Raw genomic sequence first — 111813 nt, 5'->3', positions numbered from 1 at the left:
TGACCAGATTGGCGAGGCGCCTACCCGCGCCAACCTCTCGCCTTCCATATATGAGGCTGCGCTGAGGGATGCAAGCCTCAGAGCGGTAGCTCGTAGCAGGTAAATCCACGCGCATCACATGCGGCCAGTTCGTTCAGACGAAGCCACGGATACTCTTTGACAACCTCGCGCCCTTGTGGCGAGGATCGAAACCAGACAGATGCACCGTCGACGGGCACAAACTGCCAGATCGGAGACGCTTCGACCGCGAGACAATCCTGATTGGCAACATAATCCGTCAACAGCTCGCGAATCTCGACCGGGACGACTGGAAGAATGTCCTCAGCCGCGGGCAGAGGATAATTCCCCCCGCCCAACACGCGATAATCCGTCGTGGCCAGTAGGAACTGGTCGTCATCCCGGACTGCACGCCCCTCGTGACACAGCGCCCTGATGCGCCCTGCGGTGGCCGACCGCAGAGCCCCCGCGGGCGAAAACCGCGACGGCTGGGTCAGATCAACCTGATAGGTCAGCCCCAAAATGCTCTCGTGAATATAGCCCGGCACGCCGTCATCTTTCAGCTGCACTGCGGTCTGTCCCGGCAGAACCTGATTGAAGATGCTACAGGACCGCTCAAGCCAATCGCGCAGGAATGCGCCCGTCACCTTTACCAGCGCAAAACTGTTGGGGAACATATAAAGGTCCGCCAAGGACCGCTGCGTCAGCGTTCCCGCACCTAGGGCCGTGTAATAGTCCGGCCCGCCAAAGCCACCCGACTTAAAGGCCGCACTGGCGGCCAGAAGCGGCAGATCGGGCAAGCCCAGCGCATCTTTGCACAAACGAGCGTGGTCCAACATGGCATGCTGTACCAACCGCGTGGCGCTGTCCGCCCCCACCAGAGTGAAGTAGTTGTTCAGCGGGCGCACCGTTTCCCCCACCCTTGCCTGCATCGCCGCGCGGGTGCTGTTGTGCAGATCCGAAAACAGCGCCTCAATGGTGTTGTTTTCAAGAGCCGCGCAACAGGGATCGTCCGACACCGCGCGCAGGCTGGCCGCGCCAGTGCACACACTCCACTGCCCATCAAGACGTGTCATCGACAGGTCAATCACCCCCAGATGAGACCCCCAGAACCCCGGCATGACCGTAGGAACGCCGTTTAGAAAGCCGTCATCCTCGGCGCCATCGGCAGGGAACACCTGATGCGTATGCCCGCCAACCAGCGCGTCGATCCCCGGAATGGCCGAGAGCGGATGCAGAACGTTCTCCATATCCGCACTATGCGCTGTGTCCCCCAACCCACTATGGGCCAGCGCGATGATTACATCTGCGCCTTCCGCCTTCATCTGAGGCACATAGCGAAGGGCGGCGTCCAGTATATCACGCGTGTCGATCTGCGCCTGATGCAAAGAGTTCGGCGGCAGGAAACCAATCACGCCAATTGTCAGCACCTGCACCCGGCCGAGATCGTCTTCCACCTGCCGCCGCAGCAAGACATAGGGCGCAACCCCCGCCCCCTCTGGCAGGTCCGCATTCGCCGTCAGCACGGGGAAATCCGCCCCGCGAATGGACCGCAACGCCGCATCGCACCCCTGATCAAAATCATGATTGCCCAGGTTCATGGCATCATAGTTCAGATGGTTCATCGCGCGGATCATGGGATGCACTGGATCGCCACCCACATGGGGCAGGCGCTCGCCCAGCGCCGAGCCATACAGGCAATCCCCGTTATCCACCAAGATCACATTGGCCGCTTCCCGACGCGCTTGGTCAATCAGCTGTGCCGTCCGCGACAGTCCCCACCCGCTGACAGACCGGTCCGCGTGATAGTCATAAGGTAGGATGTTCATGTGCAAATCGGTTGTGGCCAAGATCCGCAGGCGCACGCGAACTCCTTGATCCGCAACCGGATTCCGAACGAAATGCCTCATTCCGCTACCATTTCTTTGTCTCGGCCACTTGCCCCACTCTTCTTATAAGTGTTTGTGTCGCGCTATTTCTCGCTAATGTTGTATAATGTCAATTTAATGACCCGATAACGGCAAGATTCAAAACTGGACAGTTGGGTGGGCTCTGATAGCGTGCGCGGCAACGAACCAGCGCAGGACAGCCCATGAAAATCGCCGAACAGGTCACGTTTGCAGCAGGCAAATTGAATCGGGATGCCGAAAGCCGTGGACACCCAGAAAAGCTTGCCGCATTGGCGCAGACTGCGCATCTGCTGCCCCTGTGGCGCGGGAAGATCTTGCTGAAGCCCGAGGGGGACGGTTGGGATCTGGCCTATCTGACCCAAGCTACGCTTCCCACTGATTTCGAAGCCGCCCCGCGCGTCTATCTTGGCCTTCAGAACGATGTGCCGCTGTTTGCCTTGGATGTTTCATGGTGGGAACCCGAGGACGAACTGCCGGACGCAACGCAGTTCGTGGATCGCAGCATCCAGCGCCACCCCAATCTGCCCGCAGACTTTGGCTTTGCCGAACTGCGCGCAACGATGGCGGGCCTGACCCCGGACGAGGCCGAGGTCGCGGCCACCGCGCGCTCGATCTTGGAGTGGCACCGCATCCACGGATTTTGCGCCAATTGCGGCGCGAAGACACATGTTGCGATGGCAGGCTGGCAACGGGATTGCGGGGATTGCGGGCGCTCGCATTTTCCCCGGACCGATCCGGTGGTGATCATGCTGATCACGCATGGAAACTCGGTTTTGGTCGGGCGCGGGATCGGCTGGCCCGAGGACATGTATTCCTTGCTGGCAGGATTCGTCGAGCCCGGCGAAACCATTGAAGCCGCCACACGGCGCGAAGTTTACGAAGAATCAGGCGTGCGCGTTGGGCCGATTGGTTATCTGGCGTCTCAGCCCTGGCCTTACCCGTCATCATTGATGGTTGGCACATGGGGGCATGCGACAACCACCGAGATCAAGCTGGATCCGGCGGAACTGGCCGACGCCCTTTGGATCACGCGTGAGGACATGCTGGACATCTTTGCCGGTCGCAATCCCGCGATCAAACCCGCCCGAAAAGGTGCAATTGCGCATTTTTTGATGCAGAACTGGCTTGCGGATCGCTTGGACTAACTTCATTTTCACCCCAGACGCGAACGGCAGGAGCGATTGATGAAAATCAAGACCCACGAAGACATCGAAGCCACAATTGATCAGGTATTCGACGCTGTCACTGATTTTGAAGGCTTTGAACTTGCCGCTTTGCGCCGCGGGGCCGAGGTGCGCCGCGTCGACACGCTGACCCAGCCCGGTCAGGGCATGAGCTGGCAGGCAAAGTTTGCCCATCGTGGCCGTCAGCGGGTTGCCGACATCAATCTTGAACAGTTCGAGCGTCCGAACCAGCTGCGCGTCTGGTCGAAAGTCTCGGGGCTAACTGCTGATGTTGATGTCGAATTGGTGCCCCTGTCCCGCACGCGCACACGCATGACCCTAAGCGTCGACATGCGCCCCAAGACCATTCCGGCTCGGCTGCTGGTTCAGTCCTTGAAACTGGCGCGCACGACGATGCTGCGCCGCTTCCGCAAGCGCGTCTCGGAATACGCTGCCACGATCGAGGCCCGGTACAAAGCCTGACCGCGCCCCATAATCAACCTTAGTCGCGGGCGGGATCGCGGGGGTAGACCCCAAGAATGTCCAGCGTCGAGGTGAAATAGGCCAGCTCTTCCAAAGCCAACTGAACGCCCCGGTCATCCGGGTGGCCTTCAATATCCGCATAGAACCGCGTCGCGTTGAACGAGCCGTCGACCATGTAGCTTTCCAGCTTGGTCATGTTTACGCCATTGGTCGCGAAGCCACCCATCGCCTTATAAAGCGCAGCAGGGATGTTGCGCACTTCGAAGACGAATGTGGTCATCATGCCGTGTTCGCCACGACGTTCCAAATTGGGTTCTCGGCCCATGATCACAAAACGGGTGGTGTTGTGGCCGTGATCCTCGACATCCTCGGCCAGCAGATCGAGGCCGTAGATATCCGCCGCCAGCGCGGACGCCAGAACCCCTTCGCCCGGCGTTTTGGCCTTCGCCAGATGCGCTGCCGCCCCGGCGCTGTCCGCAGCACCAACACCGCGCATGCCGTGCATCTTCAGGAAGTTTGCTGATTGCGGAAGCAACACGGGATGGGCGCGTACCAGCTTGATGTCGTCGATTTTGGCGCCCGGCAGCCCCATCAGGCTGATCCGAACCCGCACGAAAGCCTCGTCCAGAATGTGCAGCCCGCTTTCCGGCAGCAGACGGTGAATATCCGCAACCCGGCCATAGGTCGTGTTCTCGATCGGCAACATCGCCTGATCCGCCTGCCCCGAGCGCACGGCCGCGATGACCTCGTCAAAGGATTCGCAGGGCATGGCTTCCATATACGGTCTGGCGGCCTGACATGCCTCGTGGGAATAGGCGCCTGGCTCTCCTTGAAAGGCGATTCGGCTGGTCATTTTGCGGACCCTCCCTGCGGGTTAGCGTTAAAGGACTATAAGTCGCGCGTCATATCGCTTGAAAAGACACAAGGGAAGCGGCTAGAAGGCTTCTGACTTTGGATGAGACGGAACGCGACATGTTCGACACAATGACCTTTACGAAAGCGAGCGCCGCTGTGATTGGCACGCTCTTGGTACTTCTGCTTGGCAACTGGGCCGGCAGCGCGCTGTATAACACCAGCGGCGGCGGCCACGACGCCGGACACGGCGATGAAGCACACGCAGCCGCCACCGGCTATGTCATCGCGGTTGAAAGCGGCGACGCTGGCCCCGCAGAAGAGGAAGAAGCCGTTCCCTTCGCAGATCTGGTTGCAGCCGCCGACCCCGCCAAAGGCGAAAAGGTCTGGGGCAAGTGTAAAGCCTGCCACAAGCTGGAAGACGGCGCCAACGGCACCGGCCCGCACCTGTACGGTCTGGTTGATCGCCCGATCGCTGGCGTTGCTGGCTTCGGCTACTCGGACGTTCTGGCCGGCATGAGCGCCGATACCTGGACCATCGAAGCGCTGGACGCATGGCTGGCCAACCCGAAAGCCTTTGCGCCGGGCAACAAGATGACCTTCTCGGGTCTGAAGAAAGACAAAGACCGCGCAAACCTGGTTGCGTATCTGGCCACCATCGGCGGCTAAGCCCCCCTTCGGTGAAGAATTTGAAAGGCCGTCCGGTATTCCGGGCGGCCTTTTTCGTTGCGCGGTTTCAGGCGGCGTACGGCGGATTAACACCCAGTTCACCAATTCGCGCCTTGAATGTTATCGGGCAGCGCTTTTTACTCGGATCAACGCATTCCGCTGATGAACGGAGGTACCGCCATGCGCGACGCACAGACCAAGACCATGACCCGACCTGACACCCGCGCCCTGACATTTGGGTTCGGACTGGCCGCGGGGGCCTTGCTGGCGCTGGCACCTTTGGCTGCCAAGGCCGAGACCACCGTCAGCCACGGGTATTCCAATTTCGGCGAGCTGAAATACGGCCCGGATTTCACACATCTGGATTACGTAAACCCGAACGCCCCAAAGGGTGGCGAGATTTCGATCTGGGCGCAGGGCACGTTTGACAGCTTCAACCAGTTCACCCGCAAGGGGACGACGGCCTCGATGGCGACGATTGGGTATGAAAGCATCCTGACCTCGACCGCAGACGACCCCTATGGCACCTACTGCTTCCTGTGCACCACGATGGAGTATCCGGACGATCTGTCTTGGGTCATCTTCAATCTGCGCGACGATGTGACCTTCTGGGACGGCACCAAGATGACGGCAGAGGACATCGCCTTCAGCCACAACCTGTTTGTCGAGCAAGGCATCGCTGAATACCGCGCCATCATCACGGAAATCGTAGCGGGCGTCGAAGTCACTGGCCCGCTGCAGGTCAAATACACCTTCACCGAGGATGCCCCGAAACGCGACCGGATCAGCTTTGCGGGCAGCAGCATGGCCCTGTCGAAAGCGTGGTTCGAAGAAACTGGCGCACGCGTGGACGAACGTTCGGACGCGCCGTTCATGGCCACCGGAGCCTACAAGCTCGGCAGTTTCGACTATGGCCGCCACGTGACCTATGTGCGCGACCCGAATTATTGGGGCGCGGATCATCCGCTGTCGGTCGGGCAGAATAACTTTGACGAGATCACGGCGATCTATTTCGCAGACGGCACCGCCGCGATGGAGGGCTTCAAGGCAGGCACCTACACGTTCCGCACCGAGAACTCCTCGCAAATCTGGGCCGAGGATTACGATTTCCCGAACCTGCGCAACGGATATGCAATCAAGGCCGAGTTCCCCGATGGATCAGTCGGCACCGCGCAAAGCTTCATCTTCAATCTGGACAAAGGTGTTTGGCAGGATCCCAACGTGCGTGACGCATTTGGGCTGATGTTCAATTTCGAATGGTCGAACGAGGCCCTGTTCCGCGGGCTCTACAGCCGTGTCGACAGCTTCTGGCCCGGCATTGATCTGGGTGCCAAGGGTGCTCCCAGCGCGGGCGAGGTCGAGATCCTTCAGCCGCTGGTCGATCAAGGCTTGCTGCCCGAAACCATCCTGACCGCCGACGCCGTGATGCCGCCGGTCCACGACGCCGACGAAAACCGCCCTTCGCGCAATTTCTATCGTCAGGCCAACAAGCTGCTGGAAGACGCCGGGTGGGAGATCGGATCGAGCGGCTTCCTTGAAAAAGACGGCCAGCGCATGTCCGCAACCTTCGTCACCTACAGCCCGGCGTTTGACCGCGTGATCAACCCCATCGTCGAGAACCTGAAACAGCTGGGGGTGGATGCCAAACTCGACCGCGTGGACATCCCGCAATATATCGAGCGCACCCGCTCGGGCGATTTCGACCTTGTGACCCATTCGATTGGCATGGGGTTCGAACCCGGCACGGGGCTGGAGCAATGGTTCCACTCGAAAACCGCCGATGACAGCTCGCGCAACCTGATGCGTCTGCGCGATCCTGCGGTCGACGCCTTGCTGCCCATCGTGGCGCAGTCGGAAACGCTGGATCAGCTGCGCACCTCGACCAACGCGCTGGATCGCGTGCTGCGCCATATCGGCTTCACCATTCCGCAATGGTACAAGAACAAGCACACCGTGGCCTTCTATGACATCTTCGGCTACCCGGAGAATCTGCCGCCGTTGTCTCTGGGCGAACTGTCCTTCTGGTGGTACGACGCAGACAAAGCCGCCAAGTTGGAAGCGGCGGGCGTGTTGAAATAAACTAAGCCGCACAACCGAGCACAAAACCAAGGACCGCATATGGGCGCCTATATTCTGCGAAGACTGCTTTTGATCATCCCGACCCTTTTCGGGATCATGGTGATCAATTTCACGCTGACGCAATTCGTGCCCGGAGGCCCGATCGAACAGATCATCGCCCAAATGGAAGGCGGCGGGGACGTGTTTGAAACGATCTCGGGCGGCGGGGACGCCGGGATCGAGGCCAGCAGCGGCGACGAAAGCTATCTGGGTGCACGCGGCCTGCCTGCGGAATTCATTGCCGAACTTGAGAAAGAATTCGGCTTCGACAAGCCCCCGCTTGAGCGGTTCTTCACGATGATCTGGAACTATATGCGGCTGGATTTCGGCGAAAGCTATTTCCGCTCTATCGGCGTCTTCGAACTGGTGGCCGAAAAGATGCCCGTGTCAATCACGCTGGGGCTGTGGTCCACCGTGATTGCTTACATGGTCTCGATCCCGCTGGGCATTCAGAAGGCGGTGCGCGACGGGTCGAAATTCGACACCTGGACCTCGGGCATGATCATCGTGGCCTATGCCATCCCGGGCTTTCTGTTCGCGATCCTTCTGCTGGTGCTGTTTGCAGGCGGCTCGTATTTGCAGTGGTTCCCGCTGCGCGGCCTAACCTCGGACAATTGGGAGGAGCTGTCGCTTTGGGGCAAGGTCGTGGATTACTTCTGGCACATCACATTGCCGGTGCTGGCATCCACAATTGCCAGCTTCGCGACCCTGACGCTGCTGACCAAGAACAGCTTTCTGGACGAGATCAAGAAGCAATACGTCGTGACCGCCCGCGCCAAGGGTCTGGCCGAAAACCGCGTGCTTTACGGCCATGTCTTCCGCAACGCGATGCTGATCGTGATAGCCGGTTTCCCCTCGGTCTTCTTGGGCGTGTTCTTCGGCGGCTCGGTCATTATCGAAACGCTCTTCTCGCTCGATGGTCTGGGCCGTCTGGGCTACGAGGCCGCGCTGGCCCGTGACTATCCGGTGATCTTCGGCACACTCTTCGTTTTCGGACTGTTGGGCCTTCTGGTCGGCATCCTGTCGGACCTCATGTATGTCTTCGTCGATCCCCGCATCGACTTTGAAGGGCGCGAGGTTTAACGATGGCGCTGTCCCCCCTCAACCAACGCCGCTGGCGCAACTTCCGCCGCAACGGCCGCGCCTTCTGGTCGCTAATCCTGTTCGCGATCCTGTTTGGCCTGTCGCTGTTTGCCGAGCTTCTGGCCAACGACAAACCGATCTTGGTGAAATATGACGGCGGCTTCTACATGCCCGTGGTCAAGTTCTACCCCGAAACCGCGTTCGGCGGCGACTTCAAGACCGAGGCCGTCTATGGGGATATCGAGGTGCAATGCCTGATCATCGCCCAAGGGTCCGAGGCCTGCTGGGACGACCCCGAAGGCGTGATTGCCGAGGCCAAGACCGGCACCGTCGAAGGCGAACCGATCAACAAAGGTTGGCTGATCTGGCCACCGATCCCCTATAGCTACACGACCATCAACGACATCGACGGCGCCGCCCCCAGCGCGCCCGATGCGCAGCACCTTCTGGGCACCGATGACACCGCGCGTGACGTGCTGGCCCGCGTGATCTATGGTTTCCGTCTGTCCGTGTTCTTCACCGTGGTCGTCACTATCCTGACCTCGATCATCGGGATCACGGCGGGTGCCATTCAGGGCTATTTCGGCGGCTGGATCGACCTGATCTTCCAACGGATTTTGGAGATCTGGGCTTCGACCCCGTCGCTTTACGTGATCATCATCCTCTTCGCGATCCTTGGGCGAAGTTTTTGGCTTCTGGTCTTTGTCACCGTGCTGTTTGGCTGGCCCGCGCTGGTCGGCGTGGTCCGCGCTGAATTCCTGCGCGCGCGTAACTTCGAATACGTCCGCGCCGCCCGCGCGCTGGGGGTCTCGAACCGCGTGATTATGTTCCGCCACGTGCTGCCCAACGCGATGGTTGCCACGCTGACCATGCTGCCCTTCATCATTACCGGCACGATTTCCACGCTGGCAACGCTGGACTTCCTTGGCTTCGGCCTCCCGTCCTCGGCCCCGTCACTGGGTGAACTGACCCGTCAGGCAAAGCAAAACCTGCAAGCCCCGTGGCTGGCCTTTACCGCCTTCATGACCTTCTCGATCCTTCTGTCGCTGCTTGTCTTCATCTTCGAAGGCGTGCGGGACGCGTTTGACCCAAGAAAGACCTTCCAATGAGCCTTCTGACAGTCAACAACCTAAGCGTCTCGTTCCGCCAAGACGGGCAAAGCCACCCTGCCGTGCGTGGGATCAGCTTCACCGTCGAGAAGGGCGAGACCGTCGCGCTGGTCGGCGAAAGCGGGTCGGGGAAATCCGTGTCCGCCCTGTCCACCGTATCCCTTCTGCCAGACAGCGCCGAGGTCACAGGGTCCATCACCTATGAAGGGCGCGAGATGATTGGCGCCTCGCCCTCTGACCTGCGCGACGTGCGCGGCAACGACATCAGCTTTATCTTTCAAGAGCCGATGACATCGCTGAATCCGCTGCACACGATCGAAAAGCAGATGGCGGAGTCGATCCAGCTGCATCAGGGCCTGACCGGAGACGCCGTCCGTGCCCGCATTCTGGAGCTGCTGGACAAGGTCGGAATTCGCGACGCGGAAACGCGGTTGCAGAATTATCCGCACCAGTTGTCCGGCGGGCAAAGGCAGCGTGTCATGATCGCAATGGCGCTGGCCAATGGGCCCGAGCTGTTGATCGCAGACGAACCCACCACCGCGCTGGATGTAACCATTCAGGCGCAGATCCTCGACCTGCTGGCGGATCTGAAGGAAAGCGAGGGGATGAGCCTTCTGTTCATCACCCACGACCTTGGCATCGTGCGTAAAATCGCGGACCGCGTCTGCGTCATGAAAGACGGCGAGATTGTCGAGACCGGCCCAACTGCCGAAGTCTTCGAGAACCCGCAGCACGACTACACCAAGATGCTGCTAGGCGCCGAGGCACATGGCCGCCCCGATCCCGTCCCCGCCGACGCACCCGAGATTGCGAGCGCCCAAGACCTGCGCATCTGGTTCCCCATCCAACGCGGCTTGATGCGCCGCACCGTGGGACACATCAAGGCGGTGAACGCCGCCACCTTCAACGTCCGCGCGGGCGAAACGATCGGCATCGTGGGCGAAAGCGGATCAGGCAAGACCACGTTGGCGCTGGCCGTGATGCGATTGATCAGCTCGGACGGGCCGATTGTCTTTATGGGCGACGGCATTCAGGGGCTGAAATCCCGCCAGTTGCAACCCCTGCGCCGCGACATGCAGATCGTATTCCAAGACCCCTATGGATCGCTGTCCCCCCGCATGACCGCCGAGGAAATCATCGCCGAGGGTCTATCCGTGCACGGGCTGGAACCGGGCCGCAACCGGCGCGAGATGGTGGCGGAGATCATGGAAGAAGTGGGCCTTAACCCCGGCACCATGCACCGCTATCCGCACGAGTTCTCGGGCGGTCAACGTCAGCGCATCGCCATCGCCCGCGCCATGATCCTACGCCCGAAGCTGGTGGTGCTGGACGAACCGACCTCGGCCTTGGATATGACCGTACAGGTGCAGATCGTCGAGCTTCTGCGCAACCTGCAACGGAAGCACGGGCTGGCCTATCTGTTCATCTCGCACGACCTACGCGTGGTCCGCGCGCTCAGCCACAAGGTGCTGGTGATGCGGGCGGGCGACGTGGTGGAAAGCGGTGACGCGGATCAGATTTTTGATGCGCCCGCGACGGACTATACTCGCGCGCTGATGGCCGCGGCCTTCGACATGAAAGCCAGCGACGCTGTTTCTCAGTAGATCAGATTAGGACGGCCCAATTACCTTGCACCGCGTGTTGCGGGCATTCAAGCGACGGCAGGCCAGATCGGCCTGTTCCTGCGTCAGGCTGACGAAATTCGCATGCCACCCGTCCGAGCGTTTGACGACTTTGCGCAGGGCCTCGTCCAGCGTATCAAGCTCGCGCAATGCGGTTTTCAGCAAGCGCCGCTCGGCGTGATAGCGGGTACCCAGAACGCCCACGTTGATCGCGTAGTGCCGCCCACCTGACGTGGACATACGGGTCACGATCTCGGGTGCGGCCTCGGCGGGCTGCGCGGCGGGTTCCAGCGAAGCCAGAATGATCGCGGCGGGACGCGGTGGCGGAGAGGTCATGGCTGCCGAAGCGACGGTCGCCTCGCCACCGAAGGGCTGGGCGGTGGGCGGCACTGGTGTCGTTTCGATCGCCGGAGCCAACGCAACGGCCTCAGCCTCGGGCGTGGTGGTGCCGTCTTCTGTCACCGCGACCACGGCGTCTTTGATGCTGTCGGTCAGGCTGGCCAGTTGGGTATCAACCACCGGTTCCTGCGCACCCGGACGGGGCGCGGGGCGCGGGCTACGTTTGACGGCTGTGACCAGACGGATAATTTTGCCAGCCGCGCCGGGCTCGGGCGTGTCCGTTCCCACATTGCCCGCATAGGCGGGCAGCGCAGGCTTACGCACCGCGGCATGGCTGGGCGCGCGGCGGAATCCAAGGTCCATCAACTCGGCCACTTTGGCGTTGCGCGACGCGGTCGAACGGCCACCGAAAACGGTCGTGATAATCCGCTCTTGCCCACGTTCTGCCGAGGCCACAAGGTTAAACCCGGCGGCGTTGGTATACCCAGTCTTGATCCCGTCCGCGCCCTTATAGGCGTTCAGAAAACGGCGGTTGGTGTTGTTGACCGCTTTCACACCAGCATGGGTCGAGCGGCGCGAGAACAGGTTGTAGTAGTCCGGGTGGTCATAGAAAATGTGACGGCCCAGCGTGGTCATGTCCCGCGCGGTCGACAGGTGACCGCTTTCGGTCAGCCCGTGGGCGTTCTTGAAATGCGTGCGCGTCATGCCCAGCGCTTTGGCGGTGCGGTTCATACGGCGCGCAAACGCGGCTTCCGAGCCCGAGATCGCCTCTCCAATTGCGGTGGCGGCGTCGTTGGCGGATTTCACGGCGGCGGCGCGGATCAGATAGCGCAGTTTGATCTTCTGACCCTTACGCAGGCCCAGCTTGGACGGCGGTTCAGCAGCCGCTTTGGCCGAGATCGTCACGACCGTATCGGCCGAAATCTCGCCATGCTTGATCGCTTCAAACGCCACATAAAGCGTCATCATTTTGGTCAAAGAGGCCGGGTGCAACCGGGTATCCGCGTTTCTGGAATGCAAAACTTTGCCGGTGCGCGCATCGATCACCATCGCCGCATAGGGCGCGGCCTGCGCACGCATGGGGGCAAGCGCCACCAAACAGCCAATAACTGCGAGAATGAACCCAAAACGGGCCAACTGCTTAAAACGCGTCATCACGACGGTTACCTTTTCTGCCTCAATCGCCGGATCTTTTTTCGCCCAGCTGATTTGTTTTTTTCAGGCTAGCACGCGGATTTCGTTTGGGAAACCGCTTATTTACTTCGCCCGATTGCGTGTCTAAAGGGCCACGGCACATCCCCAACCGCAAGATATGGGGCGCATGGCGCGGCGCACTTACTAGATCTGCACGCAAACTGTGGCCGCACAGGATCGTGCAGACAGCGGATTTGTCGCATCCGACCAGCCCAATGAAACCAATTGTTGAGACTTTCGCCCCCATTTTGTATGAGCGGTCCCGGATGCGCGGTCCCCTGCCCCTTTTCTATCAACGGGCAAGCCTTATATTGTGTGTCCCGGACGCTTTTGACTGCAACCCACGGAGCGATGTCGACATGACAACATCACCCTTCATCCTGTCCTCGGGTGGTCCCGATGATGACGGTGACGCCGGCCTTGCGGTTGCAACCAAGCCGAAGACCAAGCGACCGCCGATGTACAAGGTGCTGCTCTTGAACGACGATTTCACCCCGATGGAGTTCGTCGTCATGGTACTGGAGCGCTTCTTTGGCCTGAACCACTCGCAAGCGTTCGAGCTGATGTTGACCGTGCATAAAAAGGGTCTGGCCGTGGCGGGGGTCTTCTCGTACGAGATTGCCGAAACCAAGGTCACTCAGGTGATGCAGCTGGCGCGCGAACACCAGCATCCGCTGCAATGCACCATGGAAAAGGAATGACCGCCGCGCGCGGGGTTCAAGATGCTTCACACACGTTTGTCCATTGCCCTTGATGATGGGCTGATTGCGCTGCCTGAAGACGGTGCGCTTCTGGTGATTGGCCCGACGCCGGATCACGATATCTCGGCGCTGCCCAAGGATCGCGTGACGATCTACAGCCATTTCTATCCCGATGTGCAGTACTGGAGCGCGCGCGGATACAACGTTGTCAATGATCTGCCGGACGCGGGCTTCGCCGCCGCGCTGGTCTGTGCGCCCCGGTCGAAGACGCAAGCGCAGGCGTGGCTGCATGCCGCTGACCGCGCCACGGGTGGCGGGTTGGTTATTCTGGACGGTCAGAAGACCGACGGGATGGATAGCCATCTGAAGGCACTAAAGAAGCGCGCGGATCTTCTGGGCAACTTGTCGAAAGCGCATGGCAAGATCGTCTGGTTCCAAGGGCTGGACGCGCCCGAGTGGGTGGCCAATGACATCACCCTACCCGATGGTTTTGTCACCCGCCCCGGCGTATTCTCTGCCGAGAAGATCGACAAAGGGTCCGAGGTTCTGGCCGCCGTTATGCCCGACGTCATCAATGGCCGTGTGGCCGATTTGGGCGCGGGCTGGGGATATCTGTCGCACCACATCCTGTTGCGTGACGGGGTCGATGCGCTGGACTTGATCGAAGCGGACAAGGTTGCACTGGACTGTGCCCGCCGCAACATCGACGACCCGCGCGCTCGGTTCCTTTGGGACGACGCCACCGCGTTCACGCCTGAACAGCCCTATGATGTTGTGATCTCGAACCCACCATTCCACACCAGCCGTGCGGGCCGTCCCGAACTGGGGCAGGCTTTCATCCAGTCGGCCGCACGCATCCTGAAGCCCTCGGGCCGCTTCGTCATGGTCGCAAATCGCCACCTGCCCTACGAAGACGCACTGGCCAAGTATTTCCGCGTGGTCGAGGATCTGGGCGGCACGCCGGGCTTCAAGCTTCTGGCCGGGCTGAAACCTCATCGCGCGGCGCGGTAACTTCCGCTAGTCTGGCGCGGGGAATCGCCCAGAGACAGGAGAGCTTATGTCTTTCAATATCGCAGGCAAGACCGCCATCATTACTGGTGCCGCCAATGGCATCGGCCTGTCCATTGCCCGCCACTTCGCAGATCACGGCGCCAATGTGGTCTGTGCCGATATGGACGAAGCGGGGCTTCTGGATCAATGGGGCCCGAACCCGGACGAAGACAGTGACGAGGCCGGAAACACCCGCATCTTCGCTGGCGACCTGCGCGAGAAACTGACCCTTGCGAACCTGCTGTCGGCCACGATCGATGCCTTTGAACGGGTGGACATTCTGATCAACGCCTCGCGTCAGGTGACGCTGGCGGACCCTCTGGACGTGGATGACAAATCCGTCAAATCCTTGCTGGATCAGAACCTGATGACCAGCCTGCGCCTAAGCCAATTGGTCGCGAAACGCATGATCCTGCAAGGTCAGGATCTGGACGAGGACGATACCGAAACCCCGCTGGGGGCCATCGTTAATCTGTCCTCGATCGCGTCAACACGCACGCAACCGGGGCTGATGGCCTATTCGATCGCCTCGGCAGCGGTGGATCAGATGACTCGCTCTTTGGCCGTGGCGCTTGCCCCCAATCGCATCCGCGTGAACGCCGTGTCCTTTGGATCATTGATGAGCGCAAGCCTGCGCAACACAATCCGCGCCAACCCCGAGACCCGCGGGGACATCATCGAGGGCACACCTCTTGGGCGGATCGCCTCGGCCTCGGAAATCGCGGACGCTGTGCAATTCCTGGCCTCGGAAGGATCCAGCTTTATGACCGGCCATATTTTGCAGGTCGATGGCGGACGCAGCTTGCTGGACGTGGTGGGTAATCCGGCGCACTGACCGCGCGCGCCGTCGCGACATCCTGCCTTTTGCCAAACCCGCCCAGCTTTGATAGCTGGTCAGGACAGCCGTAACCTTTGACACCCGGAGCCCCAGATGACCGACCAGATGACCGATCAAAAAGCACGCGCCAGCCAGTGGTTCCACGAGCTGCGCGACCAGATCGTTGCCGCGTTCGAGGCGCTGGAAGACAGCCAGACGGACGGTCCCCTGTCGGATCAACCTGCCGGTCGGTTCGAGGTTACGAAAACCACGCGCAAGTCGGATGACGGATCGGATGCCGGTGGCGGACTGATGAGCGTCATGCGAGGAGGACGCGTGTTTGAAAAAGTGGGCGTCAACATCTCGACCGTCTACGGCACTTTGGGCAAGCCCGCCCAGCAGGCTATGGCCGCACGCGGCGTGCCGGGGATCGAAGACGATCCGCGGTTCTGGGCCTCGGGCATTTCTCTGGTCGCCCACATGCAGAACCCGCACTGCCCTGCAGTACACATGAACACCCGCATGTTCTGGACCCCCGGCGCGTGGTGGTTCGGCGGTGGGTCTGACCTGAACCCCTGCATCGAGTATGACGAGGACACCGCGCATTTCCACAACATTCAGAAAGAGCATCTGGATCCCCATGACCCCACGCTTTACGGCAAGCTAAAGGAATGGGCGGACGAGTATTTCTATGTCCCCCACCGTGGCCGCGCCCGCGGTGTCGGCGGGATCTTTATGGACGACCGCAACACAGGCGATTGGGAAACGGATTTCGCCCTGACCCAAGACATTGGCCGCGCCTTCCTGCCCGCCTTCGTGCCAGTGACCGAAAAGCGCCGCAACACACTGTGGAACGAGGCTGACAAGGACACGCAACTCGTGCATCGCGGACTCTATGCCGAATATAACCTTGTCTATGACCGCGGCACCAAGTTTGGCTTAGCCACCGGCCACGACGCAAATGCGGTGTTGATGAGCCTGCCGCCGATGGCGAAGTGGGTCTAAAGACTTCGGTGGCTCGCTGGCGCGAGCCTGAGGGGCTTTGCCCCTCGCCCTTTCGGGCTCACCCCAGGATATTTATGACAAGAAAATGCGCAGGTGGGCTTTGGCTTGCCTTGGCGCACGTGTCGGGGCAAGCTGTGTGGAAAACCCGAAAGGCCCCGGCGTGACCAGCTTTAAACTTGACGATTTCCTGCCCTATCAGCTTGCTGTTCTGTCCAGCCGTGTCAGCGCGGAGTTTGCCAAACACTATCGCGAGGCCTATGGGATTTCGGTGTCCGAATGGCGGGTCGTGGCGCATCTAAGCCAAGCCGACAGCGTCAGCGTACGCGAGATCCATAAACGCGTGGACATGGACAAACCCAAGGTCAGTCGGGCGGCGTCTCGGCTTGAGGCGGCGGGCTATGTCACCAAGACCATCAATCCCTCGGACCGCCGTCTGGTCGAACTCAGCCTGACCGACAAGGGCCGGGCGATGATCGAAGCTTTGGCGCCTATTGCCGATGACTATGAGGCGCAGCTATCGACGCTTCTGGGGGCGGAAGATTCCAGTTTTCGTGAAGCGCTGACCGGTTTGCTGCACAAACTGGACCCCGACACCACCGCGGACAGTTGATCCCGCTCCTCTGACGGAGCGTTACACAAGACAGGTCTTCTGCTTTGCGGCACAGTGTTGCCAACTCAAAACAGGAGGTTCTGACATGTCCGATATTGTCATTCTTGACGGCGTACGCACTGCAATCGGTGGCTTTGGCGGCAGCCTTGCCCAAACCCCGCCCAGCGCGCTTGGCGCAACCGTCACCCGCGAGGCAATGGCCCGTGCTGGTGTTTCCCCGGAACAGATCGGCCATGTGGTATTCGGCCATGTGATCAACACCGAACCGCGCGACATGTACCTGTCGCGTGTGGCGATGATCGAGGCCGGCATCCCCGACACCACCCCCGCGATGAACGTGAACCGCCTGTGCGGCTCGGGCCTGCAGGCCATCGTGTCCGCCACCCAGAACCTGATGCTGGGCGACGCTGATTTCGCCGTCGCAGGCGGGGCCGAAAACATGAGCCGCTCGCCCTACATCCTGCCGCAGGCACGCTGGGGTCAGAAGATGGGCGACACCGGTGCGCAGGACATGATGCTGGGCGCGCTGAACTGCCCGTTTGGCACCGGTCACATGGGCATCACCGCTGAAAACGTCGCGTCTGAAAACAACGTCACCCGCGAAGATCAGGATGCCTTTGCACTGGAAAGCCAGCGCCGCGCCGCTGCTGCGATCGAGGCCGGGTATTTCGACAGCCAGATCGTGCCGGTCGAGGTGAAGAAGCGCCGCGAGGTGGTGGCCTTCGCCCGCGACGAGCACCCCAAGCCGACGACCGCCGACGCGCTTGCCGGTCTGCGCCCTGCGTTCCAGAAAGATGGCAGCGTGACGGCGGGCAACGCCTCGGGCATCAATGATGGCGCGGCAGCGCTGGTTCTGGCCCGCGCGGACGCCGCCGAGGCCGCTGGCCTGAAACCCAAGGCGCGCATCATTGGCTATGGCCATGCAGGCGTGCGGCCCGAGGTCATGGGCATCGGCCCCGTCCCGGCGGTCGAGAACCTGTTGGCGCGCACCGGGCTGTCGGTCAGCGATTTCGACGTGATCGAATCGAACGAAGCCTTTGCCGCCCAAGCCATCGCCGTGAACAACGGGTTGGGTCTGGACACGGCCAAGGTGAACCCGAATGGCGGCGCGATTGCGCTGGGTCATCCGGTCGGCGCAACGGGCGCGATCATCACAGTGAAGGCGCTGTATGAATTGGAACGCATCGGCGGCTCGAAAGCGCTGATCACCATGTGCATTGGCGGCGGTCAAGGCATCGCACTGGCCATCGAGCGTCTGTAAGCACGCACCCGAAAGAAGAAAGGCCCGGTCGCGATGCCGGGCCTTTTTCCTATTTCCAATCGAAGAAATCGTCGTCCACTTGCGACAACAGCTTTTCAGCCAGCGTTCGCCCCAACTCTCGCCCATCTGCAATCGGCCCCGAGACCTGATCAGCCACGCTTTCCGACCCATCCGTCCGCAGGATCTCGCCCTTCAGGGTCAGGGTATCGCCGTCCAGCGTCGCAAGCCCTGCAATCGGGGTTTCACACGACCCGTCCAGCGCGCCAAGAAAGGCACGTTCGGCGGCCAGACGTTGGCCAGTTTCCAGATCGTGGATCGCATCCAGCATGTCTTTCGCGCGGGCATCGTTGGCGCGGCGTTCGATCCCGATGGCACCTTGAGCAACGGCGTTCAGCATATCTGCCGTCTCGATCGCCGTGGCGGGGACGTCGTCCATGCCCAAACGGTTCAGGCCTGCCATCGCAAGGAAGGTCGCTTCGGCCACACCCGCACCCAGCTTTTTCAGGCGGGTCTGAACATTTCCGCGGAACTCGACCACGTTCAGGTCCGGGCGGCGATTCAAAAGCTGTGACTTGCGGCGCAGGGACGAGGTGCCGACGACGGCGCCTTCCGGCAGCTCTGCAATCGAATTGTACTTGAGCGACACGAACGCATCGCGCGTGTCTTCGCGCGGCAGGTAGCAGTCCAGCACCAACCCCTCGGGCTGCTCGACCGGCATGTCCTTCATCGAATGCACCGCGATGTCGATGCGCCCATCCAGCATCGCCTCTTCGATTTCCTTGGTGAACAGGCCCTTATTGCCGATCTCTTTCAGCGGGCGGTCCGCGTCGATCATCGAGCGGTTGTCGCCTGTGGTATGGACCACCACGATCTCGAACGCCTGTTCCGGCAGATCAAACGCAGCCATCAGGCGGCGGCGCGTTTCATAGGCCTGCGCCAGCGCCAATGGGCTGCCACGTGTGCCGATGTTCAGGGGGGCGTCGGGGGTCGGAAGCGTGTAAGTCATGGCGTTTGGTTTACGCGCGAAGCCCCCCTCTGTCCATGCCTGCGACACCCCCAACGCTTGACATCTTGCCGCTGCTTTGGGACGAGGCTTGGAACCAGACAGGAAAGGCCACCTTATGACCCAGCAAAAGACCATTCTGCGCGCACTTGCAGGCGAGACCCTTCCGACCCCTCCGATCTGGATGATGCGTCAGGCGGGGCGCTATCTGCCCGAGTATCGCGCCACGCGTGCACAGGCCGGGGATTTCCTGAAGCTGTGCTATAACTCGGAGCTGGCCGCCGAGGTCACATTGCAGCCAATCCGCCGTTACGGCTTTGACGCGGCGATCCTGTTTGCCGACATCCTGCTGCTGCCGCAAGCGCTTGGTGCGGATCTGTGGTTCGTGACCGGCGAAGGCCCGCGTCTGTCCACGATCACTGAACAAGCTGACTTCGACAAACTGTCGGGCAAGGATGACATTCACGAGACGCTGAACCCGATTTATGAAACCGTCCGCATCCTGCGTCGTGAGCTGCCGGAAGAGACCACGCTGATCGGTTTCGCTGGCATGCCGTGGACGGTTGCGACCTATATGATCGCGGGGCAAGGCACCAAAGATCAGGGTCCGGCACACGCGCTGAAGGCCGAGAACCGTCCGCTGTTCGAGGCGGTGATGGACCGTCTGACCGAAGGCACCATCGAGTATCTGTCCAAGCAGATCGAAGCAGGCGCCGAAGTGGTGAAGTTGTTCGACAGCTGGGCCGGATCGCTGAAGGGCGAAGACTTCCAGAAATACGCGGTCGAACCTGCCCGTGTGATCACCCAAGAACTGAAGAAACGTCACCCCGGCATTCCGGTCATCGGCTTCCCGCGCGAAGCGGGCGAGGGCTATGTTGGCTTTGCCAAGGCGACCGGCGTGGACTGCGTCGCGCTGGACAACTCGGTCAGTCCGGAATGGGCTGCTGCCAACGTGCAAGTCGATGGCTGCGTGCAGGGCAATCTGAAATCCAGCCACATGGTTACGGGCGGTCAGGCCTTGGTCGACGAGACCCGCGCCATCGTCGAGGCGTTCAAGAACGGCCCGCATATCTTCAACCTTGGCCACGGGATCACACCGGACGCCGATCCTGAAAATGTGCAGCTGATGATCGATACGGTTCGCAACGGCTGATCAGGTAGAACTACCAGCCCGCTTGCCAAATCACCCCGGCCCGTGTCTTCTGCGCGGGTTGAGATTGGGAGGTCCGCATGCGGGTTGGTATCATCACATTGATCGTGGCTTACGTATTAAGCCAGTTTTATCGCGCCTTTCTGGCGGTGATGACGCCTGCGCTGAAAACAGATCTGGGCGCCACGCCCGAGGATCTGGCCCAAGCATCGGGTGCGTGGTTTCTTGTCTTTGCCCTGATGCAAATCCCCGTGGGCTGGGCGCTGGACAATATCGGCCCGCGCAAAGTGGCCGCCGGCCTTCTGGCGCTAGGCGGGGCCGGAGGGGCCGCGATGTTCGCCATGGCCTCAAGCCCGGATCACATCCTGTATGCGATGGTGCTGATCGGGATCGGGTGCTCTCCTGTCCTGATGGCCAGCTATTTCATCTTCGCGCGCCTGTATTCGCCCGCTGTCTTCGGCACACTGGCCGGGATGGTGATCGGCTTTGGATCGCTGGGCAACATCGCAGGTGCCCTGCCCTTGGCACTTGCGGTTGAACAGTTCGGCTGGCGTACGTGCCTGTGGGCCTTGGCGGCAGTGACGCTGGTGGTCGCGGCGCTGATCATGGTCACAGTCGACAACCCGCCGAAAGTCGAGGTCGAAGAGGGGCAGTCAAAAGGGTCCGTATTGGATTTGCTAAAGATGCCCGCGCTGTGGGCGCTGTTCCCGTTGATGTTTGTCAACTATGCAGCAGCAGCCGGGCTGCGCGGCAGCTGGGCGGGGCCGTTCTTGCGTGATGTCTATGGGTTGGACACGACAGGTATCGGCTGGGTCACAATGGCGATTGCTCTGGCCATGGTGGTGGGCAGCTTTGCCTATGGGCCGATGGACCGCATCTTTGGCACCCGAAAATGGGTGATCTTCACTGGCAACATGATCGCGGTTGGTATGGTATTCCTGTTGTGGGCCTTCCCCGAGTCGGGCGTCCTGAAAATTTCATTGACCATGGCCGCAATCGGATTGTTTGCCGCAAGCTTCCCGCTGCTCATGGCGCACGGGCGCAGCTTCTATCCACCCCACCTTGTTGGACGGGGCGTGACGTTGATGAATATGTTTGGGATCGGTGGCGTAGGCGTTTTCCAATACGCCTCGGCAAGCGTCTATCGCGCAGCGCAGGGGCCTGACGTGTCGGTCACGGCCCCCTATCAGGCCGTGTTCCTGTTCTTTGCTGTGCCGGGTCTAATCGGCTGCCTGCTGTATCTGTTCAGTCAGGACCGCACCGATTAAGCGGACTTGCGGGGCCTGCGACGGCGACGCTGTTTAGATACGCCACCGGGATTGCCCGAAGGTTTCGCCCCTTGTGCACCACGCGGCTTGCGCCCACCACCTGCGCCAGCACCACCACCCCGGCGACCGCCTCCGCCACCGCCGCCACCTTGGCCGCGCTGCGGGCGTTTTTCCTCGGCCGGGCGTTTGCCGCCCAGCACGGGGATCTCGATCTTCATGACTTTCTCGATGTCGCGCAGAAGGCCCAGCTCGACGCCCGACACGAAGGAAATCGCATCCCCATCCGCGCCTGCACGCGCGGTGCGGCCGATACGGTGGACATAGTTGTCGGCGACCTCGGGCAGGTCGAAGTTGTAGACATGGCTGACGCCGGGAATGTCGATCCCACGGGCGGCCACATCGGTGGCGACCAGAATACGTGCCTCGCCCGCGCGGAAGGCGGCAAGGGCGCGGTCACGCTGGCCCTGGCTTTTGTTGCCGTGGATGGACACCGCCGCGAAACCTTCATGCACCAGATGCTTCATCAGCTTCTCGGCCCCATGCTTGGTGCGCGAGAAGACCAGCGACAGCGCCTGTTCATCATGGCGAAGCAGATCAACCAATCGTGTGATCTTTGCGCCGCGGTCCGGGCAATAATAGAGCCCTTGCGTGACTTTGTCGGCGGCCTTACCCGGAGGCGACACCTGCACACGGGCTGGGTTCGTCAGATAGGCCTTCGACAGCTCGGCCATCAGCTTGGGCATGGTGGCCGAAAACAGCATGGTCTGGCGCGGCTCGCCCAGCTCGGGCGCGATTTTGCGCAGCGCATGGATGAAGCCCATGTCCAGCATCTGGTCGGCCTCGTCCAGCACAAGGAAGGTTGCCGTATCCAAACGGATCGAGCCGCGGTCCATCAGGTCAATCAATCGACCCGGCGTGGCGACCAGAATATCGATCCCATTCGCCAGCATGCTGATCTGTTTGTTGATCGACACGCCGCCCACAACAGTGCGGACCTTCAGGTGGGTGCCCTGCACATAAAGGCGCAGGTTGTCGGCGATCTGGTTCACCAGCTCGCGGGTGGGGGCCAACACAAGCGCCTTGACCGACTTCGGCTGACGCTTGTCATGACTGTTCAGCAGCTGGTGGATCAGCGGCAGGCCAAAGGCCGCGGTTTTACCAGTGCCGGTCTGGGCCAAACCCATCACGTCGCGGCCTTCCAGCACCAACGGAATGGCCTGAACCTGAATGGGGGTCGGGGTTTCGTAACCGGCGTCAGACACGGCGGTTACCAGCTTCGGGTTCAGCCCGAGCTCTGCAAATTTTGTCATCATCGTCTTTCTGGCACACGCAAGGGTGCACCGCTATCACGCGGGTGGGGCTGTTGCGCCCATCGCTTAGGTTTGCGGCGGATGCTCGCACAAAGGCCGAATGCCCAAGCGCCGATCTGACCGCTAGAACCCCGCGTGATTTGGGAACTTGTAGGAAGGACTGTCTGCCTCACATCTGGGGCGGGTCGCTCACGCGTCGACCGGACAGTTAGCGCGCGTATCACAGCGAAAAGCACACAAGTCAACGACAAATGATGGCACATCGCCGCGAAAAGCCTTTTCTGCAAGGCGGAATTGATCTAAGAGGCCTCCGTCTTTGGGTGGTTCAAAGACAACAACATTATAGGAGGCCGTAATGGGCTATAAAGTCGCCGTCGTAGGCGCCACGGGCAACGTGGGCCGCGAAATGCTGAACATCCTGGCAGAACGCCAGTTTCCTGTAGACGAGATCGCAGCGCTTGCATCGCGCCGTTCGCTCGGTACTGAAGTCAGCTTTGGTGACAAGACCCTGACCACCCAGGATCTGGACACCTTCGACTTCACTGGCTGGGACATGGCGCTGTTTGCCGTGGGTTCGGAAGCAACCAAGGAATACGCACCGAAAGCGGCTGCGGCTGGGTGTGTGGTGATCGATAACTCGTCGCTGTACCGCTACGACCCCGACATCCCGCTGATCGTGCCCGAGGTGAACCCGGACGCGATTCACGAGTATAAAAACAAGAACATCATCGCGAACCCCAACTGCTCGACCGCGCAGATGGTTGTGGCGCTGAAGCCCCTGCATGACCGCGCCAAGATCAAGCGCGTTGTTGTGTCGACCTATCAGTCGGTATCGGGCTCGGGCAAAGACGCGATTGATGAGCTGTGGAACCAGACCAAGGGCATGTATGTCCCGGGTCAGGAAGTCGAGCCGAAGGTTTACCCCAAACAGATCGCCTTCAACGTGATCCCGCATATCGACGTCTTCATGGACTCGGGCGACACGAAAGAAGAATGGAAAATGATCGCCGAGACGAAGAAAATCGTCGACCCGTCGATCAAAGTCACCGCCACCTGCGTGCGTGTGCCGGTCTTCGTGGGCCACTCGGAATCGATCAACATCGAAACCGAAGAGTTCCTGGACGAAGACGAAGCCCGCGATATCCTGCGCACTGCCCCCGGCATTCTGGTCGTGGATAAGCGCGAGAACGGTGGCTATGTCACCCCGGTTGAATGCGTAGGCGACTTCGCCACCTTCATCAGCCGCATCCGTCAGGACGTCACGGTCGAGAACGGCCTGAACATGTGGTGTGTCTCGGACAACCTGCGCAAAGGCGCTGCCCTGAACGCCGTCCAGATCGCCGAGCTGCTGGGCCGTGAGGTTCTGAAGAAGGGCTGATTGACCCTCGATAGATTAAGAGAAAGCCCTGCCATTTGGCGGGGCTTTTTTGTGGGGTGGTGTCTGCTTTGAGGCCGTTTTACCGGATGTTGCACATCGCACGAAAGTCGGCTTCCACGGTTCGGTCTGAAACGTACCGAAACCCATTACACCTTTGGAATGGGTTAGTGGCACGCCAAAGCCCTGAATCCACTATGGCAAGGTAGGGGGTGACAAAAACCACCGTTTCTGCAACCAATGGCGACAAGCGCATGGATTTCCAAAGAGGCTAAGTACTTTTATGAAAAAGCAGCTGAGAATGGTCGCACTATCTACGACAATTTTGACGTTTACGTTCCAATCTGTGTTAGCCCAATCCATAAGCCCCACTTTAAGCGCAGCAAACTCGGCTATTTCAGCACCCGTTAACGACGATAATCTTGCTGCGCTTCTTGAGGCCATATCAAGCCTAGAGAACGAAGACCCCGCTACGGCGCATCTTATCCTCGGGAGCCTATATGAGGATGGGGTATGGTTTCCTCAAGACTCGGAACAGGCTCTAGCCCATTTCACAGCTTCAGACGAAGAAGGATCATGGCTTGGTCAAGTTGCAAGAGCAAGATTGCTCTCCACTGGCAGCTCAGCGGATCAAGAGCGTGCTTACCAGATAGCTTTGGACGCAAGACGCCAAGCAAACGACATGAGAAACTCCAACGAAATCACCTTTCAAGAGTGGGACAACCTGAATCTAGTTCTGCATCCGGTGCTTGGATCATTAGCCTTGAACAAGGCTGTCGAATTTGCGAAAAATAGTGATTTTGAGAACGCATTCGAACACTACTTTATGGCTTCCGAAGCTGGTATACAGCACGCCAGCATGGCTGTTGGTTACATGTATCTCAATGGCGTCGGAACTCCGCAAAATCTCAAATGGGCGGAAGCGCAATTTCTTGGTGCGTCCTACTGCTCTGAGAGAAATCTAGAATTCTATAGCTATGATCAGAATATATGCGAACAGGCGACGGTTGAGTTGAATAGCACAAGGGTGCAGATTCAAGACAGAGATCGCAGGGAGCAAGAACAGACCTACGCAATACTCGCATTAATTGGGCTAGGAACCCTAACTCTAGCAGCTGGACTAGGAAATGCGGCCAGTGGCGGCGGCGCTTATCAACCCCCAAATATAGATCAAAACCCCGGCGTCCAAATGGCTGGTCAATTGATGTGGTTAGGTAAGTGGTAAAGAAAATTATGTTCAGTTCTCTAAAGTTGAATCTAATTCTTGCAATGCTTGCACTTCAAATTCAGCCAGCTCTTGCTGATCGAGCTAACGCGCTAACGAATTTTGTAATTATTGATCAAGCGGATCTAGGAGATTGTGAAGATGCCGCTAGGCAGACGTTTGCAAGAATGGGTTTCAGTGTAAGAAGATACGGCTCCGGTAACTTAGTCGGCATATTCCACAGAACGGAAGATGGTCGAATATTTGTCCAAATGCGATGTGAGGCAGTTCCTTCATGGGACTTCACAATTGGCATTGCAAGTGTCGCATTGTCTGATTCCGGCATTGAAAAAGATTGGGAACTAGCCAACTCCATCATCACCGAAATGATTGAAATTTTCCTTCCCATTATCAGAACTAATTAGCCATACTTCGTTATCCTACGGCTCCAACCCCTGATCCCGTTTTAGTCGTGGCCGCTTCTGTTCCTTCTGCCCTTGGCGCCTTGCGCGGTTGCCTCGATTTGATGGAGTGCGCGGCCGCAAACAGAAGCGTAGTAGGACGCAGAACGAAAACCAAAGGCAGTCATTGAAGCAAGAGCAGCGAAAGCTCACTTTGCCCCACACAAAAAACATGAACCAGAGAGGACATATTCATCATGACGCTCGCAAGGGTGTGTCCGTCTGGCATCTAAGCATCCCCGCCAACGGGCAATCCGAGATCAGCATCGGAACCACTCTGCGCTGGCCCGAGGGTAAGACCCTCTCGTGGACACCTTAAACGCCACGGGTGACGGCCTCAAAGAAATGGGCAGCGGCGACGGGCCGCTGTCCCCACAGTGAGGTTTGACTACGCCTCGGACTCGACAAGCCAGCTGTCCAGCTCGCGGCGCAGCGCGCTCCAATCGGTATAGTCGTGATCCGTGTCCAGATCGGCCTCGGGGTCTTTCTCGGCAATGATCCGGCGCATGACAAAGCGGCTGAGGACGCCATAGGCGGACGGCATATAGGCTCCGGCCACTTGGACCACACGGTCGGGCGTCCAGTTGGTGGCATCGGTGAACTCGCTGAGAATACGTTCCAGCCCACGCCAGTCTTCGGCGTCATGCCCGGCCGCGGCTAGCGATACGGACAGAAACAAGGTCGGCATGTTCCCAAGCTTTGACGCATGTTCACTGGCGAACTCGGCCACCTCTGGCTGGTAGTGCCCAACATGCACCGACCCCGCCATGACCATACCATCGTACCGATCAAGATCGATGTCCTTCGCATCCGCCAGCCGAAGCAGCTCTACAGAGTGGCCCTGATCATAGATGCCATCAGCAACCCACCGGGCGACCTTGCGCGTGTGGCCTTCGCTTGTGGCATAGGAAACAAGAATTTTCATAGGAACCTCCTTTGGCATCAATGACCGTGCAAACCACGTTCATTCTGACATGATTTCCAAGGCGGCTTCATTGACGCGCGTCAATTACGGGCGGACGCGGACCGGCCCGAAATCCCGCGCAATTCGAGGTAATTTCAACGCATCCATATACGATTTCTTGAGGCCCTGCGGTCATTCTGCCCCTGAGGGAAAGAGACAACCGGGGTGCTGGTATGAGTGACATTGCGACATTAACCCATTTCGAAGACATCCAACTGGATCGGGATCAGCTGCGTGCGCTGTATGTACGCTTTGGGCCGGTGCAGGCGGATCGTAACCTGAACCAATCGCTCGAGGATTTGGCGCTTTGGCTGGGACGCCTGCAACATGCGCAGAAGACCCGTCGATACGGGGATCTGCGACAAGGGGCCGAGGATCTGAAACGCATCGCGCAGCGGCTGGGCATGACCACATTGGCCCGCGTAGCGCGTGATGTAGCGGAACAATGTGTGGCACAGGATCCAGCAGCCCTGCCCGCAACGGTGGCCCGCCTGAACCGCGTGGGGGAACGCAGTCTGATCGCTGTGTGGGATCATCAGGACATGTCGCTTTAGGAAGGCCATTCGGGGATTGCCCTTGCGCCGGGGCGCGCTACTCTGCCAGTCAGAACCGGCACAGATAAGGACAAAGGCCCCGATGACCCTGACTTTCGCCCCCCAAACGGACGCTGCCATTCCGCTTTACCTGATCGAAAAGGGCGAAGCGCTGCCGCAATCAGCCCAAACTTGGGCCGAAGCCAACGGGTTTACCGGCGCGCTGGGGCAGAGCTTGGTCGTGCCGTCGGCGTCGGGCATGGTCGAGATGGCTCTGGTAGGGCTGGGCACCGCGCAGGCGCGCAAACGCAAGCGTTTCGGCGCGGTTGCGGCACGCGGAAAGCTGCCCGACGGCGTGTATCAACTGGCCAGCACGCAGCCTAAGCAGATCACGCAAGAGTTTGCCCTTGGCTGGCTGCTCGAGGGCTATCGCTTTGACCGCTACGCCAAACAATCCTTCCCGAAAGCGCAGCTTGTCGCCCCTGACGGCGTGGACGCTGCACAGCTGGAGGCGATCACTGCGGGCGAGCTGACGACGCGCGATCTGATCAACACCCCGGCCGAGGACATGGGGCCAGACGAGCTGGAACTGGCGGCCCGCAAACTGGCCGAGGCGCATGGGGCAACGATCTCGACCATCTTGGGCAAAGCACTGCTGGATCAGAACTTCCCGATGGTCCACGCCGTTGGCCGCGCCGCCACCCGCGCGCCGCGTCTGATCGATATCCGCTGGGGTGACGAAGGCCCCGCGCTGACCTTGGTTGGCAAGGGCGTGTGCTTTGACACGGGCGGGTTGAACCTAAAGCCCGGTGGCTCGATGGGGTTGATGAAGAAAGACATGGGCGGAGCGGCGACCGTGCTGGGGTTGGCGCAGATGATCATGACGCTGGGCCTAAAACTGCGCCTGCGGGTGCTGATCCCGGCGGTGGAAAATGCCGTTGCGGGCAATGCGTTCCGTCCCGGCGACATCCTGACCTCACGCAAGGGCCTGACGGTCGAGATCAACAATACCGACGCAGAAGGCCGCCTTGTGCTGGCCGACGCGCTGGCGCTGGCGGACGAGGAAAAACCGGATCTGATCGTGTCGATGGCGACACTGACCGGGGCCGCACGGGTCGCCGTCGGGCCGGACCTATCGCCCTTCTATGCGACCGCAACCGACGACGCCGACGCCCTACGCAAGGGCGCAGAGAGCAGCGCCGATCCGGTATGGGAGATGCCGTTTTGGGAACCCTACGAGGCAATGATCGAACCCGGCATTGCCGATCTGGACAACGCACCAAAGGGCGGATTCGCGGGCTCGATCACCGCCGCGTTGTTCCTGAAACGCTTCGTCACCGACACCCCACGCTATATGCATTTCGACATCTACGGCTGGAACCCGACCGCAGCTCCTGCCCGCCCGAAAGGCGGCGTCGGTATGGGCGCCCGGGCGCTGCTGGACGCACTGCCTGAGATGCTGGAGTTGTGATGGATCGCCGCCTGACCCCCGCCAACGACCACGTTGCGCATGAAAGCCTGCGCGGGAAGGTTGATGCCCCGCGCTTTACGGAAGGCACGGTGAAACAGGTCGTCGGAGACAGCTTCCTGCTGGATGCGCCCAGCGGCAACCGGGACCGGCAGGTTCTGTCCGGCGATCAGTTCAACATTCTGGACGGCGACGATCACATGGTGTTCGGGCAGTCTCTGAAAGACGGGTATGTTGGGTACCTTGAAGCGTGGAGTCTGGGCGATCCGCAGCCCCTGACCCACCGCGTAGTCCGGCGCACAACACACATGTATCGCGAGCCGGATTTCAAAACGCCCTACAGCCGCGCGTTCCACCTGAACAGCACGGTGCAGGTGGTGTCTCAGCAGGATAAATGGGCCGAGGTGAAACTTCCAAAGACCCCGATGTCCGCCCCAAAACACGGCTTTATCCCGGCGACGCATCTGCGCCCGATCAACGATTACGCCTCGGACCCGGTCGCGATTGCCGAGCAGTTTTTGGACACGCCCTATGTCTGGGCGGGCAACTCTGGCTTTGGCATCGATTGTTCCGGCCTTGTGCAGGCCGCCCTTCTGGCCTGCGGCATCCCCTGCCCCGGCGACAGCGACCTGCAAGAGGCCGCGTTGGGTCACGACATCCTCGAGGGCACGCCGCTTCAACGTGGGGACATTTTGTTCTGGAAAGGTCATGTGGCGATGGTGGTGGATGCCGACCGGATCATTCACGCCAACGCGCATCACATGTCGGTGGTGTATGAGAATACAGCGGACGCCATCGCGCGCATTGGCGCTCAGGGCGATGGCCCCGTCACCGCACGCAAGCGGCTATAGGCTTATTTGACCGCGCGGATCAGCTTGCGCTCCAGCACACGCAGCACGGTGCGCAGGTCGCTGCCGCGCTTCAAGATGCGCCCGTCCATGCCGATCACGGAATACTGCCCCTGCTTGTTCCGCAGCTTGGGGCGCTTTTCGATTCGGTAAATGGGGTGCTCTGCGGTGCGCCGGAAGATCGAAAAGATCGCAACATCACTGAGAAAGCTCATCCCGTAATCGCGCCATTCACCTGCGGCAACCATGCGGCCATACAGCCCCATGATGGCGCCAAGTTCCATGCGATTAAAGGCGACCTGCTCGGCCGGTTTGCCCGTCCCTTGGAAGGGCGTCGTTGTCTGCCAGTTCATGAATTCAGAGTGGACCGACATGGTAAACAAATCAATACCTGCCCCAGTTTTGCCCAGAAATGACCGGTAAGTTACCTTTCAGAGACCGTGTTAACGCCGCCAAAGTAGGGAAATCTTAACACGTCACGAGCGAGGGCTCTTCCGGCGCCGCGCGAACAGCCCCCATCCAGTAAGCGGCGCCGGAATCGACAACTTTCCCCACAATGCCGCCCCGCTTGCACACCTTCATTCGTGACGCAGCGTGCCTGCCTTCTGGAAAATTGAAACGCATTATTGACCGTGCGGTCGGTTTTGTGCATCCTAGACCCGAGTGATCTTGGGGGAGGCCACATGACGCCGCAGGAAATCGCAGAGAAAAGCGCCGACGTGATGTGGGCCGACGATCCCGCCAGTCAGGAACTGGGCATGACGATCGACCGCATCGCACCGGGCGAAGCCGTCCTGTCGATGGAGGTGCGCCGCGACATGGTGAATGGGCACGGCACCTGCCACGGCGGCTTCTCGTTTACGCTGGCCGACAGCGCTTTTGCCTTCGCCTGCAACAGCTACAACAACCGCGTGGTCGGGCAGCATTGCTCGATCACGTATCTGAGCCCAGGCAAACTGGGCGAACGCCTGACCGCCACCGCCACCGAAGTTAGCCGCGCAGGCCGTTCGGGCATCTATGACGTGACCGTCACAGGGGAAGACGGGCGTACAGTGGTGATTTTCCGCGGGCATTCGCGGCAGGTCAGCGGCACACATTTTGACGAACAAGACGGATGATAGCACGGGGCGCTGCCCCGTCGGAGGAGAGACATGAAAGACCTGACACCTCGCAAGGAAGACCTTGACCCGATCGAAATCGCTTCCCGCGACGAAATCGCCGCCACGCAGCTGGAGCGTATGAAATGGTCGTTGAAACACGCCTATGAGAACGTGCCGTTCTATCGCAAAAGCTTTGACGACGCGGGTGTGCATCCTGATGACCTGAAGACGCTAGCGGATCTGGCCAAGTTCCCGTTCACCGTCAAACAGGACCTGCGCGACAACTATCCGTTCGGCCTGTTCGCCGTCCCGCGCGAGCAGATTTCGCGCATCCACGCCAGCTCGGGCACCACGGGTCAGCCGACTGTTGTGGGTTACACCAAGAACGACCTGAACATGTGGGCCGGCGTTGTGGCCCGCTGCATGCGCGCCTCGGGTCTGCGCCCCGGTGACGTGCTGCACAACGCTTATGGCTATGGCCTGTTCACCGGCGGTCTGGGCGTACATGGCGGTGCGGAAGCCGCTGGCCTGACTGTGGTTCCGGTCTCGGGTGGGATGACCCAGCGCCAGGTGCGCCTGATCGAAGATTTCCGCGCCGACGGCATCACCGTGACGCCCTCGTACGCGCTGTCCATTCTGGACGAATACGCCAAGCAGGGCTTGGACCCGCGCGAAAGCCCGCTGAAGGTCGGCATTTTCGGCGCCGAGCCATGGACCAACAACATGCGTCGCGAAATCGAAGACGCGTTCGACATGCACGCGGTCGACATTTACGGCCTGTCGGAAGTGATCGGACCGGGCGTGGCCAACGAATGTGTGGAAACCAAGGACGGTCTGCACATCTGGGAAGACCATTTCTATCCCGAGATCATCAACCCCGAGACCGGCGAGGTCTGCGAAGATGGTGAACTGGGCGAGCTGGTGTTCACCTCGCTAACCAAAGAAGGCTTCCCGATCATCCGCTACCGCACCCGCGACCTGACACGTCTGCTTCCGGGCACCGCTCGTTCGATGCGCCGGATGGAGAAGATCACCGGCCGTTCGGATGACATGATCATCCTGCGCGGCGTGAACGTCTTCCCGACCCAGATCGAAGAACAGCTGATGGACGTGCCCGCCCTGTCACCACACTTCCAGATCGAGCTGGTCCGCCCGGGCCGCATGGACGAGATGCACGTGCACGTGGAAATGGCCGAGGGACAGTCACAGGAAGGTGCCGAAGCCGCCGCCCGCGCCCTGTCTGGCAAGATCAAATCCAACGTGGGCGTCAGCGCCAAAGTGCATGTTGCCGACGGTGGTAAGGTTGCACGAAGCGAGGGTAAGGCTGTAAGGGTCGTTGATAACCGCCCGAAGGAGTAATCCATGCCACGTGGGATCGCCCGTGATCACGAAGAAAAACGCGCTGCCATCCGCAAGGGGGCAGCGGCCTATTTCGCAGAGCACGGGTTTGATCGCGCGTCCATGACGGCTGCCGCCAAGCATTGCGGGGTCTCGAAGGCGCTGATCTATCATTACTACGACAGCAAAGAGGCCCTGCTTTACGACATTCTCGACCACCATCTGTCCAAATTGGTGGCCGACGTTGAAGCCGCCCCTGAAACCGATGGGCTGAGGGGTTTGGTCCGCGCCATTTTGGTCGCCTATAAAGGCGCGGATGCCGAGCACAAATTGCAGCTGGACAGCCTGACCGTTCTAGAGCCCGAACAACAGGCGCCTCTGGTGGATTTGCAGCGTCGCCTGATCGACATGATGGGCGCGGCGTTGAAGGCCGAAGCGCCTGAACGTTTTGAAAACGGCGCCAACCTGCGCGCTGTGACCATGTCAGTTTTCGGCATACTGAACTGGTACTATATGTGGAACCGCCCCGGAAAAGGGCTGAACCGCGAAGACTATGCCGATCTGGTGACAGATCTGGTTCTGGGCGGCGTCCACGCCCTGTAAATTCGGCCCTGTCTGATACGCCCCTTTCGGCAAACTTCCCCCACATCTATGCAGATCACGATCCTGTGATTTCGAAAATAGATGCATATGCATACAATTGAGGAAACGAGTCACCATCGCCTGAAAGGACTAGGTATGAATTCTGCACGCATTCTCGCTTTCGCAACCCTCGCCAGCATCACTATGGCAAGCGGACTTGCCGCACACACAGACGCCACAAACCCCGCCGTGATCAAGCGGATGGAGGTAATGAAGGCCATTGGCGGCTCGATGAAGACGCTGGCGGGCATGGCCAAAGGCGAGATGGCGTTTGACGCGGATAAGGCCAACGCAGCCGTCGCGACCATCGCTGATCAAGGCATGATGGTCCCCGCTGTGTTCGAAGCCAACGAAACCGATCCCGCAACCGAAGCCCTGCCCGCAATCTGGGAAAACTGGGATGATTTCGCCAAGAAAGCCGACGACATGGTTGTGGCGGCCAAAGGCGTTGCCGAGATCACCGAACAAGGCGCGATTGGCGCGGCTTTGGGTCAGATCGGCGGCACCTGCAAAGCCTGCCACGACGACTACCGCAAAAAATAAGCGCGGAGCGAACAGGACGGGGGCGGTGCAAGGTGCGCCGCCCCTTTTCGTTTCGGGGATTAGAAAACGCCTTAGCGCGGCTTCGTCAAACGCGACCATCCCCGAACAGCAAAGGATTTCCTTTTCAATGTCGCGCTTGTACAAATGCGTGTCGCTGGTTGCTTGAAACGTCATCGGTTTTTCGCCCACTCTTGCGACAACCAACAGAGGAGTATGAACATGCGCACCCGTGCCGCCGTCGCCGTAGAAGCAGGCAAACCGCTTGAGATTATGGAAGTGAACCTTGAAGGCCCGCGTGCCGGCGAAGTTCTGGTCGAAATCAAGGCCACCGGCCTGTGCCACACCGACGAATTCACCCGTTCTGGCGATGATCCCGAGGGCATCTTCCCGGCCATTCTGGGCCACGAAGGCGCAGGCGTTGTGATCGAAGTGGGCGAAGGCGTCACCACGCTTGAGGTTGGCGACCACGTGATCCCGCTCTACACCCCCGAATGCCGCGAGTGTGAATACTGTCTGAACCCGAAAACCAACCTGTGTCAGTCGATCCGCTCGACCCAAGGCGCAGGTCTGTTGCCTGATGGCTCGACCCGTTTCTCGATGCTGGATGGCACGCCGATCCACCACTACATGGGCTGCTCGACCTTCGCCAACCACACGGTTGTGCCCGAAATCGCACTGGCAAAAGTCCGCAAAGACGCGCCGTTTGACAAGATCTGCTACATCGGCTGCGGCGTCACCACCGGCATCGGCGCGGTGATCAACACCGCCAAGGTCGAAATCGGCTCGACCGCCGTTGTGTTCGGTCTGGGCGGCATCGGCCTGAACGTGATCCAGGGCCTGCGCATGGCCGGCGCGGATCAGATCGTCGGCGTTGACCTGAACGACAGCAAAGAAGAAATGGGCCGCCACTTTGGCATGACCGATTTCGTGAACCCCTCGAAGGTGGACGGCGACCTCGTTGCCCATCTGGTCGAACTGACCGGCGGCGGCGCGGACTATTCGTTCGATGCAACCGGCAACGTGAAAGTGATGCGCGACGCACTGGAATGCGCCCACAAAGGCTGGGGGGAATCGATCATCATCGGCGTGGCCCCCGCAGGTGCCGAGATCTCGACCCGGCCCTTCCAGCTGGTCACCGGTCGCGTCTGGCGCGGCACGGCCTTCGGCGGCGCATCGGGCCGGACGGACGTGCCCAAGATCGTCGACTGGTACATGGACGGCAAGATCGAGATCGACCCGATGATCACCCACAAGCTGACGCTGGATCAGATCAACGAAGGGTTCGACCTGATGCACAAGGGCGAAAGCATCCGCGCCGTGGTGGAATTCTGATCCACACGACCATCAAACACAAAGGGGGCCTCGGCCCCCTTTTTCATTTCAGGCGCGACAGAATGTAGACTTGCCTTCCCAATTTAAACTCATAAATTAGAACCATTCTAATTCAGGAGCTTTCCATGCTGTCCTCTACTTTGTATCGCCGTCGCTTCTCGGACCTATCCGAACAGGAAATTCTGGCGCTGGCCATTTCGAACGAAGAAGACGACGCGCGGATCTATCGGCAGTACGCAGAGCATCTGCGCGAGGAATTCCCTTCGTCCGCGAAGGTGTTCGATGGCATGGCCGAGGAAGAGGACGAGCATCGCCGCCTACTGATCGAGGCCCACAAAGCGCGCTTCGGAGACGTCATCCCCTTGATCCGCCGCGAACACGTGGCAGGCTTCTATGCCCGCCGCCCGATCTGGCTGGTCGAGAACCTTGGCCTAGAAACCATCCGGGGCGAGGCTCGCGAGATGGAACGCCAAGCCGAGCAGTTTTATCGTAAGGCTGCGGACCGCACATCGGATGCAAACACCCGCAAGCTTTTGGGCGATCTGGCCGCTGCTGAAGCCGACCACGCCCATGCCGCTGTCGATCTGGAGACCAAACATCTGGATGCCAGCGCCCGCGAAAGCGAAGACGAGGCCGCCCATCGTCAGTTCATTCTAACATGGGTGCAGCCGGGTCTGGCCGGGCTAATGGACGGCTCGGTCTCGACCCTCGCGCCAATCTTCGCCACGGCGTTCGCCACGCAGGACACGCACACCACCTTCCTTGTGGGTCTGGCGGCCAGTGTGGGTGCCGGGATCTCGATGGGGTTCACCGAAGCGGCCTCGGATGATGGCGAGCTGTCGGGGCGCGGCAGCCCTGTGAAACGCGGCTTTGCCTCAGGCATCATGACCACGCTGGGTGGCTTGGGCCACGCGCTGCCCTATCTGATCACCGATTTCTGGACCGCCACGACCATCGCGATCCTCGTCGTCTTCGTCGAGCTTTGGGCAATTGTGTGGATCCAGAACCGCTTCATGCAAACCCCCTTCATGCGCGCGACACTGCAAGTTGTCGTGGGCGGCGCACTGGTCTTCGCGGCCGGCGCGCTTATTGGCGGCGGCTAGGCTGGTCCGACGTTTCATCGCGACTGGCGATAACCGAAACAGCGCTCCGCGCGCAGGATTGCCTTACAGAAGGAGGCAATCATGTGCGACGCAAATGGAACCGCCGTGGGAACGGTGCTGCTTGAAAACGGCCGGATGCGCGTCACCGAATGGCGTTTTGCCAAAAGGGGCGACAATACCGGCTGGCATCGGCACGCCTATGACTATCTTGTCATTCCAATGTTTGACGGAATTCTAGAGATCGACCTGCCAGATGGAACGCGTGTCGAGGCGACGCTCAGGAACGGTGTTCCCTATGACCGCAAGGCTGGTGTCGAGCATGACGTGATCAATGGAAATGACTTCGAATGCGCATTTATTGAGGTCGAGTTGCTTGAAGACGCCAAGCCAACCTAAGCGCCGCATGGTCAAGTGAAATTCTCCGTGCTAGGGCTTGGCGTATGATCGACGTGCTGCTTCAAACCCTTCCGTTCTTCGCCCTGATCGGGCTGGGCTTTGGCGCCGCCGCGCGGGGTTTCTTCCCACCCGAAGCCACGGCCTATCTGACCCGCTTCGTCTTCTATTTCGCCTTGTCCGCCATGCTGTTTCGCTTTTCCGCGAACCTGTCGCTGGCCGAGGTGATCAACTGGCCCTTCATCTGGGCCTATGCGCTGGGGGGATTGGGGGTCTATATCCTTGCCACCGTAGTGGCGCTTGTCCGCAAACGCGGCGCGCAGGAAGCTGCCGTCGAAGCGCAATGCGCCGTGATCGGCAACACAGGTTTTCTGGGCGTGCCCATGCTGGCGCTTCTGCTGGGCGAGGCCGCGATCCCCGCTGTCATGCTGGTGCTGGCCGTCGACCTGTTTCTGTTCAGCAGCCTGATCGTGATCATCATCACCGGCACGCGCGACGGGCGGGTCAGCCCCGCGGTGCTGGGGACGGTCGGCAAAGGGCTGGTGTCGAATCCGATGATTGTCTCGATGGCACTTGGCTTCGCGTGGTCCGCGACAGGGTGGGATTTGGCAGACCCCGTGCAGCGTTTCCTTGACCTTCTGGCCGGGGCCTCGACTCCCGGCGCGCTGTTTGCCATTGGGGCGTCTCTGGCCTCGAAATCCGCGGAACGCCTGTCCGTCGCGGGCTGGCTGAGCTTCGCCAAGCTGATCCTGCATCCGTTGGCCGTGGGCGTTCTTGCCTTCATGGTGTTCGATGTCGAGCCCTTCATGGCAGGCGTCATGGTGGCCGCAGCGGGCCTGCCGGTGGCGGGCAACGTCTATATCCTTGCGCAGCACTACGGCGTGGCGCCGCAACGGGTGTCTTCGGCCATTTTGCTATCGACCCTCATTTCTGTACTGACCGTGTCAGCCATCATCGCTTGGGTAACCTCATGATCCTTCTGACCGGAGCCTACCGCCTCTTCTTCCCCGCCGCGGCCCTGTTCGCCGGGGTGTCGATCCCCTTGTGGCTGATCGCCCACGCCGGGGCCGAGACCCCGGTCACCGACGCCTACCTGTGGCACCAGCACGAGATGCTGTGGGGATATTTGCCTGCCGCTCTGGCCGGATTTCTGTTCACCGCGATCCCCAACTGGACGGGCCGCCCTGCTCTGTCCCCGATGGCCTTGCTGGCATTGTTCGTCCTTTGGCTGGCAGGGCGTGCAGCGATGTTCGCGGCCTCGGACGCGCTGGCCGCGCAGATTCTGACCGCCAGCTTCCTTCCCGTCGCAGCAACCTTGGCCCTGCGCGAATCATCGCCGCAGGCAACAAACGCAACATCGTCGTGGCCGCCATGATCGCTGCCTTCTGGGCCGCGCAGCTTGTGTTCCTGTGGCAAGATGCGCAGATCGGCGTGACCGCAGGTTTTGCTGTGTCGCTTGTCCTCATGACCCTGATCGGAGGCCGCGTCACCCCCGCCTTCAGCCGCAACTGGTTGAAGAAACGCGGCGCGACACGCCTGCCACCCGAGTTCGGCACGGTCGACAAATCCGCCCTGATCCTAACAGTCGCGACCGCACTTCTGTGGATCGCAACCGACACCAGCATGCTGACGGGCATCTCTGCGGCCCTCGCCGCGTTGGCGCAAGCCCTGCGCCTATCGCGGTGGCGCGGGCTCGGCGTTTTGAAAGAACCGCTGCTGTTTGCCCAACACGCGGCCTATGCGTGGCTGATGATCGGGCTGGGCCTTTTGGCAGCGACCAGCCTTGGCGGTTGGGCCAGCAGCGATCAGACCCATCATGCGCTGGGGGCTGGCGCCATTGGCACGATGACCGCCATCGTCATGCTGCGTGCGCTTCTGGGTCACTCGGGCCGCCCGATCGAGGCGACCCGCGCCGACACGCTGCTCTTCATCGTGCTTCATCTGGGGGCCGCATTGCGCGTCTGTGCAGGCTGGGTTGACGACCCCACACCGCTTTATCACGCGGGTGGGCTGTTCTGGGCAGTGGCCATGATCGCACTTGCATTGCGCGCTTTCCCCATTGCCATCGCGCCGCGCCTCTAGTTAGGTCGGGACAACATCTTTCGAAAAGGAACGCGCCATGGAAACGATTTCGGAAAACGCCTGTTTCGGCGGCACCCAAGGGGTCTATAAACACGCTTCGGAGGCAAGCGGTACGGACATGACCTTTGGCCTGTTCCAACCCGCCGAAGCGCAGGACGGCCCCGTGCCCGTGCTGTGGTATCTGTCGGGCCTGACCTGCACCCATGAAAACGCCATGACCAAGGCGGGCGCACAGGCGTGGGCCGCCGAACAAGGCATCGCGCTGATCTTCCCCGACACCAGCCCGCGTGGCGAGGGTGTGGCCAATGACGATGCCTATGATCTGGGCCAAGGTGCCGGGTTCTATGTGAACGCCACGCAGGATCCGTGGGCGCCGCATTTCCAGATGTGGGATTACATCACCGAGGATCTGCCCGACCTCGTCTTCAACAATTTCGCGCTGGACGCGGAACGCCAAGGCATCACCGGCCATTCGATGGGCGGCCACGGCGCGTTGACCATCGCGATGACCCTGCCGGAACGCTTCCGCTCGGTCTCGGCCTTCTCGCCGATCTGCAATCCGACTGCTTCGGATTGGGGTAAGAAGCAGCTGGGCGCCTATCTGGGTGACGACACGACCAAATGGGTCGCGCATGATGCCAGCCTGCTGATGAAGAATGTGGGCTTCGACGGCCCGATGCTGATCGACACCGGCACCAAGGACCAGTTCATCGACCTTCTGAGGCCCGAAACGCTGGCCAGCGCCATCGCCGCCCGTCGGCAAGAGGCCGTGTTCCGCATGCAGCCGGGCTATGACCACAGCTATTTCTTTGTCTCGACCTTCATGGAAGACCACGTGAGTTTCCATGCCGAGGCGCTGTGGGCGTAACCTGATGGCCCTTTATATCGACGCAGATGCCTGCCCGGTGAAGGCCGAGGCCGAGGCCGTCGCGACCCGCTATAAGACCCAAATGTTTCTGGTGTCGAATGGCGGGCTGCGGCCGTCGCCGAACCCTCTGGTCGAGATGATCTATGTCCCCGACGGCCCAGACGTGGCCGACATGTGGATCGCCGACCGTGCGGGGCCGGGTGACGTGGTGGTGACCGGGGACATCCCGCTTGCTGCCAAATGCGTCGAAGCCGGGGCCGAGGTGTTGCGCCATAACGGCGAGCGCTTCACCCAAGCCAATGTGCGCGAACAGCTTGCCATGCGCGACCTGATGGCCGACCTGCGTGCGGCCGATCCCTTCCGTCAGGGCGGCGGCAAAGCGTTCTCGAAAGCCGACCGCGCGCGGTTCCGGCAGGCGTTGGACACCGCCTTGCGCCGCTGCGCCTCGGCGGGTTGACCAAAACGTCAGCGTCGGTTTTTGCCAAGTTTTCCCCTTAATTGACCTTGCGTCACCGTGCTTCGCTGATCTTATTAAGGACAGCCCTTCTGCATGCTTGCGGGCCGGGTTGGCGGCAGCATGATGCGTGCTGTGGTAGGCGTTATGCACATCATGCTGGCGACATTTGTGCCAAAACCATTTTCAAACACCGGGGGAAGGCAACCGCTTTCCCCTTTTTTCTTGGGCAATTCAACGCAATTGCTTGCCTATCGGACCGTCCGGGACTAGGCAGGAATGAACACTGACCGGAGGGCAAGCCATGCCGCATAGCGACCCGAAAACGCTGGTCTCGACCGACTGGCTGGCGAAACATTTGAAAGATCCCGACCTGCGCATCCTGGATGCCAGCTGGTACTTGCCGGATATGAACCGGGACGCGAAGGCCGAATATGACGCGGCCCACATTCCCGGTGCGCGCTTCTTCGACATTGACGAGATCGCGGATCTGCGCTCGGACCTGCCGCACATGATGCCTCCTGTCGAGAAATTCATGTCCCGCGTGCGCGCGATGGGCGTGGGCGATGGGCACCAGATTGTTGTCTATGACGGCATGGGCCTGTTTTCCGCTGCCCGCGTCTGGTGGATGTTCCGCCTGATGGGCCACAAGGACATCGCGGTTCTGGATGGTGGTCTGCCGAAATGGCAGGCCGAAGGTCACCCGGTCGAAGATATGCCCCCCGTCATCCGTGACCGCCACATGACGGTTACGCGTCAGGCGCATATGGTTAAGGACGTCACGCAGGTGGCGGCGGCCTCGAAACTTGGTGATTACGAGATCATTGACGCCCGCGGCGCCGAACGTTTCCGTGGCGAGGTGCCGGAACCGCGCGAGGGTCTGCGCGCCGGGCACATCCCGAACTCGAAAAACGTACCGTTTGCCACGCTGCTGAATGCGGATGGCACGATGAAATCCCCCGAAGACACCCGCGCCGTGTTCGAGGCTGCGAATGTCAATTTGGACAAACCCGCCATCCTTAGCTGCGGCTCGGGCGTGACGGCCGCGATCCTTGCGCTTGCGCTGGAACGGCAGGGCCATGACCGCCACGCGGTCTATGATGGCAGCTGGTCCGAATGGGGCATGTATTCCGACCTGAAAGTCGAAACCGGAGAGTAGACGATGTTCACCAACCTGAAAGCCCAGCCCAAAGACAAGATCATGGCGCTGATGCAGCAGTACCGCGAAGACCCGCGCGAAGGCAAAATTGACCTTGGCGTTGGCGTGTACAAGAACGCGCAGGGCATCACCCCCGTGATGCGTGCCATCAAAGCGGCCGAGAAGGTGCTGTGGGATATCGAAGGCACCAAAGCCTATACCGGCCTTGCTGGTGATCCGGCCTATGGCAACGCGCTGACCAAGCTGGTTCTGGGCGATGCTGTGCCGTCCGGTCGTCTGTCGATGGCTGCCCAACCCGGCGGTACCGGCGCGATCCACCAAGCGGTCGAGCTGATTAAGATGGCTTCGCCCGACGCGACGATCTGGCTGTCGGCGCCGACTTGGCCGAACCACCCCTCGATCATCAAGCACCTTGGCATGAACATGGCCGAGTACCGCTATTTCGACAATGAAAGCCGCGCGGTTGATTTCGACGGGATGATGGAAGACCTGAAGAGCATCAAGGCGGGCGACGCGGTGCTGCTGCACGGCTGCTGCCACAACCCGACCGGCGCGAACCTGACCCTGCCCCAGTGGAAAGAGGTCGCTGCGCTGATCGTTGAAAAAGGCGCGACCCCGCTGATCGACATTGCCTATCAGGGCTTCGGTGACGGTTTGGAAGAAGACGCCGCTGGCGTGCGCCTGATCGCGCAGGCCGTGCCTGAAGCAATGATCGCGGCCAGCTGCTCGAAAAACTTCGGGATCTACCGCGAGCGGACCGGGCTGCTGACCTGTATCTCGGAAAACGCCGAGCAAGCGGGCGTGACCCAACAGAACCTGACCCACCTGAACCGTCAAAACTTCAGCTTCCCGCCCGATCACGGCGCCCGTCTGGTGACCATGATCCTTGAGGATGAAGGTCTGAAAGCAGACTGGATGGCCGAACTGGAAGAGGTCCGCACCGGTATGCTGGGACTGCGCGAACAACTGGCCGGCGAGCTGCGCGCCCGCACAGGATCGGACCGCTTCGGCTTCATCGCCGACCACCGCGGCATGTTCTCGCGCCTCGGCGCCACGCCCGAACAGGTCGAAGCCCTGCGCGTCGACCACGGCATCTACATGGTCGGAGACTCGCGCATGAACATCGCGGGGTTGAATGAAGAGACCGTGCCGATCTTGGCGGAAGCGATTGCGAAGGTTGGGGTGTAAATTACCCCTTCCCTTGTTGAAAACACTGAACCCACCGAAGCTGTGGGTTCAGCACACACCCCGCGCAAACTGCCGTAGCGTAAATTTGCCAATATTCACAGCGGAATCCCCATAGGGTCTTCCCCAAGGCATTCCCAACCCTATATAAACTGACGTCGACCCAGCTAAGACCGAATGTGAAAGGGAAGCGCGAAAATGATCACTGAAGACGACCTGTTGGCCGCACGCACAGCATGGGGGAACGCGCTGATTGCGATTTCTAAGGCTTACGAGGAAAACGGAATCGAAGCCGCTCGCACACTTGCCACTCAAACCCTTGATGCGGCCTATGGCTACAACATGGGACCAGTTCTGTTCAAGCCAACGCTCAGCGGCGGCGCGCAAACCTTCCGCACCACTCAGCAAGGCGCCTTGTCCTATTTCGTAGGGCATGATGACACCTACCCGCAAGATGGCGGTTTTGCACTGCGGAACTGGCGCGAGGTACGCTTTGAAACAGCGGCCAGCTTCATTAACGGCAATGTTGGCATGTGGATGGGCTGGGCTTATTTCACTGATAAGGATGGCAACACTACGAAGGCAGACAAAACCTTCGGCTATCAGAAAGACACAGAAGGGACGCTGCGCGTGGTAGTGCACCATTCGTCCCTGCCGTTTGAGGGCTAAGCCGCCCTTTTCCGTCGGCAAGTCCAGCATAGGGCAGCTTGGACTTGTCCGGGGCAACACAAAGAAAAGGGGGCTTTCCAGCCCCCTTTCGAATTCTAACATCCAGTCCACATCGCCCTGTCGCTAGGACGGCCGATAACCCGTTCCCGCGTATTACGTGGCGGGTCTCAACCCGAGTTTCGTGAGGATAATCGTCAGAGGGCAAAAGCCCGTCAGTCCGGCTTGGAACAGGTTCAGGCCAACGAATGCCGTGAACCAAAGCCAGCTCACCGAGGTGATATCGATCTGCCCATTGGCCTGAGCCAGTCCAAGGCTGATCAGAACGAACAGTCCTGCGATGGACATTGTTGCGCGTTGTGCATTCATTTTTCGCTATCCAGTATCTTTGTGACCGAGTTTCCCCTCTATCACATATTAATTTCCGAATGTGAAGACTTGCCATTGTCGCAGCGCGGTCAGTAAAACGGCAAGGGAGAACGTAAAGAACGGAGCCCCTTGGCTCTCTTTTCCACCCTGTTGGCCTTGGTCTAGTGCCGGCCTTAGAAAACCGCGCCGAGCCAACCCGGCGCAGTTGTTTCGTGTTACCCGTTGGTGAATTCCGGGTAGGCTTCCATGCCCAATTCGGCCATGTCCAAGCCATTCACTTCCTCTTCGCTGACACGCAGACCGATACGTGGCATTTCTAATACAACCAGAAGAAAAGCATTAATGCAGTATACAAAGGCCTGAATCACTTTGTTACCAGTACGAAGAAAGTTTTCTAAAAAGGATCTAATTATGACTCATAAATACTCCGCGCTGACATCGCTTACCTTAGCTGCGGCACTGACCGGCACGGCAACATTTGCGGGCTCTCTCGAAGCGCCAACTCCTGATGCGCGCGTCGCGCCTGAAGCAGCTGCCGTGACCGACTTTTCTGGCTCCTATGTAGGTGCATCCGTGGGCTCGATCACAAGCGGCGAAGGAACCTACATGTACGATGGCGTGCCCGGTGACTTCTATGCTTTGGAGGGTAATGGCTATGGTCTCTTCGCTGGCCACAACTGGCAACGAGGAGCTCTTGTCTATGGTGCGGAGATTGCACTCACCTCAATGAATGGCGAAATGCCATCCGCCGATCCGGGCACCTTCCTGAAGAGCGCTATCGACTTGAAAGGACGCCTTGGCTACGTCTTTGGCAACGCATTGGCATATGGGTTTGTCGGTTACAGTTCAGGCGATTGGACCAATGCACCCTCCAACCCGTTGACCAACCCAAACCTGTCCGGAATGAACTACGGAGCAGGCATCGACTATAAGATCAACGACTGGACCGTAGGCGCGGAATACATCCATCGCAAAATGGATGCGGGCTTCAACGAAAATTCCAATGGAATCGAAGCCGATTTCGGAATGGTTCAGCTGAGGGTCAGCTATAAATTCTAAAGCTATGCTTTAAGACAGGCACAACACCCAGCTTCATATTCGCCTGTCACAGTTCGGCCCTCGGCATTCGCCGAGGGCTTTTTTTGTGACTCGATGCAAACATCAAATTCTTACGGGCATCGCGCAAAAGAAAAGGGGGCCTTTCAGCCCCCTTTTCCACCCTGTTGGCCTTGGCATTTGCGCGGCCAGCGTGTGCCGGGGGTTTGTCCCCCGGCGTTTATGTCTTACCCGTTGGTGAATTCCGGGTAGGCTTCCATGCCCAGCTCGGCCATATCCAAGCCATTCACTTCTTCCTCTTCGCTGACACGCAGACCCATGGTGGCCTTGATGATCGAGAAGAAGATGTAGCTTACGACGAAGACGAAGATGCCGATTGCCAGAAAGCCCATGATCTGGGTGCCAAAGCTGGCGTCGGTGTTGGTCCAAGCTACGATGAACGTACCCCAGAAACCTGCAACCAGGTGTACCGGGATGGCACCAACCACGTCGTCGATCTTCAGCTTGTCCAGCAGCGGGACCACGAAGACTACGATTGCGCCACCGATGCCGCCGATGATCAGCGCTTGGAACAGCGAGGGTGCCAGCGGTTCGGCGGTGATCGAGACCAGACCAGCCAGTGCGCCGTTCAGGGTCATCGTCAGGTCGACCTTCTTGAACATCACTTGGGTCATGATCATCGCGACAACAGCACCTGCAGCAGCAGCCATGTTGGTGTTGGCGAAGATACGTGCCACGTCCGAGACGTCCGAGATGGTGCCCATGGCCAGCTGCGAGCCGCCGTTGAAGCCAAACCAACCCAGCCACAGGATGAACGTACCCAGAGTTGCCAGCGGCAGGTTCGAACCCGGCATCGGGATCGTGCGGCCGTCTTTATACTTGCCGATACGCGGTCCAAGGATCAGGACACCCGCCAGTGCAGCGAAGCCACCCGCAGCGTGCACCAGTGTCGAACCCGCGAAGTCCGAGAAGCCAGCTACCGACAACCAGCCGCCGCCCCACTGCCAGCTTGCCTCAATGGGATAGATGAAGCCGGTCAGAACAACAACGAAGGCCAGGAAGGGCCACAGTTTGATACGTTCAGCCAGCGTACCCGATACGATCGAGGCCGTGGTGGCACAGAACATCAGCTGGAAGAAGAAGTCCGACGCACCCGAGGCATAGCCGACGTCTACGGCATCAGCAGCAACGCCAACCGGATCAAGCGAGGTGACAGCGAAGAACGGACCCAGCCAGCCTTCGATCAGCCAGTCGCCGGGATACATGATGCCGTAACCGGCCAGCCAGTACATGATCGCCGCGATCGAGAAGAGCGCGATGTTCTTGGTCAGCTGCATGGTCACGTTTTTGGATCGCACAAGACCAGCTTCCAGCATGGCAAAACCCGCGGCCATCCAGAAGACCAGGAAGCCACCGACCAGGAATAGGACCGAAGTCAGAATAAAGCCGGTATGTGCGGCCGCTTCGCCTTCTGCGAAAGCCAGCCCCGGCAGTGCGGCCAGCAGGGCCGTCGAAATCAGAAGTTTGCGTGTCATCGTCTGTCCTTTCACGCTTATACGGCGTCAGCGCCGGTTTCGCCCGTACGCACGCGCATGGCGTCCGACACGTCGAGGGTGAAGATCTTACCGTCACCGATCTTGCCGGTGTGCGCGGCCTTGGCGATGGTCTCGACGACCTCGGCGGCCAGATCGTCATTCACGACGATCTCAAGCTTGATTTTCGGCAAAAAGTTCACGGCGTATTCCGCGCCGCGATAGATCTCGGTGTGACCGGATTGGGCGCCAAAGCCCTTGATTTCAGAAACCATCATGCCGGTGACGCCTACGGTGGTCAGAGCCTCGCGTACGTCTTCCAGCTTGAACGGTTTGATCGCTGCAATGATCAGTTTCACGTTCTTTCCTTTCCTTCCTCGGCATGGCGTGGTCACCATGCGCTTGAGGCAAGTCAGACGCCGCAGCGCAGCAAAATGCACGAGAACGGGCATAAATTGGGCAGGAAAGCTGACCTGAAAACCGGTCACGCCCGGAAATTGACGCGGTTGCCTAGGGCAGTGATGAAAAATGCGGCAGCGCGAAAAGTCGCGCGCTAACAGGCTTGGGGCTACACTTGCCCGTAACGAATCGCTAAGTCACAAATGACAAGCCCAGAGCAGACACCGAGCAGACCCGGACGAGTATCATGAGCCAATCTGGCCAGAAACGCCCCCCTTTGGTGGCAGACAAGCGTTATCCTGCGAAAAAGGCGGCGCCCAAGAAGCCCGCGCGCAAGGCTACGACCACCAAGCGCAAGGCAGCCCCCAAGCGGCGCGGTGGGGGCGGCGGCGGGCCGAAGAAGCCACGCTCGATCCTGATGTGGCCTTTCGTCTTGATCGGTTGGGTGTTCCGGCTGTTCTGGCGTTTGATGTGGAAGGGCGCGGTGGTCACGGCGATGATCATCGGGCTTGCCGTGTTCTACTTCGCATCCACCATGCCCGAACTGAACGCAATGCTGGACGGTCGGGCCAAGGGGTCTGTCACCATTCTGGACCGCTATGGCGAGGTCTACGCCTGGCGCGGGGATCAGCGCGGACGCACCATCACCACCGAAACCGTCAGCCCGCATCTGAAGAATGCGGTGGTCGCAACCGAAGACAAACGGTTCTACGGTCACTTTGGCCTCAGCCCACGCGGGATCGCCAGCGCGGTGCGGATCAACTTGCGCGAAGGGCGCGGGCCTTTGTCGGGTCACGGTGGCTCGACCCTGACCCAGCAGGTCGCCAAGCTTCTGTGCTTGGGCGTGCCGTATGATCCCGACCAATGGAAGAACGAAGCCGCCTACGAGGCTGACTGCCGCCAAGGATCGCTGTGGCGCAAGATGAAAGAAGCCGTCTATGCGATGGCGTTGGAAACCAAGTTCACCAAGGACGAGATCCTGACGATCTATATGAACCGCGCCTATCTGGGGGCGGGCTCGTTCGGATTTGACGCGGCCTCGCAGCGTTATTTCGCCATCCCCGCATCCGATCTGAACCCGGCGCAGGCCGCGATGCTGTCGGGGATGCTGACCGCCCCGTCACGCTTTGCACCGACCAACAACCTGAAACGTTCGCAGGATCGGGCAGCAACGGTTTTGCGCCTGATGAACGAACAGGGCTATTTGTCGGACAAGGAAACCGCGCAGTATCAAGCGAACCCCGCTGTTCTGTCGAAAGCCGCCAAGGCGCAGGCGGGTGGATATTTCGCGGATTGGATCATGGGCGACCTGCCCGCCTTCCTGACCCGCAAGACGACCGAGGACGTCATCATCAAAACCACGCTCGACCCGCGCATTCAGAAAGCGGCGGAAGATGCGATGGCCAAGGTCTTTGACGAAAAGGTCTCGGAAGGGTCAAAAGCGCAGGCCGCGATTGTGGTGATGAGCGCCGATGGCGCGGTGCGTGGTCTGGTCGGCGGGCGTGAAACCCGTGTGACGGGCGCGTTCAACCGCGCCACGCAGGCGAAACGCCAGACCGGATCAGCCTTCAAGCCCTTCGTCTATGCCGCCGCGCTGGACATGGGGTATCAGTGGAACGATTTCGTTGTCGACGAACCCTATTGCCTGAACATCGCAGGCTCGGGCGAATGGTGCCCCAAGAACTATTCGAAGAAATTCTATGGCCCGGTCAGCTTCACCGAAGCCTTGGCCAAGTCCCTGAACATCCCCGCCGTGAAGGTTTCGGAAGAAGTCGGGCGCGAGGCTGTGCGCTCGGTCGCGTCGATGTTTGGCATCGAAAGCGATCTGGCCGCGGGTCCGGCGCTGGCGCTTGGCGCCTCGGACGGGACGCTTCTGGAAACCACCGGCGCCTATGCGGGCATCCTAAATGGTGGATCATCGGTGACGCCCTATGGCCTGACCGAGCTAAGCCTTGTCGGCGACCGTGATCCCCTGATGACCCAGACCGGCGGCATCGGCGAGCGCGTGATCTCGCGCGAGGCGGCCGCACAGCTGACATATATGATGAACCGCGTGATCGAGGAAGGTACCGGCACGCGCGCGCGGATCGACGGGCTTGAGATCGCAGGCAAGACCGGCACAAGCCAATCGGCGCGCGATGCGTGGTTCATCGCCTTCACGGCGGACTATGTGATGGGCATCTGGATGGGCTATGACGACAACACGCCCCTGAAAGGCGTGACCGGCGGCGGCCTTCCCGCCGAGATGTGGCGCGAAGCGATGGTGAACATCCAATCACAACTGGTCCCAACGCCGCTGCCGATGATCCGCCCAGATTTCGTGCCCCAGTTCGACGGGCGCACCATGAACTCGGGCGAACCCGGCTTCCAAGTCAGCCCACAGAATGGTCAGGGCGGCGGATCGGTGGGCGAGGCCGTCGAAGATGTATTTATCGGCGTGCTCCGGTCCATCTTCGGCCAAGGCAACTGATCCAAGAGACACTCAAAGTAAAAGCCCCGGCACATTGGCCGGGGCTTTCTTTATTCTATGGGGCGAAGATCAGCCCTTCTTCAGATCTGCGATCAGCCGGTCCAAATCCCCCTTGCGACGGTCCAGCATCGCGCCGATTTCCTTACGCTCGGACTTCACGATCGAGATGCCTTCGACCTGCATGTCGATGAATTTGCCATTCTTGGCAGCAACGACAAACACAACGTCAAAGGGCGAATGCCCCCGCAGCGTTGTCTTGGTCAGAACTTCAAACCGGGTTTTCACCTGAGTTGTGCTGACAACATCAATGCGCCCGCCCTCGAACTCGCGAAAGCGGCTGCCATAACGGCGTGCCATATAGGTGCGGAAGGCTTTGACGAAGGCGCTTTTCTGCGCGGCGCTGGCCGACCGGCCATCGGGGCCGAGCGCGGACAGGGCGATGAAGTTCACATCGGCATATTGTGCGAACACATCTTCGAAACGCTTGATCATCGTCGCCTCGGGTGCGCCCGAGTTGATGATCGCGTTGATGTCACGCACAACCTTGCCGATCAGGCTTTCCGCCTGAGACGCAGAGATCGCGGCCAAGGCACGCCCCGGCATCGCAGCCAAAACGCCCAGTCCAGCCAACCCACCAACAAAGGCGCGGCGTGTCATAGAGGTCTCGTTACCCATCATACGCATCGTAAATATCCTCAAGCTCGTCATCTTCCACTTCAACGCCCAGCTCGTAACGGCGCGAGTCCAGATAGTAGAGTTGCATCAGCTCATAGCCGGTTTCGCTCTCGTAAAATTCATCCACGGTATCGCTGAACTGGTAGCGATCACCAAACTTAGACAGAACCCAAGCCGCTTTGGGCAGGTGTTTCACGTCAGTCGGCAAGGCCCAGCTGAGCGGGTTAAAGGCGAAGTCCACCACGATCCCGACGGCGTCACGTTCGGTCGATGGGCCGAAGAAGGGCAGAACCACATAGTCCCCTTCCGACACACCCCAAACGTGCAGAGTTTCACCAAAATCGCTGCCGCGTTCTTCTAGACCAATATCGGTCGCTACGTCGAAAATGCCAAGCAGACCTAACGTAGAGTTGAACACGAAGCGGACCGTGTTGTGGACGGCGTCTTCGACATTGCCCTGCAACAGGTTGTTCGCGACCACGCCCGGCAAGGACGCATTGTCCGAGAACGCCGAGACCGAGTCGCGCACGGGTTGGGGTAGCACGGTGCCATAGGTGTCAGAGGCGGGAGACACAAACACGCGATCCAGCTTGATGTTGGCACGGTGGGTGCGGCGGTTCTGTTCCGCATGCGGATCGTCATAGCCAGAAGGCGTGGGCGCTGTTGCACAAGCACTTAGCCCCATCAGCGCCAGACCGGCCAGCACCACCACATATTTTGAATTTCTTTTCGTCACGTGAACTATCACTAATCTTGGTGTTATCTGCTTATTCCGGCAACACATAGTAGATGTAGCCCTAATGCACAGATGTTAAGGCTTCTGCAGCATTTGAATGTGACTATTTGGCGACAGGTACAAGCAGAATCCCGCCAAGCGTATGCTGTTCGACGGGCTGCTGGCAAGCAATCGCAGGAACAAGCTAGACCGACATGAAACAGAACCAACTGCTTCAAGGGCTGGAGGAACTCCGATCTAAGCGCCGCAAGTTGCGCGGATTGATGTGGGCCGTCGCGCTGTTCTCGGTCTTCGTGAACCTGCTGATGCTGACAGCGCCGATCTATATGCTGCAGCTCTATGATCGGGTGCTGGGCAGCCGCTCCGAGGCAACGCTGATCGCCCTGACCCTGTTGATGGGCTTCCTGTTTCTGATGATGGGCATTCTGGATTATGCCCGGGCCCGCATTCTTGCGCGGGCCGGGGCGCAGTTTCAGGCCTCGCTTGATCATCGGGTGTTTTCGGCCGTCCTGCGCCAACCAATCAAGGAGGGCGGCACCACGGCAGGTCTGAAGGATCTTGAGGCGGTGCAAAAACTGCTGTCCAGCCCGGTTATTACAGCCGCCTTCGACATCCCGTGGACTCCGGTCTTCCTGCTTGCCATCAGCATCTTTCACCCGTGGCTGGGCATTCTGGCCATCGTGGGCGGGGCGGTATTGATCGGCATCACGGTGCTGAACCAGGTCATGACCAAGGGGCCGTTGACCACAGCCACCATCGCGGCACACCACGCGGATCAATTGGCCGAACAGATGCATGTCGAGGCCGAAATGGTCCGCGCGCTTGGCATGTCCAGTGGAGCGTATAAGCGGTGGCATCAGTCGCGCGAGGTGTCGCTGTACGAAAACCTACGCGCTTCGGATCTGTTGGGGCAGTTTTCCACCATGTCCAAGACGTTCCGCCAGTTCCTGCAATCCGCAATGCTGGGACTTGGGGCGTATCTGGCGTTGAAGGGCGAGATCTCGCCGGGTGCGATGATCGCGGGATCAATCCTGTTGGGCCGCGCCCTGGCGCCTGTCGATATGGCGGTGAACCAGTGGCAACTGGTACAGCGCGCGCGGTCTGGCTGGCAGGCTCTGGCCGAGCTTTTGGCCGAAACGCCACCGGAACAAGAACGCACCGCTTTGCCGCGCCCTGACGCAAAACTGAGCGTGGACAAGCTGACCGTCATTCCCCGCGGGGCAAACCGCGCCGTTCTGCGACAGGTCACGTTCGACTTGAACCCCGGCGAAGCATTGGGCGTCATCGGCCCCTCCGGCTCGGGAAAATCGACTCTGGCACGGGTGCTGACGGGCGTTGTCACCCCCGATGCAGGTACGGTGCGCCTGGGTGGCGCGTCGCTGGACAACTACACGCCTGACGCATTGGGACGCTATATCGGTTATCTGCCCCAGCGGGTGCAGATGTTCGAAGGCACGATTGCCGAAAATATCGCTGGGCTTGAGCTGCAACCAGACGCCACCGCCGTCGTGGCCGCGGCCCAGATGGCCGGTGCGCACGACCTGATCCTGTCGCTGCCCGATGGCTATGACACGCGGCTTGCACCGGGTGGCGCACCCCTGTCTGGCGGTCAGATGCAGCGCGTCGGGCTGGCCCGCGCGATCTATGGCGACCCGGTCATTCTGGTGTTGGACGAGCCGAACTCAAACCTCGACAACGAAGGCACGCAAGCGTTGAACAACGCGATCCGTGCCGTGAAGGACCGCGGCGGTGCCGTGATGATCATGGCCCACCGCCCTGCCGCCATTCGGGAATGTGATCTGCTTTTGATCATCAACGATGGCGTCGCCCGCAGCTTCGGCCCGCGCGACGAGGTGCTAAACAAGCATGTTCAGAACGCGCAGCAAATCCAGACAGCGCAGACGAGCGGGGGCACGCAATGACACAGGCACCCGACGCTCCGAACTTCTCGGCCCGCCGCCCGCTGATCCTTGGCTTCATCGCCTTGCTGGTCCTGATCGGCGGGTTTGGCACGTGGTCTGTTGCCAGCAAACTGTCCGGCGCCGTGATTGCCGAAGGGCAGGTGCAGATCGAACAGAACCGCAAGGTCGTTCAGCACCCGGACGGGGGTGTCGTGACCGAGATCTGGATCAAGGAAGGCGACGCGGTGCAGGCGGGCGATGTGTTGGTACGCTTGGACGCAGCGCAACTGGCCTCGCGCCTGACCATCATCGAGGGTCAGTATTTCGAGCTTCTGGCCCGCCAAGCCCGGTTCGAGGCCGAGCGGGACGGCACGGACATATTGGCATTTGATCCCGAACTGATCGACGTCGCCGCGAAAAATCCGGAAATCGACAGCCTCATGCAGGGGCAAATTCGTCTGTTTTCCTCGCGTATGGACGGGCTATCGACACAGCTTGAACAGCTCGACAAACGCAAGACTCAGATCTCGCGCCAACTGGACGGTTTGGACGCGCAGACGACTGCGCTAGGTGAACAGCTGTCCCTGATCCAAGAAGAACTGACAAACCAACAGACCCTGCTGGACAAGGGTCTGTCGCAAGCCTCGCGCGTGCTGGGCTTGAAACGCGAGGAAGCGGGTATTTCCGGACGGCTGGGCGAGCTGTCGGCCGCGCGCGCCGAGGCCGAGCTGCGTATCACCGAAACCGAGCTGCAAAGCATCGGACTGCAAACCGACCTGCGCGAACAGGCGATCTCGGAACTACGCGATTCCCGCGCCAACACCCGCGATCTGGCCGAACAGCGCCGTAACCTGCTGGAACAACTGGACCGCTTGGAAATCCGCGCACCCGTCACCGGCGTCATCCACGGGTTGCAGGTCTTTGCGGAACGCGCAGTGATCCAACCGGCACAGCCCTTGCTGTATGTCGTTCCGCAAGACCGCAATTTGGTGATCAACGCGCGGATTGAACCGCTGCATGTCGATCAGATCTATGTCGGCCAGACCGTGTACCTGCAGTTCCCGGCCTTCAACAGCCGCAAAACCCCGGACCTTTTGGGACATGTCACGCGTATTTCGGCGGATTCCTTCGTGGATGACGTAACCGGGCAGGCCTACTATCTGACCGAAATCCAGATGAATGACGGCGAGATTGATCGCCTGCCGGAAGGTGCGGTGCTGATCCCCGGCATGCCGGTCTCGGCCTTCATTCGCACCACGGATCGCAGCCCGATCCTATATTTGGTCGAGCCGCTGTTGGACTATTTCAAGAAAGCCTTCCGCGAGTCCTGATCACCGCGACGGGGAAAAGCGCGAAGGCGTCGGTTTCCCCCTTCCCATGATCCCGGACGCGGGCTAGCGTCCGGACAACGCCTGCCTGTCAGGCAAGTCAAACGAAAGGATCGCCCGATGAGCGCTTTTGAAACCCGCCTTGCAGAACTGGGCGTCACCCTGCCCGACGCCCCTGCCCCCGCTGCCAACTATGTGCCCTACGTTCAGGTCGGAGACCTCGTGCATGTCTCGGGTCAGATCTCGATGAAGGATGGCGCGTTCCTGACCGGAAAGCTGGGTGACGACATGAGTGCCGAAGAAGGTGCCGAAGCCGCACGCAGCTGCGCCATCGCCCTTTTGGCCCAAGTGAAAGCCGCCTGTGGTGGCGATCTGGACCGCCTGCAACGTGTGGTGAAGCTGGTGGGTTTTGTGAACTCGACCGCGGATTTCGGTGATCAGCCGAAAGTGATCAACGGCGCCTCGGACTTTATGGTCGAAGCACTGGGCGACGCGGGTCGTCACGCCCGTTCCGCTGTCTCTGCCGCCAGCCTGCCCTTTGGCGTGGCCGTCGAAATCGAAGGCATCTTCCAGATCAAATGACGCGCACACCCGTCCCGCTGCCGCAAAGCTTCTTTGACCGGCCGATTGCTCACCGCGCCTTGCACGACCTATCGGCAGGCCGCCCAGAAAACTCGCGCGCGGCCATTCGGGCCGCTGTGGACGCGGGCTATGGGATCGAGATTGATCTGCAAATGTCGAAAGACGGGCAGGCCATGGTCTTTCACGACTATGACCTGTCCCGCCTGACCGGCGTCAAAGGCCCGGTGCGCCAGCGCAATGCGGTCGAGCTGGGCGGCATTGCGCTGACCGGCGGGGACGAGGGCATTCCAAGCTTCGCCGAGGTACTGGACATCGTCGCTGGCCGCGTGCCTCTGTTGGTCGAGCTGAAAGACCAGCACGGCGCGATGGGACCGCATGATGGCGTGATGGAGAAAGCCACGGCGAAAGCGCTGGAAGGCTACACCGGAGACGTCGCGGTCATGTCCTTCAATCCCCATTCGGTTGCCGAATTTGGCAAGCACAACACTACCTTACCTCTTGGCCTGACGACCGAGGCCTACACGGACGAAGACACCGCGCTTCTGCCAGCCGCCACGCGCGCCCACCTGCGCGACATCCCTGATTTCGATCGGGTCAGTGCAAGTTTCATCAGCCACGACGTGCGCGATCTGGACAATCCTGCGGTCACACGCCTGAAGGAGCGCGGCGTGCCGGTTCTATGCTGGACCGTGCGATCGCAAGAGGTCGAGGCCGAGGCCCGCAAGATCGCCGACAACGTGACGTTCGAAGGCTATCTGGCTTGACCCGTCCAGCCCTCTGCCCCTCAATAGGACCGTGAGCGAAACCCAAGTCGACATCCGCACCCACCAATCCCTTGCCGCCATCCGCGCCGAGGATTGGGATGCCTGCGCCTGCCCCGAACGGGCCGCGGGCGGGCGGGCTTTGGACCCGTTCACCACCTATGCCTTTCTGTCTGCGCTGGAGCGTTCGGGATCGGTCGGGGAAAGCACGGGCTGGCATCCACAACACCTGACGGTCCACGCAGGCGATCAGGTCATCGCAGTGATGCCGCTCTATGTGAAAACCCACAGCCAAGGCGAATACGTGTTCGATCACGGCTGGGCAGATGCGTACGAGCGTGCCGGGGGAAGCTATTATCCGAAATTGCAATCCGCCGTCCCGTTCTCGCCCGTTACGGGCCGCCGGTTCCTGACCCGCCCCGGGCATGCGCAAATCGGGCAAGCGGCCCTTGTACAGGGCATGGTGCAGATCGCCGCGGACAATCAGATCAGCTCGGCCCATGTGACGTTCTGCACGGGGGAAGAGGCTGCGGCGGGCAAGGCGATGGGGCTCTTGACCCGCGAAGGGCTGCAGTACCATTGGCAGAATGACTGCTACGCGGATTTCGATGCGTTTTTGAGCGCGCTGAGTTCGCGCAAGCGCAAGCAGATCCGCAAGGAACGTCGCATTGCGCAAGGCTTCGGCGGACAGATCCTGTCGCTCACCGGCGACCAGATTCGACCAGAACACTGGGATGCCTTCTGGCATTTCTATCAGGACACTGGCGCCCGCAAATGGGGCCGCCCCTATCTGACCCGTGCCTTCTTTGATCAGCTTCATGACACGATGGCCAAGGATGTGCTTCTGGTGCTGGCCGAACGCGAGGGCCGCCCTGTAGCCGGTGCGCTAAACGTGATCGGCCGCGATACGCTGTTCGGTCGCTATTGGGGCTGTGTCGAGGACCACCCGTTTCTGCATTTCGAGCTGTGCTATTATCGGGCCATTGACTATGCCATTCAGCACGGGTTGGACCGTGTCGAGGCCGGCGCGCAGGGCGAGCACAAACTGGCGCGCGGCTATCTGCCCGTCACCACCCATTCGCTGCACTGGATCAACGACCCCGGCTTTCGCGAGGCCGTCGATCAGTTTCTTCAGTCAGAACGCAAGGCCGTGGCGCAGGACATCGACATCCTGACCTCCTACGGCCCGTTCAAATCCGTGGATGTGTCGGAACACGACTGATGGGCTTAGCCCTGAATGGCCTCGAGCATCGCCTCGCCCGCCGAGATGCCGCACATGCCGGGGTTGTCCTCGATATGCAGGATCTTCACCTCGCCATCCACCACATAGGCACCATAGCGTTTCGAGCGGTTGACCAGACCCACATGCGGCGCGGTGAAGTCCATGCCGACCGCCTTGGTATACTCGGACAAGGCATCCGACAGGAACACCAGCCCGGCCTCGGCGGCGCCGGTCGCATCTGCCCAAGCACTCATGACGAACGGATCGTTGGCGGCGATACAGATCACATCGTCCACTCCTGCCTCATCCAGCGCGGGCTTGGTGCGGATATAGCTGGGCACATGGGCAGTCGAACAGGTGCCCGAAAACGCACTGGGCACAGCAAAGATCACCACGTTGCGCCCGGCCAGCAGGGACGACAGGCTGACAGATTCGGGGCCTTCAGCCCCCATCCGCAGCAGATTTACATCAGGTAACGTGTCACCAACACTTAGGGTCATTCGCGCATTCCTTACTTATGATTCAGTAAATTGACTTTTGACTTCTTTCGGCGCCATGTCATCCAACAATCTTGTGTAGAGACAGAATGCCAATCGTTGCCAAAGCAACTATTTTCGGCCTATCGTCCCCTGACAGAAACGCGGAGAAAACCATGAGCCATATCGTCGTGATCGGAGCCGGACAGGCCGGAGCATCGCTGGTCGCCAAACTGCGCAATGCGGGCTTCGACGGAGAGGTCACTTTGATCGGCGCCGAAAACGCACCGCCCTATCAGCGCCCGCCCCTGTCCAAGGCCTATCTGCTGGGCGAGATGGAGCTGGAGCGGCTCTATCTGCGCCCCGAAAATTTCTATGCCGACCAGAACATCACCCTGCGGCTGGACACCCGCGTGGACGCAATTGATGCGGCAGCGAAAGAGGTCGTGATCGGGGACGAGCGTATCGCCTATGACCAACTGGCCATCACCACCGGATCGACCCCGCGCTATCTGCCTGCTGCGATTGGCGGCGATTTGGACGGCGTGCACGTGGTGCGCACCTTGGCCGATGTGGACGGCATGGCGCCCGAGTTCTCCGAAGGCCGCAGCGTGTTGATCATCGGCGGCGGCTATATCGGGCTGGAAGCCGCAGCGGTGGCTGCCAAGAAAGGTTTGAAGGTCACGCTGGTTGAAATGGCCGACCGCATCCTGCAACGTGTCGCCGCGCCCGAGACCTCGGACTATTTCCGCACACTGCACACCGCGCACGGCGTCGATATTCGCGAGGGCGTCGGGCTGGACCGCCTGACCGGTGAGGGCCGCGTAACGGGCGCCACCCTGTCGGACGGCACCAAACTGGACATTGATTTCGCCATCGTCGGTGTGGGCATCGCCCCCGACAGCGCGCTGGCCGAAAGCGCGGGGCTTGATCTGGACAACGGCATCAAGACCGATGCGCAGGGCCGCACTTCGGATGCGTCGATCTGGGCGGCGGGCGATTGCGCGTCCTTCCCCTATCGCGGCGCGCGGATCCGTCTGGAAAGCGTCCCCAACGCCATTGATCAGGCCGAGATCGTCGCCCGCAACATGCTGGGCGAAGGCGTCGACTATGTCGCCAAGCCGTGGTTCTGGTCGGATCAGTATGACGTGAAGCTGCAGATCGCGGGGCTGAACACGGGCTATGACAATATCGTCACCCGCCCCGGCGACAAGGATGGCAGCGTCAGCTTCTGGTACTATCAGGGCAACACGCTTCTGGCTGTGGACGCGATGAACGACCCGCGCGCCTATATGGTTGGCAAGCGGCTGGTCGAAGGCGGGAAGTCGCCCGACAAAGCCGCCGTGGCCGATCCGGGGACCGAGTTGAAAGCCCTTCTGGCATGAGGATCATCGCAGGTCGTTTTCGCGGGCTTGCGCTGGCGAGTGTCGGCAAAGGGGACGCGGGCGCACATCTGCGCCCCACCACCGACCGCGTGCGCGAAAGCCTGTTTTCCATGCTGACCGGCGGGCGCTTTGGCGACCCGATCGAAGACGCCCGCGTGCTGGACCTGTTTGCAGGCACGGGCGCGCTGGGGCTTGAGGCGCTGTCGCGCGGGGCGTCCCATGTCACCTTGGTCGATGACGGGCGCAAAGCGCTGTCGCTGATCCGCGAGAACATCCAGAAATGCCGCTGCGCGGATGAGGCAACGATCCTGAAACGCGACGCCACACGTCTGCCCGAAGGCACGCCGCATGACCTGATCTTTCTGGACCCGCCTTACGGCAAAGGGCTGGGCGAAAAGGCGTTGGCGGCGGCGATCAAATCCGGTTGGGTCGCCGACGGCGCGCTGATCGTGTGGGAGGACAACACGCCGGTGATCCCGCCGGCGGGCGTTACCCAGCTGGACAGCCGCCGCTATGGCGACACGGTGATCACGATCTGCGAATACGCAGGGTCGTAGAAGGCACCACAGATTCAACGAAGATTCGGTGACTAGGGGGAAACCTGAAAAAGTTTCCCCTAAGTCAACTTTGCGTTCATCCCCAGGTCGGATGGAACTTTCCAGCAGGCGACAGGGTGAAGATCTCGCACCCGTCCGCAGTCACGCCGACCGAGTGTTCGAACTGCGCCGACAGCGACTTGTCGCGGGTGATCGCGGTCCAGTCATCAGACAGGATCTTGGTTTCCGGGCGGCCCAGATTGATCATCGGCTCGATGGTGAAGAACATGCCTTCTTCCAGCACAGCACCGGTGCCGGGGCGGCCATAATGCAGGACGTTGGGCGGGGCGTGGAAGACACGGCCCAGACCGTGGCCACAGAAATCGCGGACGACGGACATGCGCTGTGCCTCGGCATATTTCTGGATGGCGTGACCGATATCGCCGAACGTGTTGCCCGGCTTGACGGCGGCGATGCCCTCCATCAGCGCGTCATGGGTGACTTGGATCAGTCGATCCGCGAAGGACTTGATCTTGCCCACCTTGTACATGCGGCTGGTGTCGCCATACCACCCATCGACGATCACGGTGACGTCGATGTTCAGGATATCGCCCTCGACCAGCTCGTCATGCTTGCGACCGGTTTTGTCATTCTTCATCTTCGGCGTTTTCGAGCCGGGAATGCCGTGACAGACCACATGGTTCAGCGAAATACACGACGCGTGCTTATAGCCCTTATAGCCAATGGTGGCCGACACGGCGCCCGCCTCGTCCACCATCGCTTCAATCGCGGCGTCCAGCTCGGCGGTGGTTACACCGGGGGCAATCATCGGGGCCACACGGTCCAGAATCTCAGCCGCCAGCTTACCCGCTGCATGCATCCCTGCGAAATCCGCCGGGTCATAGAGGCGAATGCCTTCCTTGGTTACGCGCATCTTGTCGTCCATGGTGGTTTCCTTCTTCTGCCCCCTAGATAGGGCCTTCAGACCAAAGACGCCAGAGGGGCTGCAACATCGACCCCAGACGGCGAAATGCGTGTGCCCAAAACGATCACCTCGACCCCGGCGGCGCGGGCCGCATCAAAGGCCTGCCCATAGGCGGGATCAATATCGCGGGCCAGATCGAACCGGTCGCAATCGGTGCGCTGCACCAGATAGAGCATCACGGCCCGGTGGCCCTCGCCGACCATATTCGCCAGCTCGCCCAGATGCTTGGTGCCGCGGGCGGTCACGCTGTCGGGAAACTCGGCCAGACCGGGCTGGCGGGACAGGGTGACAGACTTCACCTCGACATAAGTCAGGCCTTCGCCTTCCAGCAGGAAATCAATGCGGCTCTTCTCGCCGTATTTCACCTCGGCCCGGACGGTGTGATAGTCGCCCAGCCCCGACACGACCCGCGCCTCAAGCGCGGCCTTCAGCGCGCGGTTCGGGACCGAGGTGTCCACGCCGGTAAAATGCCCATCCGCATGCTCGACCAACCGCCAACCAAACTTCAGCTTTTTCTTGGGGTCATCGTTAGGCTCAAGCCAGATTTTCGAGCCCGGCTCGGCCAGCCCCATCATCGATCCGGGATTGGCGCAATGGGCCGTGACTTCGCGACCATCTGTCAGCAGGCAGTCGGCAAGAAAGCGTTTATAACGACGGACAAGCGTGGCGGGCACAAGAGGGCTGGGAAATTCCATACCTCGGGCCTATACCGGAAACAGGAAAGGAACAAGCGATGCCCAACCCCTCTGCCGCAATGCTGGTGATCGGAGACGAGATTCTATCGGGCCGGACGCGGGATGCGAATATGCATCACCTTGCAGGTCGCCTGACCGAACACGGTATCGACCTGAAAGAGGTGCGCGTGGTGTCCGACGACGCCGACGCCATCGTGACCGCCGTGACAGCCCTGTCCGCTGGCTATGACCATGTGTTCACCTCCGGTGGCATCGGGCCGACACATGACGACATCACCGCCGATTGCATCGCCCGCGCCTTTGACGACCATATCGACATTCGCGACGACGCCCGTGATCTTCTGGCCGCCTATTACGCCGAAAACGGCCGCGAGTTTAACGAAGCCCGCCAGCGCATGGCGCGCATCCCGGATCGGGCCACGCTGATCGACAACCCTGTCTCGATCGCGCCCGGATTTACGCTGGAAAACGTGCATGTGATGGCAGGCGTCCCATCCGTCTTCAACGCGATGGTCGAAAGCGTTCTGCCCAGCCTGACCGGCGGAGCGCCTTTGGTGTCACGCACCGTGCGGATCGACCGAGGGGAAGGCGATATTGCGGGTCCGTTGGGGCAGCTTGTGCAGAACTATGCTACGCTCAGCTTTGGATCCTACCCGTTCATCGAAAACGGCGCGTTCGGCGTCAACATTGTTATTCGCGGCACGGATGCGGCCCTGATAAAGGACGCCGCCCGTTCGCTTCAAGACCAGTTCAAGGAGGCCACATGACAACGCCCCATCTTCCTACCCCCGAACAACTGATCGAGGTCTGTGAAGCCACCTGGCCCCCGGCCGCCACGCACCGCGTCGGCGCGTGGGTGGTGCGTGATGGCGCGGGCGGTGGCAAGCGTGTGTCCGCCGCGACCGAGAACTGGCCGACCACCGAAGCCGACCTGCCCGCCGCTGAAAAAGCGATGCGCGACATGGGCATGGATCCGCTGTTCCAAATCCGCGCAGGTGACGAGCATCTGGACGAGATGCTGGCGCAACACGGGTACGAGATCGTGGATCCGGTCAACATCTGGGTCATCCCCGTGGCCGAACTGACCCGCGAGCCTTTGCCGCCCGTGTCCGCCTTTGCGATCTGGCCCATGCTGTCGATCATGACCGAGCTCTGGGAAGCCGGCGGCATCCATGAACACCGCCGCGCCGTGATGGAGCGCGCGGATTGCCCCAAGACCGCCCTTCTGGCGCGCACCGATGACACGCCTGCAGGCGTTGGCTTTGTGGGCATCCATGACGGCATTGCGATGGCGCACGCCCTACATGTGGACACCAAGCTGCGTCGCATGGGCACTGGACAGAATCTGTTGAAACAGGCCGCCAAGTGGGCCGAAGATCAAGGCGCCGAATTCTTGTCGCTGATCGTGACCCAAGGCAACCACGCTGCAAATCCGCTGTATGCAAATCTTGGCATGCATCTGGTTGGGCACTACCATTACCGTGTGAAACGCTAAGAAGGATACAGCATGGCGCGCAAAACAAACGGTGTCACCGCCCTTGACCTGCCGATGGTCGACCCTCTGCCCGAAGACATCCAGAAATACTTCGACATCTGCGATGAAAAACTGGGGCTGATCCCGAATGTGCTGCAAGCCTATGCCTTCGATATGGCAAAGCTGCGCCCCTTCATGAACATGTATAACGAGGTGATGCTGGACGACAGCGGGCTGTCCAAGCTGGAACGCGAGATGATCGCGGTGGTCGTCAGCTCGATCAATCGGTGCTGGTATTGTCAGGTCGCTCACGGTGCCGCCGTGCGTCAGCTATCGGGCAATCCAATGCTGGGCGAGGCGATGGTGATGAACTGGCGCATGGCCGATCTGGATGAACGTCAGACCGCGATGCTGACCTTCGCGGAAAAGATCACCAAAGCGTCCTCGGAAACCTCGGAAGCCGATCGTCAGGCGCTGCGTGATGTTGGATTCTCGGATCGGGATATCTGGGACATTGCGGCGACGGTCGGGTTCTTCTCGATGTCCAACCGCATGGCATCCGCCGTCGGAATGAAACCAAACGACGAATACCACGCCCAAAGCCGATGATCCTGCCCCGCCGCCTGCTTGCCCTTGCCTGTGTGGTCGCCACGCTGCCCTTCGGGGCCGTGGCACTCGACCTACCCGCGGGGGCCAGGCTGCAGGCCGAGGTTTCGGAAACCGGTCAGGCCGAGATCGCCACAAGTCGTTTCGACGGCGCGGCGGTTCCGGCCATCACCGCGACCGGCCATGTGAACAGGCAGGCGTGGCGCGTCCCCGGCCAGACCGGGCGCAGCTATCAAATTCTGACCGCCCTGCGCGAGCAGTTGCTACAGGACGACTATAACTTCCTGTACCAATGCCAAGCCGTGTCCTGTGGCGGGTTCGATTTCCGCTTTCAGGTGGGGCATTTTCAGTCCCCCGACATGTTCGTTGATCTGGCGGATTATCACTTCCTAAGCGCCCGCAAGGATGACAGCTTTGCGCAAATTCTGGTCAGCCACAGCGCGCAGGACGCGTTTTTCGAGCTCACCTTTGTAACGCCTTCGAAGGACAGCGCGCCTGTACTGACGACGACAGAGGCGGCGCCGATTGCTGCGCCCCAGCCCAGCGACCCGCTGGATGTTCAGCTGTCGACCCTTGGGCATGTGGTCCTGTCCGGCCTGTCCTTCGCCACCGGATCCGCTCAACTTGCCGAGGGCGACGTACCCGCCCTGTCCGAACTGGCCGCGTATCTTAGCGCAGACCCAGCCCGACGGGTGGTTCTGGTCGGGCATACGGATGCCGAGGGCAGTCTGGACGGCAATGTCGCTCTGTCCCGCAAACGTGCGACGTCGGTAATGGAGCGTCTGATCACCGGCTATGGTGTGGATGCGGGCCAACTGTCTGCTGACGGCGTGGGCTATCTGTCCCCCTTGACAGGGAATGCCACCGCCGAAGGGCGCGAGTTGAACCGTCGTGTGGAAGCGGTGCTTCTGAACACCAACTAGCGCATACAAAAAGCGGCGGGACCAGCCCGCCGCAGATGCTCTTCGCTTTTACTGCTCTGCCTTTACCAGATGTCTGGCCCTTTGTTTGCAAAGGCTTGCACCAGAAAATCAATGAACGCGCGCACTTTGGGCTGCGTGAAACGACCCGGGGGGTACACCGCGTAAATCCCCTGAATGTCGGCGGGCAGTTCTGGAATGGCCTCTTCCACCAAACCCTGCTCTAACGCGTCGGCGTAAAGGAAGCTGGGCAGATAGGCGATGCCCAGACCCGAGATCGCCGCGTTCAACAGCGACTGCCCGTCATTCACGCTGAGCCACCCGGCCGAGCGCACCTGCCGCAACTCGCCCGACGGGGCAGGGATCTTCCACATATTGCCCGAGCTTTGGCTGGAATAGTGCAGAAGCTTGTGATTGTTCAGATCGTCAATACGTTGGGGACGTCCGTAGCGCTCGAAATAGGCGGGGCTTCCGACCATCTTCCGCGTCGTTTCGGCGATCTTACGCGCCCGCAGCGAACTGTCTTCCAACTCGCCCACGCGGATCGCCATGTCGAACCCTTCCGAGATCAGCTCGACATAGCGGTTCGCCAATTCCATGTTCACGGTGACGTCTGGAAAATCCTTCAGGAACTCGCCCAGAACTGGGCTCAGGTGGTTGACGCCGAAATCTGTCGCGACCGAAATCCGCAGCATCCCCGCAGGGGCCGACTGCATCGACGTGACCAAGGCATCCGCCTCGCCTGCATCATTCAAAACGCGCCGCGCGCGGTCGTAATAGGCAAGTCCAATCTCGGTCGGGCTGACGCGCCGTGTCGTTCGGTTCAGAAGCCGCGCACCCAAACGCGCTTCAAGACTGGACACATGCTTTGATACAGCAGACTTCGAGATCCCCATCTTCTTGGCGGCATCTGTGAATCCCCCTTGATCCACGACAGTTGCGAATGCCTCCATTTCGGTCAATCGATCCATCACTCACTCTCTAAAAAAATTCTCGCAGCCATATTTGTATCGCCACAAATTGGGGCAAGACTGTGAAGACCTGCCGACATTACAGGGGTAATTCGGTTTATGTTTACGAATTGGAAACGAGACAATTTTATCGACCCCAATCCGATCACAACCTCAGGCTGCACGGACTGATGGGCTTGCTGGTGAAAGCTGCCAAACCTCAACTAAAGAAGAAGCACGCGGGCATGCGCCCACCCTAACGTAAGGTAAACACAACCTCTGCGATTGCCATCCAAAGCGGTAGGCTGAGGGCGGACAGCAGGGTCGTTTGTGCAATCAATGTGGCCACAAGGCGGCGATCTGCCCCAAATGCGGACGCAAGCACATGCGCAGCGGACGCCGTAGGCAGCGCCGCAAACACCACAAGGACCGAGGCCACACCCGGCGACAGCCCCAGGATAACGCCACAAGCCAGCGCGAAGGCCGGCAGGGCCACCAGTTTGATGCCCGAGATCGCCGCGCTGAACCGGTTCAACCGCGCCAAGGCCTTCCACTCCATCGTGGCCCCGATGGACAACAGCGCGATCGGAATGGCGGCTTTTGCCAGCAGATCCAGCGGTGCCATAATCGGCTGCGGGATTTGGATTTTCAGAAGCCCGACGCACAGACCGGACAGGCTGGCCAACAGGAAGGGGTTCAGCGCGATCTTCAGAAGCGTCTGTTTCAGCCCCATCGCGCCGCCACGGGACAAGGCGCTGACCGCAAATAGGTTTGCAACGGGCACGCCCATACCAACGGCCACGGCCATTTCGCCCAGCCCGCCTTGCTGCAATAGCCCCACAGCGACCAGACCCAGCGCGGTATTGAAGCGCCACGTGACCTGCCACGCGCCCGCGAAATCCAGAAAACGATTCGGCCCAATGCGGCGGGTCAGCCAGCCCAGCGCCAGCCCCATGCCCAGAATGGCCCAGACCACCGGGGCCATGGTGATGACCTGTGCAATCTCGATTGGGCGGCTGGCGGCGGCGACGAACAAAAGGGCGGGGAACAGGATCTCGAAATTCAGGCGATCCAGCCCCTGCCACGCGTTATCCGACAGGCGCCCACGCACCAGCCCGCCCAGCCCAATCAGAAGGAAGCTGGGCAGAAGTCCCAAGAAGATCGATAGGAATAGCATAGGGCCCTCATTCAGGCCCCAGCTGTTAGAGCGAGGCCGCCAATCGCGATCCTTGGTCGATGGCCCGCTTGGCGTCAAGCTCGGCCGCGACATCTGCGCCACCAATGATGTGCGCGGTAATACCTTTCTCGGCCAGCTGATCAAAAACTGTGCGCTCAGGCACTTGGCCCGCGCAAAGGATGATGTTGTCGGCCTCGATCACACGCGGGTTTTCCCGCGCTTCGCCCGAGCTGACCATCAGCCCTTCGTCCGAGATGCGTTCGTAGTTCACGCCGCCCTGCATCTCGACACCCTTCATTTTCAGCGTCGCGCGGTGGATCCATCCGGTGGTCTTGCCCAACCCCTTGCCCAGCGCCTGTGCCTTGCGTTGCAAAAGCACGACCTGACGTGCGGGGGCTTCCGGCTTCGGCCCTTCCGGGGCCAATCCGCCCCGCGCCTCGCCCGGATCGGTGACGCCCCATTCGGCCAGCCATTCCTCTAGGTTCTCGGTCGGGCTTTCGCCCGCCTGTGTCAGATACTCCGCAACATCAAATCCGATGCCACCCGCACCGATGATGGCCACCTTGCCACCCACGGGCGCCTCGTGGCGCAGCACATCGATATAGGACAGGACATTCGCTCCGTCCTGCCCGTCGATCTGCGGATCACGGGGCGAGACGCCGGTGGCGATCACCACCTCGTCAAAGCCAACCAGATCATCAGCAGACACCTCGCGCCCCAATTGCAGATCAATGTCCGAGGCACGGACCATCCGGTCATACCACTCGACCAGCCCAATGAATTCTTCCTTGCCAGGGATTTTCTTGGCCATGTTCAGCTGCCCGCCCACCTGATCGGCGCGGTCAAACAGCGTGACCTTGTGACCGCGTTCATCCGCGACCAAGGCCGTCGCCAGCCCCGCAGGCCCAGCGCCCACAATGGCGATAGACTTCGGCGTGTCGGTCAGGTCATAGCTCAGCTCGGTTTCGTAGCAGGCACGTGGGTTCACCAGACAGGTCGAGATCTTGCCGCCAAAGGTGTGGTCCAGACAGGCTTGGTTACAGGCGATACAGGGCGCGATCTCATCGGCGCGTTCCTCGGCGGCTTTGACCACGAAATCCGGATCCGCCAGGAACGGGCGTGCCATCGACACCATGTCGGCCGCGCCGCCGGCCAGAACCTCTTCCCCCACATCGGGCGTGTTGATCCGGTTCGAGGTGATGACCGGGATCGACACCTGCCCCATCAGCTTCTTCGTGACCCATGTGAACGCTGCGCGCGGGACCGAAGTGGCAATCGTCGGGATGCGTGCTTCGTGCCAGCCAATGCCGGTATTGATGATGGTTGCGCCAGCGGCTTCGATTTCCTTGGCCAGCTGGATCACCTCGTCAAAGGTGGACCCGTTCGGCACAAGGTCAATCATCGACAGGCGGTAGATTACGATAAACTCCGGCCCCACGGCGGCGCGCACGGCTTTCACGACCTCTACGGCCAAACGCATCCGGTTCTCATACGAGCCGCCCCAGCGGTCTTCACGCTTGTTGGTGTGGGTCACAAGGAACTGGTTCAGGAAATAGCCTTCCGACCCCATAACCTCGACCCCGTCGTAGCCCGCTTCTTTGGCGCGAGCAGCAGCAGTAGCAAAATCGTCGATCTGTTTCTGAATACCGTCCTCGTCCAGCTCTTTCGGCGGGAAGGGCGAGATTGGGGACTTTACCGGGCTGGCCGACACGCAGTTCGGCCCATAGGCATAGCGACCGGCGTGCAGAATCTGCATGGCAATCCTGCCGCCTTCCGCATGCACCCGATCCGTAACCGTCTTGTGGTTGGCAATGTCTTCGTCCGAGAACAGCCCAGCCGCACCGGGGAACACGCCGCCTTCTTCATTCGGAGACATGCCGCCCGTCACGATCAGGGCCGCGCCACCGCGAGCACGCGCCGCATAGAACTCGGCCACGCGGTTCCAATCGCCGCGTTCTTCCAATCCGGTGTGCATCGACCCCATAAGGACGCGGTTTTTCAACGTGGTGAAACCAAGGTCGAGCGGGGCAAGAAGATGTGGGTAGCGGGTCATAGCGGTCCTCGGGCTGCCTGTTTCCCGAAATATTGACGCGCACGTAAAGCAGTGTCACCTGAAACGCTGCGTAACCTAGTTGCCCTAGGTATCAATCAGGGATGCCAATTCCTCGATCCGCTCGGACGAAAACACCTGTACCCCAGCCTGTATCAACGCTGCGGTCACCACACCCATTCCGGCGCGCCGCACACTGTCATGATGGCCGCTATAGATCATATCTGTGCCACAAGACGGACTGGCTTCGGTCAACAGAGCATATTTGCAGCCATGCTTTTGCGCATGGTCCACGGCAAGCTTAGCCCCCAACAGAAACGCCTCTGTCACATCGCCGCCGTGCAAGTCCAGAATACGCCCCTGCCCCGATAGAACCGACGCGCCATCATGGCCCGGTTCTATCTCAGCCGGCAAGCGTGGGACGGGCAGACCGCCCAGAAGCTCGGGACAAATCGGATGCAACCACCCTTTCTGCGCCCAACGGCTTAACCGCGCATCTGCCAGCGTTTTCGCCGCCCCGTCATAGCGCACTTTCTGCCCCAGCAGACACGCACTGACGAGGATCGCGGTCATCCTTCGTCGCCGTCCTGACAATGCCGACGGAAGGCGCGCTTCAGCATGTCGAGCTCGGAGCGCAGCAGGTCCATCTCAGCCCGGATGTCTGCCTGAAGCGGCTCGCCCGTGACAATCACGAAGCTGTCCAGCGTCTGCCCGGTCGCTTTATCCTGAATGACGAAGGTCTGAATGCCGTCAGCCAACAGCGCTGCCGGGATCGGGACGCGGACACTGAACTGACCGGACTGGCCGTCCAGTGTGGCTACCTCAACCCCCGAAACCTCTTGCGCGTGATGCATCACCTGAATCGCGGGCGCGGCATCGACGGGCGCGGTCAGGACACCTTCCCAGATGCCGGCGTGAATGCGGGCTTTTTCAAGCGTCATGTTGGCCATGAGTGCTCCTTCTTGGCGATGTCCTTAGATCTCGGCACGGGGGTAACGGTACAGCGTCAGATCGCGCAGCGTGATTTGGTTCATAGCGGGATCACCAAATACCAGATCGACCCACATCTTCTGCACCCGCTTTTCATTCATGTTGGAATAGGCGAGGTCGAATTCAAACTGCGCGCCGCCATTCCCAAGGGTTTGCTTGTCAGGCAGTTGTTCGTGGTTCGGGCCGTGCAGGATGTTCAGACGCGCGAAGACATCGATGGGGCGCTCGGCCTCGGCGGATACGGTTAGACGCACGATGTGATTCCGGTGCAGGCCGTCGGTTGCACCCTCGGGCAGCTCGACCGCGAAGGACAGGAACGAGCCTTCGAAGCCAAAGACCTCAAGCGCGACGCCAAACGGCGCAAGGTCCGCTTCGCGCGTGTTGCGCACTTGGCGGACGGCAACCTCGGCCAGAGGACAGTCGTGGAACAGCTTCACCTCGTCCCCGAACTGCGTCGCGTTGCGGACGGAGGCCACGCCGGACAGCTCAAGCGGGCCGCGCCATGCCTCGGGCCGGTGGGCCCAGTCGGAATGCAACGGCTTTTGGAATGTATTCGAACCCAGAGCCGGCAGCGCCAAGCGGCTGTCAGCGGTGAACAGCACCTGATCCAGCTGCTGCCGCAACTGCCGCGCCCGCACGCGTGCCTGCCGCAGCGAGGGCTTGTCGATAGCCCCCGCATCGCGCGCAGCGCGCGCCCATCGGCGCAGGGCCCGGCGGTCAGCCAAGCGATCCGAAAGCGAGGTAATCCAGCTTTGCATATTTGTGTGTCTGCCCGTTCTGGTGGTGATCAGGTGTCAGGATGGCCGCACTTAATCAGATAATCGTTAATTTCGCAATTTGTGAAAAGTGGACACTGCGCCACCATTGTCAGCACGGTTTCAGGGGTTGGCCTTTTCGATCGCCACGATGAATTTATTCAACTGCGACAGACCATTGCGCGGGCTCAACGGATGCTCTGTGAACCCCGTGACGCTGGCGACGACAAGTTTGTCACCGACCGGCAGGAACGCACGCCATGTCGTATCCGACAGGGATTGCGGACGATTGCCCGAGCTGTCGCGCGTCAGCACTTTCACCACGCCCGACGCGGCCTTCAGGTCCAAGACAGTCACAGTGTCAGCATCGCCGGAACGGCTGAGGGCGGCACGGCCAGTAGTGCTTTCCAAAAAACGCCGCGCCTGCGCCATCTGCGCGTCGGGATCACCCTTTGCAGTCACCGCACCTGCGGGCTGGGCCGAGACACTGGCCACCAGAAAGGCAGGGGTCCTAGGGCTGGGATCGGCGGCATTGCGCGTCAGGGCCGCACAGGCGCCAAGCGGGACAAACGCCCCTGACGCCTGATCCCGCAGCGAACTGACATCGACGCAATATCCTTTGGGCGCGGCGATGGTCACCGCCCCGGACATGACCGTCCGCTTCCGAACCAGATCGCGCGACGCAGACGGGGCCTGTTTCGAAAACAGCGGACTATTGCGTACGTCATTCGACGACGCACCGCCGAAGCACCCAGCCAGCAAAGCCATTAGGACAGCTCCTGCCACCCAGCGCATTTGCCCCCTGATATTTCCGGTATTTCCACCACTTAACACGCGCACACCCAATCCTGCAGAATTCCCGCTTCAGCCCGAATCGGATAGCAAGCCTGCGCAGCAGAACGCAAGTCAGGGAAAACCTGATTGTCCTTTTCGGCGATCCACGACACATTTGCAGGGACTATCCAGTTGATGTGTACAGGAGCCGTCCCGTGACCCCCGCCCCCCAGTTTTCTTTCTGGTCCGCCGCCGCGCCCACCTGCCAAATCTGGCGCTCGGTCCTTGGGTTCATCCTGATCCATGTGGTGTTCTTCGCCGCCACCTTTGCGATCTTCATGGGCGGCGCGTGGCTGATTGACAAAGATCCCGCCACCATCCTGGAGGGGGCAACCGCTACCCATACCGCGATCTTCTTTCTAACCTTCCTGGGCTATCACCTTGGTCTGTGGCTGGTCGTGCGGTTCCTACACAAACGCAGCTACTGGACCCTCTTCGGCCCGCAGAAACACGTCCTCTGGCGACAATTCCGCATTGGCATCCTGATCGCACTTGGAGTCGCCCTTGCCGCTGGCCTGCTGCAAACGGTCGAGCCGCTCTTCGTCGCGCCCCAAGATCAAACCCAGCTTGAGCGCAACCTGCCCACGGACGAATGGATGCTGGTTCTTGTTCCAGCCCTGATTCTGATCTTCATCCAGATTTTCGCCGAGGAACTGGTCTTTCGCGGCTACATGCTGCAACAACTCCGCGCCCGGTTTCAGTCGGTCTGGATCTGGGCGATCCTGCCCTCGGTCGCCTTCGGGCTTTTGCACGCAGACCCCAGCACATGGGGCATCAACGCGGTGTTTTATGTCATCCACACAAGCGTCGTCGGCATTGTCCTTAGCTTCGTCACCATTCGCACGGGCAATATCGGAGCCGCCGCCGGGCTGCACTTTGGCAACAACATGTCGATGGTACTGATGGGCAATAAGGGAAGTTTGGATGGTTTTTCCCTTTTCGTGGCCGAAGTTGATCTGAAAGGTTGGACCACGTCGGCCTCGATGATGCTGCAAACCGTGCTGGTTCTGATCGCCTTTGCGATCTGGTGGAAACTCACGCAAGGGCAAGCCCCAATTGCAAATGCCTCCAAGGCAGACTAACTAAGGCCAAACGCAACAAGGAAGTCTGGCGATGAACTGGATCTCGAACTACGTCCGCCCCCGCATCAACTCGCTTTTCTCGCGTCGCGAGGTGCCGGAAAATCTGTGGACCAAATGTGGTGAATGCGGAACCATGCTGTTCCACCGCGAATTTGCCGAGAATCAGAATGTCTGTACCAGTTGCGATCATCACATGGCGATCACACCGCGTGAGCGCTTTACGCACCTGTTTGACGGCGGCATCTTCACCGAGGTGGACGTCCCCGCACCAATCGACGATCCGCTGCAGTTCAAAGACCAAAAGAAATACCCCGAGCGTATGAAATCCGCCCGCAAGGGCACCGGCGAACGCGAAGCGATGCTGGTGGCCGAAGGCGAAATCGGCCGCACGCCCATCGTTGCCGCCGCGCAGGATTTCAGCTTCATGGGCGGCTCGATGGGCATGTATGTGGGCAACGCGATCATCGCGGCCGCCGAACGTGCTGTGGCGCTGAAACGCCCGCTGGTGCTGTTCTCGGCCGCAGGTGGCGCGCGGATGCAGGAAGGCATCCTGTCGCTGATGCAGATGCCGCGCACTACGGTTGCCGTACAGATGCTGAAAGAGGCAAACCTGCCCTATATCGTCGTCCTGACCCACCCGACCACGGGCGGCGTGACTGCGTCCTATGCGATGCTGGGCGATGTGCATATTGCCGAACCCAACGCCTTGATCTGTTTTGCTGGCCCGCGCGTCATTGAACAGACCATCCGTGAAAAACTGCCCGAGGGCTTCCAGCGCGCTGAATACCTGCTGGATCACGGCATGCTGGACCGCGTAACGCACCGCAAGGACATGAAGGACGAGCTGGTGACGATCCTTCGAATGCTGACAGGCCAGCCGCCTGCAGTGAAGGGCGACCTGCCGAAGCCCGAGCCTGAAGCCGAAACGGAACCCAAGGCCGAGACGGCAGCGTCCGAAGAGGCGTCCGCCGACGCCGAGCAGGCTGACAAAGCGTGAGCGCCCAAGGCTCGGACGTCATCCTTGACCGGATGATGTCGCTGCACCCGAAAATCATCGACCTGACGCTTGATCGTGTTTGGCGGCTTCTGAAGGCCGTGGAAAATCCGCAGGACAAGCTGCCTGCCGTGATCCATCTGGCGGGCACAAACGGCAAAGGCTCGACCCAAGCGATGATCCGCGCGGGGCTTGAGGGCGCGGGCAAGGCGGTTCACGCCTATACCTCGCCGCACCTCGCACGCTTTCACGAACGTATCCGTCTGGCGGGCGAGCTGATCAGCGAAGACGCCCTGACCGAGGTGCTGGACCGCTGCTATGCCGCCAACAACGGCGAGAACATCACTTATTTCGAGATCACAACCGTCGCGGGTCTGATGGCCTTTGCCGAAACGCCTGCCGATTTCACCTTGCTGGAAACCGGTCTGGGCGGGCGGCTGGATGCCACCAACGTGGTTGAAAAACCCGCGCTGACCGTGATCACCCCGATCTCGATCGACCACACGCAATTTCTGGGCGAAACCCTGCCCGAGATTGCAGGCGAAAAAGCCGGCATTCTGAAACGCGGCGTACCCTGCGTGGTTGGCCCGCAAAAGGACGAAGCGCTCGACGTGATCGAGGCCCGCGCCGCCAAGTTGGGTTGCCCTCTGTTCGTGCATGGCCAGCACTGGCATTTCTGGGAAGAGCGTGGGCGTCTGATTTTCCAAGACGAGAACGGGCTGCTGGATCTGCCCCTGCCTGCCCTGATCGGCCCGCACCAAATCGAAAACGCAGGCGCCGCAATCGCTGCCCTGCGCGTGCTGGGCTTCGACGAAGTCGCCTGTGAAGCTGCCATGCGAAACGTCACATGGCCCGCGCGGATGCAGCGTTTGCGCACTGGGCCCCTGATTGAAGCGGCAGGTGACGCCGAGCTGTGGCTCGATGGCGGTCACAACCCCGCTGCAGGCGAGATGCTGGCAGGCGTGCTGGCCGGCCTGCCCAAGCGGCCCACTCATCTGGTCTGCGGGATGCTGAACACCAAGGACATCGCGGGCTATCTGCGCCCCTTGGCGGGTGTGGCCGACAGTCTGACCGCTGTATCCATCCCGGACGAGCCCAATACCCTGCCTGCCGAAACCACGGCAGAGGAAGCCGCGAAGGTCGGGATGACCGCGCGCACCGCAGACTCGGTCGAGGCCGCGATTACCGCCATCACGCAAACCGATCCGCAGTCGCGCATCCTGATTTGCGGATCCTTGTATCTGGCGGGCGCAATCCTGCGCGAAAACGGCTGAGACAGCGATTTTCACGGGCGTGATCACAAAATTAATTTTGCATGGTCACGCCCACCCGCATCAAGAACACGAGTCAAACCCCCGAAAAGAATCACTTTTTTACCCGATTCGCGAATCGGCAGTGATTCCATGTAAAACGTTGACGGTTTAAGGGGTTAGCGCCTATAAATAGAGTATTCTATAGGCAAAGTCCGCACTAAGTGGACGGCTTATCGAGCAGTACATTTCGCCGGGGCGGCAAAGTGATTCGCACGGGGCAAGAATTACCCATGCCCTTGTGATCACAAAAACAACATCGTGACTCTTTGCCTAACCCAGCGGCGCTTCGGGGTATTTCGACCCCATCCGAGTTAGGCAGGCAGGTGCAAACCTGAGGGGTCGCAGACGCGCGGCCCCTCGTCACGCCGCTAGACGTCCATTCCCCAGTCTTTATCCTGCATCTCGCGCAAGCGACTGGCGGTGCGCTCGAACTCGAACGAGCCTTCTCCTTCGACATACAGCATCTCGGGCAGGGCCGCAGCGGATGCGATCAGGCGCACCTTCGCTTCATAAAGTGCGTCGATCAGCGTGACGAAGCGCTTCGCCTCGTTGAAGTTCTGACGGCTCAGGCGCGGAATGTCTTCCAGCACCAACAGCTTTACGGCATTGGCGACGGTCAGATAGTCACCCGGCCCCAACATCGCGCCGCACAGATCATGGAACCGTGCGCGCGCGGCCCCGTTGCGATAGGCGGGCAACACGACCTCGCGCCCTTTGACGGTCAGCACCAAGGGCTCGGCCTGCCCGCCGGTCATATCCTTCCACAGCGCATCAATCGCCTGCCGTGCCTCGGCATTCGCGGGGCTGAAATAGACCTGCTCGCCCGCCAGTCGGTCTTGGCGATAATCGTTCGGACTGACCAGTTCGTGCACCACCATCTGATCTTTCAAAAGCGCGATAAAGGGCAGGAAGAGCTGGCGGTTTAGTCCGTCCTTATACAGCTCATCCGGATGGCGGTTCGATGTGGTGACGACAACCACACCCGCCTCGAACAGCTTTTCGAACAGCCGTCCGACGATCATCGCGTCGGTGATGTCGGTGATTTGCATTTCGTCAAAAGCAAACAGCTTCACATCAGCGGCGATCTTCGCAGCGACGGGCGCCAGCGGGTCATCCACGCCGGTCTTGCGCGCCTCGGCCATGCCCTCGTGCACCTCTTGCATGAAGGCGTGGAAATGCACGCGGCGGGCGGCCGTGTTTTCCAGACTGTCGACAAACAGGTCCATCAACATGGACTTGCCGCGCCCAACGCCACCCCACAGGTACAGCCCCTGCGGCACCTCTTCGGGTTTCGAATGAAACAGCCCGCCCAGGATGCCCCGCTTGCGCTTCGGGGCAGCGTCCAGATGTTCGCGGATGTCTTCGAGACCCGGCAGGCAGGCCTCTTGCGCGGGGTCTCGGGTAATCTCGCCGGATTGGGCAAGGGCATCATAGGTTTGGATCAAGTTCGCCATGACCGACAGATAAAACGCCGCGTCACATAAGGAAAGGTTAAGCCGCACATCAAAAAGCAAGAATTGACGCAGTGCGGCAATTGTCTGACATTGTGCGAATGACTGAGACACGCGCGCCCCTTATCACCCCGGTCCTTGTGGCTGGCTGCCTTATCATCCTGATCAGCTTTGCGATCCGGGCCAGCTTTGGCGTGTTTCAGATCCCGATTGCCACCGAATTCAACTGGCCGCGCGCCGAGTTTTCGCTGGCGATTGCGATCCAGAACCTGGCTTGGGGCATCGGACAGCCCATTTTCGGCGCGATTGCCGAGAAGATTGGGGACCGTAAGGCGATCATCATGGGGGCGATTGTTTATGCGGTCGGTCTGGTCGCCAGCTCCGCCGCCGTGACGCCGGAAGCGCACCAGATGCTTGAGGTACTAGTGGGCTTTGGCATCGCAGGCACAGGGTTTGGCGTCATTTTGGCCGTCGTGGGCCGCGCCGCCAGCGACGAGAATCGCTCGATGGCTTTGGCGATTGCCACCGCTGCTGGCTCCGCCGGTCAGGTCTTTGGTGCACCGCTGGCGGAGTACATGCTGTCTTTCATGACATGGCAAAACGTCTTCATCGTCTTCGCCGCCGCCATTCTTGCCACGCTGGCCCTGCTGCCTCTGATGAAAACCGAGACCATCGCCAGCAAGTCCGAGCTTGAGGAAAGCATGGGGCAGATTCTGGTCAAGGCGTTCAAGGATCCCAGCTATACCCTGATCTTTCTGGGTTTCTTTTCCTGTGGCTATCAGCTGGCCTTCATCACCGCCCACTTCCCGGCCTTCGTGACCGAGATGTGCGGGGCGATTGATCCGTCGGGCACACTGGCGGCGGTTGGGGTCTCGACGACCTCGGCACTTGGGGCGATTTCGATCTCGCTGATTGGGTTGGCCAATATCGCCGGCACCTTGTTTGCAGGCTATCTGGGCAAGACGTACTCGAAGAAATACCTGCTCGCGGCGATCTATACCGGGCGCACGATTGTGGCGGCCCTGTTCATCCTGATGCCAATCACGCCGACCTCGGTCATCATCTTCTCGATCGCGATGGGGTCGCTGTGGCTGGCGACTGTGCCGCTGACCTCGGGTCTTGTCGCGCATATCTATGGCTTGCGGTATATGGGCACACTTTACGGAATCGTATTCTTCTCGCACCAGCTGGGCAGCTTCCTTGGGGTTTGGCTGGGGGGCCGGATGTATGACGCCTTTGGCGATTACACGCTGGTCTGGTGGATTGGTGTGGGGGTCGGGGCGTTCTCGGCGATTGTGCATTTGCCGGTGAAAGAGCAGCCATTGACGGCGCGCACAGCGTAAGTTTCGGTGGCTCACTGCGTGAGCCTGAGGGGCGCTGCCCCTTGCATGAGTTTCCTTCGGAAATTCATGCTACCCTGAGATATTTATGACAAGAAAATGCAGGTGAGAGTCAGACGGGCAGTGCTGTGGTTTTGAACACCGTACGTAGCGCGAAGCTGGACTGCATCCCCTGCACACCCGGTAGGCGGGCGAGGTATTGGCGGTGGATGCGCGCGAAGTCCTCGGTATCTTGGGCGACCACCTTCAGGATGTAATCCGCCGTGCCCGCCATCAGGTGGCATTCCAGAACGTCCGGCACCCGTGCGACCTCGCGCTCAAACGCTTCCAGCACTTCGTCTGCCTGACCTGACAGCGTGATCTCGACGAACACGGTGGTCGGGCATTTCAGTTTGCGGGCATCCAGTAGGGCCACGTAGTCCTTAATGAAGCCCTCGGCCTCGAGTCGTTGGACCCGGCGGTGGCAGGCGGACGGGGACAGGTTCACCTTTTCGGACAGCTCTGCGTTCGAGATGCGCCCGGTGCGTTGCAATGCCCGCAGGATGCGGCGATCTACACTATCAAGTTCCAATTTCGATCACATTCCTTGCGCTGTTTACGCCATCGGCGCAGATTTCTTCGAAGAACTATACCCAACACGCCACATCTTTTCAAAGCAATTGCGTGGGGACACCCCCAAGATCAATGGATAACAGCTTAAGTTTCCGCGCCAGGGAGAAGGAGGAACCCCCATGCTGATCGGTTGCCCGAAAGAGATCAAACCACAGGAATTTCGCGTCGGATTGACGCCCGCCGCCGCAGGCGAGGCCATCGGACGTGGTCATTCCGTCATCGTTGAAACCAATGCCGGAATGGGTGCTGGATTCTCGGATGATGACTACCGCGCCGCGGGTGCCACCGTTCTGGACACGGCAGAAGAGATCTTTGCCAAAGCCGACATGATCGTGAAAGTAAAAGAGCCCCAGGCCGTTGAGCGCAAGATGCTGCGCGAAGGTCAGCTGCTGTTCACTTACCTGCACCTGGCGCCGGACCCCGACCAGACTCATGACCTTCTGGCCTCGGGCTGTACTGCCATCGCGTACGAGACTGTGACCGACAACAATGGCGGCTTGCCCCTGCTGGCGCCGATGTCGGAAGTTGCCGGGCGTCTGGCCCCGCAGGTTGGGTCGTGGACGCTGCAGAAGGCCAATGGCGGCCGTGGCGTGCTGATGGGCGGCGTGCCCGGTGTAGGCCCGGCCAAGGTCGTTGTGATCGGCGGCGGTGTCGTGGGCACTCACGCGGCCAAGATCGCGGCTGGCATGGGCGCGGATGTGACCGTGCTGGATCGCTCGCTGCCGCGTCTTCGCTATCTGGATGACGTCTATGGCGGCACCTTCAAGAATCAGTATTCGACCGCTGCGGCAACCGCAGAGCTGGTTCAGCAAGCCGACATGGTCATCGGCGCTGTTCTGATCCCGGGTGCTGCTGCCCCGAAACTGGTCAGCCGCGCGCAGCTGTCGACCATGAAGCCGGGCGCTGTGTTGGTGGACGTTGCCATCGACCAGGGCGGCTGCTTCGAGACCTCGAAGGCGACCACCCACGCTGACCCGATCTATGAGGTCGACAACGTGATGCACTACTGTGTGGCCAATATGCCGGGCGCAGTTGCGCGCACCTCGACCATCGCATTGGGGAACGCCACCCTGCCCTTCATGCTGTCGCTGGCAGACAAAGGCTGGAAAGAAGCCTGCGCCGCCGATCCGCATCTGCTGAACGGTCTGAACGTGCATGCTGGCAAATTGACCTATGCAGCCGTGGGTGAAGCCCTTGGTCTGGACAGCATCACCGGAGAAGACGCGCTGAAGATCTGATCCTCCCTTCCCAGATATTGCGCATCGAAAGCCCCGCCAGCGAGCGGGGCTTTTATTTTGGCATGTCCCTGGAACGAAAGAAGCCCTGCCAAATGGCAGGGCTTACTTCAGGATTGAGATGGTAGCGTGGGGCGGACTTGAACCGCCGACCCCAGCATTATGAGTGCTGTGCTCTAACCAGCTGAGCTACCACGCCATCTCATATCGGAGGTCCGAATATTCCGGCACGCTGCCAGTGTCAAACGAAAAACGCCAGAAATCGGCAAACGGGCGCAGAAATTTCAAACAAAAGGGCGCCGGTTTTTCCGACGCCCTTTCGCGGTCCAACTCGGCCCGTTTTATTTCTTCAAAGCGTCGCGAATCTCGGTCAGCAGATCCAGTTCGCTGGGGCCTGCGGGGGCCTCTTCCACGGCTTCCTGTTCCTTCTCGGCGGCTTCTTTTGCCTTGTTGACCATCTTCACCAGCATGAAGACCACCCAAGCGATGATCAGGAAGTTGATCACGGCCATGAGGAAGGCGCCATAGGCGAAGACCGAAGCGCCTGCCTCGCGCGCGGCTTCAAGCGACGCGCCTGTGGCGACATCACCTGCCAGCACGGCATATTTGTTGGTGAAATCCACGCCGCCGGTGAACAGACCGATGATCGGGTTGATCAGGTCATCGACCATAGATTTGACGATCGCGGTGAAGGCGGCGCCGATGATGATACCAACGGCCATGTCCATGACATTGCCCTTGGCGATGAAATCTTTGAATTCTTTAAGCATACTATCCCCGTATGTTTCCTGATCGCGCAGAATGCGTGATCCTGTTCGCACTAATCACAAAGATACACGGTGTCCGTGCATTTTGCTGGGGAAAATTCAGACGCGTGTCACCGCAAACTGACGTCTGGGTCAGCTTGTCAGGGTGCCGTTCAGCACATAGGCCAGGATTTCGACCACTTGCGCAGGCTCGCGGGCGACGGCAAGTGCTGCGGCGTCGACCTCTTTCAAAGCGTGGTCATGTTCGGGCATTTGCAGGATGATCAGCGACTTGCCCTTGGCAGCTGCATAGCCCGCGTCGAAGGCCGCGTTCCACTGGCGGTATTTCTCGCCAAAGCGGACGACGACGACGTCGGCGTCCTCGATCCCCTTACGGGTGCGGATGGCGTTGATCATAGCGCCTTTGTGGTCATGCCAGTATTTGTTGGGCTCGTCACCCAGAATGGCCACGCCGCAATCGTCCGAGGCATCGTGATCGGTGACAGGGGCCGAGAAGGTAACATCCAGATCCTTGGCGCCGTCGATGATCTGCTCGCGCCAGTCGGTGTGGATTTCGCCAGAAAGATAAACGGAAAGAGTCATAGGAAGTCCTTTCATCCCCAGACGTTAGGCACGCGACCGCACGGGTGGGCGTGGAACACGCCCGCCATGGGGCGGGCGGGCGTGTGCCGGGACGCAAAGCGCCCCGGCGAAAGATTTAGCCGCGCAGGCTTCCGCCCGTGGCTTTTTCTACCTTCTGGACGATCTTCTGGCTGACCGCCTCGATGTCCTTATCGGTCAGGGTCGCGTCGCGCGGTTGCAGGCGCACGGTGATGGCCAGCGACTTCTTGCCCTCACCCAACGATCCGCCGATGAATTCGTCAAAGACGTTCACATCGGTGATCAGCGCCTTGTCGGCACCGGCTGCGGCGTTCACCAGATTGATGGCTTCCACATCGGCATCCACCACGAAGGCGAAATCGCGTTCGACCGGTTGCAGGTCAGATGCGCCAAGTGCGGCGCGGCCCGTGCCTTTGGCTTTCGGGAACGGCACTTTCGCCAGATGTACAGCGAAGGCCACGACGGGACCTTTCACGTCCATCTCGGCGATGGTTTTCGGGTGCAGCTCGCCGAACGCGCCAAGGATGTTCTTCGGACCCAGACCCAGCTTGGCCGAACGACCCGGGTGCCACCATGCGTTCATGTCACGCACGAAGGTCAGCTTGGCGGGCGCGCCGATGGCGGCCAGAACAGCCTCGACATCTGCTTTGGCATCGTAGGTGTCGACCGGGCGACGCGCGCCGAAACGGTCGCGCGGGCCGGTGTGACCGACGAGGATGCCGGTGACCATCTGTTCGTACTCTTCCGGCTCGCCGCCGTGGAAGACGGGGCCAACTTCAAAGAGCGCCAGATCCATGAAACCACGCGCCTGGTTGCGGGCAGCGGCTTGCAGCAGACCGGGCAGCAGCGAGGGGCGCATATGGCTCATCTCGGACGAGATCGGATTCGCCAAAGCGACATTGTCGCCGCCGGTGCCGAACCGCTCGGCGCTCGCCTGATCAATGAAGCTGTAGGTCACACATTCGTTGTAGCCCAGAGCCGCCACGGTGCGCCGTGCAATGCCTTCGCGCTTTTGCATCGGGGTCAGGATCGCTTTCGGCACGCCAACATGGCTGCGCGGCAGGGGCTTGCCGACCAGCTTGGTCAGGGATGCCACGCGGGCGACTTCCTCGACCAGATCGGCCTCGCCCAGCACGTCGGGACGCCACGACGGCACATGCGCCATGTCACCGTCCAGCGTGAAGCCCAGCGCGGTCAGCGTCTTGCGCTGCTCATCGGCGGGAATGTCCATCCCCACCAGCGACTGCACGCGGTCGGTGTCCAGCTTGTAGGCACGCGAAACGTCCGGCACCTCGCCAGCGGTCACAACGTCCGACGCGTCACCGCCGCAGAGGTCAAGGATCATCTGGGTCGCTGCCTCGATCGCGGGTGCGTTATATTCCGGGTCGATGCCGCGTTCGTTGCGGTAGCGCGCGTCCGAGTTGATCTTCAGCGCACGGCCGGTTTTCGCAATCTGGATCGTGTCCCAAACAGCGGCTTCAAGGAAGACGTTGGTGGTCTCTTCGGTACAGCCCGTGGGCAGACCGCCCATGATGCCCGCAATCGATTCCACGCCTTCCGCGTCCGAGATCACGACGGCGCCTTCCGGGAAGGTATATTCCTTCTCGTCCAGACCCACCAAGGTCTCGCCACCCTTCGCGCGGTGCACGCGCAGGTCGCCTTTGACCTTGTCCGCGTCAAACACGTGCAGCGGGCGGTTCATGGCATAGGTGAAGAAGTTGGTGATATCGACCAAAGCCGAGATCGGACGCAGGCCAACCGCTTTCAGACGGGCCTGAAGCCACGCAGGCGACGGGCCATTCTTCACGCCCTTGATCAGACGGCCCATGAAGACGGGCGCGTCGTCGCGCGTGTCGTCATCAATGGTCACGTTGATCGGGCTGGGGCCGTTGCCCTCAACCTTATGTTCTTTCAGAGGCTTCAGCGTGCCCAGACCACGGGCGGCCAAGTCGCGCGCAATGCCGCGCACGCCCAGCGCATCGGGGCGGTTCGGCGTGATCGCAATCTCGATCACCGGGTCGACCTTGGTCGGGTCATTGGCGGCCAGCCAGTCGACGAATTTCTCGCCCACTTCGCCCGAGGGCAGCTCGATGATGCCGTCATGCTCGTCCGACAACTCCAGCTCGCGCTCGGAGGCCATCATGCCGTGGCTTTCCACGCCGCGGATTTTGCCGACGGACAGGGTCACGTCGATACCGGGCACATAGTCGCCGGGTTTGGCCAGCACCACGGTGATGCCTTCACGCGCATTCGGCGCACCACAAACGATCTGCTTTTCGCCTTCGTTGGTTTCGACCGTGCAGACGCGCAGACGGTCGGCGTCGGGGTGTTTTTCGGCCGATTTCACCTTGGCGATGGTGAAGGCGCCCAGACGGTCCATGGGGTTGAAGATATCCTCAACCTCGAGCCCCAGATCGGTGCAGGCCTCGGCGATTTCGTCAACCGAGGCTTCGGTGTCGAGGTGGTCTTTCAGCCAGGAGATGGTGAATTTCATTTATTCAGTTCCTCGGTAGTTGGGAGGTCGACTTTCACTTTGGTCCCCTCCAACACATCAGCACGCATCGCATTAAGCATGTTCACCTTTGCAGCGCGAATTTTTTCAACAGCCTCAATGTAGGACTGCGGTTGTGGATTCTTTTGCAGCCCGTGTTCGTCCCTCTTAGGCTCAGCGTCGAACGCGTTCAGAACCGATGCGCGAATGAAGTGGTGGGTAGCTGTATAGACAGAATCGGGTGCCAATACCGCAAACAATTCCTGATGTTTCATTGCGGCGCCTGCCACGCTCAACGTTTTGACCGTTTTCGCATCCTTCTCAGCGTTCTTCAAATCTTCCAGATACGATCTGTAGAGCGATTTTCTCTCATCTCGAGCTTGATCGACGCGCTCTGCTGATCGCTTGAGAAAGAACAACCATATACCACCCCCCAGTGCTATGAATGGAACGGTAAGCGATACGGCAAACCTGACCCATTCAATCAGGTCGATTGTGGGTTCTGGTTGCATTACCGCGACAGCCCCCCACGCATGGTCGGCACGTCCAGCGAGCTGAAGCCATAGTGGCGCAGCCAGCGCAGATCTGAATCAAAGAACGCGCGCAGGTCGGGGATGCCGTATTTCAGCATGGCCAGACGGTCGATGCCCAGACCGAAGGCAAATCCCTGCCAGTCGTCGGGGTTCACGCCCGCTGCCGACAGCACTTTCGGGTGCACCATGCCGGAGCCGAGGATTTCCATCCAGTCGTCGCCCTCGCCCAGTTTCAGGGTGCCGCCTTCCCACGAGCAGCGAATATCGACTTCGGCCGACGGTTCGGTGAAGGGGAAGTGCGAGGCGCGGAAGCGCAGTTCGATGCCGTCGATTTCAAAGAACGCGCGGCAGAATTCTTCCAGCGTCCATTTCAGGTTCGCCATCGAGATGTCTTTGTCGATCGCCAGCCCCTCGACCTGATGGAACATCGGGGTGTGGGTCTGGTCGTAATCCGAGCGGTAGACGCGACCCGGTGCGATCACGCGGATCGGCGCGCCGGTCTTCTCCATCGCACGGATCTGTACCGGCGAGGTGTGGGTGCGCAGCACGTGCGGCGGGCGGTTGTCGCCTTCGTCGCGGTGCATATAGAACGTGTCGAATTCCTGCCGCGCGGGGTGGTGCGGCGGGATGTTCAAGGCGTCGAAGTTGTACCAATCGCTTTCGATCTGCGGACCCTCGGCAACCGAGAAGCCCATGTCGCCGAAGATGGCCGAGATTTCCTCGGTCACTTGGCTGATCGGGTGGATCGAGCCTTGGCGCTGCGGGCGGCCCGGCAGGGTGACATCCAGCCATTCGGTGCGTAGACGTTCGTCCAGCGCGGCGTCGGCCAGCGCGGATTTCTTGGCGGCAATGGCCGAGTTGATCTCGTCCTTCAGCGCGTTCAGTTTGGGGCCGGCCACTTGGCGTTCCTCGGGCGTCATCTTGCCCAGCTCGCGCATTTTCAGGGCCACTTCGCCCTTTTTGCCGACCGCCTGCACGCGGATATCTTCCAGCGCCGCTTCGTCAGCGGCCCCACCGATTGCGTCCAGATATTTTGTTCTGAGCTCGTCCATCTCGGTCCCTTTGCTTCGCACCGTTTCCAGCTAGCGAATGCAGGGCAAAATGGCAAGCGGGGGAAGGGGTTCAGGGCGCGTTCAATGCGTGAAGGCGGCTTTCAAGGAACGCCCAGTCAGGAACAAACCCGCACATAATAAACAAATGGGAGCGGATTGGGCGCGTCCTCAAACGGAGGCGTCAATTCCTTTGAGAAAGAGACCGGCTCGACAACCCGCTTATAGCATTGCGAGAACTCGGGCATGAGTTCCAACTCTTTGCCGGTCAGGAACCAAGCCTCGGACACATCAACGCCCGTTACCGGCCCTATAATGATACGGTCGGGTTTTCGTGCCAAGACATAGGCTCCGTCCCCCTTGGCATGGCCGGGCCAGCTTTGACGTTCGGCCAGCATCGGGACGTTTTCGCGCTTTGCGATCGTCACATCATTCAGTCCCAGCATGTCGATGAAAGCACGTTTTTCACCTGCCACAAAGGGCGTCGAACCCGCGGTGTTCAAAGCAATCGTGATGTCTTCGGGCCAAGTGTCGTTAATGTACTGACCGACGATCTCGCCATAGAACGCGGCTGGGTCTTTCAGCTTGGGCGGCTCGACAATCGCAACGACCACCACCGCCAGCGCAGATGCGCCCAAAGTGATGTTTCTTGCGCGCAGGTCCATTCTTGAGACGCATGCCAGAAGCAGCAAGGCCATTGGCACAACAAGTGGCACCATCATCCGCGCCCACGGCATATGGTCCCCTCCGGCCCAGAGGATATACAGCAACTGCAGGCAGATCGCGCTGAGCAAGAACCGGGAGGCAGCGTTCAGACTTCCGGCTCGGAACATGACGGCCACGATCGCCAACGCAATCCCTAGCGTTGGAATGATCACCACCGCAGTGGCAAGATACTCGGCGCCGTTCACAAGTTTCTCGGACAGGGGCAGATCTGCTTTCGCGTAGAACGTCAGGGGAAAGAGCTCTCCGTAGATCTGCCAGCGAAACCCCATTTGGATGAAGGACACAGCCGCGGGGATGCCAACCACGATCACTGCCGAGATCAGGCGGGTGCGACCAGCCCCAGGCCCGGCCAGAAGAAGACCAAGGCCCGAGCCCGCGATGAACACCGATGCATCCAGCCGCGTCAAGATTGCCAGCGTATAGGCCAAAGCCGCCAAAAACAGCAATCCCGTGCGCGGCTGGCGTAGATATGTCAGCAACGCCGCAAGCCCGCTGGCCAGGAATGCCGCGACGATCACCGCCTCGAGCCCCCCGAGAACCCAAATCGCAATGGGTGTCGAGCTTGCAACGGTCAGCAACGTCGCCGCGCGCCCAAGCTGGTTTTCCCGGCCCGGCAGAATGGCACGTGCGGAAAGAGCAGTCATCACAAGCAACACAGCGACCGCGACGGCGTTCAGCAGTTGCGCCGATGCGACTGCGGCAAGTCCAAGCCGCATAAACCAGCTGACCACGATCACATGAAGCAGACTTGTATACCCCTCGGCCCACTCACCGGGGTTCCATTGGATCAGTCCGGTTTCCACGAAGGTCCGGGCATATCGCAAGGTAATATACGCATCGTCGTGGAAATAGAGGCTGTGCTTGGACACAAGCAACGCCACAATCGCAAGCGCAACCACAACCGAAATACCGTCAACAGCGTTCCGCCTAAACATTGATGTGCCTCAATTCATCTAATTCCCAGCAAATTACCCAGTTTAGCGCCCGTCGCAATGTGAAGTTGAACCGGGGCACCCGTTTCAGACAGGTTTATGGGGTATCGGCAACAAAATGCCCCCATGCGGTTTCAAACGAAAAAGCCGCGAAGGTGTCCCCTCGCGGCTTTCGAATTCTTCGCTGTGATCAGGCTTAGGCAGCCAGAGCAGCCTGTGCTTTTTCAACGATCGCACCGAATGCTTCGGGCTCGTGAACGGCCAGATCAGCCAGAACTTTACGGTCGACTTCAACGCCAGCCAGGTTCAGGCCGTTGATGAAGCGCGAGTATGTCAGGCTTTCGTCATGCGAACGGACGGCAGCGTTGATACGCTGGATCCAGAGCGCACGGAACTGACGCTTGCGGTTCTTGCGGTCACGGGTTGCATACTGGTTCGCCTTGTCGACGGCCTGACGGGCAACTTTGAAGTTGCTCTTACGACGGCCGTAATAGCCTTTAGCGGCCTTGACGACTTTACGGTGACGGGCGTGGGTTGTGGTTCCACCTTTTACGCGGGACATATTAGTATCTCCTCTTAGCGGTCGTAGGGCATGTAGCCCTTGACGATCTTAGCGTCGGGGGCGGACAGGGTGGTGTTACCGCGTGCGTTACGCAGGAACTTGTTGGTACGTTTGATCATGCCGTGGCGTTTGCCGGCCTGACCTGCGCGGACCTTGCCAGTCGCGCTTACCTTGAAGCGCTTTTTGGCGCTCGATTTGGTCTTCATCTTGGGCATTTTCGTCTCCAATTAAAGGTTACGTTGATGCACGGCGGGCATGCCACACTAGCCCACGCGCACATGAAGTTGGCCGTATAGGGGCAGATCGCCCGACTCGCAAGCGTTTTTTACGTGGAAAACCGGCTTCGGATCAGGTGCCCATATAGGCAACTAAGTGGCTGATCACCGAGTCTATGACCTGTGGGATTGTACTGATCGAATAGGCGTTGGGTTTGGCGCTGATCGCAACCGCAATCAGCCCTCCGCCAATCAGCAACATAAGACCCGGAATGCGCGGTGTCGCCCCGCGTCGTAACGCGCCCAAAATTGCTGGAGTGGCCAGCACCAGAATAAAAAGCCCTACAACAAAAAAGGTATCGTACGTCATACGCGGACCTCCATCGATAATACCACCTCGATGCTCCGTGCACCGAGGATAGCATAAATCGATCAAGTTGCGTAGATCATACTTTCGTCACAGGGGGCGACGCGCAGAATGTTGGTGGTTCCGGGCACGTTGAAGGGCACACCGGCGGTCACAACAATCTGGTCGTTCTCCTCAGCAAATCCGGCACTGCGCGCGGCGCGTGCGGCGGACACAACGGCCGCTTTGAAGCGCTCAACCTCCCCGGCGGTCACGAAACAATTGGTTCCCCAAGACAGGCACAGACGACGGGCTGTGCCACGCAGCGGGGTCAGTGCGATGATCGGCACGCGTGGGCGCTCCCGCGAGGTCAAAAGCGCCGTGGTGCCCGACTGAGTAAAGCAGCAGATCGCCTTGATGTCCGTGGTCTCGGCGATCTCGCGGGCGGCGGCGACGATTGCGTCGTTCACGCCCGAACGGCTGGCCACGCGCGATGCCTCGACCTGTTCCAGATAGGTCTGATCGCTTTCGACCTCGACCGCGACAGCGTTCATGGTGGATACGGCCTCGACCGGGTACTGGCCTGCGGCGCTCTCCGCCGACAACATCACCGCATCCGCACCGTCATAGATCGCGTTTGCGACGTCCGAGACCTCGGCCCGCGTGGGCATCGGGCTTTCGATCATGCTTTCCAGCATCTGGGTGGCGACGATCACCGGCTTACCAGCGCGGCGGCAGTCATGCACCAGACGTTTCTGGATCGGCGGCACAGCATGCACGGGCAGCTCCACCCCAAGGTCGCCACGGGCAACCATGATCCCGTCAGAGGCCTTCAGAATTTCCGCAAAGGCATCCACGGCGGCGGGCTTTTCGATCTTCGACAGCACGGCGGCGCGCCCTTTGGCCAGATCGCGGGCTTCTTCGACGTCTTCGGGACGCTGAACGAAGCTCAGCGCCAACCAGTCCACACCCAGCTGACAGGCGAATTCCAAATCCGCGCGGTCCTTGTCGGACAGCGCCGCCAACGGCAGCACCACATCGGGCACGTTCACGCCCTTGCGATCCGAGATCGTCCCGCCGACCTCGACCTCGCAATCAGCAAAGTCCGGGCCGCAGGTCTTGACCTTCAGGCGCAGCTTGCCGTCATTCACCAGAAGGGTCGATCCGGGCTTCAGCGCTTCGAAAATCTCGGGATGCGGCAGGCAGACGCGATGGCCTTCACCGGGGGTCTCGTCCAGATCGAAACGGAACTCCTGCCCCTCTTCGATATCCGCGGCACCCGCGGCAAACACACCGCAACGCAGCTTCGGCCCCTGAAGGTCGGCCAGAATCGCGATCGGGCGATCCAGATCTTTCTCGACCTGACGCACCAAGGCGTGACGCGCGCGCTGCTCGTCATGGGTTCCGTGGGACATATTCATGCGGAAGACATCGGCCCCGGCCTCGAACAGCGCACGAATTGTATCGTAGTCACTGGAGGACGGACCAAGGGTTGCGACGATCTTGACATTACGATGGCGTCTCACGGCGCACCTCTCTTTCTTTTCTTGCACGGGCATTTCTTACGCGGGGTTAGCCGCTCTATGCCCTATTTTGTTAGCGCTGACAACAAAATGTTAGCGCTCACATGTAGCGCTCGGCTTTGACCTCGCTTAAAGGGGATATGAATCAGAATAACAACACCATCATGACATACCTTCCATTTCACGTTCACGGGCCGGATCGGCCTTCGCGCTGGCTGATCACATGCGATCATGCCGCAAATACCGTGCCCTCTTGCGTTGGCAACGGCGATCTGGGCATCGCGCCCGAAGATATGAACCGTCACATCGCCTATGACGTCGGCGCCGCTGGGGTCAGCATCCATCTGGCCGAGCTTCTGGACGCGCCCGCGATCCTATCCAATTTCTCGCGTCTGGTGATCGACCCCAACCGGGGCGAGGATGATCCGACGCTTTTGATGAAGCTCTACGACGGCACCGTGATTCCCGCGAACCGCCATGCGGATGCGTCTGAGAAGGCCCGCCGTCTGGACGCGTTCCACCGCCCCTATCACAACGCGCTGGCCGATATGGCCGCCCGTCAGGACAACACGGTGATCGTGGCAATGCACTCGTACACGCCGCAGCTGAACGGCCGCGACCCGCGCCCGTGGCATGTTGCGGTCCTGCATGAGAAAGACAGCCGCCTTGCGACACCTCTGATCGCGAAGCTCGCGGAAGATCCCGATCTGTGTGTGGGCGAAAACGAGCCTTATGGCGGCCATCTGGACGGCGACAGCATCGACCGCCACGCGGTGCTGCAAAAGCGCCCCAACGTGCTGATCGAGATCCGCAACGACCTGATCGAGACGGAAGAGCAGCAACGCGCATGGGCCGAACGTCTGGCACCGATCTTGATGGAAACGCTGGCCGAAACGGGGCTCTGACATGCCACATATCCGCATTGAATACACCGGCGAGGCCGAACCGGGCATGCAACCCCTGTGCGAGGCGCTGCTTGACGCGCTGTCCGCCCATGACGCGATCCCCAACCCCGCCTCGATCAAGATCCGGGCGCTGCCGACCGCCTATGCGGTAATGGGAAGCGAGGCGCAAAGCTTTGCGCACGCGCAATTCGCGTTGCTTCCCGGCCGGTCCGAGGCCGTGAAATCCGACCTTTCCGGGCTGATCCTGTCCACAACTCGCGCCCAACTGCCGCAGATCGCCAACCTATCCGTTGACGTCGAAGACCTCAGCCCCTCCTATGCCAAAGACGTTCTCTAAGGAGTGACCCACATGGACGACCAGACCCGTATCGAGATCGAAGCCGCCGCCTTTCGCCGCCTGCAAAAGCACCTGATGGAAGACCGCACCGACGCACAGAACATCGACCTGATGAACCTTGCCGGCTTCTGCCGCAACTGCCTTGCCCGCTGGTATCAAGAAGCCGCCAACGAACGCGGTATCGAGATGTCGAAGGAAGAAGGTCGCGAGGCGTTCTATGGCATGACCATGGCCGAGTGGAAGGCGAACTATCAAACCGACGCCAGCCCCGAAAAGCAGGCGGAATTTGAAGTGGCCTTCCGCGAGAATGTGCTGAACGAAAAAAAGTAGTCCGACTAGAAATCTCGTTTCCTGTACAGCGCCCCGCTTCGGCCGGGGCGCTTTTCATTTCTGCCCATGCGTGTCAGGCTGAGAAGGCCATTCGAGATGAAGAGGTTCCCATGCGCCCAGCCGATCAACTCGCCGAGTTCACCCGCGAAGCTCTTGCCGCCGGAAAATCCCGCGACGACATCCACCGCGCCCTGACCGATGCGGGCTGGGCCCCGAACGAGGTCAAACAGGCGCTCAACGCGTGGGCCGAGATCGACTTCTCTCCACCCGTCCCACGCCCCCGACCCTATGTCTCGGCACGCGAGGCGTTTTTCTACGGCATCTTGTTCGTGTCACTCGCAATGACCGCGTGGCACCTGACGTCGCTCTCATTCAACCTGATCGACCGGTGGCTTCCGGAACCCGGTGATTCCCCTTACGCGGGCTACAAGCTTTCGATGATGCGCTGGTCAATCGCCTCGCTGATCGTCTTCGCGCCGCTGTTTCTTCTGCTGAACGCCCGGACCGTCCGCGCCACCCGTGCGGATCCTGGAAAACAGCGTTCCGGCGTGCGCAAATGGTTCGGGTATGTGACCCTGTTCTTGGCGGTCATTTCCCTGCTAGGCGACCTGATGGCGGTGATCTACACCTTCCTTGAAGGGGATCTCACCCTCCGGTTCATCCTGAAGGCACTGGTGGTCGCGATCGTGGCGGGGGCGGTCTTGATGTATTTCCGCAACGAAACCGGGGAAGACAGCGATGCGTCGTGAAACCGGAGCGCAGATCGTGATCGGCACCCTTGTGGCAGGGGCAGTCATCCTTGGGCTTTTGGCGACCGGCGGCCCCCAAGCCGGGCAGAGCGAAAAGCGCGACAGGGGCCGCATCGACGACTTGCGTGCCCTGTCGGATTTCGTGCGCTGCGTAGCCCACGCCAACAATCGGCAGCTTCCCGAAAGCCTGACCCCAGACCCAGCCTGCTCGACCGACGTTCGGTTCGACGACCCGCACACCGGATCTCCGTATCGCTACGAGAAGACCTCGGCGAACACCTATCGAATCTGTGTCGAGCTAGAAAAGCCTGACGCCCTGCGTTCGACACATGTCGTCAATGGACGGCTGGAAGCTTCCACCGGCTGCGCAACCATCACCTATCGCTGATCCCTGTGCCCTCGCGAAAAGTCGTGCGTCACGCAGACCGGCGCGGCCCGCTACTCTAATCTAAATTGTGCAAATGCGCACCAAGCCTGTTCGCGCGCGCCGGTTCCGTGCGCCGCGCGCGGGTCTTATCTAAGCTCCAACGAAAGGACCTGATATGACTCGCATGCCCACATTCTTCATTTCGCATGGCGGCGGCCCGTGGCCGTGGCTGCCCGAGATGCGCCGTGGTTTCGCCGAACTGGAACGCTCGCTTGCCGCGATGCCGTCGGAACTTCCCGAAAAGCCTAAAGCGGTCTTGATGATCTCGGGCCACTGGGAAACGACTGACTTCGCCGTAATGTCCTCGGACGCGCCGCCGATGGTCTATGACTATACCGGCTTTCCGGCCCATACATATGAGATCACCTATCCCGCCCCCGGTGCACCCGCGCTGGCCCAGCGCACGGCGGATCTGATCGCGGCGGCGGGCTTGCCCACGCATCTGGACGATCAGCAGGGCTTCGACCACGGGGTCTTTGCGCCGATGGCCGTGATCTATCCCGAGGCAGATGTGCCGACCTATCAAGTGTCGCTTCAGCACGGATATGACCCAGCCGCCCACTTCGCACTTGGACGCGCCCTTGCGCCCCTGCGGGACGAAGGTGTGCTGATCGTGGGGTCGGGTCTGAGCTATCACAACCTGCGCAATTTCGGCCCCGGCGCGCGGGTGCCATCGACCGAGTTTGATACGTGGTTGAATGACGTGATGCTGCGCGACCCCAAAGAGCGTACGCAAGCGCTTCTGGATTGGGAAACCGCACCCTCGGCCCGGATCGCCCACAAAGAAGAAGACCACCTTGCCCCGATCTTCGTGGCTTTGGGGGCGGCAGAAGAGGACCCCTCGACCGTGAGCTATCACGAGGAAGGCATCTTTGGCGGCGTCACTGCGACAAGTTTCCGCTTGGGATAGCGAAAAACGCCACGCAATAGTCCTATCGCTCCCCCCTCCAAAGTGGTATGCTGCAGCGCAGAAACGACATTTGGAGGCTTGACCAATGAGCAGTCGGATCATCTGCGTGGCGCAGCAGAAAGGTGGCGCGGGCAAAACAACGCTCGTCTCGAACCTGGCAATCGCGTTCCTGTCGCAGGGCAAAAGCGTGGCCCTGCTGGACACTGACCCCCAAGGTAGTCTTGGTAAGTGGTTGGATATCCGCGAAGAAACGCTGGGCGAGGATGACAACCTTCAGTTCGCGACCGCCACCGCCTATGGCATCTCGCGCGCCGTTCGTGGGGTCAAAGAACAGGCCGACATCATCCTGATCGACACGCCCCCCAAAGCCGATAGCGACGTGCGCTGGGTGCTAAGCGAGTCGGATTTGGTGTTGATCCCCGTCTCGGCCAGTCAGGCCGATGTCTGGGCCACCAACGACGTACTGGACTTGGCGGACCGCGCCGGCAAGCCCACCCAGGTCGTCATGAACCGCACCCGCAACGGCACGCGCGTTGGCGAACAAGTCGCCGCCGCCGTGGCCGAACTTGGGGCAACATCGCTGCAATCCACGCTCACCCACCGCGTGATCTATGCCGAGGCACTGGGCCGCGGCCTAGGTGTGATTGAGGCCAAAAGGACGGGTCCCGCAGCGGACGAGGTACGAGCGCTCGCTGACGAAGTGGCCGCTATCCTAAACCTCGAACCCGCCGCCGAGCGCCAACTGGCTTAGAACCGAGCCAACTCGCAACGAAAAAGGGGCCGCAAACGCAGCCCCTTCGGATTTCATTTGCCTGTGGCTTACACAGCCTTCTTCAGGCTCTCATCCAGATAAATCTCGCGCAGGCGCAGGGCCACGTTGCCCGGCGCGCCATCGCCCAGCGCTTGGCCGTCGATTTCCACAACCGGCATCACGAAAGCCGAGGCCGAGGTAAAGAAAGCTTCATCGGCGTTCTGTGCTTCTTCGATGGTGAAGTTACGCTCTTCAATCTCCATCTGGGCTTCTTCAGCGAAGCGCAGAACGGCGGCTCGGGTGATGCCGTGCAGGATGTCGTTGGACAGACCGCGCGTAATGATCTTGCCGTCTTTCACGATATAGACGTTGTTCGACGTGCCCTCGGTCACATAACCATCTTCGATCAGCCATGCGTCGTCTGCACCAGCCGCCTTGGCCATCATCTTGCCCATCGACGGGTACAGCAGCTGTACGGTCTTGATGTCGCGACGGCCCCAGCGGATATCCTCGATCGAGATCACCTTCATCGGCTTCACGGTCTCGGCCAGACCCGGCTTGTTCTGGGTGAACAGGACCACAGTCGGCTTTACCTTTTCTGGATCCGGGAAGACGAAATCACGGTCGCTGTCGGCGCCACGCGAAATTTGCAGATAGACCAAACCCTCGTCGATCTCGTTCACGCGCACCAGTTCGCGGTGAACCTCCAATAGATCCTCTTTCGAGATCGGGTTCTCCATCCCCAGCTCGTTCAGTGAACGTGCCAGGCGCACGGCGTGACCTTCGAAATCGATCAGCTTGCCATTCAGCACGCTGGTCACCTCGTACACCGCGTCCGCAAACAGGAAGCCACGGTCAAAGATCGAGACGCTGGCTTCGGTCTCGGGCAGGTACTCTCCGTTTACGTAAACGGTGCGGGTCATGTCAGGTCTCCTTCATGTGACGCTGCGGGCCATTTGACCCGTGCGGCATTTCCTGTTTGGGGTGTTGATACAAATACCGACGCCAGAGTCAAAGGAAACCCCATGCCCAGCGCCACGCAATCCGCCGCCATCATGTTGACCGCCGGGATTGGCATTCCGGTTTTGGCTGCCCTGAACGCAGCCTTGGGGCAGCGGATGGGATCGCCGATTGCGGCGGGACTGATCCTGTTCGTGGTGGCATTTCTGACTACCGGCGTCGTGTTCCTGATGTCCGGCGCGTCGCTGAAAGGCGCGGTGGGGTCTCCGCCACACCTGTTCTTCGCGGGCTGCCTTGTGGCGTTTTACGTGCTGACGATCACATGGGTTGCGCCCAGTTTTGGCGTCGGAAATGCCGTGTTCTATGTGCTGATCGGACAGTTGATCGCCGCGGCCGCCATCGACCATTTCGGCCTGTTTGGCGCGAATGTCACGCCCCTGACCTTCTGGCGCATTGCCGGGATTGCGGTCATGGGCGTGGGCGTCTTTCTGACCCAGATTGCAGGACGTGGCTGACATCAGCCCCAAAGCGCGGCGCTGGGCGGGTGTACGCCCGCATCGTCAAACAAAAGCGGCGTCTCGCGGTCCTCGGCCAACAGTAGCGGGCCGTCCAGATCGGTGACCATCGCGCCCTGAGCAACCAGCGTGGCGGGTGCCATCGCCAGCGACGAGCCGACCATGCAACCGACCATCACCTTATAGCCCTCGGCCAATGCAGCTTCACGCAGGGCCAACGCCTCGGTCAAGCCACCGGTCTTATCCAGCTTGATGTTCACCACATCATACTTGCCGGTCAGTTTGGGCAGGCTTGTGCGGTCATGGCAACTTTCATCGGCACAGACGGGCACAGGGCGGTCCATCCCGATCAGCGCATCGTCTTCGCCCGCAGGCAACGGCTGCTCGACCAGATCGACGCCCAAACGCACCAAATGCGGGGCCAGATCGGCATAGACCTCGGCCGACCAGCCTTCGTTGGCGTCGACGATGATACGCGAGGCGGGCGCCCCGGCGCGCACAGCTTCCAGACGCGGCATGTCGTCAGGCGTACCCAGCTTGATCTTCAACAGCGGACGATGCGCATTCTTCGCGGCCTGCGCCTGCATCTCGGCAGGTTCGGCCAGCGACAGCGTATAGGCGGTGATTTCCGGCCTCGGCGCGGTCAACCCGGCCAACTCCCACGCGCGTTTGCCCGCGCGCTTGGCTTCCAGATCCCACAACGCGCAATCGACGGCATTGCGCGCCGCACCGGCAGGCAACAGATCATACAGCGCCGCACGGGTGATGTCGCCGGGCAGGCCCATGATCTCGTCCGTCACGCTCTCGAGCGTTTCGTCATAGCGCGCATAGGGCACGCATTCGCCCCAGCCCACATGATCGCCATCCTGAACCCGAACGGTCAGAACCTTCGCTTCGGTCCGCGACCCGCGCGAGATGGTGAACACCTGCGCCAGTTTGAACACATCAGGGGTAACGGAAATCTTCACGCGCCTGCCCTCTTTTTCTTGTCATAAATATCCCGGGGATCTGGGGGCAGCGCCCCCAGCCACCAGAGCCGCTAACGACCTATCAGATCGCTTCCAGCGCATCCACCAGCTTGCCCGCGCCATAGCGGAACGGGTCGGTCGCTGGCAGGCCCATGTCAGCTTCGACCTTCGCCAGATAGGCCTTGGCGTCGTCATCCGACATGTGCTGCGTGTTGACCGAGATGCCGATCACCTGACAGTCCGGGTTTGCCACCTTCGCCAAGTTCAGCGCAGTGTCGCGCAGCGCTTCCAGCGACGGCTGGGTGTACTCGGGCAGACCACGCATATGTTCGCGGGTCGGTTCGTGCGCCAGAACCAGAGCATCCGGCTGACCGCCGTGGATCAGCGCCATGGTCACGCCCGAATAGGACACGTGGAACAGGCTGCCCTGACCTTCGATGTGATCCCAGTGATCTTCGTCATTGTCCGGGGTCAGCCATTCGACCGAACCGGCCATGAAATCGGCGATCACGGCGTCCAGCGGCACACCGTCACCCGTAATCAGAATACCAGTCTGACCGGTGGCGCGGAATGTCGACTTCAGGCCACGCTTGCGCATTTCAGCGTCCATGCACAGGGCGGTGTACATCTTGCCGACCGAGCAGTCGGTGCCCACAGCCAGACAACGCTTACCGGTGCGTTTCTTGCCGTTTGCGATCGGGTACTCGACCTCGGGGATGCGCACGTCGTGCAGCTCTTGGCCGGTGGCTTCGGCCACGGCAACCAGATCGGGTTCGTCGCGCAGCAGGTTGTGCAGGCCCGAGGCCAGGTCGAAGCCTTCTTCCAGCGCCGTCACCAGCACCTTTTTCCACTCTTTGGAAATCACGCCGCCACGGTTGGCCACACCCACAACCAGCGTCTTGGCACCAGCGGCCTTGGCCTCGGCCAGCGTCATGTCGGTCAGACCCAGATCCGCACCGCAGCCTTCCATGCGGAACTGACCCACGGCGTTTTCAGGGCGCCAGTCACGGATGCCGATGGCCACTTTGGCCGCCAGTTGGTCGGGCGCGTCGCCCAGGAACAGAAGATACGGTGTCTTGATCATGGCCGCGGCCCTTTCGATGAGTGGTGGATTATCCGTCGCGTCATTTTGACGATTATTCAGCGGATTTTCTTGCGAACTCACTTCGAAACGAGGCCTTTTCGCAAATTCCTCCGTCATTTTGCCACATTCAAGCAATTTTCTTCGACACAAAGTCGGTTTGCCTAAGAATCCGCCCAATATGCTGCGGGCGCAAAATAACCTTGCGGGCAGCGCAGCAATTTAATAACGATTGCACCCAAGAAATCGCAACATCATTACCGAGAGGCCCGTCATGTCCTTCCGACTGCAACCCGCCGCCCCGTCCCGCCCGAACCGCTGCCAACTGTTTGGCCCGGGCTCGAACACAAAGCTGTTCCCGAAAATGGCCGCCTCGGCCGCTGACGTAATCAACCTCGACCTCGAGGATTCGGTGGCGCCGTCGGACAAGGATGTGGCCCGCGCCAACATCATCGAAGCGATGAATACCATTGATTGGGGCAACAAATACATGTCGGTGCGCATCAACAGCCTCGACACGCCCTATTGGTACCGCGACGTAGTCGACCTGCTGGAGCAAGCTGGCGACCGCATCGACCAGATCATGATCCCGAAAGTGGGCTGCGCCGAAGACGTCTATGCCGTGGACGCGCTGGTCACCGCGATCGAACGTGCCAAAGGCCGCACCAAGCCGGTCAGCTTCGAAGTGATCATCGAATCGGCAGCGGGCATCGCGCATGTCGAAGCCATCGCCGCCTCGTCGCCCCGCCTGCAGGCCATGTCGCTTGGTGCGGCTGACTTTGCCGCCTCGATGGGCATGCAGACCACCGGCATCGGTGGGACGCAGGAAAACTATTACATGCTGCGCGAAGGCGTGAAGCACTGGTCGGATCCGTGGCACTGGGCACAAGCCGCCATCGTCGCCGCCTGCCGCACCCACGGCATCCTGCCGGTCGACGGCCCGTTCGGCGACTTCTCGGATGACGAAGGGTATATCGCGCAGGCCAAACGCTCGGCCACGCTGGGTATGGTTGGCAAATGGGCCATCCACCCCAAGCAGATCGCACTGGCAAACGAAGTCTTCACCCCGTCGGAAGAAGCCGTCGCAGAAGCCCGCGAGATCCTAGCCGCCATGGAACAGGCGAAAGCCAATGGCGAAGGCGCAACGGTCTACAAAGGCCGTCTGGTCGACATCGCGTCGATCAAACAGGCCGAGGTGATCGTGGCACAGGCCGAACTGATCGCCGGCAGCTAATTAGAAGATTATTCCCCGACTGGCCCCGCGTTTACGCGGGGCTTTTTTTGTGCCGGGTCAACTGGTCGCATGGGCGGCAGCGCCGTCAGGGTTAATTTAGGCGCGGGTCATGACGAGGCCCGTTTGGGGACGCATCCCAAACTGAAAGACACACTGATGAAACCGCTTCTTATCGCCACCGCACTCACCCTTGGCCTGTCCGGGGCTGCTTTGGCACAAATGCAACCCTCCAACCCTGCAAAAACTGGGCTGTCGCGTCCGGTGATCCAACTGACCGGCATTCTGGCCAAAAACATGGATGTGCTTGAGCTGAACGACGAACAGCGCGCGGACGTGAAGAACTGGGTCGCCACCATGCCTGCGAACCGCAAGGCGCTCGAGGCCGAGACGGTCGAGCTGCGCGCAGCCCTGCGCCAAGCCATCGTGGACGGCAAACCCACCGCCGAGCGTCAGGCCATCGCCGACAAGATCGGCGCGAACGAGGTTAAGCTGGTGATGATGCGGTCAAACTGCGCCGATCACTGGCGCATGGTTCTGACCGAAGAGCAATTCGCCAAACTGCTGGAAATCGCAGGCGTGTCCTGATCTTGCAGGGCGGCGGCACGGCGTGTTGCCGCCCTCACTGTTCCTACAGCCCGACCAGCACCTCGGACGTCGCAACTGCGGCGAAGCTTAGGGTCATTAGCAAGACCAAATAGCTGGCCGTGAAGGCCCGGAAAGCGCTGCGTTTCGTGAATATGGTCCGTGTCATGCGTCTGCTCCCTTTGCGTGTTCTGCGTGGTGTGAACCAAACGGCCCAAGCGGCCATCTAATTAGCAAACGCGCGAGCAACGGATTCCCGTCGCAAGAATCGACATTTCCGCCGGGCCGGATTTTCGCCCCCCCGTTGCAAAGCCGCTTCCCAAGCGTCATATAGTCATGAACATTGTGTAATCAGGCAGGCCCATGACCAACTATCTCGAGTTCGAAAAACCGCTGGCTGAAATCGAAGGCAAGGCAGAAGAGCTGCGCGCACTTGCCCGCAACAACGAAGAGATGGATGTCGAAGGCGAAGCGCAAGCGCTGGACGCCAAGGCCGAGAAGCTTCTGAAAGAACTCTATGAAGGCCTGACCCCGTGGCGCAAATGCCAGGTGGCCCGTCACCCGGATCGCCCGCATTGCCGCGATTACATCAACGCGCTGTTCACCGAATACACGCCGCTGGCAGGCGACCGGAACTTTGCCGATGACCACGCGGTCATGGGGGGTCTGGGCCGCATCGGCGACATCCCGGTGGTCGTTATGGGTCAGGAAAAAGGCCACGACACCAAAACCCGCATCGAACGCAACTTCGGCATGGCCCGCCCCGAGGGCTATCGCAAAGCCATCCGCTTGATGGATCTGGCCGACCGCTTTGGCCTGCCCATCGTGGCGCTGGTCGACACCCCCGGCGCCTATCCCGGCAAAGGCGCGGAAGAGCGCGGCCAATCCGAAGCCATCGCGCGTTCGACCGAACGCTGCCTGAACGTGAAATCGCCCGTGATCTCAGTGATCATCGGCGAGGGCGGCTCGGGCGGTGCGGTTGCACTGGCGACCGCGAACTCGGTCATGATGCTGGAACACTCGGTCTATTCGGTGATCTCGCCGGAAGGCTGCGCATCGATCCTGTGGAAAGACGCCGAGAAGATGCGCGAAGCTGCCGAAGCACTGCGCCTGACCGCGCAAGACCTGAAGCAGTTGGGCGTGATCGACAACATCATCCCCGAACCGATGGGCGGCGCCCAGCGCGGTCGGGATGAGACCATCGCAGCCGTCGGCAAGGCCATCGAAGCCGAGCTGAAAGCGCTGATGAAGCGCCAGAAGGGCGACGCGCTGTTGAAAGAACGCCGCGAGAAGTTCCTGAAAATGGGCTCGAAAGGTCTGGCGGCGTAACGCCGACACACGCAGCAATCACGCTTTCGTGGGGCGGGTTGGAAGCCCGGCCCGCATCCACAATATTCACGGGACCACAAATCAGGAGGGTTCCCCGTGGATTGGAAAGCATTTCTAGCTGAAACCGAAGGTAATATTGGACATCTGGCCAAGGACGTTCCGGCCACGATGAAAGGGTTCGGCCAGATGGGCACCGCGGCGAAAACCGACGGTGCGCTCAGCGAAAAGACCAAAGAGCTTATCGCCCTTGGCATCGCCATCTCGACCCGCTGCGACAGCTGCATTGGCTTTCATGTGCGGTCGCTGGTCCGTCTGGGAACCACGCTGGATGAGTTGAACGAGGCGTTGGCCATGGCGACCTATATGGGCGGCGGCCCGTCGCTGGCTTACAGCGCCAAGGCGCGGGAGGCGTATGAGCAGTTCAGCGCCTGACGCCTACCACAACGTCCGTTCTGCACGCTCTGGCCAGGCGCGGTCATATTCCGCGCCGCCAAACTCGCCCGAGCTCATTTCCTTTAGAATGTCCCCGATGGTGGGCAGCGCGCCGCTCTGATCCCCGGCGCTCCACAACTTGGAGCGCATCAGGGCCTTCGCGCATTGCACATAGATCTCGTGAATGCGGAAGATCAGCACGGTGCGGGGGCGTTTTCCGGATTTCTCGAACCGGGCGCAAAAGGCGTCGTCTGCAGTGATCCGCGCCTCTCCGTTCACGCGGACCACGTTGTCGGATCCGGGCACCATGAACATCAACGACGCACGCGGGTCTTGGACAATATTGCGCAGGCTGTCGATGCGATTGTTACCGCTCCAATCCGGCATCGCCAGCGTGCGGGCGTCCAGTTCGGTCACCACCGGGCCATCATCACCGCGCGGGGTGCCATCGGTGCCGTCAGGACCAACCGTGGACAGAATGCAAAACTTCGAGGCCATGATCCATTGGCGATAGGTCGGCGTCAGTTCCTGTGCGACTTTGACCTGCGAGCCTTTGCTGGGCGTGCCGTACAGCGCCTCGAGCGCCTCTGTCGTCTCGATGAAGTCCATTATCTCTCCAGCTTAAATCCGGCCTCTTCCATCAACGCGTCCGAGCCGCTTTCCACCACGTCTTCGATCCGTTCCATGAATTCGTTCAGCTCAAGGCCCGGTTCAATCGGGTCGTGAAACTCCAACACCGCAAGCCCCGGATGGCGCATGATCCCATGGCGTTTCCAAAACACGCCCACATTGGTCGAGGCTGGAATGACGGTCTGCCCAGTTTCCCGATACAGCACGCCCGTGCCAACCTTATAGGGCTTCTTCGCCCCCGCCGCGACGCGCGTCCCTTGCGAGAAGATCACCAGCTGCCCCGGCTTCGATTGCCCGTCCTTCACGGCGGCCACCATCTGCTTGATCGCCGCGCCCTTCTTGCCGCGGTTCACCGGGACCGAATTGGTATAGACCGCGTAGATGTTGATGATCGGCGCCCATTTCAGCTGACTTTTATAGATGAACTTTAAGCGCGGCAGGACCGAGGCCAGCAGCAAGATGTCAAAGAACGACTGGTGCTTCGCCGCGATCAGAACCTCGCCTGTCGGCACCTCGCCCCGGATTTCGCTTTTCAGACCGATCATCCAAGACGCGGTCCAACGGACCCAGTTGCAATAGAAATGGATCACCTTGAACGCGTTGTCGCGCTTGATCCAGACTAGTGGGACACCGATAAAGCCGACGATGGGCAGCATGATGTACATCTGGGTGATGAACAGAAGCGAGCGCAGCCATTGAATTGCGTGACGCATCAGCGTTTCTCCTGCAGGGTTGTCAGGGCGGCTTGGCGGGTGGCGAGAAACGCCACCAGTGCCGCGAATGGGGGGATCACAAGGGGCCAGAGCCACTGCCAGCCCTGAAGGCCAAGCCCAGTCAGGAAGCCACCTTCGGCCCCGGCCGAGGGGAGCAGAAACAGCGCCAGCGCGCCCAGCACGGTGCCAACAGCGGACCCGCCCAGCGCGCGCAGCGTGTAGCGGCGCACAAAGGCATGGGCGATATAGCTGTCCCGCGCGCCGATCAGACGCAGCACGCGGATCACCTGTTCATTGGCGGACAAAGCTGCCGAAGCCGCCAGCGTGATCACCACGCCCGCCAGCGCCGTGATCAACACAATCGCAACCAGTCCCAGCGACCGCAGGCGCGTGGCGGCTTTCACCAAAGGCTCGCGCCAGCGGGCGTGGTCATCCAGAATGGCGCCGGGGGCTTCGCCCGCCAGACGGGCACGCAGCCCGGCGGCGTCAAAGCCCTCGTCATCTTCAATCACTTCGACCAAACGCGGGATCGGCAGGCGATCCAGCGGCAGATCCGGGCCGAACCACGGCTCTAGCAATGCGCGCTGTTCGTCCTCGCCCAAGGGCCGCGCCTCTTTCACGCCGGGGGTGGTTGCCAAGATCTCGGTCACGGCCAGCAGCTGGGCATCCATCTGGTCCGCCGGGGCCGAAATACGGATCGTCGCGCTTTTCGCCAAGGCATCGCCCCAGCGGTCGGCCAGACGCCCCGTCGCCAGCGAAAAGGCCAAGGCAAACACCGCCAGAAACGCCATCGCGGCCGAGGCAAAGACCGTCAGTCGCGCGGTAAACCCGGTGGGCGGCACCACGCGGTCGGCTTGCGCGTCGCCAGACAGAAATCGAAGGATGTTGGACAAAAGGGTCATCACAGATTTGCCCCCGCTGCCGTCACCTGATGGTTCGAAATCCGCAGCACTCGTGCCTGCACCTGCGATTTAGCCGAGCGGATCAGGTTCATGTCGTGGGTCGCTATCACCACGGTCTTACCCATGCGGTTAAGCTCGACCAACAACTGAAGCAGACGCACGGACATATCCCAATCTACGTTACCCGTCGGCTCGTCCGCCAGAATGACATCCGGGGACATGATCACAGCCCGCGCCAGTGCGGCCCGCTGACGTTCCCCGCCGGACAGCTCGGGTGGCTTGGCGTTGGCCTGTTGCTGCAGCCCGACCCAGGCCAGAAGCTCTTGCAGTTCGGACGGGTCGTGCAACGCGCGACCAGACACGGTCAGCGGCAGCATGATGTTTTCCGCAAGGCTCAGGTGATCCAGAAACTGGCAATCTTGGTGCACGACACCGATGCGGCGACGGATTTCGGCCACATCATCCCGCTGCATATCGCGCACGTTTTGGCCAAACAGCGCAACGCTGCCCTGCTCGGCCACCAGCTCTCCATAACACAGCTTCATCAGCGTGGTTTTACCTGCGCCCGACGGCCCCGTCAGAAAATGAAACGACCCCTGCGCCAAGGACATGGTCACATCGGACAACAACGTCCCGGTGCCATAGCCATAAGCGACCTGTTCCAGCTCGATCAATGTGATGCCCTCGTGCTTGCTTGGCGCCAGTTGTGCCTCAGCTAGCGGATTGTTTCAATGAGCGACACAGGAGTGTTTGATTTCCACAAGCTTTTTGCTCATATTACTCTTGATTGAGGCGGAAAATTTCCAGCCAGTCTGAGGGGAATAGGTATAAAAATGCGTTTGGTTTGCCCCAATTGCGGTGCTCAGTACGAAGTTGATGATCGCGTGATGCCTGAAGAAGGCCGCGATGTTCAGTGTTCGAATTGTGGTCACGCGTGGTTTTTCACCCCGCCCAAGCCTGCCACCACCCAAGCCGAGGCAGTGCAAGAGCCGAAAATCGAGATCCCGGCACCGCACGCGCCAGACGTAGACGAAGCGCCGGAACCCGCGCCCACACCTGATCCCGAACCAACACCGGACGAAGCCCCCAGCGCCGATCCAGAGGTCAGCGAAGATGTCGCCGAGGTTGAAAAGGCCGAAGCAGACAGCGCGGACGCGCCCGAAGAACCCGAAGTCGAGGAGGCAGAAGCCAAAGGCCAGCCGGAAGACGCGGAGACCGAGCCTGAAGTCGAAGCTGACCAACCGGATGACAGCGACGACAAAGACGACGCGGACACTTCCACGCCCGCCGCCGCCGCTGCCCCCCGCACCGAGGTCCGTGAAGAAGTCAAACAGATCCTTCAGGAAGAGGCCGAACAAGAACTGCGCGCCCGCGAGGCCGAGAGCCAAGGGATCGAAACCCAGCCGGATCTTGGGCTGGACGCAGCACCGCGCGACAATGACGCCGAGCTTGCGGCCCGTCTGAAGCAAATGGAAGACGAGGCAAACGCCGCGCAGGAAGAGGTCGACGAAACAGATCTGCGCAGCCGCGACATGCTGCCGGATATTGAAGAGATCAACTCGACCCTCGACACCCCGGATAGCGCGGGTGATACGCGCATCGATCTTGGCCCGAGGGGCGATGATGCGGCATCCAGCGGCAGCGGGTTCCGCCGCGGTTTCAGCCTGACCATTCTGCTGGCCGTGCTTCTGGTCAGCCTCTACGTGCTGGCCCCGCAAATCAGCGAACGCTTCCCGCAGGCGCAAGGTGCGTTGGACCAGTACACAACGATGGGCGACGGCGTCCGGCTTTGGCTGGAAGGCGCCATGCAATCCGCGATCGAAAAAATGCGTGCCCTGATGGACACCTCGTCCGAAGGCTAACCCAAGGCGGTATTAACCGCCCTGGGAAAGCCCCTCGTGCCAAATACCTCTATTCTGGCCTTATGAAATCTGGCTGTCGCGGCCGGGCCACATACTTTGCTGGGCTCAAAAACCAACTTCTGCATCCATATCTGGCTGCGGAGATTGTTGCTCTTTATCAAGCTGAGTGCGTCCACGGTGCTTTCAGAAGCATTCAGGCAAAAAAGCCCGCCCGAAGGTGACCTTTAAGTATCTAGCTACTATTTTATTGGCTTCTGGAGCCCGCAAGCGCCGCTTCAAAATGGAGCTGCCTCGCCGAGGTTGAGTGTAGCTTTTAGCCCATTGAAGCCACTCCGGATTGCACCCGGACTGAGCCAACTTTACCGAGCGAGCAGTCGCAGCATTTCGCAGTCGCCGCGAAGTCGTGCGATAAAGACCGGCCGGTAGCGGACGTTAAACGCGTTTCCAAGTAAAGTCCGCTTTTCTGCTAAATTCTTTCTTTTGTAGGGGTTATGCCCCTCAGGTTTAACCTACTAATTCAATCAGGTACTTTACCTGACAAAAATACTATGGCAATGACCACTCAACGATTCACGCACGAACAAAAAGGTTCTTCGATGCAACTTTGCAAAACTCTCACCGCTTCAACTTTACTGATTGCCTCGGCAGGAATGACGCAAGCCGCTGATCGTGCGGCCATTTTGGACAACTATGCGAACATCGCGCTCGCGGGTTACGAGGACAGCTTGATCTTGGCCAAAGAGCTGAAACTGGCCGTTGGCGCGCTGGTCGCGACACCTTCGGACGCGACCCTGCAAGCCGCCAAGGACGCATGGCTAGCCTCTCGTGTGCCTTATCAACAGACCGAGGCGTTTCGCTTTGGCAATCCGACCGTGGATGATTGGGAAGGCAAAGTGAATGCATGGCCGCTGGATGAAGGTCTGATCGACTATATCGCAGGCGAAGCCGGTGCAAATGACGAGAACCCATTCTCGACCGCCAATATCATTGCCAATGCTAGCCTTGAAGTGGCTGGCCAGACCATTGATGCGGCCACAATCACGCCTGAGCTGATTGAAAGCCTGCATGAAATTGATGGGATCGAAGCCAATGTGGCCACCGGTTACCACGCCATCGAGTTCCTGCTTTGGGGACAGGATCTGAACGGCACGGAACACGGAGCCGGTAACCGCCCGGCCACCGACTTTGACACCGCCAACTGCACGGGCGGCAATTGCGATCGTCGTGCTGATTACCTTGTGGCTGCGTCCGATCTGTTGATCACCGACCTTGAAGATGCCGTCGCCAACTGGTCCGAAGGTGGCCAAGGCCGCGCAGATGTGACTGCCGACGAAAACAAGGGTCTCATCATGGCCTTCACAGGTCTGGGATCGCTGTCCTATGGCGAGCAAGCAGGTGAACGCATGAAGCTGGGCCTGATGCTGCATGATCCGGAAGAAGAGCACGATTGCTTCTCGGACAACACCCATAACTCGCACTATTACGATGGTCTGGGCGTGCGCAACGTCTACTCCGGCTCCTATGTACGCGTGGATGGTTCGGTTGTTTCGGGCCCGTCACTGCACGATCTGGTCACCGAACTGGATGCTTCGGTTGGGGTGGCTTTGATGAATGACTTGAACAACTCGGTTCTGGCTTTGGGTGCCATCCGCGATACCGCCATTGCAGGCACCTCTTATGACCAAATGATCGGCGCTGGCAACGAAGCTGGTAACGCTCTGGTACAGACTGCTATTGATGGTCTGATCGCCCAGACCCGTAACATCGAACGTGCCGTTGCTCTGGTTGGCCTTGAAGGTGTGAGCGTTGAGGGTTCTGATAGCCTCGACAATCCTTCGACAGTCTTCGAATAAGGTCCCATGACCACCAAGAGCATATCGAGGGCGTCCTGCGCCCTCCTTTCCACAGCGCTGGCGATCTTCGCCAGCGCTTCTTTTTCCGAGCCGCTCGGTGAGCCGCATCTGGAGATTGCGCCGCGCAGCAAAGCCGAGGCTGACCGGATCGCAATTGTGACCGCGCCCACCGAGGATTTCAATGCACCCGAACCCTTTGAACTGCGCCCAGCTGGGGCGGCGACCTTTCTTGCGCCCGCGTCGGACAAGTCATTTTACGCGGCCTCGGGCAATATGCCGAAAGACCGCGAGCTGGACTTTTGGGTCGGGTCGTCCCTGTTCGAAAAGCTGTGGGTTGCGCCGCCGTCCGCGACGGTGTCCAGCGATGGGCTGGGGCCGCTTTACAATGCGCGGGCTTGTTCCGCATGTCACCCGAACAATGGCCGCGGCCGCCCCCCCGAAGGTGACGGTGACCGGCTGGGGTCGCTGTTCCTGCGGGTGTCGATCCCCGATGTGGCCTCGGGGCTTTCAGCCGACGCGCTGGCTCTGTTGCCCAACGCACCCGAGCCGCACTACGGGCTTCAGCTACAAGACAAATCCGTGCTCGGTGTGCCCGCCGAGGGTCGGGTGAAGGTCAGCTATGAAACCGTTCCTGTTACACTGGGGGACGGAGAGGTGGTCGAATTGCGCAAGCCGACCTACACGGTCGAGGCGCTCGGCTATGGTTCGTTGCACCCGGACACGCAGCTTAGCCCCCGCGTCGCGCCGCCGATGATTGGCCTAGGGCTTCTCGAAGCAATTCCTGAAGCCGATCTTCTTGCCCATGCTGACCCAGACGATGCCGATGGCGATGGCATTTCAGGGCGGGCCAACCGGGTGTGGTCGGAACCTTACGGCCAGTGGATGACAGGCCGTTTCGGGCTCAAGGCCGGGGCGCCGACCGTGCAGGCGCAATCAATGGACGCGCTGAACGGTGATATCGGACTATCCAATCCCTACCGCCCTGCGGCGACCGGCGATTGCACCGAGCTGCAAACCGAATGCATGGCCGCGCCCGATGGCAACACGCCCGAACAGGACAACCTTGAGGTCGGTGAAGTGGTCATGGATCTTATCACCTTCTTTGCTCGCAATGTGGCCCCTCCGCAGCGGCGAAATATCGATATGCCCGAGGTTCTGGCTGGCAAAGAGGCGTTCTATACGGCGGGCTGCACATCCTGCCATGTGCCGAAATTCGTGACCCATCGCCTGGATGACCGGCCTGAACAGAGCTTCCAATTGATCTGGCCGTACAGCGACCTTTTGTTGCATGACATGGGGGAAGGGCTGGCCGACAACCGGCCCGAATGGCAAGCTACCGGGCGGGAATGGCGCACGCCACCACTATGGGGAATTGGCTTGACGAGCACGGTCAGCGGGCAAACAAACTTCTTGCATGACGGACGGGCGCGCACTTTGCTCGAAGCCATCCTCTGGCACGGGGGAGAGGCAGAAGCCGCGCGTGAGGCCGTTCGCATGATGGACAAAAACGGGCGCGATGCGCTCATCGCTTTTCTGGAGTCGCTCTGAAATGTACCACCTTGCCCCAGCAGCGCTGATCGGGTTTGCGTGTTTTGCTGCACCTGCTCAAGCAGCTGATATCGACCACGAGGCCTTGCGAGACCGCGCGCTGACCGTAATCGAGATGCAGTTCGGAGCATTTCGAGACGCGGCCGAGACATTGGCTGAAATGTCCGTATCCTATTGTGCTGCTGAGATCGGACAGGACGCACATACTGACGCGTTCAAACAAACTTGGCTGGCATGGGCGCCGCTGGATGCCTATCAATTCGGTCCCATCGTGCAGAACGGCGCCGTGCTGTCAGTGGGATTCTGGCCTGACAAAAAGGATTATGTCGGGCGTGGGCTAAAAGCGCTTTTGACCGAAAGCCCCGAAGCGCTGCAAGACCCGGCAACAATAGCTCAACATTCCGCAGCGGTCCAAGGATTGCCCGCGATCGAACGGTTGCTGTTTGACGACTTGCCGGCTTGTCCAGCTGTCATTGGCATCTCAGCCCATCTGCACGGCATGGCCAACCAGCTTTATGCCGACTGGTTCAACAAGGGTGGATGGGCCGATTTGGCGCGTGCTCCTAGCCCCGAAAACCCGGTCTATCAATCGGCAGACGAGTTCACCAAGGTTCTGTTCACCGCCGCAGATTTCGAACTGACCCGGATCGGCGACGCTCGATTGGGACGGCCTTTGGGCACGTTCAATGCGCCGCGGCCGACCCGGGCCGAAGCTTGGCGGGCGGGGCTTAGTTTTGAACTCATTGATGCTCAGCTTCTTGGGATTGGCACCCTATTGGAACAGGGATTCGCAGGAGACAACAATCTTGCCGAGATTGATGAGTTGCTGGATAGGATCAACGAAACACGCATGCGGATCGCAGCCGTCGGCACGCCTCTTGACCTCGCCGTTACCGACCCTGTAACGCGTTTTCGCGTCGAGGCGCTGCAAACCCGTATTGGGTCCCTTCAGCGGCAGGTCAACGAAAGTGTTGGTCCTGCTATTGGCGTAGAGACCGGGTTCTCTGCTGCTGATGGGGACTAAGACTATGCGCCGCCGCCATTTCCTGATGGGTGCGGGGGCCGGGCTTGCGGCCGGCACTTCGCCGCTCTGGGCCGACTTCAGTGAACCGCTCTACCTGACGGCGGGCAATCGCTCGGATAACTCGACCTGGCTGGTCGGGCTGACGCTTTCTGGCGCTGTGCGTTTTGCCCTGCCGATCCCGGGCCGCGGTCACGCCGCCGCAGCGCATCCCCATCTTGCACAGGCGGTCGCCTTCGCGCGCAGGCCAGGCACGTTTGCGTTGGTCCTTGATTGCGTCACCGGACAGGAGGTCGCGCGCCTGACCACACCCGAGGGCAGGCATTTCTATGGCCACGGCGCCTTTTCCGCCGACGGGCGCCACCTGTTCACCACCGAAAACGCCTATGACATCCCGGACGGGCGCATCGGCGTGTGGGACGTCGAAAACGGCTATGCGCGGGTCGGGGAATTTCCCAGTGGTGGCATCGGGCCGCACGAGATCATCCGCTTGGCCAGCGGTGACTTCGCGGTGGCCAACGGTGGCATCCAGACCCATCCCGACTTCGTCCGTGCCAAGCTCAATATCCCGACCATGCAGACGAACCTTGCCTTCGTGTCTGCAGACGGATCGCTGCTGGAAACCCAGCCGTTGCAGGGCGAGATGCAGAAGAACTCGGTGCGCCATATCGATGTGGATGCAGCAGGTCGGGTGGTGGCCGCCTTGCAATGGCAGGGGGCGCCCACGCAGGTTGTGCCTCTTGTGGCGCGGTTTAGCCGTGGCGGCACACCAGAGCTACTGACACACCCATCCGAAACCCGCCTCAAGCACTACGCTGGCTCTATCGCCGTAGCCCCGGATGGCGCGGAAATTGCCGTGACCGGACCCAAGGGTGGTCACGTGATCTTTCTGGACAGGCAGGGCCAGCCGCTGGGTGATGCAGATATCCCGGTGGCCAGCGGCGTTGCCCAAAGCGCACAGGGGCTGGTCATCAGCTGCAAGGGTGGACTTGTGCTGCGGAACAATGGCGTGATCGAAACCGTGCCTGTCGCAGGAGACTGGTCCTGGGACAATCATCTGGTGCGGGTGGGCTGAGCCTACTCCTCCAGCAGGTATTCATACCGCACGTCGGCGAGAGTCTTCATGAACGCCACCAGCGCGTCGATACGTCGGTCATCCAGCGCCGGACCGTGCGTCAGCTCCTTAACCGCCAGCGCCCAGGGCACCGCAGGAAGGGCAAAAGGCGTACCGGGTTCGGGATTAATCCGCCGCGGCTCCAACGTGGTATTGTGATGGCTGTAGAACACTACTGTTGTGGTAACTGTAGTCGGAAAAGGCCTCACACTGGTCCATCAGGCTTTCGCCGATCTGGTGACAGAGGTTGCAGTTGGTGAACTGCTCGGAAAAGAACAAGACACATCCCAATTCTTTTTTAGGCGGAAATGGCCTCGATCATAGCAATATCGGCCGCTGATCAGCGCCACCTAAGTGGTCCAGTTTGAATGTTAGTGCATTATTGGTGTGGGCTCCATCGGCCCGATGGTTTCCGTGGCGGGTGGGCGGTAGCCCAAGGCACTACGTGGTCGTTTCGTGTTGTAGTGCTTCCCGCTGACCGGCAGGTGAATGCCAGCATTCACCGAGAGGTTCCATTCTTCGATCAGGATTTGCGCCTCCCTTAAGCTGTAGAAGACTTCGCTATTTAACAGTTCATCGCGGAGCCGGGCATTGAAGCTTTCACAATATCCATTCTCCCAAGGAGATCCCGGCTCGATGTAAGCGGTCTTGGCGCCAACAGCTGCGATCCAGCCACGAACGGCCTGAGCAATGAATTCCGGGCCATTGTCTGAACGGATGTATGTCGGGACGCCACGCAGGATGAACAGGTCCGTCTGTGCGCCTATAACATCGGTCGAGTTCAGCTTTCGCTTCACTCGGATCGCCAGGCATTCCCGGCTGTGCTCATTCTGGATGCTCAGAGTCCAGAATGCCTTCCCGTCATCAGTTCGGTGATGCACGAAGTCGTATGACCAAACGTGATCGCGATACTCCGGCCGCAAACGAATGCAGGAGCCATCGTTGAGCCAGATCATCCGTTTCTGCGGCTGTTTCATTGGCACTTTGCGCCCTTCACGCCGCCACAGACGTTCGACACGCTTGTCGTTCACAAGCCATCCGGCGTCTTTGAGCAAAGCTGCGATCCGGCGGTAGCCACTCTTGGGACATTTCCTGCGGAAATACCCTGCCGTGCAGCGCATACCGACCATACTGGCGGGTCAGGTCGATTTTATCAGGCACTAGACGCTCCTCGTCAGAAGGGCCAACCGGCAAACGACGTTGTGTGGACCGGTGCGGTCCCAGAACACGACAGGCTCGCCGCTCCGATGCCCACACAGCACCTCAACCTGCCGTAACTTCGTGACAATCTCTTCTGGTTTATGTCGCTTAATTCCCATGTTTGATCCTCCGTTTCCTAACTATAGCGGCGGACCATTTCAGTAGGGGAGGATAAGGCGACGGAATTCATCCGCTCTCTTCTTTCAGAGGTCAGACTAGTTCCCAACGGTGACAAACCAGATATTGATCTTGTGGGAGAATTGGCCGGGCCCTTGGCTTTGGGGAAAGAAGTAACGGCCACGAAAGCAATGCTTCCACAAGGCATCAAGCAAACAAAAAGGCCGCCCTGAGGCGACCTTTAAGTGTCTGATCACTAATCAGCTTTTGGTTGCGGGAGCAGGATTTGAACCTGCGACCTTCAGGTTATGAGCCTGACGAGCTACCGGGCTGCTCCATCCCGCGCCAGTAGTGTGGTGTATATAGTCCCGGGTTTCGGGAAGCTCAAGCGCAATCGGCAAAAAATCTGTTACAAAATGCATTCGCCCGTCTGGATGGATGACTTCACCATAGATATCGGCTAAGTCTCTGGGAACAAATGAGGGTTTCATGGACGGCACATTGGCCATTTTGTTTCTGCTGACCGGGCTGATTGATATGTGGGTCAATCACTGCGACCGCGGCTGTGTGAAACCTGCCCTCGAGGTCGCACGCTACACGGTGTCAGCGGGCAGCTTGATTTTCGAAGCAGATTCGGTCGGGGGCGAACTGTATTATCGCCACGATCTGCCCGTCAGCTTCGGCCCTTTCCGCCCCGTCGTTGGCGTCTCCGTTGACAGCCTTGGAGATGTCTGGATCGGCGCAGGAGCCGTGAACGAGTTCCGCATGCCAAGTGGTCCAGGTTTTGCCGAGCTTAGCTTCATGCCAGGCTGGTGGATGCGATCAGAGGGCGGTCCTGTCTTGGGGTATCCGCTGGAGTTTCGGTCGGGCATCGAGGCGGGCTTCTATCGTGAGACCGGCGAACGGGTTGGAGTGTCTCTGGATCATCGGTCAAACGGAGAGCTCAGCTATCCCATTCCGAATCCGGGTCTGGAAACAGTCCTTCTGCGCTACGCTCAGTAAAGTCACATGGCGACTTCCTGACTGTCTCCGCTCGCCTCTTTCGGCGCCCCGGCCTGCGCCACCTTGCGCGCTAAATCCAGGGAAATCATCGCATCCAACGCCAACCGGAACCTCACATCCCGTTCAGCCCGTGCGCGCAATTGGGTCACATCCCAGCACAACAACTCCCCCTCTTCAGCCATCACAACCGACGCTGATGCCTCGTTGTTTGTCAGGAACGCCACCTCGCCCACGAAGTTCCCGCTGTGCATCGTGAAGTTGCCATCCTGTTTTTGCACGTCCACAGCGCCGGATATGACGTAGTACAGATCCGGCACAGCAGTCCCGATGGTGGTTAAAACCCTGTCTTTATTGTATTTATCCCGCCGCGCCAGTAGCATGAGTTTCCGGAAATCGCCCGGAGGGAGCGCGCTGAAAGCCGGATAGATGTCAACATCCCGTTTAGGAAGGATCCATTTGGATCGTCGGACAAATAGATTGGTCAACCCAATCAGATTTGCCAATCCGGTCGCCCCGCTGGCCCAGATCGCAGGCCAAAGCGGCGTATCGTTCACGACCGCATAGTACCAAATATACAGCCCAGTCCCGATCAACAGCATGATACGCAGAGCCACCTGATTGATGATCAAGTAGCCCAAAACAAATGTGGTCGCAGCAGCGAATACAAGAATGTCTGACGACATGGGCGGGCGCTCCTCTTCACTGGGAACGACGCACTGTTTTTTGTTTTACGATCATTCCAGGGATAACCAGTCCCCGCATGTTAACCTTTAGTGCGGTTTATCGCTAGAAAACTGTCCAAATGTGCGGTGAGACTGCAACCAGCTTCACTTTTTGTCCCGCTTGGCTTTGCAATCGGAAGCGTGACGCCGTGCGGACCATATCAGAACCGGCCCAACTATCGGGGCTAAGACCCGCAGAGTTTTCAGGGTGTACTCATATCGGGCCCCTTCTATTCCCTCAGGTCGAAAGTACACATCAGCAGCCAAGATAACCCAGCAAATGGCATACCCAATCAAGTGTCTTAGTACTTCCTTTTTGGTGTATTGGACTCCCACCATGGTAAAGCTCTGACTTATTGTTAAACCAATATGGGATATCTAACGTGATCGTTCAAAAGACACTAAGTGCTTTCGGGCTGAAGAGCGTTCTACGCGTGGCGTTCTAGGTCTTTGAGAAGGGTGCGCACACAAGCTTCCCCCGAACGCAAGACGCCGGCAGCTTTTGGCTACCGGCGTTTTGTTTTGTTTCATCGTCTGAGAGAATATTTTATT

At 60.2% G+C, this 111813-nt stretch carries 114 protein-coding genes, 2 tRNA genes, 1 other RNA gene and 2 pseudogenes (1 of these 119 only partly in view); 71 read left to right on the top strand and 48 right to left on the bottom strand.

The features are described from left to right. Both ffs and Q0677_RS10450 read right to left on the bottom strand, forming a co-directional pair. Window positions 1–40: signal recognition particle sRNA small type (gene ffs / locus Q0677_RS10455), an RNA gene on the bottom strand (it extends 58 nt beyond the left edge of the window). Between the two features lie 37 nt (window positions 41–77). Beyond that, window positions 78–1862 carry a bifunctional 2',3'-cyclic-nucleotide 2'-phosphodiesterase/3'-nucleotidase gene (locus tag Q0677_RS10450; RefSeq protein WP_298909396.1) on the bottom strand — a complete coding sequence of 595 codons (1785 nt, stop codon included), beginning with the start codon at window positions 1860–1862 and terminating at the stop codon, window positions 78–80. A gap of 227 nt (window positions 1863–2089) precedes the next feature. Between Q0677_RS10450 and nudC the strand changes: the two genes are divergently transcribed. Next, window positions 2090–3052, top strand: a complete 963-nt coding sequence (gene nudC, locus Q0677_RS10445; RefSeq protein WP_298909394.1) for an NAD(+) diphosphatase — start codon at window positions 2090–2092, stop codon at window positions 3050–3052. 39 nt (window positions 3053–3091) lie between these two features. Further along, window positions 3092–3553 carry an SRPBCC family protein gene (locus tag Q0677_RS10440; RefSeq protein ID WP_298909392.1) on the top strand — a complete coding sequence of 154 codons (462 nt, stop codon included), beginning with the start codon at window positions 3092–3094 and terminating at the stop codon, window positions 3551–3553. Between the two features lie 19 nt (window positions 3554–3572). Here Q0677_RS10440 and Q0677_RS10435 read toward each other — a convergent pair whose 3' ends face one another. Then, entirely contained in the window at window positions 3573–4406 is an 834-nt protein-coding gene (locus Q0677_RS10435) for a prephenate dehydratase (RefSeq protein WP_298909388.1), read from the bottom strand. A 119-nt stretch (window positions 4407–4525) separates the two neighbouring features. On the opposite strand from Q0677_RS10435, the gene Q0677_RS10430 reads away from it, so the two are divergent. The 5 genes from Q0677_RS10430 (at window position 4526) to Q0677_RS10410 (ending at window position 10988) form a co-directional block, all read left to right on the top strand. After that, on the top strand, window positions 4526–5074 hold the full coding sequence (locus Q0677_RS10430) for a cytochrome c family protein (RefSeq protein ID WP_282181677.1): 549 nt from the start codon (window positions 4526–4528) through the stop codon (window positions 5072–5074). A 180-nt stretch (window positions 5075–5254) separates the two neighbouring features. Continuing rightward, window positions 5255–7153, top strand: coding sequence for an extracellular solute-binding protein (locus Q0677_RS10425; protein WP_298909385.1), 1899 nt, complete (start codon window positions 5255–5257; stop codon window positions 7151–7153). 39 nt (window positions 7154–7192) lie between these two features. Then, entirely contained in the window at window positions 7193–8275 is a 1083-nt protein-coding gene (gene yejB / locus Q0677_RS10420) for a microcin C ABC transporter permease YejB (RefSeq protein WP_298909382.1), read from the top strand. A gap of 2 nt (window positions 8276–8277) precedes the next feature. Beyond that, entirely contained in the window at window positions 8278–9384 is a 1107-nt protein-coding gene (locus Q0677_RS10415; protein WP_282181680.1) for an ABC transporter permease, read from the top strand. Continuing rightward, window positions 9381–10988 (top strand): ABC transporter ATP-binding protein, encoded by a 1608-nt coding sequence (locus Q0677_RS10410; RefSeq protein ID WP_298909378.1) that lies wholly within the window; start codon window positions 9381–9383, stop codon window positions 10986–10988. Before Q0677_RS10415 ends, Q0677_RS10410 begins: the two co-directional genes overlap by 4 nt. A gap of 6 nt (window positions 10989–10994) precedes the next feature. On the opposite strand, the gene Q0677_RS10405 is transcribed toward Q0677_RS10410, so the two are convergent. After that, window positions 10995–12500, bottom strand: coding sequence for a D-alanyl-D-alanine carboxypeptidase family protein (locus Q0677_RS10405; protein WP_298909377.1), 1506 nt, complete (start codon window positions 12498–12500; stop codon window positions 10995–10997). Between the two features lie 398 nt (window positions 12501–12898). Between Q0677_RS10405 and clpS the strand changes: the two genes are divergently transcribed. From clpS to Q0677_RS10375, 6 genes are all read left to right on the top strand, one after another. Further along, window positions 12899–13240: an ATP-dependent Clp protease adapter ClpS gene (clpS, locus tag Q0677_RS10400; protein ID WP_133489087.1), complete on the top strand. Its 342-nt coding sequence runs from the start codon at window positions 12899–12901 to the stop codon at window positions 13238–13240. Between the two features lie 21 nt (window positions 13241–13261). Next, window positions 13262–14251 carry a methyltransferase gene (locus Q0677_RS10395; RefSeq protein ID WP_298909374.1) on the top strand — a complete coding sequence of 330 codons (990 nt, stop codon included), beginning with the start codon at window positions 13262–13264 and terminating at the stop codon, window positions 14249–14251. Between the two features lie 46 nt (window positions 14252–14297). After that, window positions 14298–15125: an SDR family oxidoreductase gene (locus tag Q0677_RS10390; RefSeq protein ID WP_298909371.1), complete on the top strand. Its 828-nt coding sequence runs from the start codon at window positions 14298–14300 to the stop codon at window positions 15123–15125. A gap of 96 nt (window positions 15126–15221) precedes the next feature. Next, window positions 15222–16112, top strand: a complete 891-nt coding sequence (gene hemF, locus Q0677_RS10385) for an oxygen-dependent coproporphyrinogen oxidase (protein ID WP_298909369.1) — start codon at window positions 15222–15224, stop codon at window positions 16110–16112. An 85-nt stretch (window positions 16113–16197) separates the two neighbouring features. Continuing rightward, entirely contained in the window at window positions 16198–16722 is a 525-nt protein-coding gene (locus tag Q0677_RS10380; protein ID WP_298909367.1) for a MarR family winged helix-turn-helix transcriptional regulator, read from the top strand. Window positions 16723–16807: 85 nt separating this feature from the next. Further along, on the top strand, window positions 16808–17983 hold the full coding sequence (locus tag Q0677_RS10375) for an acetyl-CoA C-acyltransferase family protein (RefSeq protein WP_298909364.1): 1176 nt from the start codon (window positions 16808–16810) through the stop codon (window positions 17981–17983). Window positions 17984–18032: 49 nt separating this feature from the next. Here the strand turns inward: Q0677_RS10375 and hemC are convergent, their stop codons facing one another. Then, a complete protein-coding gene (hemC, locus tag Q0677_RS10370; protein ID WP_298909361.1) occupies window positions 18033–18989 on the bottom strand; it encodes a hydroxymethylbilane synthase in 957 nt (318 codons plus the stop codon). A gap of 115 nt (window positions 18990–19104) precedes the next feature. Here hemC and hemE point away from each other — a divergent pair, with 115 nt between their 5' ends. Next, window positions 19105–20139: a uroporphyrinogen decarboxylase gene (hemE, locus tag Q0677_RS10365; RefSeq protein ID WP_133489073.1), complete on the top strand. Its 1035-nt coding sequence runs from the start codon at window positions 19105–19107 to the stop codon at window positions 20137–20139. Between the two features lie 77 nt (window positions 20140–20216). Next, window positions 20217–21404: an MFS transporter gene (locus Q0677_RS10360; RefSeq protein WP_298909358.1), complete on the top strand. Its 1188-nt coding sequence runs from the start codon at window positions 20217–20219 to the stop codon at window positions 21402–21404. On the opposite strand, the gene Q0677_RS10355 is transcribed toward Q0677_RS10360, so the two are convergent. Further along, window positions 21401–22714 (bottom strand): DEAD/DEAH box helicase, encoded by a 1314-nt coding sequence (locus Q0677_RS10355; protein ID WP_298909356.1) that lies wholly within the window; start codon window positions 22712–22714, stop codon window positions 21401–21403. The genes Q0677_RS10360 and Q0677_RS10355 overlap by 4 nt on opposite strands. Before the next feature lie 355 nt (window positions 22715–23069). Between Q0677_RS10355 and Q0677_RS10350 the strand changes: the two genes are divergently transcribed. From Q0677_RS10350 to Q0677_RS10340, 3 genes are all read left to right on the top strand, one after another. Continuing rightward, the gene (locus tag Q0677_RS10350; RefSeq protein ID WP_298909354.1) at window positions 23070–24092 is read left to right on the top strand and encodes an aspartate-semialdehyde dehydrogenase; all 1023 of its coding nucleotides are present in this window, start codon (window positions 23070–23072) and stop codon (window positions 24090–24092) included. A 280-nt stretch (window positions 24093–24372) separates the two neighbouring features. Further along, entirely contained in the window at window positions 24373–25314 is a 942-nt protein-coding gene (locus Q0677_RS10345) for a tetratricopeptide repeat protein (RefSeq protein ID WP_298909352.1), read from the top strand. Between the two features lie 44 nt (window positions 25315–25358). Next, a complete protein-coding gene (locus tag Q0677_RS10340; protein WP_298909350.1) occupies window positions 25359–25718 on the top strand; it encodes a hypothetical protein in 360 nt (119 codons plus the stop codon). A 424-nt stretch (window positions 25719–26142) separates the two neighbouring features. Here Q0677_RS10340 and Q0677_RS10335 read toward each other — a convergent pair whose 3' ends face one another. Beyond that, window positions 26143–26679, bottom strand: coding sequence for a flavodoxin domain-containing protein (locus Q0677_RS10335; RefSeq protein ID WP_298909348.1), 537 nt, complete (start codon window positions 26677–26679; stop codon window positions 26143–26145). 212 nt (window positions 26680–26891) lie between these two features. Between Q0677_RS10335 and Q0677_RS10330 the strand changes: the two genes are divergently transcribed. The 3 genes from Q0677_RS10330 to Q0677_RS10320 all read left to right on the top strand — a co-directional run bounded on the left by Q0677_RS10330 (window position 26892) and on the right by Q0677_RS10320 (window position 29570). Then, window positions 26892–27272 carry a hypothetical protein gene (locus Q0677_RS10330; protein ID WP_298909345.1) on the top strand — a complete coding sequence of 127 codons (381 nt, stop codon included), beginning with the start codon at window positions 26892–26894 and terminating at the stop codon, window positions 27270–27272. Between the two features lie 82 nt (window positions 27273–27354). Then, window positions 27355–28722, top strand: coding sequence for a M17 family metallopeptidase (locus Q0677_RS10325; RefSeq protein WP_298909343.1), 1368 nt, complete (start codon window positions 27355–27357; stop codon window positions 28720–28722). Further along, window positions 28722–29570, top strand: a complete 849-nt coding sequence (locus Q0677_RS10320) for an NlpC/P60 family protein (RefSeq protein WP_298909341.1) — start codon at window positions 28722–28724, stop codon at window positions 29568–29570. Before Q0677_RS10325 ends, Q0677_RS10320 begins: the two co-directional genes overlap by 1 nt. Window positions 29571–29572: 2 nt before the next feature. On the opposite strand, the gene Q0677_RS10315 is transcribed toward Q0677_RS10320, so the two are convergent. After that, window positions 29573–29920, bottom strand: coding sequence for a DUF2794 domain-containing protein (locus tag Q0677_RS10315; RefSeq protein WP_298909337.1), 348 nt, complete (start codon window positions 29918–29920; stop codon window positions 29573–29575). 330 nt (window positions 29921–30250) lie between these two features. On the opposite strand from Q0677_RS10315, the gene paaI reads away from it, so the two are divergent. From paaI to Q0677_RS10240, 14 genes and pseudogenes are all read left to right on the top strand, one after another. Next, complete coding sequence (gene paaI, locus Q0677_RS10310; protein WP_298909335.1) at window positions 30251–30685, top strand: hydroxyphenylacetyl-CoA thioesterase PaaI; 435 nt, start codon at window positions 30251–30253, stop codon at window positions 30683–30685. Window positions 30686–30718: 33 nt separating this feature from the next. Beyond that, a complete protein-coding gene (paaK, locus tag Q0677_RS10305) occupies window positions 30719–32026 on the top strand; it encodes a phenylacetate--CoA ligase PaaK (protein WP_298909332.1) in 1308 nt (435 codons plus the stop codon). A gap of 3 nt (window positions 32027–32029) precedes the next feature. Then, window positions 32030–32608 (top strand): TetR/AcrR family transcriptional regulator, encoded by a 579-nt coding sequence (locus Q0677_RS10300; protein ID WP_298909329.1) that lies wholly within the window; start codon window positions 32030–32032, stop codon window positions 32606–32608. Window positions 32609–32743: 135 nt separating this feature from the next. Beyond that, the gene (locus tag Q0677_RS10295; RefSeq protein ID WP_298909326.1) at window positions 32744–33190 is read left to right on the top strand and encodes a cytochrome c; all 447 of its coding nucleotides are present in this window, start codon (window positions 32744–32746) and stop codon (window positions 33188–33190) included. Between the two features lie 219 nt (window positions 33191–33409). Then, window positions 33410–34522: an S-(hydroxymethyl)glutathione dehydrogenase/class III alcohol dehydrogenase gene (locus Q0677_RS10290; protein WP_298909323.1), complete on the top strand. Its 1113-nt coding sequence runs from the start codon at window positions 33410–33412 to the stop codon at window positions 34520–34522. Window positions 34523–34647: 125 nt separating this feature from the next. Beyond that, the gene (gene mbfA / locus Q0677_RS10285) at window positions 34648–35625 is read left to right on the top strand and encodes an iron exporter MbfA (RefSeq protein ID WP_298909320.1); all 978 of its coding nucleotides are present in this window, start codon (window positions 34648–34650) and stop codon (window positions 35623–35625) included. Window positions 35626–35706: 81 nt separating this feature from the next. Continuing rightward, on the top strand, window positions 35707–36021 hold the full coding sequence (locus Q0677_RS10280; protein WP_298909317.1) for a cupin domain-containing protein: 315 nt from the start codon (window positions 35707–35709) through the stop codon (window positions 36019–36021). Window positions 36022–36065: 44 nt separating this feature from the next. Continuing rightward, on the top strand, window positions 36066–36992 hold the full coding sequence (locus Q0677_RS10275) for an AEC family transporter (RefSeq protein WP_298909315.1): 927 nt from the start codon (window positions 36066–36068) through the stop codon (window positions 36990–36992). Then, window positions 36989–38100 (top strand): annotated as a pseudogene (locus tag Q0677_RS15085) (NnrS family protein). Before Q0677_RS10275 ends, Q0677_RS15085 begins: the two are co-directional and overlap by 4 nt. Window positions 38101–38137: 37 nt before the next feature. Continuing rightward, complete coding sequence (gene fghA, locus Q0677_RS10260) at window positions 38138–38968, top strand: S-formylglutathione hydrolase (protein WP_298909308.1); 831 nt, start codon at window positions 38138–38140, stop codon at window positions 38966–38968. A 4-nt stretch (window positions 38969–38972) separates the two neighbouring features. After that, window positions 38973–39425, top strand: coding sequence for a YaiI/YqxD family protein (locus Q0677_RS10255; RefSeq protein ID WP_298909307.1), 453 nt, complete (start codon window positions 38973–38975; stop codon window positions 39423–39425). A gap of 301 nt (window positions 39426–39726) precedes the next feature. Continuing rightward, window positions 39727–40581 (top strand): 3-mercaptopyruvate sulfurtransferase, encoded by an 855-nt coding sequence (gene sseA, locus Q0677_RS10250; RefSeq protein ID WP_298909304.1) that lies wholly within the window; start codon window positions 39727–39729, stop codon window positions 40579–40581. A 3-nt stretch (window positions 40582–40584) separates the two neighbouring features. Then, window positions 40585–41769 (top strand): amino acid aminotransferase, encoded by a 1185-nt coding sequence (locus Q0677_RS10245; protein WP_298909301.1) that lies wholly within the window; start codon window positions 40585–40587, stop codon window positions 41767–41769. Between the two features lie 195 nt (window positions 41770–41964). Beyond that, window positions 41965–42435: a phosphoribosyl-AMP cyclohydrolase gene (locus Q0677_RS10240; protein WP_298909299.1), complete on the top strand. Its 471-nt coding sequence runs from the start codon at window positions 41965–41967 to the stop codon at window positions 42433–42435. 153 nt (window positions 42436–42588) lie between these two features. On the opposite strand, the gene Q0677_RS10235 is transcribed toward Q0677_RS10240, so the two are convergent. Continuing rightward, window positions 42589–42780, bottom strand: coding sequence for a DUF2892 domain-containing protein (locus Q0677_RS10235; protein WP_366940965.1), 192 nt, complete (start codon window positions 42778–42780; stop codon window positions 42589–42591). Between the two features lie 432 nt (window positions 42781–43212). Here Q0677_RS10235 and Q0677_RS10230 point away from each other — a divergent pair, with 432 nt between their 5' ends. Continuing rightward, window positions 43213–43860, top strand: coding sequence for an outer membrane beta-barrel protein (locus tag Q0677_RS10230; RefSeq protein WP_298909296.1), 648 nt, complete (start codon window positions 43213–43215; stop codon window positions 43858–43860). 224 nt (window positions 43861–44084) lie between these two features. Here the strand turns inward: Q0677_RS10230 and Q0677_RS10225 are convergent, their stop codons facing one another. Continuing rightward, window positions 44085–45392 carry an ammonium transporter gene (locus tag Q0677_RS10225; protein WP_298909295.1) on the bottom strand — a complete coding sequence of 436 codons (1308 nt, stop codon included), beginning with the start codon at window positions 45390–45392 and terminating at the stop codon, window positions 44085–44087. Between the two features lie 17 nt (window positions 45393–45409). Further along, complete coding sequence (locus tag Q0677_RS10220) at window positions 45410–45748, bottom strand: P-II family nitrogen regulator (protein ID WP_282181707.1); 339 nt, start codon at window positions 45746–45748, stop codon at window positions 45410–45412. Between the two features lie 287 nt (window positions 45749–46035). Between Q0677_RS10220 and Q0677_RS10215 the strand changes: the two genes are divergently transcribed. Beyond that, window positions 46036–48258: a transglycosylase domain-containing protein gene (locus Q0677_RS10215; RefSeq protein ID WP_298909290.1), complete on the top strand. Its 2223-nt coding sequence runs from the start codon at window positions 46036–46038 to the stop codon at window positions 48256–48258. Between the two features lie 69 nt (window positions 48259–48327). On the opposite strand, the gene Q0677_RS10210 is transcribed toward Q0677_RS10215, so the two are convergent. Together Q0677_RS10210 and Q0677_RS10205 are read right to left on the bottom strand one after the other, a co-directional pair. Continuing rightward, window positions 48328–48915: a phospholipid-binding protein MlaC gene (locus tag Q0677_RS10210; protein ID WP_298909288.1), complete on the bottom strand. Its 588-nt coding sequence runs from the start codon at window positions 48913–48915 to the stop codon at window positions 48328–48330. Window positions 48916–48925: 10 nt separating this feature from the next. Further along, on the bottom strand, window positions 48926–49669 hold the full coding sequence (locus Q0677_RS10205) for a VacJ family lipoprotein (protein ID WP_298909286.1): 744 nt from the start codon (window positions 49667–49669) through the stop codon (window positions 48926–48928). A 194-nt stretch (window positions 49670–49863) separates the two neighbouring features. On the opposite strand from Q0677_RS10205, the gene Q0677_RS10200 reads away from it, so the two are divergent. From Q0677_RS10200 to Q0677_RS10180, 5 genes are all read left to right on the top strand, one after another. After that, complete coding sequence (locus Q0677_RS10200) at window positions 49864–51591, top strand: type I secretion system permease/ATPase (protein WP_298909284.1); 1728 nt, start codon at window positions 49864–49866, stop codon at window positions 51589–51591. Further along, entirely contained in the window at window positions 51588–52901 is a 1314-nt protein-coding gene (locus Q0677_RS10195; RefSeq protein WP_298909283.1) for an HlyD family type I secretion periplasmic adaptor subunit, read from the top strand. The genes Q0677_RS10200 and Q0677_RS10195 overlap by 4 nt, the downstream gene beginning before the upstream one ends. Window positions 52902–53018: 117 nt before the next feature. Next, window positions 53019–53480 carry a RidA family protein gene (locus Q0677_RS10190; RefSeq protein WP_298909282.1) on the top strand — a complete coding sequence of 154 codons (462 nt, stop codon included), beginning with the start codon at window positions 53019–53021 and terminating at the stop codon, window positions 53478–53480. Further along, window positions 53477–54244 carry a glycerophosphodiester phosphodiesterase family protein gene (locus tag Q0677_RS10185; protein WP_298909281.1) on the top strand — a complete coding sequence of 256 codons (768 nt, stop codon included), beginning with the start codon at window positions 53477–53479 and terminating at the stop codon, window positions 54242–54244. The genes Q0677_RS10190 and Q0677_RS10185 overlap by 4 nt, the downstream gene beginning before the upstream one ends. 31 nt (window positions 54245–54275) lie before the next feature. After that, window positions 54276–55463, top strand: a complete 1188-nt coding sequence (locus Q0677_RS10180) for a GNAT family N-acetyltransferase (protein ID WP_298909279.1) — start codon at window positions 54276–54278, stop codon at window positions 55461–55463. Between the two features lie 5 nt (window positions 55464–55468). Here Q0677_RS10180 and Q0677_RS10175 read toward each other — a convergent pair whose 3' ends face one another. After that, the gene (locus Q0677_RS10175) at window positions 55469–55963 is read right to left on the bottom strand and encodes a peroxiredoxin (RefSeq protein WP_133489010.1); all 495 of its coding nucleotides are present in this window, start codon (window positions 55961–55963) and stop codon (window positions 55469–55471) included. Between the two features lie 152 nt (window positions 55964–56115). Here Q0677_RS10175 and Q0677_RS10170 point away from each other — a divergent pair, with 152 nt between their 5' ends. Beyond that, entirely contained in the window at window positions 56116–57324 is a 1209-nt protein-coding gene (locus Q0677_RS10170; RefSeq protein ID WP_298909275.1) for an FAD-dependent oxidoreductase, read from the top strand. Beyond that, on the top strand, window positions 57321–57881 hold the full coding sequence (gene rsmD / locus Q0677_RS10165) for a 16S rRNA (guanine(966)-N(2))-methyltransferase RsmD (RefSeq protein ID WP_298909273.1): 561 nt from the start codon (window positions 57321–57323) through the stop codon (window positions 57879–57881). Before Q0677_RS10170 ends, rsmD begins: the two co-directional genes overlap by 4 nt. Before the next feature lie 76 nt (window positions 57882–57957). On the opposite strand, the gene map is transcribed toward rsmD, so the two are convergent. Continuing rightward, window positions 57958–58806, bottom strand: a complete 849-nt coding sequence (gene map, locus Q0677_RS10160; RefSeq protein ID WP_133489003.1) for a type I methionyl aminopeptidase — start codon at window positions 58804–58806, stop codon at window positions 57958–57960. A 35-nt stretch (window positions 58807–58841) separates the two neighbouring features. After that, window positions 58842–59540, bottom strand: coding sequence for a DNA/RNA nuclease SfsA (gene sfsA, locus Q0677_RS10155; protein WP_298909268.1), 699 nt, complete (start codon window positions 59538–59540; stop codon window positions 58842–58844). 38 nt (window positions 59541–59578) lie between these two features. Here sfsA and Q0677_RS10150 point away from each other — a divergent pair, with 38 nt between their 5' ends. The 4 genes from Q0677_RS10150 to Q0677_RS10135 are packed head-to-tail and all read left to right on the top strand — an operon-like array spanning window position 59579 to window position 62543. Then, window positions 59579–60307, top strand: coding sequence for a molybdopterin-binding protein (locus Q0677_RS10150; RefSeq protein WP_298909266.1), 729 nt, complete (start codon window positions 59579–59581; stop codon window positions 60305–60307). Next, window positions 60304–61035: a GNAT family N-acetyltransferase gene (locus tag Q0677_RS10145; protein ID WP_298909264.1), complete on the top strand. Its 732-nt coding sequence runs from the start codon at window positions 60304–60306 to the stop codon at window positions 61033–61035. The genes Q0677_RS10150 and Q0677_RS10145 overlap by 4 nt, the downstream gene beginning before the upstream one ends. 12 nt (window positions 61036–61047) lie before the next feature. Next, window positions 61048–61623, top strand: coding sequence for a peroxidase-related enzyme (locus Q0677_RS10140; RefSeq protein WP_298909262.1), 576 nt, complete (start codon window positions 61048–61050; stop codon window positions 61621–61623). Continuing rightward, window positions 61620–62543 (top strand): OmpA family protein, encoded by a 924-nt coding sequence (locus Q0677_RS10135; RefSeq protein ID WP_298909261.1) that lies wholly within the window; start codon window positions 61620–61622, stop codon window positions 62541–62543. Before Q0677_RS10140 ends, Q0677_RS10135 begins: the two co-directional genes overlap by 4 nt. Window positions 62544–62605: 62 nt before the next feature. On the opposite strand, the gene Q0677_RS10130 is transcribed toward Q0677_RS10135, so the two are convergent. The 7 genes from Q0677_RS10130 to Q0677_RS10100 all read right to left on the bottom strand — a co-directional run bounded on the left by Q0677_RS10130 (window position 62606) and on the right by Q0677_RS10100 (window position 69230). Continuing rightward, window positions 62606–63511, bottom strand: coding sequence for a LysR family transcriptional regulator (locus Q0677_RS10130; RefSeq protein WP_298909259.1), 906 nt, complete (start codon window positions 63509–63511; stop codon window positions 62606–62608). Window positions 63512–63746: 235 nt separating this feature from the next. Then, window positions 63747–64667: an AEC family transporter gene (locus Q0677_RS10125; RefSeq protein ID WP_298909257.1), complete on the bottom strand. Its 921-nt coding sequence runs from the start codon at window positions 64665–64667 to the stop codon at window positions 63747–63749. Between the two features lie 25 nt (window positions 64668–64692). Beyond that, a complete protein-coding gene (locus Q0677_RS10120; protein ID WP_298909255.1) occupies window positions 64693–66720 on the bottom strand; it encodes an NADPH-dependent 2,4-dienoyl-CoA reductase in 2028 nt (675 codons plus the stop codon). A gap of 84 nt (window positions 66721–66804) precedes the next feature. After that, on the bottom strand, window positions 66805–67290 hold the full coding sequence (locus tag Q0677_RS10115; RefSeq protein WP_298909254.1) for a DUF523 domain-containing protein: 486 nt from the start codon (window positions 67288–67290) through the stop codon (window positions 66805–66807). Next, window positions 67287–67667, bottom strand: a complete 381-nt coding sequence (locus Q0677_RS10110; protein WP_298909252.1) for a hypothetical protein — start codon at window positions 67665–67667, stop codon at window positions 67287–67289. Before Q0677_RS10110 ends, Q0677_RS10115 begins: the two co-directional genes overlap by 4 nt. 24 nt (window positions 67668–67691) lie before the next feature. Further along, window positions 67692–68465 carry a DUF6478 family protein gene (locus Q0677_RS10105; protein ID WP_298909251.1) on the bottom strand — a complete coding sequence of 258 codons (774 nt, stop codon included), beginning with the start codon at window positions 68463–68465 and terminating at the stop codon, window positions 67692–67694. A gap of 120 nt (window positions 68466–68585) precedes the next feature. Then, window positions 68586–69230, bottom strand: a complete 645-nt coding sequence (locus Q0677_RS10100; RefSeq protein ID WP_298909249.1) for a hypothetical protein — start codon at window positions 69228–69230, stop codon at window positions 68586–68588. Window positions 69231–69451: 221 nt separating this feature from the next. On the opposite strand from Q0677_RS10100, the gene Q0677_RS10095 reads away from it, so the two are divergent. The 3 genes from Q0677_RS10095 to Q0677_RS10085 are packed head-to-tail and all read left to right on the top strand — an operon-like array spanning window position 69452 to window position 72646. After that, window positions 69452–70378, top strand: a complete 927-nt coding sequence (locus tag Q0677_RS10095; RefSeq protein WP_298909247.1) for a CPBP family intramembrane glutamic endopeptidase — start codon at window positions 69452–69454, stop codon at window positions 70376–70378. A gap of 31 nt (window positions 70379–70409) precedes the next feature. Continuing rightward, the gene (gene accD, locus Q0677_RS10090) at window positions 70410–71375 is read left to right on the top strand and encodes an acetyl-CoA carboxylase, carboxyltransferase subunit beta (protein ID WP_298909246.1); all 966 of its coding nucleotides are present in this window, start codon (window positions 70410–70412) and stop codon (window positions 71373–71375) included. Then, a complete protein-coding gene (locus Q0677_RS10085) occupies window positions 71372–72646 on the top strand; it encodes a folylpolyglutamate synthase/dihydrofolate synthase family protein (RefSeq protein WP_298909243.1) in 1275 nt (424 codons plus the stop codon). Before accD ends, Q0677_RS10085 begins: the two co-directional genes overlap by 4 nt. Window positions 72647–73053: 407 nt before the next feature. Here Q0677_RS10085 and zapE read toward each other — a convergent pair whose 3' ends face one another. Next, on the bottom strand, window positions 73054–74139 hold the full coding sequence (gene zapE, locus Q0677_RS10080) for a cell division protein ZapE (protein ID WP_298909241.1): 1086 nt from the start codon (window positions 74137–74139) through the stop codon (window positions 73054–73056). A 98-nt stretch (window positions 74140–74237) separates the two neighbouring features. On the opposite strand from zapE, the gene Q0677_RS10075 reads away from it, so the two are divergent. Then, a complete protein-coding gene (locus tag Q0677_RS10075) occupies window positions 74238–75479 on the top strand; it encodes an MFS transporter (protein WP_298909239.1) in 1242 nt (413 codons plus the stop codon). A 109-nt stretch (window positions 75480–75588) separates the two neighbouring features. Here Q0677_RS10075 and Q0677_RS10070 read toward each other — a convergent pair whose 3' ends face one another. After that, entirely contained in the window at window positions 75589–76047 is a 459-nt protein-coding gene (locus tag Q0677_RS10070) for an Lrp/AsnC family transcriptional regulator (RefSeq protein WP_298909237.1), read from the bottom strand. Window positions 76048–76207: 160 nt separating this feature from the next. Between Q0677_RS10070 and ald the strand changes: the two genes are divergently transcribed. After that, window positions 76208–77326 carry an alanine dehydrogenase gene (gene ald, locus Q0677_RS10065; RefSeq protein WP_298909235.1) on the top strand — a complete coding sequence of 373 codons (1119 nt, stop codon included), beginning with the start codon at window positions 76208–76210 and terminating at the stop codon, window positions 77324–77326. A gap of 119 nt (window positions 77327–77445) precedes the next feature. On the opposite strand, the gene Q0677_RS10060 is transcribed toward ald, so the two are convergent. From Q0677_RS10060 to pyk, 11 genes are all read right to left on the bottom strand, one after another. Next, window positions 77446–77522: transfer RNA gene (locus Q0677_RS10060), tRNA-Met, on the bottom strand. A 142-nt stretch (window positions 77523–77664) separates the two neighbouring features. Then, window positions 77665–78093 carry a large conductance mechanosensitive channel protein MscL gene (gene mscL / locus Q0677_RS10055; protein ID WP_298909233.1) on the bottom strand — a complete coding sequence of 143 codons (429 nt, stop codon included), beginning with the start codon at window positions 78091–78093 and terminating at the stop codon, window positions 77665–77667. 129 nt (window positions 78094–78222) lie between these two features. Continuing rightward, a complete protein-coding gene (locus Q0677_RS10050) occupies window positions 78223–78672 on the bottom strand; it encodes a YtoQ family protein (protein ID WP_298909231.1) in 450 nt (149 codons plus the stop codon). A gap of 115 nt (window positions 78673–78787) precedes the next feature. Then, window positions 78788–81184 carry a phenylalanine--tRNA ligase subunit beta gene (gene pheT, locus Q0677_RS10045; protein ID WP_298909228.1) on the bottom strand — a complete coding sequence of 799 codons (2397 nt, stop codon included), beginning with the start codon at window positions 81182–81184 and terminating at the stop codon, window positions 78788–78790. Continuing rightward, window positions 81181–81693, bottom strand: coding sequence for a hypothetical protein (locus Q0677_RS10040; RefSeq protein WP_298909226.1), 513 nt, complete (start codon window positions 81691–81693; stop codon window positions 81181–81183). Before Q0677_RS10040 ends, pheT begins: the two co-directional genes overlap by 4 nt. Beyond that, the gene (pheS, locus tag Q0677_RS10035; RefSeq protein ID WP_298909224.1) at window positions 81693–82766 is read right to left on the bottom strand and encodes a phenylalanine--tRNA ligase subunit alpha; all 1074 of its coding nucleotides are present in this window, start codon (window positions 82764–82766) and stop codon (window positions 81693–81695) included. Before pheS ends, Q0677_RS10040 begins: the two co-directional genes overlap by 1 nt. Before the next feature lie 116 nt (window positions 82767–82882). After that, window positions 82883–84424: a hypothetical protein gene (locus tag Q0677_RS10030; RefSeq protein ID WP_298909221.1), complete on the bottom strand. Its 1542-nt coding sequence runs from the start codon at window positions 84422–84424 to the stop codon at window positions 82883–82885. 193 nt (window positions 84425–84617) lie between these two features. Next, window positions 84618–84983 carry a 50S ribosomal protein L20 gene (rplT, locus tag Q0677_RS10025; RefSeq protein WP_247092826.1) on the bottom strand — a complete coding sequence of 122 codons (366 nt, stop codon included), beginning with the start codon at window positions 84981–84983 and terminating at the stop codon, window positions 84618–84620. Between the two features lie 14 nt (window positions 84984–84997). Then, entirely contained in the window at window positions 84998–85198 is a 201-nt protein-coding gene (gene rpmI, locus Q0677_RS10020) for a 50S ribosomal protein L35 (protein ID WP_133488947.1), read from the bottom strand. Window positions 85199–85331: 133 nt separating this feature from the next. After that, complete coding sequence (locus Q0677_RS10015; protein ID WP_298909217.1) at window positions 85332–85568, bottom strand: hypothetical protein; 237 nt, start codon at window positions 85566–85568, stop codon at window positions 85332–85334. A gap of 62 nt (window positions 85569–85630) precedes the next feature. After that, window positions 85631–87070 carry a pyruvate kinase gene (gene pyk / locus Q0677_RS10010; RefSeq protein ID WP_298909214.1) on the bottom strand — a complete coding sequence of 480 codons (1440 nt, stop codon included), beginning with the start codon at window positions 87068–87070 and terminating at the stop codon, window positions 85631–85633. 161 nt (window positions 87071–87231) lie between these two features. Here pyk and Q0677_RS10005 point away from each other — a divergent pair, with 161 nt between their 5' ends. The 7 genes from Q0677_RS10005 (at window position 87232) to parA (ending at window position 91476) form a co-directional block, all read left to right on the top strand. Next, a complete protein-coding gene (locus Q0677_RS10005) occupies window positions 87232–87972 on the top strand; it encodes an N-formylglutamate amidohydrolase (protein ID WP_298910447.1) in 741 nt (246 codons plus the stop codon). A gap of 1 nt (window position 87973) precedes the next feature. After that, on the top strand, window positions 87974–88309 hold the full coding sequence (locus tag Q0677_RS10000; RefSeq protein ID WP_298909211.1) for a 5-carboxymethyl-2-hydroxymuconate isomerase: 336 nt from the start codon (window positions 87974–87976) through the stop codon (window positions 88307–88309). Window positions 88310–88321: 12 nt separating this feature from the next. Beyond that, window positions 88322–88639 carry a DUF1244 domain-containing protein gene (locus Q0677_RS09995; RefSeq protein ID WP_298909208.1) on the top strand — a complete coding sequence of 106 codons (318 nt, stop codon included), beginning with the start codon at window positions 88322–88324 and terminating at the stop codon, window positions 88637–88639. 110 nt (window positions 88640–88749) lie between these two features. Next, window positions 88750–89388, top strand: a complete 639-nt coding sequence (locus Q0677_RS09990) for a DUF5671 domain-containing protein (protein WP_298909206.1) — start codon at window positions 88750–88752, stop codon at window positions 89386–89388. Continuing rightward, window positions 89378–89776: a hypothetical protein gene (locus tag Q0677_RS09985; protein ID WP_298909203.1), complete on the top strand. Its 399-nt coding sequence runs from the start codon at window positions 89378–89380 to the stop codon at window positions 89774–89776. Before Q0677_RS09990 ends, Q0677_RS09985 begins: the two co-directional genes overlap by 11 nt. A 154-nt stretch (window positions 89777–89930) precedes the next feature. Beyond that, the gene (locus tag Q0677_RS09980; protein WP_298909200.1) at window positions 89931–90725 is read left to right on the top strand and encodes a class III extradiol ring-cleavage dioxygenase; all 795 of its coding nucleotides are present in this window, start codon (window positions 89931–89933) and stop codon (window positions 90723–90725) included. A gap of 85 nt (window positions 90726–90810) precedes the next feature. Beyond that, window positions 90811–91476 (top strand): ParA family partition ATPase, encoded by a 666-nt coding sequence (gene parA / locus Q0677_RS09975; RefSeq protein ID WP_298909197.1) that lies wholly within the window; start codon window positions 90811–90813, stop codon window positions 91474–91476. Window positions 91477–91544: 68 nt separating this feature from the next. On the opposite strand, the gene Q0677_RS09970 is transcribed toward parA, so the two are convergent. Continuing rightward, complete coding sequence (locus tag Q0677_RS09970; RefSeq protein WP_298909194.1) at window positions 91545–92399, bottom strand: D-amino-acid transaminase; 855 nt, start codon at window positions 92397–92399, stop codon at window positions 91545–91547. Window positions 92400–92501: 102 nt separating this feature from the next. On the opposite strand from Q0677_RS09970, the gene Q0677_RS09965 reads away from it, so the two are divergent. Next, a complete protein-coding gene (locus Q0677_RS09965; protein ID WP_298909191.1) occupies window positions 92502–92951 on the top strand; it encodes a DMT family transporter in 450 nt (149 codons plus the stop codon). A gap of 2 nt (window positions 92952–92953) precedes the next feature. Here Q0677_RS09965 and dgcA read toward each other — a convergent pair whose 3' ends face one another. Together dgcA and dgcN are read right to left on the bottom strand one after the other, a co-directional pair. Further along, window positions 92954–93919: an N-acetyl-D-Glu racemase DgcA gene (gene dgcA / locus Q0677_RS09960; protein ID WP_298909188.1), complete on the bottom strand. Its 966-nt coding sequence runs from the start codon at window positions 93917–93919 to the stop codon at window positions 92954–92956. A gap of 82 nt (window positions 93920–94001) precedes the next feature. Next, entirely contained in the window at window positions 94002–95003 is a 1002-nt protein-coding gene (dgcN, locus tag Q0677_RS09955) for an N-acetyltransferase DgcN (RefSeq protein ID WP_298909185.1), read from the bottom strand. A 271-nt stretch (window positions 95004–95274) separates the two neighbouring features. On the opposite strand from dgcN, the gene Q0677_RS09950 reads away from it, so the two are divergent. Both Q0677_RS09950 and Q0677_RS09945 read left to right on the top strand, forming a co-directional pair. Continuing rightward, window positions 95275–96234 (top strand): L-malyl-CoA/beta-methylmalyl-CoA lyase, encoded by a 960-nt coding sequence (locus Q0677_RS09950; RefSeq protein WP_298909182.1) that lies wholly within the window; start codon window positions 95275–95277, stop codon window positions 96232–96234. 156 nt (window positions 96235–96390) lie between these two features. Then, window positions 96391–96819, top strand: a complete 429-nt coding sequence (locus Q0677_RS09945; RefSeq protein ID WP_298909180.1) for a Spy/CpxP family protein refolding chaperone — start codon at window positions 96391–96393, stop codon at window positions 96817–96819. Between the two features lie 43 nt (window positions 96820–96862). Here Q0677_RS09945 and Q0677_RS09940 read toward each other — a convergent pair whose 3' ends face one another. Then, entirely contained in the window at window positions 96863–96985 is a 123-nt protein-coding gene (locus Q0677_RS09940) for a hypothetical protein (protein ID WP_298909178.1), read from the bottom strand. 194 nt (window positions 96986–97179) lie between these two features. Here Q0677_RS09940 and Q0677_RS09935 point away from each other — a divergent pair, with 194 nt between their 5' ends. Beyond that, window positions 97180–98145 (top strand): acetyl-CoA carboxylase carboxyltransferase subunit alpha, encoded by a 966-nt coding sequence (locus Q0677_RS09935; RefSeq protein ID WP_298909175.1) that lies wholly within the window; start codon window positions 97180–97182, stop codon window positions 98143–98145. Window positions 98146–98241: 96 nt separating this feature from the next. Then, window positions 98242–98577: a carboxymuconolactone decarboxylase family protein gene (locus Q0677_RS09930; protein ID WP_282181755.1), complete on the top strand. Its 336-nt coding sequence runs from the start codon at window positions 98242–98244 to the stop codon at window positions 98575–98577. Between the two features lie 3 nt (window positions 98578–98580). Here Q0677_RS09930 and Q0677_RS09925 read toward each other — a convergent pair whose 3' ends face one another. From Q0677_RS09925 to Q0677_RS09910, 4 genes are read right to left on the bottom strand one after another with little or no spacing between them, the layout of a single operon-like run. Further along, entirely contained in the window at window positions 98581–99186 is a 606-nt protein-coding gene (locus Q0677_RS09925) for a pyridoxamine 5'-phosphate oxidase family protein (protein WP_298909173.1), read from the bottom strand. Then, window positions 99186–99920, bottom strand: a complete 735-nt coding sequence (locus Q0677_RS09920; protein ID WP_298909170.1) for a 1-acyl-sn-glycerol-3-phosphate acyltransferase — start codon at window positions 99918–99920, stop codon at window positions 99186–99188. The genes Q0677_RS09925 and Q0677_RS09920 overlap by 1 nt, the downstream gene beginning before the upstream one ends. Next, complete coding sequence (locus Q0677_RS09915; RefSeq protein ID WP_298909167.1) at window positions 99920–100822, bottom strand: FtsX-like permease family protein; 903 nt, start codon at window positions 100820–100822, stop codon at window positions 99920–99922. Before Q0677_RS09915 ends, Q0677_RS09920 begins: the two co-directional genes overlap by 1 nt. Beyond that, complete coding sequence (locus Q0677_RS09910; protein WP_298909164.1) at window positions 100822–101496, bottom strand: ATP-binding cassette domain-containing protein; 675 nt, start codon at window positions 101494–101496, stop codon at window positions 100822–100824. The genes Q0677_RS09915 and Q0677_RS09910 overlap by 1 nt, the downstream gene beginning before the upstream one ends. A gap of 159 nt (window positions 101497–101655) precedes the next feature. Between Q0677_RS09910 and Q0677_RS09905 the strand changes: the two genes are divergently transcribed. From Q0677_RS09905 to Q0677_RS09885, 5 genes are all read left to right on the top strand, one after another. Further along, window positions 101656–102684: a zinc-ribbon domain-containing protein gene (locus Q0677_RS09905; protein ID WP_298909161.1), complete on the top strand. Its 1029-nt coding sequence runs from the start codon at window positions 101656–101658 to the stop codon at window positions 102682–102684. A 650-nt stretch (window positions 102685–103334) separates the two neighbouring features. After that, window positions 103335–104537: an imelysin family protein gene (locus Q0677_RS09900; protein ID WP_298909158.1), complete on the top strand. Its 1203-nt coding sequence runs from the start codon at window positions 103335–103337 to the stop codon at window positions 104535–104537. Window positions 104538–104543: 6 nt separating this feature from the next. Beyond that, entirely contained in the window at window positions 104544–106085 is a 1542-nt protein-coding gene (locus Q0677_RS09895) for a di-heme oxidoredictase family protein (RefSeq protein WP_298909153.1), read from the top strand. 1 nt (window position 106086) lies between these two features. Continuing rightward, window positions 106087–107109 carry an imelysin family protein gene (locus Q0677_RS09890; RefSeq protein ID WP_298909151.1) on the top strand — a complete coding sequence of 341 codons (1023 nt, stop codon included), beginning with the start codon at window positions 106087–106089 and terminating at the stop codon, window positions 107107–107109. Next, window positions 107099–108181, top strand: a complete 1083-nt coding sequence (locus Q0677_RS09885; RefSeq protein ID WP_298909148.1) for a DUF1513 domain-containing protein — start codon at window positions 107099–107101, stop codon at window positions 108179–108181. Before Q0677_RS09890 ends, Q0677_RS09885 begins: the two co-directional genes overlap by 11 nt. Before the next feature lie 2 nt (window positions 108182–108183). Here the strand turns inward: Q0677_RS09885 and Q0677_RS09880 are convergent, their stop codons facing one another. From Q0677_RS09880 to Q0677_RS09870, 3 genes and pseudogenes are all read right to left on the bottom strand, one after another. Next, window positions 108184–108393 carry a hypothetical protein gene (locus Q0677_RS09880; RefSeq protein WP_298909145.1) on the bottom strand — a complete coding sequence of 70 codons (210 nt, stop codon included), beginning with the start codon at window positions 108391–108393 and terminating at the stop codon, window positions 108184–108186. A 198-nt stretch (window positions 108394–108591) separates the two neighbouring features. Continuing rightward, window positions 108592–109468, bottom strand: a pseudogene (locus Q0677_RS09875) (integrase core domain-containing protein); the annotation flags it as partial. Between the two features lie 337 nt (window positions 109469–109805). Further along, window positions 109806–109882 (bottom strand) — tRNA-Met (locus tag Q0677_RS09870). A gap of 144 nt (window positions 109883–110026) precedes the next feature. Between Q0677_RS09870 and Q0677_RS09865 the strand changes: the two genes are divergently transcribed. Further along, on the top strand, window positions 110027–110539 hold the full coding sequence (locus Q0677_RS09865; protein ID WP_298909142.1) for an acyloxyacyl hydrolase: 513 nt from the start codon (window positions 110027–110029) through the stop codon (window positions 110537–110539). Window positions 110540–110541: 2 nt separating this feature from the next. Here the strand turns inward: Q0677_RS09865 and Q0677_RS09860 are convergent, their stop codons facing one another. Then, window positions 110542–111222: a cyclic nucleotide-binding domain-containing protein gene (locus Q0677_RS09860; protein WP_298909139.1), complete on the bottom strand. Its 681-nt coding sequence runs from the start codon at window positions 111220–111222 to the stop codon at window positions 110542–110544. Between the last annotated feature and the right edge of the window lie 591 nt (window positions 111223–111813).

It is taken from the genome of uncultured Aliiroseovarius sp., from assembly GCF_947492455.1.
GTDB lineage: Bacteria > Pseudomonadota > Alphaproteobacteria > Rhodobacterales > Rhodobacteraceae > Aliiroseovarius.
This window is presented reverse-complemented; position numbering and strand designations above follow the sequence as displayed.

What these genes read in the sequence shown, in the direction of transcription:
- Q0677_RS10375 (WP_298909364.1), top strand. Translation starts at nt 16,808, where the DNA reads ATGTCCGATATTGTCATTCTTGACGGCGTACGCACTGCAATCGGTGGC.
- Q0677_RS10340 (WP_298909350.1), top strand. Translation starts at nt 25,359, where the DNA reads ATGCTTGCACTTCAAATTCAGCCAGCTCTTGCTGATCGAGCTAACGCG.
- Q0677_RS09940 (WP_298909178.1), bottom strand. Translation starts at nt 96,985, where the DNA reads ATGACACGGACCATATTCACGAAACGCAGCGCTTTCCGGGCCTTCACG.
- Q0677_RS10235 (WP_366940965.1), bottom strand. Translation starts at nt 42,780, where the DNA reads ATGTCCATCGCAGGACTGTTCGTTCTGATCAGCCTTGGACTGGCTCAG.
- Q0677_RS09915 (WP_298909167.1), bottom strand. Translation starts at nt 100,822, where the DNA reads ATGACCCTTTTGTCCAACATCCTTCGATTTCTGTCTGGCGACGCGCAA.
- Q0677_RS10030 (WP_298909221.1), bottom strand. Translation starts at nt 84,424, where the DNA reads ATGTTTAGGCGGAACGCTGTTGACGGTATTTCGGTTGTGGTTGCGCTT.
- Q0677_RS09905 (WP_298909161.1), top strand. Translation starts at nt 101,656, where the DNA reads ATGCGTTTGGTTTGCCCCAATTGCGGTGCTCAGTACGAAGTTGATGAT.
- Q0677_RS10335 (WP_298909348.1), bottom strand. Translation starts at nt 26,679, where the DNA reads ATGAAAATTCTTGTTTCCTATGCCACAAGCGAAGGCCACACGCGCAAG.
- Q0677_RS10215 (WP_298909290.1), top strand. Translation starts at nt 46,036, where the DNA reads ATGAGCCAATCTGGCCAGAAACGCCCCCCTTTGGTGGCAGACAAGCGT.
- Q0677_RS09860 (WP_298909139.1), bottom strand. Translation starts at nt 111,222, where the DNA reads ATGTCGTCAGACATTCTTGTATTCGCTGCTGCGACCACATTTGTTTTG.
- Q0677_RS09990 (WP_298909206.1), top strand. Translation starts at nt 88,750, where the DNA reads ATGCGCCCAGCCGATCAACTCGCCGAGTTCACCCGCGAAGCTCTTGCC.
- Q0677_RS10145 (WP_298909264.1), top strand. Translation starts at nt 60,304, where the DNA reads ATGACAACGCCCCATCTTCCTACCCCCGAACAACTGATCGAGGTCTGT.
- Q0677_RS10425 (WP_298909385.1), top strand. Translation starts at nt 5,255, where the DNA reads ATGCGCGACGCACAGACCAAGACCATGACCCGACCTGACACCCGCGCC.
- zapE (WP_298909241.1), bottom strand. Translation starts at nt 74,139, where the DNA reads ATGGCGAACTTGATCCAAACCTATGATGCCCTTGCCCAATCCGGCGAG.
- Q0677_RS10190 (WP_298909282.1), top strand. Translation starts at nt 53,019, where the DNA reads ATGAGCGCTTTTGAAACCCGCCTTGCAGAACTGGGCGTCACCCTGCCC.
- ald (WP_298909235.1), top strand. Translation starts at nt 76,208, where the DNA reads ATGCTGATCGGTTGCCCGAAAGAGATCAAACCACAGGAATTTCGCGTC.
- Q0677_RS10050 (WP_298909231.1), bottom strand. Translation starts at nt 78,672, where the DNA reads ATGACTCTTTCCGTTTATCTTTCTGGCGAAATCCACACCGACTGGCGC.
- Q0677_RS10210 (WP_298909288.1), bottom strand. Translation starts at nt 48,915, where the DNA reads ATGACACGCCGCGCCTTTGTTGGTGGGTTGGCTGGACTGGGCGTTTTG.
- sseA (WP_298909304.1), top strand. Translation starts at nt 39,727, where the DNA reads ATGCCGCATAGCGACCCGAAAACGCTGGTCTCGACCGACTGGCTGGCG.
- Q0677_RS09945 (WP_298909180.1), top strand. Translation starts at nt 96,391, where the DNA reads ATGAAACCGCTTCTTATCGCCACCGCACTCACCCTTGGCCTGTCCGGG.
- Q0677_RS10005 (WP_298910447.1), top strand. Translation starts at nt 87,232, where the DNA reads ATGACATACCTTCCATTTCACGTTCACGGGCCGGATCGGCCTTCGCGC.
- Q0677_RS10115 (WP_298909254.1), bottom strand. Translation starts at nt 67,290, where the DNA reads ATGACCGCGATCCTCGTCAGTGCGTGTCTGCTGGGGCAGAAAGTGCGC.
- Q0677_RS09985 (WP_298909203.1), top strand. Translation starts at nt 89,378, where the DNA reads ATGCGTCGTGAAACCGGAGCGCAGATCGTGATCGGCACCCTTGTGGCA.
- Q0677_RS10275 (WP_298909315.1), top strand. Translation starts at nt 36,066, where the DNA reads ATGATCGACGTGCTGCTTCAAACCCTTCCGTTCTTCGCCCTGATCGGG.
- Q0677_RS10075 (WP_298909239.1), top strand. Translation starts at nt 74,238, where the DNA reads ATGACTGAGACACGCGCGCCCCTTATCACCCCGGTCCTTGTGGCTGGC.
- Q0677_RS10350 (WP_298909354.1), top strand. Translation starts at nt 23,070, where the DNA reads ATGGGCTATAAAGTCGCCGTCGTAGGCGCCACGGGCAACGTGGGCCGC.
- Q0677_RS09925 (WP_298909173.1), bottom strand. Translation starts at nt 99,186, where the DNA reads ATGGACTTCATCGAGACGACAGAGGCGCTCGAGGCGCTGTACGGCACG.
- Q0677_RS10435 (WP_298909388.1), bottom strand. Translation starts at nt 4,406, where the DNA reads ATGACCAGCCGAATCGCCTTTCAAGGAGAGCCAGGCGCCTATTCCCAC.
- Q0677_RS10185 (WP_298909281.1), top strand. Translation starts at nt 53,477, where the DNA reads ATGACGCGCACACCCGTCCCGCTGCCGCAAAGCTTCTTTGACCGGCCG.
- Q0677_RS10345 (WP_298909352.1), top strand. Translation starts at nt 24,373, where the DNA reads ATGAAAAAGCAGCTGAGAATGGTCGCACTATCTACGACAATTTTGACG.
- fghA (WP_298909308.1), top strand. Translation starts at nt 38,138, where the DNA reads ATGGAAACGATTTCGGAAAACGCCTGTTTCGGCGGCACCCAAGGGGTC.
- hemC (WP_298909361.1), bottom strand. Translation starts at nt 18,989, where the DNA reads ATGACTTACACGCTTCCGACCCCCGACGCCCCCCTGAACATCGGCACA.
- Q0677_RS10120 (WP_298909255.1), bottom strand. Translation starts at nt 66,720, where the DNA reads ATGACCCGCTACCCACATCTTCTTGCCCCGCTCGACCTTGGTTTCACC.
- pheS (WP_298909224.1), bottom strand. Translation starts at nt 82,766, where the DNA reads ATGGACGAGCTCAGAACAAAATATCTGGACGCAATCGGTGGGGCCGCT.
- Q0677_RS10390 (WP_298909371.1), top strand. Translation starts at nt 14,298, where the DNA reads ATGTCTTTCAATATCGCAGGCAAGACCGCCATCATTACTGGTGCCGCC.
- Q0677_RS09950 (WP_298909182.1), top strand. Translation starts at nt 95,275, where the DNA reads ATGTCCTTCCGACTGCAACCCGCCGCCCCGTCCCGCCCGAACCGCTGC.
- Q0677_RS10330 (WP_298909345.1), top strand. Translation starts at nt 26,892, where the DNA reads ATGAGTGACATTGCGACATTAACCCATTTCGAAGACATCCAACTGGAT.
- Q0677_RS10280 (WP_298909317.1), top strand. Translation starts at nt 35,707, where the DNA reads ATGTGCGACGCAAATGGAACCGCCGTGGGAACGGTGCTGCTTGAAAAC.
- Q0677_RS09935 (WP_298909175.1), top strand. Translation starts at nt 97,180, where the DNA reads ATGACCAACTATCTCGAGTTCGAAAAACCGCTGGCTGAAATCGAAGGC.
- Q0677_RS09920 (WP_298909170.1), bottom strand. Translation starts at nt 99,920, where the DNA reads ATGCGTCACGCAATTCAATGGCTGCGCTCGCTTCTGTTCATCACCCAG.
- Q0677_RS10200 (WP_298909284.1), top strand. Translation starts at nt 49,864, where the DNA reads ATGAAACAGAACCAACTGCTTCAAGGGCTGGAGGAACTCCGATCTAAG.
- Q0677_RS09890 (WP_298909151.1), top strand. Translation starts at nt 106,087, where the DNA reads ATGTACCACCTTGCCCCAGCAGCGCTGATCGGGTTTGCGTGTTTTGCT.
- Q0677_RS10110 (WP_298909252.1), bottom strand. Translation starts at nt 67,667, where the DNA reads ATGGCCAACATGACGCTTGAAAAAGCCCGCATTCACGCCGGCATCTGG.
- paaI (WP_298909335.1), top strand. Translation starts at nt 30,251, where the DNA reads ATGACGCCGCAGGAAATCGCAGAGAAAAGCGCCGACGTGATGTGGGCC.
- Q0677_RS10130 (WP_298909259.1), bottom strand. Translation starts at nt 63,511, where the DNA reads ATGGATCGATTGACCGAAATGGAGGCATTCGCAACTGTCGTGGATCAA.
- rpmI (WP_133488947.1), bottom strand. Translation starts at nt 85,198, where the DNA reads ATGCCCAAGATGAAGACCAAATCGAGCGCCAAAAAGCGCTTCAAGGTA.
- Q0677_RS09995 (WP_298909208.1), top strand. Translation starts at nt 88,322, where the DNA reads ATGGACGACCAGACCCGTATCGAGATCGAAGCCGCCGCCTTTCGCCGC.
- Q0677_RS10040 (WP_298909226.1), bottom strand. Translation starts at nt 81,693, where the DNA reads ATGCAACCAGAACCCACAATCGACCTGATTGAATGGGTCAGGTTTGCC.
- yejB (WP_298909382.1), top strand. Translation starts at nt 7,193, where the DNA reads ATGGGCGCCTATATTCTGCGAAGACTGCTTTTGATCATCCCGACCCTT.
- Q0677_RS10170 (WP_298909275.1), top strand. Translation starts at nt 56,116, where the DNA reads ATGAGCCATATCGTCGTGATCGGAGCCGGACAGGCCGGAGCATCGCTG.
- map (WP_133489003.1), bottom strand. Translation starts at nt 58,806, where the DNA reads ATGGACGACAAGATGCGCGTAACCAAGGAAGGCATTCGCCTCTATGAC.
- pheT (WP_298909228.1), bottom strand. Translation starts at nt 81,184, where the DNA reads ATGAAATTCACCATCTCCTGGCTGAAAGACCACCTCGACACCGAAGCC.
- Q0677_RS10245 (WP_298909301.1), top strand. Translation starts at nt 40,585, where the DNA reads ATGTTCACCAACCTGAAAGCCCAGCCCAAAGACAAGATCATGGCGCTG.
- accD (WP_298909246.1), top strand. Translation starts at nt 70,410, where the DNA reads ATGAACTGGATCTCGAACTACGTCCGCCCCCGCATCAACTCGCTTTTC.
- Q0677_RS10355 (WP_298909356.1), bottom strand. Translation starts at nt 22,714, where the DNA reads ATGACAAAATTTGCAGAGCTCGGGCTGAACCCGAAGCTGGTAACCGCC.
- Q0677_RS10440 (WP_298909392.1), top strand. Translation starts at nt 3,092, where the DNA reads ATGAAAATCAAGACCCACGAAGACATCGAAGCCACAATTGATCAGGTA.
- Q0677_RS10415 (WP_282181680.1), top strand. Translation starts at nt 8,278, where the DNA reads ATGGCGCTGTCCCCCCTCAACCAACGCCGCTGGCGCAACTTCCGCCGC.
- Q0677_RS10230 (WP_298909296.1), top strand. Translation starts at nt 43,213, where the DNA reads ATGACTCATAAATACTCCGCGCTGACATCGCTTACCTTAGCTGCGGCA.
- Q0677_RS09895 (WP_298909153.1), top strand. Translation starts at nt 104,544, where the DNA reads ATGACCACCAAGAGCATATCGAGGGCGTCCTGCGCCCTCCTTTCCACA.
- Q0677_RS09965 (WP_298909191.1), top strand. Translation starts at nt 92,502, where the DNA reads ATGCCCAGCGCCACGCAATCCGCCGCCATCATGTTGACCGCCGGGATT.
- Q0677_RS10100 (WP_298909249.1), bottom strand. Translation starts at nt 69,230, where the DNA reads ATGGCTTTGCTGGCTGGGTGCTTCGGCGGTGCGTCGTCGAATGACGTA.
- Q0677_RS10410 (WP_298909378.1), top strand. Translation starts at nt 9,381, where the DNA reads ATGAGCCTTCTGACAGTCAACAACCTAAGCGTCTCGTTCCGCCAAGAC.
- Q0677_RS10395 (WP_298909374.1), top strand. Translation starts at nt 13,262, where the DNA reads ATGCTTCACACACGTTTGTCCATTGCCCTTGATGATGGGCTGATTGCG.
- Q0677_RS10195 (WP_298909283.1), top strand. Translation starts at nt 51,588, where the DNA reads ATGACACAGGCACCCGACGCTCCGAACTTCTCGGCCCGCCGCCCGCTG.
- Q0677_RS10325 (WP_298909343.1), top strand. Translation starts at nt 27,355, where the DNA reads ATGACCCTGACTTTCGCCCCCCAAACGGACGCTGCCATTCCGCTTTAC.
- rplT (WP_247092826.1), bottom strand. Translation starts at nt 84,983, where the DNA reads ATGTCCCGCGTAAAAGGTGGAACCACAACCCACGCCCGTCACCGTAAA.
- Q0677_RS10300 (WP_298909329.1), top strand. Translation starts at nt 32,030, where the DNA reads ATGCCACGTGGGATCGCCCGTGATCACGAAGAAAAACGCGCTGCCATC.
- Q0677_RS10225 (WP_298909295.1), bottom strand. Translation starts at nt 45,392, where the DNA reads ATGACACGCAAACTTCTGATTTCGACGGCCCTGCTGGCCGCACTGCCG.
- Q0677_RS10105 (WP_298909251.1), bottom strand. Translation starts at nt 68,465, where the DNA reads ATGCAAAGCTGGATTACCTCGCTTTCGGATCGCTTGGCTGACCGCCGG.
- Q0677_RS10150 (WP_298909266.1), top strand. Translation starts at nt 59,579, where the DNA reads ATGCCCAACCCCTCTGCCGCAATGCTGGTGATCGGAGACGAGATTCTA.
- mbfA (WP_298909320.1), top strand. Translation starts at nt 34,648, where the DNA reads ATGCTGTCCTCTACTTTGTATCGCCGTCGCTTCTCGGACCTATCCGAA.
- Q0677_RS10135 (WP_298909261.1), top strand. Translation starts at nt 61,620, where the DNA reads ATGATCCTGCCCCGCCGCCTGCTTGCCCTTGCCTGTGTGGTCGCCACG.
- nudC (WP_298909394.1), top strand. Translation starts at nt 2,090, where the DNA reads ATGAAAATCGCCGAACAGGTCACGTTTGCAGCAGGCAAATTGAATCGG.
- Q0677_RS09900 (WP_298909158.1), top strand. Translation starts at nt 103,335, where the DNA reads ATGACGCAAGCCGCTGATCGTGCGGCCATTTTGGACAACTATGCGAAC.
- Q0677_RS10320 (WP_298909341.1), top strand. Translation starts at nt 28,722, where the DNA reads ATGGATCGCCGCCTGACCCCCGCCAACGACCACGTTGCGCATGAAAGC.
- paaK (WP_298909332.1), top strand. Translation starts at nt 30,719, where the DNA reads ATGAAAGACCTGACACCTCGCAAGGAAGACCTTGACCCGATCGAAATC.
- Q0677_RS10360 (WP_298909358.1), top strand. Translation starts at nt 20,217, where the DNA reads ATGCGGGTTGGTATCATCACATTGATCGTGGCTTACGTATTAAGCCAG.
- Q0677_RS10240 (WP_298909299.1), top strand. Translation starts at nt 41,965, where the DNA reads ATGATCACTGAAGACGACCTGTTGGCCGCACGCACAGCATGGGGGAAC.
- hemF (WP_298909369.1), top strand. Translation starts at nt 15,222, where the DNA reads ATGACCGACCAGATGACCGATCAAAAAGCACGCGCCAGCCAGTGGTTC.
- Q0677_RS09970 (WP_298909194.1), bottom strand. Translation starts at nt 92,399, where the DNA reads ATGACCCGCACCGTTTACGTAAACGGAGAGTACCTGCCCGAGACCGAA.
- Q0677_RS09980 (WP_298909200.1), top strand. Translation starts at nt 89,931, where the DNA reads ATGACTCGCATGCCCACATTCTTCATTTCGCATGGCGGCGGCCCGTGG.
- dgcN (WP_298909185.1), bottom strand. Translation starts at nt 95,003, where the DNA reads ATGATCAAGACACCGTATCTTCTGTTCCTGGGCGACGCGCCCGACCAA.
- Q0677_RS09865 (WP_298909142.1), top strand. Translation starts at nt 110,027, where the DNA reads ATGGACGGCACATTGGCCATTTTGTTTCTGCTGACCGGGCTGATTGAT.
- Q0677_RS10140 (WP_298909262.1), top strand. Translation starts at nt 61,048, where the DNA reads ATGGCGCGCAAAACAAACGGTGTCACCGCCCTTGACCTGCCGATGGTC.
- Q0677_RS09885 (WP_298909148.1), top strand. Translation starts at nt 107,099, where the DNA reads ATGGGGACTAAGACTATGCGCCGCCGCCATTTCCTGATGGGTGCGGGG.
- Q0677_RS10175 (WP_133489010.1), bottom strand. Translation starts at nt 55,963, where the DNA reads ATGACCCTAAGTGTTGGTGACACGTTACCTGATGTAAATCTGCTGCGG.
- Q0677_RS10315 (WP_298909337.1), bottom strand. Translation starts at nt 29,920, where the DNA reads ATGAACTGGCAGACAACGACGCCCTTCCAAGGGACGGGCAAACCGGCC.
- rsmD (WP_298909273.1), top strand. Translation starts at nt 57,321, where the DNA reads ATGAGGATCATCGCAGGTCGTTTTCGCGGGCTTGCGCTGGCGAGTGTC.
- sfsA (WP_298909268.1), bottom strand. Translation starts at nt 59,540, where the DNA reads ATGGAATTTCCCAGCCCTCTTGTGCCCGCCACGCTTGTCCGTCGTTAT.
- hemE (WP_133489073.1), top strand. Translation starts at nt 19,105, where the DNA reads ATGACCCAGCAAAAGACCATTCTGCGCGCACTTGCAGGCGAGACCCTT.
- Q0677_RS10290 (WP_298909323.1), top strand. Translation starts at nt 33,410, where the DNA reads ATGCGCACCCGTGCCGCCGTCGCCGTAGAAGCAGGCAAACCGCTTGAG.
- Q0677_RS10295 (WP_298909326.1), top strand. Translation starts at nt 32,744, where the DNA reads ATGAATTCTGCACGCATTCTCGCTTTCGCAACCCTCGCCAGCATCACT.
- mscL (WP_298909233.1), bottom strand. Translation starts at nt 78,093, where the DNA reads ATGCTTAAAGAATTCAAAGATTTCATCGCCAAGGGCAATGTCATGGAC.
- Q0677_RS10405 (WP_298909377.1), bottom strand. Translation starts at nt 12,500, where the DNA reads ATGACGCGTTTTAAGCAGTTGGCCCGTTTTGGGTTCATTCTCGCAGTT.
- Q0677_RS10015 (WP_298909217.1), bottom strand. Translation starts at nt 85,568, where the DNA reads ATGACGTACGATACCTTTTTTGTTGTAGGGCTTTTTATTCTGGTGCTG.
- clpS (WP_133489087.1), top strand. Translation starts at nt 12,899, where the DNA reads ATGACAACATCACCCTTCATCCTGTCCTCGGGTGGTCCCGATGATGAC.
- Q0677_RS10380 (WP_298909367.1), top strand. Translation starts at nt 16,198, where the DNA reads ATGCGCAGGTGGGCTTTGGCTTGCCTTGGCGCACGTGTCGGGGCAAGC.
- parA (WP_298909197.1), top strand. Translation starts at nt 90,811, where the DNA reads ATGAGCAGTCGGATCATCTGCGTGGCGCAGCAGAAAGGTGGCGCGGGC.
- Q0677_RS10255 (WP_298909307.1), top strand. Translation starts at nt 38,973, where the DNA reads ATGGCCCTTTATATCGACGCAGATGCCTGCCCGGTGAAGGCCGAGGCC.
- Q0677_RS10000 (WP_298909211.1), top strand. Translation starts at nt 87,974, where the DNA reads ATGCCACATATCCGCATTGAATACACCGGCGAGGCCGAACCGGGCATG.
- Q0677_RS10430 (WP_282181677.1), top strand. Translation starts at nt 4,526, where the DNA reads ATGTTCGACACAATGACCTTTACGAAAGCGAGCGCCGCTGTGATTGGC.
- Q0677_RS10125 (WP_298909257.1), bottom strand. Translation starts at nt 64,667, where the DNA reads ATGCTATTCCTATCGATCTTCTTGGGACTTCTGCCCAGCTTCCTTCTG.